The 114,329-nt window shown below is 67.5% G+C and carries 98 protein-coding genes, 1 tRNA gene and 1 pseudogene (2 of these 100 only partly in view); 47 read left to right on the top strand and 53 right to left on the bottom strand.

Annotation, left to right across the window (positions count from 1 at the left end; translation table 11 throughout):
• Positions 1-934, bottom strand: the 5' portion of a protein-coding gene (locus OWC43_RS17995; protein ID WP_393957664.1) for a substrate-binding domain-containing protein. 116 nt of this gene lie to the left of the window's left edge; the window shows 934 of its 1,050 coding nt (coding positions 1-934); its start codon is at positions 932-934; its stop codon lies beyond the left edge, outside the window.
• A gap of 321 nt (positions 935-1,255) precedes the next feature.
• Here OWC43_RS17995 and OWC43_RS17990 point away from each other — a divergent pair, with 321 nt between their 5' ends.
• Positions 1,256-1,570, top strand: a complete 315-nt coding sequence (locus tag OWC43_RS17990; RefSeq protein WP_393957663.1) for a hypothetical protein — start codon at positions 1,256-1,258, stop codon at positions 1,568-1,570.
• 79 nt (positions 1,571-1,649) lie between these two features.
• Here the strand turns inward: OWC43_RS17990 and OWC43_RS17985 are convergent, their stop codons facing one another.
• On the bottom strand, positions 1,650-1,778 hold the full coding sequence (locus OWC43_RS17985) for a hypothetical protein (protein WP_281405155.1): 129 nt from the start codon (positions 1,776-1,778) through the stop codon (positions 1,650-1,652).
• A 546-nt stretch (positions 1,779-2,324) separates the two neighbouring features.
• Between OWC43_RS17985 and OWC43_RS17980 the strand changes: the two genes are divergently transcribed.
• On the top strand, positions 2,325-4,472 hold the full coding sequence (locus OWC43_RS17980; RefSeq protein WP_393957662.1) for a helicase-related protein: 2,148 nt from the start codon (positions 2,325-2,327) through the stop codon (positions 4,470-4,472).
• Positions 4,473-4,645: 173 nt separating this feature from the next.
• On the opposite strand, the gene OWC43_RS17975 is transcribed toward OWC43_RS17980, so the two are convergent.
• The 7 genes from OWC43_RS17975 to gloB form a co-directional block, all read right to left on the bottom strand.
• Positions 4,646-4,915 carry a hypothetical protein gene (locus OWC43_RS17975; protein WP_137827647.1) on the bottom strand — a complete coding sequence of 90 codons (270 nt, stop codon included), beginning with the start codon at positions 4,913-4,915 and terminating at the stop codon, positions 4,646-4,648.
• A 253-nt stretch (positions 4,916-5,168) separates the two neighbouring features.
• Positions 5,169-7,322 (bottom strand): VCBS domain-containing protein, encoded by a 2,154-nt coding sequence (locus tag OWC43_RS17970; RefSeq protein WP_393957661.1) that lies wholly within the window; start codon positions 7,320-7,322, stop codon positions 5,169-5,171.
• 1,163 nt (positions 7,323-8,485) lie between these two features.
• Positions 8,486-10,717 carry a glycoside hydrolase family 3 N-terminal domain-containing protein gene (locus OWC43_RS17965; protein WP_393957660.1) on the bottom strand — a complete coding sequence of 744 codons (2,232 nt, stop codon included), beginning with the start codon at positions 10,715-10,717 and terminating at the stop codon, positions 8,486-8,488.
• A gap of 115 nt (positions 10,718-10,832) precedes the next feature.
• The gene (locus OWC43_RS17960) at positions 10,833-11,987 is read right to left on the bottom strand and encodes a diguanylate cyclase (RefSeq protein WP_393957659.1); all 1,155 of its coding nucleotides are present in this window, start codon (positions 11,985-11,987) and stop codon (positions 10,833-10,835) included.
• Positions 11,988-12,081: 94 nt separating this feature from the next.
• Positions 12,082-13,110, bottom strand: coding sequence for a tyrosine recombinase (locus OWC43_RS17955; protein ID WP_137827651.1), 1,029 nt, complete (start codon positions 13,108-13,110; stop codon positions 12,082-12,084).
• Complete coding sequence (locus OWC43_RS17950) at positions 13,107-13,259, bottom strand: histidine kinase (protein ID WP_091950340.1); 153 nt, start codon at positions 13,257-13,259, stop codon at positions 13,107-13,109. The genes OWC43_RS17955 and OWC43_RS17950 overlap by 4 nt, the downstream gene beginning before the upstream one ends.
• 159 nt (positions 13,260-13,418) lie before the next feature.
• Complete coding sequence (gene gloB / locus OWC43_RS17945) at positions 13,419-14,198, bottom strand: hydroxyacylglutathione hydrolase (RefSeq protein ID WP_393957658.1); 780 nt, start codon at positions 14,196-14,198, stop codon at positions 13,419-13,421.
• Positions 14,199-14,606: 408 nt separating this feature from the next.
• Here gloB and OWC43_RS17940 point away from each other — a divergent pair, with 408 nt between their 5' ends.
• From OWC43_RS17940 to OWC43_RS17925, 4 genes are all read left to right on the top strand, one after another.
• Positions 14,607-15,341: a class I SAM-dependent methyltransferase gene (locus tag OWC43_RS17940; RefSeq protein ID WP_238308025.1), complete on the top strand. Its 735-nt coding sequence runs from the start codon at positions 14,607-14,609 to the stop codon at positions 15,339-15,341.
• 87 nt (positions 15,342-15,428) lie between these two features.
• On the top strand, positions 15,429-16,145 hold the full coding sequence (locus OWC43_RS17935; protein ID WP_137827653.1) for a MarC family protein: 717 nt from the start codon (positions 15,429-15,431) through the stop codon (positions 16,143-16,145).
• Between the two features lie 214 nt (positions 16,146-16,359).
• Positions 16,360-17,157, top strand: a complete 798-nt coding sequence (gene dapB, locus OWC43_RS17930; RefSeq protein ID WP_393957657.1) for a 4-hydroxy-tetrahydrodipicolinate reductase — start codon at positions 16,360-16,362, stop codon at positions 17,155-17,157.
• 143 nt (positions 17,158-17,300) lie between these two features.
• Positions 17,301-17,939, top strand: a complete 639-nt coding sequence (locus OWC43_RS17925) for a 2,3-bisphosphoglycerate-dependent phosphoglycerate mutase (protein ID WP_137827655.1) — start codon at positions 17,301-17,303, stop codon at positions 17,937-17,939.
• A gap of 56 nt (positions 17,940-17,995) precedes the next feature.
• Here the strand turns inward: OWC43_RS17925 and bchI are convergent, their stop codons facing one another.
• From bchI to OWC43_RS17870, 11 genes are all read right to left on the bottom strand, one after another.
• Positions 17,996-19,018 (bottom strand): magnesium chelatase ATPase subunit I, encoded by a 1,023-nt coding sequence (gene bchI, locus OWC43_RS17920; protein ID WP_393957656.1) that lies wholly within the window; start codon positions 19,016-19,018, stop codon positions 17,996-17,998.
• A gap of 240 nt (positions 19,019-19,258) precedes the next feature.
• Complete coding sequence (locus OWC43_RS17915) at positions 19,259-19,588, bottom strand: hypothetical protein (protein ID WP_137827657.1); 330 nt, start codon at positions 19,586-19,588, stop codon at positions 19,259-19,261.
• A gap of 1 nt (position 19,589) precedes the next feature.
• On the bottom strand, positions 19,590-20,057 hold the full coding sequence (gene ptsN / locus OWC43_RS17910; RefSeq protein WP_137827658.1) for a PTS IIA-like nitrogen regulatory protein PtsN: 468 nt from the start codon (positions 20,055-20,057) through the stop codon (positions 19,590-19,592).
• A gap of 116 nt (positions 20,058-20,173) precedes the next feature.
• A complete protein-coding gene (gene hpf, locus OWC43_RS17905) occupies positions 20,174-20,782 on the bottom strand; it encodes a ribosome hibernation-promoting factor, HPF/YfiA family (protein WP_137827659.1) in 609 nt (202 codons plus the stop codon).
• 317 nt (positions 20,783-21,099) lie between these two features.
• A complete protein-coding gene (gene rpoN, locus OWC43_RS17900; protein ID WP_393957655.1) occupies positions 21,100-22,638 on the bottom strand; it encodes an RNA polymerase factor sigma-54 in 1,539 nt (512 codons plus the stop codon).
• 390 nt (positions 22,639-23,028) lie between these two features.
• Positions 23,029-23,316 (bottom strand): GIY-YIG nuclease family protein, encoded by a 288-nt coding sequence (locus OWC43_RS17895; RefSeq protein WP_393957654.1) that lies wholly within the window; start codon positions 23,314-23,316, stop codon positions 23,029-23,031.
• A gap of 122 nt (positions 23,317-23,438) precedes the next feature.
• Positions 23,439-24,305 carry an LPS export ABC transporter ATP-binding protein gene (lptB, locus tag OWC43_RS17890; RefSeq protein WP_137827783.1) on the bottom strand — a complete coding sequence of 289 codons (867 nt, stop codon included), beginning with the start codon at positions 24,303-24,305 and terminating at the stop codon, positions 23,439-23,441.
• 17 nt (positions 24,306-24,322) lie between these two features.
• Positions 24,323-25,090, bottom strand: coding sequence for an LptA/OstA family protein (locus tag OWC43_RS17885; protein ID WP_393957653.1), 768 nt, complete (start codon positions 25,088-25,090; stop codon positions 24,323-24,325).
• On the bottom strand, positions 25,087-25,839 hold the full coding sequence (locus OWC43_RS17880) for a lipopolysaccharide-assembly, LptC-related protein (RefSeq protein ID WP_393957652.1): 753 nt from the start codon (positions 25,837-25,839) through the stop codon (positions 25,087-25,089). Before OWC43_RS17880 ends, OWC43_RS17885 begins: the two co-directional genes overlap by 4 nt.
• 208 nt (positions 25,840-26,047) lie before the next feature.
• The gene (locus OWC43_RS17875) at positions 26,048-26,674 is read right to left on the bottom strand and encodes a ribonuclease D (protein ID WP_393957651.1); all 627 of its coding nucleotides are present in this window, start codon (positions 26,672-26,674) and stop codon (positions 26,048-26,050) included.
• Positions 26,675-26,872: 198 nt separating this feature from the next.
• Complete coding sequence (locus OWC43_RS17870) at positions 26,873-27,232, bottom strand: ComEA family DNA-binding protein (RefSeq protein ID WP_393957650.1); 360 nt, start codon at positions 27,230-27,232, stop codon at positions 26,873-26,875.
• A gap of 288 nt (positions 27,233-27,520) precedes the next feature.
• On the opposite strand from OWC43_RS17870, the gene OWC43_RS17865 reads away from it, so the two are divergent.
• The 4 genes from OWC43_RS17865 to OWC43_RS17850 all read left to right on the top strand — a co-directional run bounded on the left by OWC43_RS17865 (position 27,521) and on the right by OWC43_RS17850 (position 30,205).
• Complete coding sequence (locus tag OWC43_RS17865; protein WP_137827666.1) at positions 27,521-27,856, top strand: CsbD family protein; 336 nt, start codon at positions 27,521-27,523, stop codon at positions 27,854-27,856.
• 179 nt (positions 27,857-28,035) lie between these two features.
• Positions 28,036-28,323, top strand: a complete 288-nt coding sequence (gene gatC, locus OWC43_RS17860) for an Asp-tRNA(Asn)/Glu-tRNA(Gln) amidotransferase subunit GatC (RefSeq protein WP_137827667.1) — start codon at positions 28,036-28,038, stop codon at positions 28,321-28,323.
• An 84-nt stretch (positions 28,324-28,407) separates the two neighbouring features.
• Positions 28,408-29,889, top strand: a complete 1,482-nt coding sequence (gatA, locus tag OWC43_RS17855) for an Asp-tRNA(Asn)/Glu-tRNA(Gln) amidotransferase subunit GatA (RefSeq protein ID WP_137827668.1) — start codon at positions 28,408-28,410, stop codon at positions 29,887-29,889.
• 7 nt (positions 29,890-29,896) lie between these two features.
• Positions 29,897-30,205 (top strand): hypothetical protein, encoded by a 309-nt coding sequence (locus OWC43_RS17850; RefSeq protein WP_393957649.1) that lies wholly within the window; start codon positions 29,897-29,899, stop codon positions 30,203-30,205.
• A gap of 59 nt (positions 30,206-30,264) precedes the next feature.
• Here the strand turns inward: OWC43_RS17850 and ruvX are convergent, their stop codons facing one another.
• On the bottom strand, positions 30,265-30,762 hold the full coding sequence (gene ruvX / locus OWC43_RS17845; protein ID WP_393957648.1) for a Holliday junction resolvase RuvX: 498 nt from the start codon (positions 30,760-30,762) through the stop codon (positions 30,265-30,267).
• Positions 30,759-31,337, bottom strand: a complete 579-nt coding sequence (locus tag OWC43_RS17840; protein ID WP_393957647.1) for an SMI1/KNR4 family protein — start codon at positions 31,335-31,337, stop codon at positions 30,759-30,761. The genes ruvX and OWC43_RS17840 overlap by 4 nt, the downstream gene beginning before the upstream one ends.
• A gap of 156 nt (positions 31,338-31,493) precedes the next feature.
• Here OWC43_RS17840 and OWC43_RS17835 point away from each other — a divergent pair, with 156 nt between their 5' ends.
• Positions 31,494-31,679: a hypothetical protein gene (locus OWC43_RS17835; RefSeq protein ID WP_137827672.1), complete on the top strand. Its 186-nt coding sequence runs from the start codon at positions 31,494-31,496 to the stop codon at positions 31,677-31,679.
• A 127-nt stretch (positions 31,680-31,806) separates the two neighbouring features.
• Here OWC43_RS17835 and OWC43_RS17830 read toward each other — a convergent pair whose 3' ends face one another.
• A complete protein-coding gene (locus OWC43_RS17830) occupies positions 31,807-32,754 on the bottom strand; it encodes an aspartate carbamoyltransferase catalytic subunit (RefSeq protein WP_238307972.1) in 948 nt (315 codons plus the stop codon).
• A 298-nt stretch (positions 32,755-33,052) separates the two neighbouring features.
• Between OWC43_RS17830 and OWC43_RS17825 the strand changes: the two genes are divergently transcribed.
• The 3 genes from OWC43_RS17825 to OWC43_RS17815 all read left to right on the top strand — a co-directional run bounded on the left by OWC43_RS17825 (position 33,053) and on the right by OWC43_RS17815 (position 35,218).
• Complete coding sequence (locus tag OWC43_RS17825; protein ID WP_137827674.1) at positions 33,053-33,340, top strand: hypothetical protein; 288 nt, start codon at positions 33,053-33,055, stop codon at positions 33,338-33,340.
• A 100-nt stretch (positions 33,341-33,440) separates the two neighbouring features.
• Positions 33,441-34,313 carry a cytochrome b/b6 domain-containing protein gene (locus OWC43_RS17820; RefSeq protein ID WP_393957646.1) on the top strand — a complete coding sequence of 291 codons (873 nt, stop codon included), beginning with the start codon at positions 33,441-33,443 and terminating at the stop codon, positions 34,311-34,313.
• Positions 34,310-35,218 (top strand): molybdopterin-dependent oxidoreductase, encoded by a 909-nt coding sequence (locus OWC43_RS17815; protein ID WP_393957645.1) that lies wholly within the window; start codon positions 34,310-34,312, stop codon positions 35,216-35,218. Before OWC43_RS17820 ends, OWC43_RS17815 begins: the two co-directional genes overlap by 4 nt.
• Before the next feature lie 31 nt (positions 35,219-35,249).
• Here the strand turns inward: OWC43_RS17815 and OWC43_RS17810 are convergent, their stop codons facing one another.
• Positions 35,250-35,423, bottom strand: a complete 174-nt coding sequence (locus OWC43_RS17810) for a hypothetical protein (protein WP_171015381.1) — start codon at positions 35,421-35,423, stop codon at positions 35,250-35,252.
• A 761-nt stretch (positions 35,424-36,184) separates the two neighbouring features.
• Between OWC43_RS17810 and topA the strand changes: the two genes are divergently transcribed.
• Positions 36,185-38,902: a type I DNA topoisomerase gene (gene topA, locus OWC43_RS17805; protein WP_393957644.1), complete on the top strand. Its 2,718-nt coding sequence runs from the start codon at positions 36,185-36,187 to the stop codon at positions 38,900-38,902.
• A 225-nt stretch (positions 38,903-39,127) separates the two neighbouring features.
• Here topA and tkt read toward each other — a convergent pair whose 3' ends face one another.
• The 3 genes from tkt to OWC43_RS17790 all read right to left on the bottom strand — a co-directional run bounded on the left by tkt (position 39,128) and on the right by OWC43_RS17790 (position 43,895).
• Complete coding sequence (gene tkt / locus OWC43_RS17800; protein WP_393957643.1) at positions 39,128-41,203, bottom strand: transketolase; 2,076 nt, start codon at positions 41,201-41,203, stop codon at positions 39,128-39,130.
• Between the two features lie 50 nt (positions 41,204-41,253).
• The gene (locus tag OWC43_RS17795) at positions 41,254-43,113 is read right to left on the bottom strand and encodes a glycoside hydrolase family 15 protein (protein WP_393957642.1); all 1,860 of its coding nucleotides are present in this window, start codon (positions 43,111-43,113) and stop codon (positions 41,254-41,256) included.
• 173 nt (positions 43,114-43,286) lie between these two features.
• On the bottom strand, positions 43,287-43,895 hold the full coding sequence (locus OWC43_RS17790; protein ID WP_393957641.1) for a hypothetical protein: 609 nt from the start codon (positions 43,893-43,895) through the stop codon (positions 43,287-43,289).
• 178 nt (positions 43,896-44,073) lie between these two features.
• Between OWC43_RS17790 and OWC43_RS17785 the strand changes: the two genes are divergently transcribed.
• The 8 genes from OWC43_RS17785 to OWC43_RS17750 all read left to right on the top strand — a co-directional run bounded on the left by OWC43_RS17785 (position 44,074) and on the right by OWC43_RS17750 (position 53,993).
• Positions 44,074-44,661: an ANTAR domain-containing response regulator gene (locus tag OWC43_RS17785; RefSeq protein ID WP_137827681.1), complete on the top strand. Its 588-nt coding sequence runs from the start codon at positions 44,074-44,076 to the stop codon at positions 44,659-44,661.
• A complete protein-coding gene (locus OWC43_RS17780; RefSeq protein WP_393957640.1) occupies positions 44,658-45,671 on the top strand; it encodes a CmpA/NrtA family ABC transporter substrate-binding protein in 1,014 nt (337 codons plus the stop codon). The genes OWC43_RS17785 and OWC43_RS17780 overlap by 4 nt, the downstream gene beginning before the upstream one ends.
• 461 nt (positions 45,672-46,132) lie before the next feature.
• Entirely contained in the window at positions 46,133-47,425 is a 1,293-nt protein-coding gene (locus tag OWC43_RS17775; RefSeq protein WP_393957639.1) for a CmpA/NrtA family ABC transporter substrate-binding protein, read from the top strand.
• Complete coding sequence (ntrB, locus tag OWC43_RS17770) at positions 47,425-48,288, top strand: nitrate ABC transporter permease (protein ID WP_393957638.1); 864 nt, start codon at positions 47,425-47,427, stop codon at positions 48,286-48,288. Before OWC43_RS17775 ends, ntrB begins: the two co-directional genes overlap by 1 nt.
• Positions 48,289-48,299: 11 nt before the next feature.
• Positions 48,300-49,094 (top strand): ABC transporter ATP-binding protein, encoded by a 795-nt coding sequence (locus OWC43_RS17765; RefSeq protein WP_137827685.1) that lies wholly within the window; start codon positions 48,300-48,302, stop codon positions 49,092-49,094.
• 171 nt (positions 49,095-49,265) lie between these two features.
• Positions 49,266-50,501: an NAD(P)/FAD-dependent oxidoreductase gene (locus OWC43_RS17760; RefSeq protein WP_393957637.1), complete on the top strand. Its 1,236-nt coding sequence runs from the start codon at positions 49,266-49,268 to the stop codon at positions 50,499-50,501.
• Between the two features lie 11 nt (positions 50,502-50,512).
• Entirely contained in the window at positions 50,513-52,303 is a 1,791-nt protein-coding gene (locus OWC43_RS17755; RefSeq protein ID WP_393958586.1) for a NirA family protein, read from the top strand.
• Between the two features lie 82 nt (positions 52,304-52,385).
• Positions 52,386-53,993, top strand: coding sequence for a sulfite reductase subunit alpha (locus tag OWC43_RS17750; protein ID WP_393957636.1), 1,608 nt, complete (start codon positions 52,386-52,388; stop codon positions 53,991-53,993).
• Positions 53,994-54,119: 126 nt separating this feature from the next.
• Here the strand turns inward: OWC43_RS17750 and OWC43_RS17745 are convergent, their stop codons facing one another.
• Positions 54,120-54,266 (bottom strand): hypothetical protein, encoded by a 147-nt coding sequence (locus OWC43_RS17745; RefSeq protein ID WP_393957635.1) that lies wholly within the window; start codon positions 54,264-54,266, stop codon positions 54,120-54,122.
• 296 nt (positions 54,267-54,562) lie between these two features.
• Here OWC43_RS17745 and OWC43_RS17740 point away from each other — a divergent pair, with 296 nt between their 5' ends.
• Entirely contained in the window at positions 54,563-54,778 is a 216-nt protein-coding gene (locus OWC43_RS17740) for a hypothetical protein (protein ID WP_137827688.1), read from the top strand.
• Between the two features lie 359 nt (positions 54,779-55,137).
• Here OWC43_RS17740 and OWC43_RS17735 read toward each other — a convergent pair whose 3' ends face one another.
• The 3 genes from OWC43_RS17735 to mntR form a co-directional block, all read right to left on the bottom strand.
• Entirely contained in the window at positions 55,138-55,350 is a 213-nt protein-coding gene (locus tag OWC43_RS17735) for a hypothetical protein (protein WP_137827690.1), read from the bottom strand.
• A 108-nt stretch (positions 55,351-55,458) separates the two neighbouring features.
• On the bottom strand, positions 55,459-55,767 hold the full coding sequence (locus OWC43_RS17730) for a hypothetical protein (RefSeq protein WP_393957634.1): 309 nt from the start codon (positions 55,765-55,767) through the stop codon (positions 55,459-55,461).
• Between the two features lie 13 nt (positions 55,768-55,780).
• Complete coding sequence (gene mntR / locus OWC43_RS17725) at positions 55,781-56,251, bottom strand: manganese-binding transcriptional regulator MntR (RefSeq protein WP_137827692.1); 471 nt, start codon at positions 56,249-56,251, stop codon at positions 55,781-55,783.
• Between the two features lie 303 nt (positions 56,252-56,554).
• On the opposite strand from mntR, the gene OWC43_RS17720 reads away from it, so the two are divergent.
• Positions 56,555-57,886: an Nramp family divalent metal transporter gene (locus OWC43_RS17720; protein WP_393958585.1), complete on the top strand. Its 1,332-nt coding sequence runs from the start codon at positions 56,555-56,557 to the stop codon at positions 57,884-57,886.
• Between the two features lie 104 nt (positions 57,887-57,990).
• Here the strand turns inward: OWC43_RS17720 and OWC43_RS17715 are convergent, their stop codons facing one another.
• The gene (locus OWC43_RS17715; protein WP_393958584.1) at positions 57,991-58,881 is read right to left on the bottom strand and encodes a LysR substrate-binding domain-containing protein; all 891 of its coding nucleotides are present in this window, start codon (positions 58,879-58,881) and stop codon (positions 57,991-57,993) included.
• A gap of 329 nt (positions 58,882-59,210) precedes the next feature.
• Between OWC43_RS17715 and OWC43_RS17710 the strand changes: the two genes are divergently transcribed.
• The 12 genes from OWC43_RS17710 (at position 59,211) to OWC43_RS17655 (ending at position 70,739) form a co-directional block, all read left to right on the top strand.
• Positions 59,211-60,554, top strand: coding sequence for an SLC13 family permease (locus OWC43_RS17710; RefSeq protein WP_393957633.1), 1,344 nt, complete (start codon positions 59,211-59,213; stop codon positions 60,552-60,554).
• A 157-nt stretch (positions 60,555-60,711) separates the two neighbouring features.
• Positions 60,712-61,113, top strand: a complete 402-nt coding sequence (gene sdhC, locus OWC43_RS17705; protein WP_393957632.1) for a succinate dehydrogenase, cytochrome b556 subunit — start codon at positions 60,712-60,714, stop codon at positions 61,111-61,113.
• An 11-nt stretch (positions 61,114-61,124) separates the two neighbouring features.
• Positions 61,125-61,544 carry a succinate dehydrogenase, hydrophobic membrane anchor protein gene (sdhD, locus tag OWC43_RS17700; RefSeq protein WP_137827695.1) on the top strand — a complete coding sequence of 140 codons (420 nt, stop codon included), beginning with the start codon at positions 61,125-61,127 and terminating at the stop codon, positions 61,542-61,544.
• A 28-nt stretch (positions 61,545-61,572) separates the two neighbouring features.
• The gene (sdhA, locus tag OWC43_RS17695) at positions 61,573-63,393 is read left to right on the top strand and encodes a succinate dehydrogenase flavoprotein subunit (RefSeq protein ID WP_137827696.1); all 1,821 of its coding nucleotides are present in this window, start codon (positions 61,573-61,575) and stop codon (positions 63,391-63,393) included.
• Positions 63,393-63,653 carry a hypothetical protein gene (locus tag OWC43_RS17690; RefSeq protein ID WP_393957631.1) on the top strand — a complete coding sequence of 87 codons (261 nt, stop codon included), beginning with the start codon at positions 63,393-63,395 and terminating at the stop codon, positions 63,651-63,653. The genes sdhA and OWC43_RS17690 overlap by 1 nt, the downstream gene beginning before the upstream one ends.
• A 70-nt stretch (positions 63,654-63,723) precedes the next feature.
• Positions 63,724-64,548 (top strand): succinate dehydrogenase iron-sulfur subunit, encoded by an 825-nt coding sequence (locus tag OWC43_RS17685; RefSeq protein ID WP_137827698.1) that lies wholly within the window; start codon positions 63,724-63,726, stop codon positions 64,546-64,548.
• A gap of 196 nt (positions 64,549-64,744) precedes the next feature.
• Positions 64,745-64,821: transfer RNA gene (locus OWC43_RS17680), tRNA-Arg, on the top strand.
• A 95-nt stretch (positions 64,822-64,916) separates the two neighbouring features.
• On the top strand, positions 64,917-65,159 hold the full coding sequence (locus OWC43_RS17675) for a hypothetical protein (protein ID WP_137827699.1): 243 nt from the start codon (positions 64,917-64,919) through the stop codon (positions 65,157-65,159).
• Positions 65,160-65,266: 107 nt separating this feature from the next.
• Positions 65,267-65,674: a helix-turn-helix domain-containing protein gene (locus OWC43_RS17670; RefSeq protein WP_393957630.1), complete on the top strand. Its 408-nt coding sequence runs from the start codon at positions 65,267-65,269 to the stop codon at positions 65,672-65,674.
• Positions 65,675-65,826: 152 nt separating this feature from the next.
• Complete coding sequence (gene metK / locus OWC43_RS17665; RefSeq protein ID WP_393957629.1) at positions 65,827-67,002, top strand: methionine adenosyltransferase; 1,176 nt, start codon at positions 65,827-65,829, stop codon at positions 67,000-67,002.
• A gap of 12 nt (positions 67,003-67,014) precedes the next feature.
• Positions 67,015-67,752, top strand: a complete 738-nt coding sequence (locus tag OWC43_RS17660; RefSeq protein WP_393957628.1) for a tRNA (guanine(46)-N(7))-methyltransferase TrmB — start codon at positions 67,015-67,017, stop codon at positions 67,750-67,752.
• Positions 67,753-67,913: 161 nt separating this feature from the next.
• A complete protein-coding gene (locus tag OWC43_RS17655; RefSeq protein WP_393957627.1) occupies positions 67,914-70,739 on the top strand; it encodes a bifunctional transaldolase/phosoglucose isomerase in 2,826 nt (941 codons plus the stop codon).
• Between the two features lie 102 nt (positions 70,740-70,841).
• Here OWC43_RS17655 and OWC43_RS17650 read toward each other — a convergent pair whose 3' ends face one another.
• From OWC43_RS17650 to OWC43_RS17610, 9 genes are all read right to left on the bottom strand, one after another.
• Positions 70,842-71,489, bottom strand: a complete 648-nt coding sequence (locus tag OWC43_RS17650) for a DedA family protein (RefSeq protein WP_137827704.1) — start codon at positions 71,487-71,489, stop codon at positions 70,842-70,844.
• 81 nt (positions 71,490-71,570) lie between these two features.
• A complete protein-coding gene (locus OWC43_RS17645; RefSeq protein WP_393957626.1) occupies positions 71,571-71,774 on the bottom strand; it encodes a hypothetical protein in 204 nt (67 codons plus the stop codon).
• Between the two features lie 263 nt (positions 71,775-72,037).
• On the bottom strand, positions 72,038-73,498 hold the full coding sequence (locus OWC43_RS17640; protein WP_393957625.1) for a methyl-accepting chemotaxis protein: 1,461 nt from the start codon (positions 73,496-73,498) through the stop codon (positions 72,038-72,040).
• Between the two features lie 395 nt (positions 73,499-73,893).
• Entirely contained in the window at positions 73,894-74,772 is an 879-nt protein-coding gene (locus OWC43_RS17635) for an MBL fold metallo-hydrolase (protein ID WP_137827706.1), read from the bottom strand.
• 80 nt (positions 74,773-74,852) lie between these two features.
• Positions 74,853-78,053, bottom strand: a complete 3,201-nt coding sequence (locus tag OWC43_RS17630) for an efflux RND transporter permease subunit (protein ID WP_238308309.1) — start codon at positions 78,051-78,053, stop codon at positions 74,853-74,855.
• A gap of 140 nt (positions 78,054-78,193) precedes the next feature.
• Entirely contained in the window at positions 78,194-79,339 is a 1,146-nt protein-coding gene (locus OWC43_RS17625; RefSeq protein ID WP_393957624.1) for an efflux RND transporter periplasmic adaptor subunit, read from the bottom strand.
• A 113-nt stretch (positions 79,340-79,452) separates the two neighbouring features.
• Complete coding sequence (locus OWC43_RS17620) at positions 79,453-79,776, bottom strand: rhodanese-like domain-containing protein (protein ID WP_137827709.1); 324 nt, start codon at positions 79,774-79,776, stop codon at positions 79,453-79,455.
• A gap of 137 nt (positions 79,777-79,913) precedes the next feature.
• Positions 79,914-81,224 carry a glycosyltransferase family 4 protein gene (locus OWC43_RS17615; RefSeq protein ID WP_393957623.1) on the bottom strand — a complete coding sequence of 437 codons (1,311 nt, stop codon included), beginning with the start codon at positions 81,222-81,224 and terminating at the stop codon, positions 79,914-79,916.
• Positions 81,225-81,538: 314 nt separating this feature from the next.
• Positions 81,539-82,069, bottom strand: coding sequence for a hypothetical protein (locus OWC43_RS17610; RefSeq protein WP_393957622.1), 531 nt, complete (start codon positions 82,067-82,069; stop codon positions 81,539-81,541).
• Positions 82,070-83,285: 1,216 nt separating this feature from the next.
• Here OWC43_RS17610 and OWC43_RS17605 point away from each other — a divergent pair.
• From OWC43_RS17605 to OWC43_RS17595, 3 genes are all read left to right on the top strand, one after another.
• Positions 83,286-83,534, top strand: coding sequence for a hypothetical protein (locus OWC43_RS17605; RefSeq protein WP_238308306.1), 249 nt, complete (start codon positions 83,286-83,288; stop codon positions 83,532-83,534).
• A 47-nt stretch (positions 83,535-83,581) separates the two neighbouring features.
• Entirely contained in the window at positions 83,582-83,710 is a 129-nt protein-coding gene (locus OWC43_RS17600; RefSeq protein WP_281405157.1) for a hypothetical protein, read from the top strand.
• Positions 83,711-84,458: 748 nt separating this feature from the next.
• Positions 84,459-85,529, top strand: coding sequence for a fatty acid desaturase (locus OWC43_RS17595; RefSeq protein ID WP_393957621.1), 1,071 nt, complete (start codon positions 84,459-84,461; stop codon positions 85,527-85,529).
• 187 nt (positions 85,530-85,716) lie between these two features.
• Here OWC43_RS17595 and fdhF read toward each other — a convergent pair whose 3' ends face one another.
• From fdhF to OWC43_RS17580, 3 genes are all read right to left on the bottom strand, one after another.
• Complete coding sequence (gene fdhF, locus OWC43_RS17590) at positions 85,717-88,686, bottom strand: formate dehydrogenase subunit alpha (protein ID WP_393957620.1); 2,970 nt, start codon at positions 88,684-88,686, stop codon at positions 85,717-85,719.
• Between the two features lie 64 nt (positions 88,687-88,750).
• The gene (locus OWC43_RS17585) at positions 88,751-90,469 is read right to left on the bottom strand and encodes an NAD(P)H-dependent oxidoreductase subunit E (RefSeq protein ID WP_393957619.1); all 1,719 of its coding nucleotides are present in this window, start codon (positions 90,467-90,469) and stop codon (positions 88,751-88,753) included.
• Positions 90,470-90,529: 60 nt separating this feature from the next.
• Positions 90,530-90,841: a hypothetical protein gene (locus OWC43_RS17580; RefSeq protein WP_393957618.1), complete on the bottom strand. Its 312-nt coding sequence runs from the start codon at positions 90,839-90,841 to the stop codon at positions 90,530-90,532.
• A gap of 895 nt (positions 90,842-91,736) precedes the next feature.
• Here OWC43_RS17580 and OWC43_RS17575 point away from each other — a divergent pair.
• Positions 91,737-92,597 (top strand): transglutaminase family protein, encoded by an 861-nt coding sequence (locus OWC43_RS17575; protein ID WP_137827714.1) that lies wholly within the window; start codon positions 91,737-91,739, stop codon positions 92,595-92,597.
• A 965-nt stretch (positions 92,598-93,562) separates the two neighbouring features.
• Here the strand turns inward: OWC43_RS17575 and betA are convergent.
• The 5 genes from betA to OWC43_RS17550 are packed head-to-tail and all read right to left on the bottom strand — an operon-like array spanning position 93,563 to position 99,880.
• Positions 93,563-95,251: a choline dehydrogenase gene (gene betA, locus OWC43_RS17570; protein ID WP_137827715.1), complete on the bottom strand. Its 1,689-nt coding sequence runs from the start codon at positions 95,249-95,251 to the stop codon at positions 93,563-93,565.
• 34 nt (positions 95,252-95,285) lie between these two features.
• The gene (gene betB, locus OWC43_RS17565; protein WP_393957616.1) at positions 95,286-96,755 is read right to left on the bottom strand and encodes a betaine-aldehyde dehydrogenase; all 1,470 of its coding nucleotides are present in this window, start codon (positions 96,753-96,755) and stop codon (positions 95,286-95,288) included.
• A gap of 43 nt (positions 96,756-96,798) precedes the next feature.
• Positions 96,799-98,028, bottom strand: coding sequence for a choline ABC transporter ATP-binding protein (choV, locus tag OWC43_RS17560; protein ID WP_393957615.1), 1,230 nt, complete (start codon positions 98,026-98,028; stop codon positions 96,799-96,801).
• Positions 98,025-98,882, bottom strand: a complete 858-nt coding sequence (gene choW / locus OWC43_RS17555) for a choline ABC transporter permease subunit (RefSeq protein ID WP_393957614.1) — start codon at positions 98,880-98,882, stop codon at positions 98,025-98,027. The genes choV and choW overlap by 4 nt, the downstream gene beginning before the upstream one ends.
• 53 nt (positions 98,883-98,935) lie before the next feature.
• Positions 98,936-99,880: a choline ABC transporter substrate-binding protein gene (locus tag OWC43_RS17550; RefSeq protein ID WP_137827719.1), complete on the bottom strand. Its 945-nt coding sequence runs from the start codon at positions 99,878-99,880 to the stop codon at positions 98,936-98,938.
• 253 nt (positions 99,881-100,133) lie between these two features.
• Between OWC43_RS17550 and betI the strand changes: the two genes are divergently transcribed.
• The gene (gene betI, locus OWC43_RS17545) at positions 100,134-102,107 is read left to right on the top strand and encodes a transcriptional regulator BetI (protein WP_393957613.1); all 1,974 of its coding nucleotides are present in this window, start codon (positions 100,134-100,136) and stop codon (positions 102,105-102,107) included.
• Positions 102,108-102,111: 4 nt separating this feature from the next.
• Here the strand turns inward: betI and OWC43_RS17540 are convergent, their stop codons facing one another.
• On the bottom strand, positions 102,112-103,065 hold the full coding sequence (locus tag OWC43_RS17540) for a TorF family putative porin (RefSeq protein ID WP_393957611.1): 954 nt from the start codon (positions 103,063-103,065) through the stop codon (positions 102,112-102,114).
• 1,563 nt (positions 103,066-104,628) lie between these two features.
• Positions 104,629-105,111, bottom strand: coding sequence for an Hsp20 family protein (locus tag OWC43_RS17535; protein WP_393957610.1), 483 nt, complete (start codon positions 105,109-105,111; stop codon positions 104,629-104,631).
• Positions 105,112-105,625: 514 nt separating this feature from the next.
• Between OWC43_RS17535 and OWC43_RS17530 the strand changes: the two genes are divergently transcribed.
• Genes OWC43_RS17530 through OWC43_RS17520 form a run of 3 tightly spaced genes read left to right on the top strand, consistent with a single transcriptional unit; the run spans position 105,626 to position 108,199 of the window.
• A complete protein-coding gene (locus OWC43_RS17530) occupies positions 105,626-107,044 on the top strand; it encodes a cytochrome ubiquinol oxidase subunit I (protein ID WP_393957609.1) in 1,419 nt (472 codons plus the stop codon).
• Between the two features lie 10 nt (positions 107,045-107,054).
• A complete protein-coding gene (gene cydB, locus OWC43_RS17525; RefSeq protein ID WP_393957608.1) occupies positions 107,055-108,062 on the top strand; it encodes a cytochrome d ubiquinol oxidase subunit II in 1,008 nt (335 codons plus the stop codon).
• A complete protein-coding gene (locus OWC43_RS17520; protein WP_393957607.1) occupies positions 108,062-108,199 on the top strand; it encodes a DUF2474 family protein in 138 nt (45 codons plus the stop codon). The genes cydB and OWC43_RS17520 overlap by 1 nt, the downstream gene beginning before the upstream one ends.
• A gap of 357 nt (positions 108,200-108,556) precedes the next feature.
• Here OWC43_RS17520 and OWC43_RS17515 read toward each other — a convergent pair whose 3' ends face one another.
• Complete coding sequence (locus OWC43_RS17515; protein WP_393957606.1) at positions 108,557-110,569, bottom strand: M10 family metallopeptidase C-terminal domain-containing protein; 2,013 nt, start codon at positions 110,567-110,569, stop codon at positions 108,557-108,559.
• A gap of 435 nt (positions 110,570-111,004) precedes the next feature.
• Positions 111,005-113,137, bottom strand: a complete 2,133-nt coding sequence (locus OWC43_RS17510) for a protein-disulfide reductase DsbD family protein (RefSeq protein WP_393957605.1) — start codon at positions 113,135-113,137, stop codon at positions 111,005-111,007.
• 223 nt (positions 113,138-113,360) lie between these two features.
• Here OWC43_RS17510 and OWC43_RS17505 point away from each other — a divergent pair, with 223 nt between their 5' ends.
• Complete coding sequence (locus OWC43_RS17505; RefSeq protein ID WP_137827729.1) at positions 113,361-113,876, top strand: TlpA disulfide reductase family protein; 516 nt, start codon at positions 113,361-113,363, stop codon at positions 113,874-113,876.
• Between the two features lie 94 nt (positions 113,877-113,970).
• Positions 113,971-114,329 (top strand): annotated as a pseudogene (locus tag OWC43_RS17500) (ABC transporter substrate-binding protein); it runs 1,195 nt beyond the window's last position.

Below are 114,329 nucleotides of genomic sequence, written 5' to 3'. Positions count from 1 at the left end.
CGAGATAGTAAGCCTCCCAGCCGACCGACAGAAAATCGAGACCGAGCCGCTCGGCCGCGGCCCGCGCCCCGAGTCCGACATCGCCCGCCCCGCACGCGATCATGGCCGCGACGGCCTGATGGGTGAATTCCTCGACCTCGTAGCCATGAATTCGGGCCGGGGAGAGACCCGCCTCCGCCAGCATGCGATCGAACCAGAGGCGCGTGCCCGATCCGGGCTGACGGTTGACGTAGCGGACGCCCTTCTTCGTCAAATCGCCGAGCGTGCGGATGCCGAGCGGGTTGCCGGGCGCAAGCAGAAGGCCCTGCTCCCGTTCGAACACGAGATGCGCCACGAGCCCGGCCTTCTCGTTAACGCCGGAGAAAGGTGCCTCGGCCTGGTCGGGTGAGAGCGCACCGCAGTGGAAGCCGGCGACATCGGCGCCCCCGGCCAGAAGAAGCCGCACCGCCGCACTGCTTCCCATCACCGACATTTCGATCTCCCCGTGTTCGGATGGAAGATCGTGCAGCAGCGCGATGAGCAGTGGGTCGTGGCTTGCCGCGAGGGCGAGAGCGCCGACGCGACCGGTGAGCAGGCGGCGCAGCCGGTACGCGATGGCGCGGGTCTCGCGCTCCAGGCTCGCGTCCAAGCCCGCCACCGCCGACGCGAAGGCGTCCGCCAGCGTGGTCCCGAACTCCGTGAGTTCTGAGCCTTGACCCTGGGTCTTGCGAACGAGCGGCTGGCCGATCGCCGCCTCGTATGTCTGCAATCGGTTCCAGGCCGCGCGGTAGGACATCCCGAGGGTCTCGGCGAAGCCCTTGATGGATCCCGTCTGCCGGATGGCGTCGAGCATCACGATCAGGTCGCTCACCGGAAAGGCCGTCGAACCGATCCGCATCGTCCCACCGAGCTTGAGGTCAATGGCAAGGGACCCGATACCGGCAGAAGAGTTCATATTGATGCCGCTCCAGATGTCGTAGACAACCAGATAGCCTGAAACGCAGCGACGTGTCGTCGTCCGCTGAACATTCCCACGGGCTTCGCCGGTGATGCGACCCTTCCGTACGACCCATGCCCTCGCACCGGTTCCTTCGCATCACCGGGCCGACGCTGCTGCTCCGTCCGTCAGAGGTCGCGGGCCGTCACGGCCCGTGACGCGGGCTGGAGCATTCGCCCGCCGGGCCCGGCGCCCTGCCCCGCGGAACGGGGGTGGCCGATCGCCTTCGGCACGCCCGGTCTCGTTGCAACGACCCCGATCGGCACGGAGGCGCGAGGAATGGCCGCTTCTCTGACCGTCGGCGATCTCTTCAAGGCCAAAACCGTCACTGAGGAGCAGGTGAGAACGGCTGTCGAGACGTATCTCGCGATGCCCGATACGTCGGCGCATCCGATTGCTGCGGGCTACACGGTGGATCTGGCCGCCGCCGTCGCACAACATGGCTGGGCGAGCAGATTGATGACCCGGCCACAAACCAATCCGGTCCTGATGCGGGCGGCTGTGCAGACAGCGATCCTGTTGGCGAGCGTCAAGAAAGCCAGGACTAGAGCCAGGAAGGATGCCGCAGCGTCCTCGATCGAGCGTCCCCGATGAGAGGAAGCCCGGCCCGATTCCAACGGGAATGGTGAGGCCGATCTGCGGCCAGCCTCACGGGTGCCGGACGAGGATTCGCCTATCGGCACTGCTCGTCGAGCATTCTGGCGATGTCGAGCCCCCCGAACGACATGCCGGGCTTGAACGGCGGTCCGGGGGAGATGCGGACGCGACCGGTCTCGCTGAAGAGTTCGAGGGGCTGCTTCACACTCCACGATCCATCCGGATTGTGCGTGAATCGTGAGCAGTCCACCTCCATTTGGCCCGTCGGCTGCTGCGCATGGGCCGAACTCGCGACGAGCGCCAATACGGACAAGCCAAACATCACAGAGCGCATCGGCATGAACGGTCCCCGAGCGCAGTGCGCCTTGCTGAGTTGTAGGAGGGCGTGGACGGAAAACCAGCCTGGATCTCCAACGCGCGACCGCGATGCGCTCGAAGATTTCATGAACGGCCCGCCAGAAGAGCGAACGCGTCTTCATCGCGATTTAAGTGCAAGCGCACGTCCACCGAGCAGCCGTCCGGAGCGCGGTTCGGTGGAGCCTGCCGCGACGCCGGTTCCCACGGATGACCCCCGCGGCGGCGGATTTCGGCATTAGGATCGACGGGCGGTGACGATCGAGGCCTGCTATCGTCGAGCGGAGGCCGCGATGCCGAACTTCCTGTCCGTCGAACGAGTTGGTTGCCTGATCTCGATGCGGACGTGAGGAAGGCCGAGCGTCCCGCATTGTTCGTTTCAGCCGAGACCGTATCGATGGCCCGCAAGCGCCTGCACCCGACGATCGAGAGCCTGATCGAATCGATCGTGCGCCTCGGCCTGTCGCCGAAAAGCGTCGACCTCGAAGCGCTGCGGGCCACCCTCGAACTGCCCGAGTTCGGCGCGGCGGTCGAGGATGAGCGGGTCGCACGGGCTTTGCGCGAGATGGCGGCGGCGCGCGCCTTCGCCGAGACCGGGATTCCCGCGCTCAAGCAGGCTTTGCCCGCCCTCAAAGCGGCGGTCGCGAAGGATCACGGCATCACCTGGAGCCTCCGTATCGCGATTCCGCTGCTCGATGCCGGCCGCATGGATGTGCGAGTGGAGGCGGCTCCGGAACGCGAGGCGGCCGAGATCCTGGCCGGGATGGCCCGGCGCAACGATCCGACCGATCGCATCGACGCCCTGCGGGCCGCCCTTGCCGGAACGGAGCACGAGATCGTTCAGGCCCTGCGCAAGCCGATCGACCGGCTGAGGAGCCAGATCCTCGCCGATCTGCGCGACGTCGGCGGCGACGCCGCGGCTTATATCGCGCATATGGACCGCTCGCTGCGATCCCGCCAATTCCGCTACGGTCCGAAGCTCGCCCGCTCCCTCATCGATGCCCTGACCCCGGTTCGCCAACGGGCCAAGGCCGTCGCGCGCGAGGGCTCTCGCCTTCGCCTTCTGCGGGATCGGGTCGGGTTCGGCGCCTATATCGAGAAGTTCGGTGCGGCGCGGCGCCTGAACCGGCGCATCCTCTTCCACATGGGGCCGACCAATTCCGGCAAGACCTACGCGGCCCTTCAGGCGCTGACGGCAGCGCCCACCGGCGCCTACTTGGCTCCGCTGCGCCTTCTCGCCCTGGAGAACTTCGAGGCTCTGCGCGAGCGCGGTCTGCGGGCCGGCATGGTCACGGGCGAGGAGGTTCTGGGCGAGATCGACCCGACCCATACGGCCCGGACGATCGAGACCGCCGATCTGACCCGGCCGATCGATGTCGCCGTGATCGACGAGATCCAGATGCTCTCGGACCCGGATCGCGGCTGGGCGTGGACGAACGCCCTGTTCGGTGTCCCGGCCAGGACCGTCATCGTCTGCGGGTCGGATGACGCCCTTTCTTACGTGCGCCGCGCGGCCGAGGCGGCCAACGAGTCGCTGGAAGTGATCCCCTTCGAGCGCAAGTCGCCTCTCCTGCTCCAGGAAGAGGCGAGTCCCCTGGAGACGGTCGAGCCGGGCGATGCCGTGGTGGCCTTCTCCCGTCGCGCCGTGCACGAGAACCGCGAGATCCTGGTGGCCCGCGGGCACCGGGTCGCCACGATCTACGGCGCGTTGTCGCCCGAGGTGCGCCGCGCCGAAGCGGCGCGGTTCCGGTCGGGCGAGGCCAACGTCCTCGTCACCACCGATGCGATCGGGATGGGCCTCAACCTCGGGCCCCTGAAGCGGATCGTTTTCTCGGCGGTGCGCAAGTGGGACGGCACCGCGGAGCGCGCCCTCACGAATTCCGAAATCCGGCAGATCGCCGGCCGGGCGGGGCGCTACGGTCATCACGAGATCGGCTACGTGGCGGCCACCGAACCGACCGCCCTGGAGCCGATCCGCCTCGCCTTGTCGGGTGCGCCGACGGCGCCCGCCGCGGACATGCGCTTCTTCGTGCGGCCGGACCTGACCGCCATTCGATCCGTGGCGGAGGAAATGCGGACGAGCAGCCTCTACGAGGTGATGACGCATTTCGCGCGGGCCACCTTCTACGCGGGCTCGCCGTTCCAGCCCTCGGCCCTGGAAGAGATTTTGGAGGTCGCGCGCACGATCGACCGCGCGCGCCTGCCGATCGAGGAGAAATTCATCTTCTCGGTCTGTCCGATCAATCGCCGCGACGAGATCGCCATGGGGATGCTCGAGCGCTGGAGTCAGGCCCGCGCCATCGGCACCACCGTCCCCGCGCTGCGCGCCAGCATGGCGGGCGAACTCGATTATCAGGAACGGACGGTCAAGCTCGCCAGCGCTTATCTCTGGCTGGCCCGCCGCTTCCCCGACACCTTCGACGATGTCGAGTCGATCCGACAGATGCGCGGGCGTGCCAACGACGCCATCGAGCATCATCTGCGGGAGACGGCGACGCGCAAGGCAGAACGCCGGACGCGCCGCGTCGCCGGAACGCGGAATTGAACGGCGGAGCTTGCGCCCCGCCGTCAGCCGTTCAGGTCTGCGACAGCGTCGTCAGAGACCCATGAGGACGTTGGCGGAGCCGACCACCGTCATGGCGACACCGCAGACGAAGACGCCGATCATGGCGTAGGAAAACGCTTTCAGCATGTGACTTCCCATCTCCCGGTGGTCGATCAGCAGCGGTAGCCGCCCGAGACCTGACCGTACTGCTTGGTCGGGAAGTGCTGCTGATTGGCATTGCCCTCGGCCGCCGAGCTCATCGGGCAGCGGTCGTAGAGCGGGCCATCGGAGCTGGTGATCGAGCCCGTGGTCGTCACGTCGTGGGGCAGGGTCGAGCTGTAGCGGCTCGCAGGAGCGCTGTAGTCGAAAGCCAGAGCGGACGAGGCCGGAGCAGCAACGCCAAGAGCAAAGGCAGCGATGGCGGCGGCGATACGGGTTTTCATGAGGTTTAAACAACTCCTTACGCGGTGATATCGGGCCATCCGATATCTCTTCGTCTTGCGTAAGACCAATATAGGTGCGACCGAACCGGCGTGACGTGCCTCGACGCACATGGAGAGCCGGATTAACTTCGAAGGGCTGCCGACAAACCTGCGCGCTCCGCTCGCCGACCGACCCCATGGCGAAAGCCGTCCCGTGATCACCTGGGGCGATCACGGGACGGCTTCGCTTCGCGGGACCGCCTGCGGCGGACCGTCAGACGATCAGACCGTGATCGATGTACAGGATCGGCGAACCGGCGGTGTCCAGAACATTCACAGCGCCGACCGCGATCGTGAAATCGCCCGTGTGCTGGGCGGTGAAGCTGTGGGTCAGCCAGCCGCTGTCCCCGTTGGTGCCGACGGTCGCGATATTGGACAGCTGAGAGATGTGCCCGTCCGGGTCCTGGACGAAGGCGAAGTCGTTGTAGGGAAGGTAGTCGTTTCCATCAAAGTAGAAGTCGAAGCTGAGGGTTTGGCCTGCTTCGAGATGAACCGTTTCCTTCATGGCGGAGCCGTTCGTGACGGTGTTTCCGCCGATCTGGGACAGCTTGCCCGCGTCGAGCCCGAGGAACTTCTCCAGTTGCGCGGCGCTGGCACCGTTCCCTCCCAGCATGGCCGAATGCGTCCCTTCGGTCGCTCGCGTCGTCACGAGGCTGGCCGATCCAAGGGTCTGCCAGTCACCGAAGCCGCTCTCGAATCCGAAGGCGAGAAGGGTTTCGTTCGCGCCGGCGACATCGATGACGACGTTATGGCTGGTGCCGTCCAGGGATGTGACGGCGATGGTGTCGCTCACCTGCTGACCCGCGGTGAGGGCCTGCACGTTCGCCGCCCCATTGTCCAAGCTGTAGGACCAGTTCCCGTTGGCATCGATCGTGAGGGCGCCGAAGGCCCCCTTGAGCGCGTGGGCGGCGTCGTGCGCTACGAAGTAGCCTTCGCCGGTATCCACGTCGGTGATGCTGAGTTTGCCCGCCGCCGCGAGGATCCCGTCTTCCTTGACCGCGCCCGTAGCGGTTCCGCCGATGACGGCGGCGTCGTTGAGGCCCGTGACCGTCACGGTGACGGAGGCGGTGTCGACGAAGCCTTGATCGTCGGCGACCTTGTACTGGAAGGTCACGTCGGTCTGCTCGCCGGCCCTCAGCGACTGGAGTGCCTGACCCGGATCGTAGCTGAGGCTCAGCCCGTCCTGGCCGATCGTGACCGTCCCCTTGAGACCCGCGGCGAGCACCTCGGTGACGTGCAGAGCCGCGTTGTCGGCAGCTAGCAGATCCTTGTCGTTGGCCAGCACCTGAATCTTGACCGCGGCGTCCTCCGTGGTGGTGACCGTGTCGGCGGCCGCGAGGACGGGGGCGACGAGATCGAGCTTCTCGAACTGACGGGCGGCGAGATCGAGGGTCTTGAACTGGTACATCCAGTTGCCGTCACCGGCCAGATGCTTCTTGAAACCCTGAATGTCGGCGAGAACCGCCGCATCCTGTGCTTCCGCGGCAGTGAAGACCAACTGCAGGGTGTCCGATCCGCCCTCGCCCCAGAGATCGATATGAGCGCCGCCCTTGCTCTGGGCCAGCGTCATCCGCACGAGGTCGTTGCCCTCGCCGAGATAGACAAGATCGGAGCCGCCGCCGAGGGTCACGCGGTCGTTGCCGCCGCCCGCGTAGATCGTGTCGTTGCCGGATCCGGTGGTGATCACATCGGCGCCGGAACCGGTATAAAGGCGGTTGGTGCCGTTGCCGACCGTGACGGTGTTATTCCCTTCGCCGGCATAGATCTCGTTGTTGCCGGCACCGGCCGTGATGATGTCGTGTCCGGCACCCGCGTTGACCCGATTGGAGCCGCCGCCGGCATCGACGATGTTGTTGCCCTCACCGGCATTGATCTGATCGTCGCCCGAACCCGCGGTGATGCGGTCGGCGCCGGACCCGGTGTTGATCGTGTTCCGGCCGTGGCCGGCGTCGATGACGTTGTTGCCTTCGCCGGCATTGATCTGGTCGTCGCCCGAACCCGCGGTGATGCGGTCGGCGCCGGACCCGCTGTTGATCGTGTTCCGACCGTCGCCGGCCCGGATCAGGTTGTCGCCGTTGCCGGCATTGATCTGGTCGTCACCCGAACCGGTCACGATCGTGTCGTTTCCCGAACCAGTGTTCACTTGGTTCGCACCATTCCCCGCATCGATCGTGTTGTTGCCTTCGCCGGCATTGATCTGATCGTCACCGTTCAGAGCGACGATCGTATCGTTTCCGGATCCGGCATTGATGGTATTGCGCCCGGCACCGGCAAAAATCGTATTATTTCCTTCGCCAGCATTGAAGTTATCGTCTTCGTCCGAGCCGTTGAAGATATCGTCCTTATCGCTGCCGTTGAACGTCGCCATTGGATGCTCCCCATATCCGTGGGCGCCTGCCCGTTGCCGGAGCATCTATTCAGTATTTCGCGGATTATAGAAAGCGATTTCGCTGAAAATTTTACGATTTGGAGCGGCGATAGCGTATTAGTATGAATTTTACCGCATATCTCGGATCGAGTTAATAAATAAGTAACCAATTTATACTTTAACGGTGACACGGAGAGCGCGGGATCGTGTTTGTGATGTGCAGGATGGTGAGCGTTGCTTGACGCCGCGTGGGAATGGGGTCGTGCGGCGCCTCGTCGAGGATGGGTGCGGGCCGGAAGCCGGAGGACTACCGGAGAATGGGGCCATGATCGGCTGTTCCCTCGCCGTCTCGGCTGGCAATGGTCCAGGTTCGCACGGTCCTCCGCCAATCCAGAAACAAATCGATGAAGCTCCGTTCATCCGTAGATGTGTTTCTACGTAGTCACATCAAAACTGTAACAAGATATATTTTATTTTCCATTGTATGATACAAATTGATATTTTAATGGGGAAGAATACCCGCGCTGACACTTAGGGGCGATCGGATCCGTAGCTATATCCACTTCGCTTCCCCCAGATGGAGATGGGGGTCGTCGTTCAGATTTCGCTATGGCTTGTGATGGCCGTCCCCGACAGGGTGCAGGACGCTGAGGCGCCGTCCGTCGTCATGCCCGAACAGCGCGCCACGGCAAGCGACGAGTGGGCCGCACAGGTCCAAGCCATGATGACCACCGGGCGAAAGCGCCAGGAAGCGATTGATCGCCAGAACACGGATCTCTGTGCACGGTGGACCCATGCCGTCTGCAGGGGGGACTCCGACGCCGTAAGGTCTCTGCATCGTCCATACGCATCCGATCCGCGTGCTGTCCGGGATCCCGGCAGCCCATGACGATGCGCGGGAGCGGCGCGGTTTTCGGATCTGATCGGACCGCCCCGGTCCGACCGCGGCGGAACTTCGCTCAGGCGCCTGCGCCGCCGCCGAGGCCACCGCAGCCACATGTCCCTTCCCTGTGCCCCGGAGGGAATCCGGTTTGGGTCCAGCGAGGCGATACGTGCGGCTCCGTTCGAGGGCGGCGGCGAGATCATGCAGCGCTTGCATCCCGGAGGAAGCGCCGTGCGGCGGGCCCTGAGGGACGGGTGCGTTTGTCCCTTGCGGAGAATGGTCAGCGTTGCGCCTGATCGCCGCCCGGAGGGCCGCGCCACCCGGTCTCGACCGTGAAGCCGACGCTGCGGGCGGTGGCGGAATCCCCGCCGATGGCGACGCGATAATCGCCGGCCTCGACGACCAGGGTGCCGTCCGCCTCGTGATAGCCGAGGTCGCGCGCCGGGATGCGGAAATGGGCGGTTCCCGTCTCGCCGGAGGCGAGATCGAGGATCACCGTACCCTTCAACAGGCGTTTCGGGCGGCTGCGCGCCGCCACCGGCTGCCCGAGATAGAGCTGGGCTACCGCCCGGCCGGACCGCGGACCGATATTGGTGACGGGGACGCGGACTTCGAGCATCGCGTCGTAGCGGTCGCCGACGCCCACCTTCGGCGTCAGCACCTCCGGCTCGCCGTAGTCGAACCGGGTGTAGGACAGGCCGTAGCCGAACGGGAACAGCGGCAGCGGCGATTCATCGGCGTAGCCCATGGTCCAGCGGCTGCCCGGCAGATGGGGCCGGCCACCCGGCAACACGTCGTAGGTGAGCGGCATCTGCCCGACCGTGCGGGGCCAGGACACCGGCAGCTTGCCCGAGGGGTTGGCGTCCCCGAACAGGGTCTCGGCGATGGCCGGGCCGCCCTCCGTGCCGGGGATCCAGGCCATCAGCATCGCCTGTGCCCGTTCCGGCGCGGCCCCGAGTTCGGTCGGGCGTCCGCCGAACACCACGAGCGCCACCGGCGTACCGGCTTCGGCCACGGCGGCAAGGAGATCGTGCTGCAGGCCGGGCCAGTTCAGATAGGCCGTCGAGGAGCCCTCCCCCGATCGGTCGCGCGGCTCGCCCATCACCGCCACGACGAGGTCGGCCCCCCGCGCCGCTTCCACCGCCGCGGCGAAGCCGGTGCGCTCCGTGCAGACCCGCCCGCAGCCCTCCGCGAACACGACCTCGATGCCGGCGGAGGCCGCGCGCTCGCGCAGCCCGGCGAGGATCGTGACCGTGTCGTGCGGCTGGCCGTTGCCCTCGTGGGGGCCGACCTGATCCCAAGCCGCGTCGGCGAAGGGACCGACCACCGCGATCCGCCGCACGCGCTTGGGATCGATCGGCAGGACGTCCTCGCGGTTCTGCAGCAGGACGAGGCTCGCGCGGGCCGCCTCGCGGGCGATCCGCCGGGTCTCGGGCAGGAGCAGGCGGCCCTCCGCATGCGCCGGGTCGATCACGGGGCGATCGAACAGGCCGAGGCCGAATTTGAGGCGCAGCACCCGCCGCACCGCCGCATCGACGGCGCTTTCCGGTATGCGGCCGGCCCGAACCTCCTCCGGCAGGTGACGCAGATAGAGACCGCTCGTCATGTCCATGTCGACGCCGGCGAGCATGGCCTTGCGGGTGGCCTCCGCCCCATCACGGGCAACGCCGTGCTTCACGAGGCTCGCGATCGCCTGCCAATCGGCTACGACGAGACCCGAGAAGCCCATCTGCCGCCGGAGGATGCCGGTCATCAGCCCGGCATCGGCGGTGGTGGGGACGCCGTTGAGGGCGGTAAGCGCCGTCATCACCGCATCCGCGCCGGCCCGGATCCCGGCGCGGAACGGCGGCAGGTGGAGATCGTGAAGTTCGGTCCCGGCCACGAAGGTCGCGTCGTAGTCGCGCCCGCCGAGCACGGCGCCGTAGCCCGCGAAATGCTTGAGGGTGCTGGCCAAGCCACCGTCGCGGAACCCCTCGACCTGTGCCGCGGCGAGCCGCCCGGTCAGCCACGGATCCTCGCCGAGCCCCTCGACCACGCGGCCCCAGCGCAGGTCGCGGGCGACATCCGCCATCGGCGCGAAGGTCCAGTTGATGCCGACGCTCGCCGATTCCCGGGCCATGGCGGCGGCGGCCCGGCGCACGAGGCCCGCGTCGAAGCTCGCCGCGAGGCCGAGCGGCAGCGGGAAGACCGTGCGGTAACCGTGGACGATGTCGAGACCGACGAGTAGCGGGATGCCGAGCCGTGAGGCGCGGGCGGCGCCATCGGCTTCGGCAGCGAGCCCGGCATTGCTGAAATTGATCACCGCCCCGACCTCGCCGCGCCGGATCGCGCCGGGATCGCTCAAGGGCTCGTTCGAGATCAGGTTGAGCTGGCCCGCCTTCTCTTCCAGCGTCATCCGGGCGAGCAGGGCTTCGACGCGGGAATCGAGGGAGGGCGTCTCGGCTCGGGCCGCGCCGAGACAGAGCCAGGCCAAAGCCGCGCGGCCCGCCCACTGCGCCACCGTCCCCCGCATCGTCCCCTCCCGGCGCCGACGCGCCCTTCTTCCGCGCCGATCATAAGCGGCGGCGTGAAGCTCGGCCATGCGACGGCGACACTCGGATGGGGATGTGGTTGAGATCGATCCGAAATCAGGCGGCGAGGCCGAAGGCCGGCTCGCGGGCGACCATCACGCGATCGCGGCCGCCATCCTTGGCTTGGTAGAGTGCCCCGTCGGCCCGGCGCAGCAGGTCGTCGAGGACGCTCCCCGCTCGCCCGGTGGCGATGCCGATGCTGACACTGACCTTGAGGGCCGGGTAATCGGCATGCGCGATGCGGCCGACCGAGTCGCGAACCCCCTCGGCGAACCGGGCAGCCAAGGCCGGGCCGGTCTCGGGCAGCAGGCAGGCGAATTCCTCACCCCCGAGACGGCCGAACACGGCACCTCGCGGCAGCATCGGTTCGGCGGCGTGACAGAAGGCGGTGAGCACGGCGTCGCCGACGCTGTGCCCGTACGCATCGTTGATCGCCTTGAAGTGATCGAGGTCGAGCAGAAGCAGGGCGGCGGAGCGGGTGGCGAGGCACGCTTCCGCCCGGCCGACGAAGGCCCGGCGGCTGGCGACGCCGGTGAGCGCGTCGGTTTCGGCGGCGATCCTCTGCTCGCGCTCGGCCCGCTCCTTGGTCAGGGCCATCAGCACGAAGGCGACGGCGACCGCGTAGAGCGTGCCCACGAAGCAGAGTGCGGCGAACCACGGGGATTCGGAGCCCGGCACGATGGCCGGCGGCGGGAAGACGACGCTGAGCGGAATGCGGATGAAGTAGAGGCCGGCATAGGTCGCGAGCAACACGGCGGCCGGGTAGCGCGACACCAGCGGCTCGCCGCGGCCATGCCAGGTCGTCCACGCCCCGAGCGCGCAGTAGAGACCCGCGCTCGTCGAGGCGAGAGTGATGCGGGCCGGCAGGGAGCCGTAGAAGGCCGGCACCAGACAGGCCACGCCCCAGGCGAGCCCACCCGCGACCGCCCAGCCGATCATCGGGCTGCGCCCCTCAAAGGCGCGCACACCGCTCCAGATCAGGCCGTAGGCGCCGATCATCACGGCGTTGCCGAGGCCGATCGAGACGGAATCGGGAATCACGCCCCGCAGGGCCAGCATGCAGGACGCCCCGCTGCCGAGCAGATGAGCGATGCCCCAGATCGCGAGAGCGCGTTCGCGCCGTGTCTGGCTCCACGACAATAGGAATAGCACGCCGACCACGAACGTGACGGCCACCGTCATCAGAAACAGGGTCGGCACATCGAGGCGCATCGTGGCCCTTGAACGGTGCGGCGCGGGCCGCGTCGGCCCCGGATTAGCCTAGCAGTTCAAAACGTTTCGCATCCAGTGCGAATGCTCGCGGTTTTTAACATGCGGAGCCCGACGACAACTCGGGCGACGGGGATTCGTCCTCCGGCGCATCGTTGAGCGGGTGAAGGTCGCGCACCATGCCCTTCAGGCGCTCGTCGAGGACGTGGGTGTAGATCTGGGTCGTCGCGATGTCGGCGTGGCCGAGCAATTCCTGCACGATCCGCAGATCCGCGCCGTTCTGGAGCAGATGGCTGGCGAAGGCGTGGCGCAGCACGTGCGGGCTGACCCGGTCGGCCCGCAGGCCGGCGGCGGCGGCGACGGTCTTCAGATCGCGGGCGAAGGCCTGCCGGGTGAGGTGGCCGCTCTCGCTGTCGGCGGGAAACAGCCAGGGGCCGTCGCCGGGCAGCCGCGCCGCGTGGGCGGCCATGGCCGCGCGGGCGAGGTCGGTGAGCGGCACCAAGCGCTCGCGCCCGCCCTTGCCCTTCACCACGAGGTAGCGCTCCCGGCTCGCGGCGGCGCTGCGCGGCAGGGCGATCAGTTCCGAGACGCGCAGGCCCGTGGCGTAGAGGAGTTCGAGCAGGCACAGCATCCGCAGGGCCGCGCGCGCCTCGGCCCGATTCTCGGCGGCGGGCGCCGTTCCGCTTCCGGTGTCGCGCCCCGTACCGCCGGCAGCCTCGGCCCGCTCCCGGGCGACGGCGAGCAACCGATCGACCTCCGCCACCGACAGGATCTTGGGCAGGCCCTTGGTGCGGCGCGGCGAGGCGACCGGCGCGGTCGGGTCGCTCTCGGCGAACCCTTCCGCGTAGAGGAAGCGGTGGAAGCCGCGGATGCAGGACAGCCGCCGCGCCGCCGAGGAGGCCTTCAGGCCCCGCGGCTCCAGATCGGCGATGTAGGCCCGCACGTCCTCCGCCTCGATCTCGGTCGGCGCAAGGCTCTGCTCCGCCAAGTAACCGAGATAATCGTCGAGATCGCGCCGGTAGGCCGCGAGCGTGTTGGCCGCCGCGCCCCGCTCGGCGGCGAGCATATCGAGATAGTCCCGCGCCCAATTCTCCCGCGCCGCCTCGGGCGACGGGGTCGCGCTCATCGGTTGCCCGGCTGCAGCTTCGTGTTCGGGATGGTCACACTCATCTCCCGCTGGGTCGGCTGGACGAAGGTCGCCAGCGCGAACATCCCGGCGAAGACCAGCCCCGCGAGGATCGCGATCGTGGCGAGGAAGCGGAACAGGGTGGGCAAGGGAACCGGCCTTTCGGCAAGGCTACGCGGACGAGCGGCCGTGTTGCAATGCGGGACCGCCCCGTTCGATTCCCACGAGCCCGCCGCGAAGGCAAGGTCCGCCAGAGCACAGGTCGGGGGCAATCGCGCGCAATCCGACCACTCCCCGGCGGTCCTGCATCAGAACCGGTTCTTCCAGGCCCGAAGGGCGGTGAAGACCTGAGCCGGGTCGGTACCCTCGGGCAGGTCGACGGCGCGGGCCAGCGCAGGCTCGCCCGCGCGCAGGAACGGGTTCGTCGCCTTCTCCGTGCCGATCGTCGAGGGGATCAGGAAGCGGCCCTCCTGCGCCAGCCTCTCGGCCTCGGCGGCGCGGGCCTGGAGGGCGGCGTTCTCGCGTTCGGCGGCGAGGGCGAAGCGTGCGTTCGAGAGCACGTAGTCGTGACCGCTATAGACGGCGGTTTCGCCCGGCAGGTCGAGGAAGCGGACCAACGATCGCCAGAGGGTGGCCGGCTCGGCCTCCATCACCCGGCCGCAGCCGAGGGTGAACAGGGTGTCTCCGGAGAAGACGATGCGGGCCTTGCCGAAATGGTAGGTGATATGGTCGGCGCAATGCCCCGGCGTCTCCCACACCGTGGCCTCCAGCCCGCCGACGGAGACGCGGTCGCCCTCGCCGACGTAGCGGGCAGCCCCCGGAACCGCCGCGCGCGCCTTCTCCGGCGCGGTGACGCGGGCGCCCGTGCGCTCCACCACTTCGGGAATACCCTCGATGTGATCGGCGTGGCGGTGGGTGACGAGGATATCGGTGAGCCGCCAGCCCTCGGCCTCAAGGGTCGCCAACACCGGCGCGGCCTCCGGCACGTCGATGGCGGCGCAGGCCCCGGTGCCGGGATCGCGGATCAGCACGCCGATGTTGTCGCTCCGGCACAGGAAGGTTCGGATCTCGGGGACGGCATTCGGCATCGGAGAAACTCCCGTCACGTGTGGGGCGCGGCCGGCGCCGTTCCCTCGTCAGGCGGTGATCGGCCGATTCAGGCCAACAGAATAGCGGCCCTTCGCGCCGAACCGAGCCCCGCGCCGCGCCAAGCTCGGCCGGGCGTGGCCTGGGAACCGCGCGACGCCGCGCCCGGTTCCGTCCGCCGGCCCCGGCCATGCCGTCGGCTTCGGCGGCAAACCGCGTCGGTCCCGGTTGCGCATCCCGTCCACATCCTTGGGCACGCCGCGCTTGCCGGATGCGGCTTCGATCCCCATTGATGCCGGATGGATGGTCTCTCGCGGGGCGCCCGCCGTGCCGGGGGCGGATTCCGGGCGTCCCGCGAGCGCGTCGTCCCCGTTTCCCGCGAAGGATCGGTCGTGCCGGCACCCCACCCGATGCGCCTCGACGTCACGGACTTGCGCGCCTTCTACGCCAGCCCCCTCGGCGTCGTCACCCATCGCGTCGTCGCCCGTACGATCCACGGCTTTCTGGGCTCGGTCTCGGGTCTGCGCGTGCTCGGGCTCGGCTACGTCACCCCCTATCTCGGCCCGGTCCACGTCATCGCCGAGCGCACCCTCGCCTTCATGCCGGCGACCCAGGGGGTGGTGAATTGGCCCTCCAGCGGGCGCTCGGTGACGGCTTTGGCCGATCCCACCATGCTGCCCCTGCCCGAAGCTGCGGTCGACCGGGTGATCCTCGTCCACGCTCTGGAGGCGGTCGAGAGCCCGAGTGAGCTGCTCTCGGAGGTCTGGCGGGTGCTGACGCCGGGGGGGCGGCTGATCCTCGTCGTCCCCAACCGTACCGGCGTCTGGGCGCGGCGCGATGCGACGCCCTTCGGGCACGGGCAGCCCTATAGCCGCTCGCAGCTCGGGCGGCTGATGCGTCAGACCCTGTTCTCACCGGAGGGCTGGGCCGAGGCCCTGTACATGCCGCCGATCCGCAGCCGGTTCTGGCTCGGCACCGCCGGCGCCTGGGAGCGGCTCGGCACCGGCCTCGCCCTCCCCTTCGCCGGGCTGCACGTGGTCGATGCCACCAAGCAACTCTACCGCCCGGTCACCGTGCGGCAGGTGCGCCGCCTGGAAGCCCGCGTCCCCGCCCGCGTCCTCGTCCCGGCCGGCCAGCCCGGCTGAGGCCGCGCGCCCGGCTTGTCGCCGGGGCCGATGCCGCGCAAGACCCCCGCGCAAGACCCCCTCCGAGCCATTCTCCGAGACTGCCCGATGAGCCCCGACATCGCCCTCACGAGCTTCCTGCTCGCGCTCTCCGGCCTGTTCTCCATCGTCAATCCGGTCGGCTCGGCCCTGATCTTCGCGCAGGTGACGGCGGAGCGCAGCGCGGCGGAGCGGGCCGAACTTGCCCGCCGGATCGGCTTCTACGCCGCCCTCGTGATGCTCGCGGCCCTCTGGGCCGGCGCGCCGATCCTCAACTTCTTCGGTGTCTCCCTGGCGGCGCTCCGCATCGCCGGCGGCCTCGTGGTCGCGGCCTCCGCCTGGACGTTGCTCTCGGCGCCCGAAGCGCGGGAAGCGCGCCGGCAAGCCGAGGCCGGACCGGAGCCGGGCCGAGGAATCGGCCCGGGCAGCGGCGACGGGCGCAGCGAGGGCTTGGCCGAGGTCGCCTTCTTTCCCCTCACCCTCCCCTTCACCACCGGGCCCGGCACCATCGCGGTCGCCATCGCCCTCGGTGCCAACCGCCCGGCGGAGGGGCCGGACCGGATCGGCTTCTATATCGGCGCCTCGCTGGCGGCGGTCGCCATCGCCGGAATGGTCCGCCTCGCCTACGGCTCCGCCGACCGGGTCGTCACCCTGATCGGTCCGGTCCGGGCGCGGGTACTCGGGCGGCTCTCGGCTTTCCTGCTCCTCTGCGTCGGCACGCAGATCACCGTGAATGGCGTGGCGGACGTCCTGGGTCCGCTGATCGCCGCCGCCCATCGCGGCTGAGAGCTTGGCTCGGGCGTCCCGTTCCGCCTACGGGCGAGCCCGATCTTCGCGACGCATGCGGCGGCGCCGTTCGACCGGAGCTGACGGGAATGTCCAGGTCCCACCGCACGCGCGGCGGGGTCGGGGCCCAATCGCGATTGCAAGTGCCTCCGACGCGGTTCTAGAAGCACGCTGACGGGGCCGCTCGCCACGGCCGGAACGGGCACTGGGCATCATGAAGCTGATCGTCGTGGGCGCCGAGGGGCGCATGGGCCGGATGCTGATCCGCGCGGTGGCCGAGGCCGAGGGCTGCACCCTGCACGGTGCCGTCGAGCGGACGGGCTCGTCCGTTCTCGGCAAGGACGCCGGGCTGCTCGCGGGAATCGGCGAGCTCGGCGTGCCCGTCACGGACGATCCGCTGCCGCTGTTCGTGGCCGCCGACGGGGTGCTCGACTTCACGGCGCCCGCCGCCACGGTGGCCTTCGCCGAGCTCGCCGCTCAGGCGCGCATCGTCCACGTCATCGGCACCACCGGCTTCTCGGAGGACGACCTGGAGCGCTTGAAGGCGGCGAGCTTCCACGCCCGCCTCGTACGCTCGGGCAATATGTCGCTCGGCGTCAACCTGCTGGCCGGCCTCGTGCGCAAGGTGGCGGCAACCTTGGGTGAAGAGTTCGACATCGAGGTGCTGGAGATGCACCACCGCATGAAGGTCGATGCTCCCTCCGGCACCGCCCTGCTGCTCGGCGAGGCGGCGGCGCAAGGGCGCGAAGTGGCGCTGGCCGACGCCCGCGTCTCGATGCGCGACGGCCATACCGGGGCCCGCCGGCCCGGCGATATCGGCTTCGCGACGTTGCGCGGCGGCACGGTCGTGGGCGATCACAGCGTGATCTTCGCCGGCCCCTCCGAGCGCATCACCCTCTCCCATCACGCCGAGGACCGGGCGATCTTCGCCCGCGGGGCCCTGAAGGCCGCGCAATGGGCCTTCGACCAGCCTCCGGGCCTCTACGGTATGGACGACGTGTTGGGGCTGTGAGCGCGGACCTGTCGCCTGACAGCGAAGGACATCCGTAGCGGCTGGCCTTTTTGGGGAGGCGGCGCGAGCTTGGGCGTCGGCATGGGCTCTGCTAAGCAGCGCCGCAACGGCCCTGCCCGATCTTCCAACAAGATGGACCTCCCATGGAGCGCACGCTCGTCCTCGCTCGCCACGGCCAGAGCGAATGGAACCTCAAGAAGCTGTTCACCGGCTGGCGCGATCCGGACCTGACCGAACTCGGCGTCTCGGAAGCTCGCAATGCCGGGCGTTGGCTCAAGGCCCAGGGCTCGCAGTTCGACGTGGCCTTCACCTCGAATCTCAAGCGGGCCCAGAACACCTGCGCCCTGATCCTGGAAGAGATGGGTCAGTCCGGTATCGAGACGATTCGCTCCGAGGCTCTCAACGAGCGCGATTACGGCGATCTCTCCGGCCTCAACAAGGATGACGCCCGCGAGCGCTGGGGCGACGCGCAGGTGCATGAGTGGCGCCGGTCCTACGACGTGCCCCCTCCCGGCGGCGAGAGCCTGAAGGACACCGCCGCCCGCGTCCTACCCTACTACATCCAGACCATCCTGCCGCGCGTCATGGCCGGCGAGCGGGTGCTGGTGGCTGCCCACGGCAACTCCCTGCGCGCCCTGGTGATGGTCCTCGACGGCATGACCACCAAGACCATCGCCAGCCTGGAGATCGCCACCGGTATCCCGCTGGTCTACCAGCTCAAGGCCGACACCACGGTCGAGTCGAAGCTGATCCTCGACAAGGACATCGACGCCGCGGACTGAGCGCCTCACCGGGCTTCGCCCGGTCCCGCCCAAGGGATGCTCCCTTTGGAAGCCTGCTACGCCGGAAGGACCTCCGCCACCGCGCGGGCGACGCGGGCGGTCGAGCCCGACTCGTCCAGCGGGTTGCGGCGCAGGCGGTGGCGCAGGGCGCTCGGCGCGATCTGACGGAGATGGTCGATGCCGACCGTCTCCGCACCGTCGAGGGCGGCGAGGGCGCGGGCGGTGCGCATCAGGGTGAGTTCGCCGCGCAGCCCATCGGTGCCGAGGGCGAGGCAGAGCTTCGCCGCCGCCTCCAGGACCGCATCCGGGACGGCGACCGTTCTGAGCCGCTCGCGGGCGGCGACGATCCGCTTCTGCAGCGCCCGCTCGGATGCCGCATGGGTGGCGCAGAAACCGTCCGGGTCACGCTCGTAGGCATCGCGGCGTCGCACCACCTCGATCCGCGTGGCGATCTCCGTGGGTGTGCCGACCTCGCAGGCGAGGCCGAAGCGGTCGAGGAGCTGCGGGCGCAGCTCGCCCTCCTCCGGATTGCCGCTGCCGACCAGGACGAAGCGGGCCGGATGGCGCAGCGACAGGCCCTCCCGCTCGACGGTGTTGACGCCGGAGGCCGCCACGTCGAGGAGCAGGTCGACGAGGTGGTCCTCCAGCAGGTTGACCTCATCGATATAGAGGAAGCCGCGATTGGCCCGCGCCAGCAGGCCCGGCTCGAACGCCTTCTCGCCCCGTGTCAGCGCCCGTTCCAGATCGAGGGCGCCGACCACCCGATCCTCGGTGGCGCCGAGCGGCAGGTCGACCACCGGCACCGGGATCGCGTGGCTCTTACCCCGTGCCTTGCCGCCCGCTTGCGCGCAATGCGGGCAGTCGCTGGCCGGGGAATCGGGTGAGCAGGAATAGGGGCAACCCACGACGGCGCGGATCTTCGGCAGAAGGGCGGCGAGGGCCCGGATCGCCGTCGACTTGCCGGTGCCGCGGTCACCGAAGACGAGAACGCCGCCGACCGTCGGATCGACCGCCGCAATCAGCAGGGCCCGCTTCATCTCCTCCTGGGCGACGATGGCGGTGAAGGGGAAAGCAGGCACCGGGCGGGTTTTTCCGTGTGTGGCGCCAGACCGGATATCCGGTGTCGCGGAAGGCCGGCGCGGCGGCCGATCATGCACGATTTCGCAGGCGGAGCCAGCCGAGCTTGAGCGTTGTCGCGCAATCCGTTTGGAGGAATCGGGACGAGGCGGGCTGCCGGCTTTTCAGCCGACGGGCGTCGCGTTACGCCGCAGGCGGGAAGAACGCTCGTAGAGCCCGGCCCTGCACGCCGTTACGTCGAATTACAGTCCCTTGCAGCGGCTGCGCAGGAGACCGCTGAATTCCTTCTCGCTGCTCTGGACCTGGCCGATCCGCTCGCCACGCTCCGGCCCCGACAGGCAGCGTCCGTAGACACCCGCGATCCGGCGCATGGTGTCGACGTGGCGCCGCCACACCCGGCAGCGACTCGCGTCGTCCTCGCCCGCGCTCTCCAGCTGGTCGATGGCTTGGCGCTGCATCGAGTTCGCCACCAGCACGTCGCGGGCACAGGTCGCATCGCCTTGGGCAAGGGCAGGCGCGAGGCTCGCGACGAGGAGGCAGGCCGCGAGGCCCGAGCGGGTCGTCACGCTCATGTCAGGCCGCCTGGGTCGTGGGACCATGGGCGAGCAGCGCGTAGAGCGCGGTCGCGTCGCGGGCGGTGCGGATGCGCTCCAGCATGCCGGGCTCGCGCAGAACGCGGGCGACCTGGGCCAGGGCCTTGAGATGATCGGCTCCCGCCCCCTCCGGGGCGAGCAGCAGAAACGCCACATCGATCGGTTGACCGTCGAGGGCATCGAAATCCACCGGCTTCTCGAGCCGTGCGACGAGCCCGAACAACTTGTTGAGCCGCGTCAGCTTGCCGTGGGGAATCGCGACGCCGTCACCGATTCCGGTGGAGCCGAGGCGCTCGCGCTGAAGCAGCGTCTCGAACACGTCGCGCTCCGACAGGTCCGGCAGATGCCGGGCCGAATGCGCGGCAAGTTCCTGCAGCGCATGCTTCTTGTCCCGTGCGCGCAGCGACGGGACGACGGCGTCCTGACTCAGAAAATCCAGGATCGGCATGAAGACAAAACGCCTTGTCGTCGGAATCCATCCATCGATTCCGCACTCATATGCGAGGCATCCGGGCCGTTGGTCGGCCCGGCGCTCGGGAAAGGACGCCTCGGACGCGGCGTGCCTCAGGCGCGCTCGTCCGGAGGATCGACCCATCCGATCGCGCCATCGCTGCGCCGATATACGACGTTGATGCGCCCGGTGCCAGCGTGAACGAAAACCACGACCGGCGCGCCGGTGAGGTCGAGGGCGGTGACGGCTTCGCTGACCGATTGGCGGCGCAGCGTCCGGGTGCTCTCGGCGACGACCGGCGGGTGCTCGCCCGTCTCCGTCTCATCCTCGGCGGGCTCGTCGTCCACATCCTCCTCCGGAGCGGCGAAGACGGCGTAGGCCGCCTCGATCGCGGCGCCGTTCTGGCTCGCGGCGCCGTGGTCCTTGAGCTTGTGCTTGTAGCGGCGCAGGCGCTTCTCCAGCCGATCCGCGGTCTGATCGAAGCTCGCATGGGCATCGTGGGCGTTGCCCGAGGCCTCCAAGGTCAGGCCGGTGGCGAGATGGAGCACGCAATCGGTGCGGTAGGCGGCGCCGTCGCGCCGGAGCGTGACATGGCCCGTGCAGGTGCCGCTCATATGAGGATCGAGGTATTTCGCGAGCGTCGCCGCCATCCGGTCCTCGACGCGGCCCCGCAGAGCCGTTCCGAGATCGAGGCCATGCCCCGTCACCCGCAAACCTGCCATTGATGTCTCCGATCTCCTCCCGAGGCTTCGAGAGTTAGAAAGCGGGACTCGGCAAGTCAACGAGAAGCCGAGCCGGCGCAGGACGCGGGAGACGGGGCGCGTGCAGGTCGGAGCCCCGTTTCAGGCCCGCAGCGTTCCGAGGTGCCGCGGGCGAACCCGGCATTCACGAAGGGCCGCGATGGCGTGCCTGAAGCCCGGCTTCCTGCGCCCCGGGTGGGTTGCGCGCCTTGAGATCCGGGGTCCGCTGGGCGGCCCCGGAATGGCGATGCGGGATCTCTCAGGAAGGGCGCCCCGACCTCGACGGAGCGACGCCTTCCTCACCGTCCAGCATGCGCCATCCGGGCGCGGCGGCGCTCGATGGAGGAGGGAATTCGCAAGGATTCCCGGTACTTCGCCACGGTGCGGCGGGCGATGTCCACGCCCTCGTCGCGCAGACGCTGCACCAGGGCGTCGTCGGAGAGCACGTCGGCGGCTTCCCCATCGACGAGCTGCTTGATGCGGTGGCGTACGGCTTCCGAGGAATGGGCGGCGGCCCCCGCCGCGCCGGGAATCGCGGCGGTGAAGAAGTATTTCATCTCCAGCGTGCCGCGGCTGGTGCCGATCGACTTGTTGGAGGTGACCCGCGAGACGGTGGATTCGTGCATGCCGATCGCCTCGGCGACCGTCTTCAGATTCAGCGGACGCAGATAGGCAACGCCGTTCAGGAAGAAGGCATCCTGCTGGCGAACGATCTCGGTCGCGACCTTGAGGATGGTGCGGGCCCGCTGTTCGAGGCTCCGGGTGAGCCAGTTGGCCGTCTGAAGGCACTCGGACAGGAACGCCTTGTCCCCTTCCGCTACCGCGCCCTTCGAGACGCGGGCGTAATAGCTCTGATTGACCAGGACGCGCGGCAGGGCCTCGGAATTGAGCTCGACCAGCCAGGAGCCGTCGGGCGCGGCGCGGACGAACACGTCGGGGACCAGCACCTCGACGGCCTGGGCACCGAAGGCGCGGCCGGGCTTCGGGTCGAGGCGGCGGATCTCCGCCAGCATCTCCACGAGATCCTCGTCGTCCACGCCGCAGAGCCGCCGCAGGGCGGGAAAATCGCGCTTGGCGACGAGGTCGAGGCGCGAGACCAGCGCCTCCATCGCCGGGTCGAACCGATTCTGCTCGCGCAGCTGGATCGCGAGGCACTCGGCGAGATCGCGCGCGGCGACGCCGGGCGGATCGAAGCTCTGCACGAGCTTGAGCACGCGGGCCACGTCGTCGATCCGGGCGCCGAGCCGCTCGGACACAGCATCGATCGTCTCGCGCAGATAGCCGGCTTCATCGACAGCATCGATCAGGAAGCTGCCGATCAGGCGATCGGTCGCCGAGGCCGTGGCGAGGTCGAGCTGCCCGGCGAGGTGCTCGCGCAGGGAGGTCTCGGCGGTGAGGCTCGCCTCGAAGTCGGGCAACTCGCCGTCGAAGCTGCCGCCGGTATTGCCGTAGGGCGCGGGGGTGAGCGAGAGCATGTCGCCGCTGCCCTGCTCACGCGGGGTCGGGTTCTCGTCCGCGAAGACGTTGTCGAGGCGGGTGTCGAGATCCCCCTCCATCTCGCTGCGACTCGACGTCATGTCGTTCGCGAGCCAGGATTCCGGCTCCGGCGCCTCTCCGCTCTCGAAATCGCCGCCCGGCTCCGCCGCCTCCGGGGCGTCCCGCTCGGCGCCCGCCTCGCCCTCGAGGCGCTCCAACAGCGGATTGCGTTCGAGTTCGGCATCGACATAGGCTGCGAGGTCGAGCTGCGAGAGTTGCAGCAGCTTGATCGCCTGCAGAAGCTGCGGCGTCATCACCAGGGCCTGGCCCTGCCGCATCTCCAGCCGTTGCAGCAGACTCATGGGGACGCCTAACCTTCGATCATTGTTGAGGAATCACGATCCGGCGAGGATCGCGCCGTTTCCGGCACAATTCTTGCTCCTTCATTGAATAGGTCTAGCTGCTCCCCGTCCGTCCGTCAAAGCGTGTTTGACGCAAGCTTTTGGGAAAACCCGTCGCAGCGGCAGCGGCGCCACAGGGAACGACCTCAAACGGGCACCCTATGTGAAGAGAACCGGCCGACGCCAACAAAGTATTGCGTTCGTGTGGGCGAATGCGGAGTCCGTCGGAAGGCGGTTACCAACATCCAACGATGAAAAGCCGGTTCGGAGATCCAACTTCGTCATTGCGAGGCGGAGCCGAAGCAATCCAGGGCGCCGCGCTGCTGAAAAGCGTGCATGAGACGCATTGCATCAAGCAAGATCGCCGTAAAGATCGCGCCATTCGGGATTGAGCGCTTCAATTTTTGCAAGCTTCGCCGCCCGGGATCCGGCCTTGATCTGCTTTTCGCGCAAAATGGCTTCGATCATAGTTGAAAACACCTCGTACCAGACAAGGTGTTTGCATCTGTATCGCGTCGTAAAGCCCTGGATCAGACCTTCCCGATGTTCATAGACTCGACGGGCGAGGTTTGCGGTCACGCCGGTGTAAAGCGTGCCGTTCCGCCCGCTGGCCATGATGTAAACCGTCGGTTGTCGCATGCCGATGGCACCCGCTCGCTCATTCCTTTCGCGCCGCGCTCTGGATTGCTTCGGCTCCGCCTCGCAATGACGAAGCGGGCGTTCTGGGCCGTCTCGGCAAGTGGGGCGCGAAAGGGTTGAGTCTAAAGCCGAAAATCCTCACCCAGATACAGTCGACGGGCATCCTCGTTCGCCACGATCTGCTCGGGCGTGCCTTCCGTCAGGATGCGGCCGGAATGGGCGATATAGGCTCGGTCGATCAGGCCGAGCGTCTCGCGCACGTTGTGGTCGGTGATGAGCACGCCGATCCCGCGCTGCTTCAGGTGCTTCACCAGATCCTGGATGTCGCCGACCGCGATCGGGTCGATGCCGGCGAACGGCTCGTCGAGCAGCATGAAGGTCGGCGAGGAGGCCAGCGCGCGGGCGATCTCGCAGCGCCGCCGCTCGCCACCCGACAACGCGATGGAGGGCGACTTGCGCAGGCGCGCGATGTCGAACTCCTCGAGCAGCGATTCGAGCTTGCGTTCGCGGGCCTTCCGGTCGGGCTCGGCGACCTCGAGCACCGCGCGGATATTGTCCTCGACCGTGAGGCCGCGGAAGATCGACGCTTCCTGGGGGAGGTAACCGATGCCGAGGCGGGCGCGCTGGTACATCGGGAGATGGGTGATCTCCATCCCATCGAGGCTGATGAAGCCGCGATCGGCCGGGACGAGGCCGGTGATCATGTAGAAGATCGTCGTCTTGCCGGCGCCGTTGGGACCGAGCAGCCCCACCGCCTCGCCGTTATGGACGGTGAGGCCCGCCTCATGGACGACGGTACGGGCACCGTAACTCTTGCGCAGGCCCCGCACGTAGAGAACGCCCGGCCCGCCCTCCGCCGCCGTATTGCCCGCCTCGGCACGGTGCGCGGGCCGCCCGCGACCGAAGAGGCGCCCGAACAGGGAGCCGCCCCGGCCTCGTCCGGTCGTCTTCGCGTCGGCGCCCGCGCGCAGCGGGGCCGCCACCGGCATCGCGGCACCTGTCACGGTCAGTTCGCCTGCGCCCGCGTCTTGGCGGCGGGCCGATCCGCGGCGGCCTTCTCGGCGGCCTTGGCGCCGGGCTTGGCCGCGATCGCCGGCTGGGTGCAGCCCTTCGATCCGCCGCCCCCGGCCTTCCCCTGGGCGTCGCCGCCCTGCCCCGGCACGAACATCGCCGAGACGCGCCCACCCGCCACCGGGTCCATGTTCGCCCGGCCGGTCGCCATGTCGTAGACGAGACGCGAGCCGCGGGTGACGTTCTGGCACTGGCTGAGCACGACGTTGCCGGTGAGGACGATGCGCTTGGCTTCCTGATCGAACACCGCATTGTCGCCGGTGGCGACCTGATCCTTCTGCGAAACCGTCACGGGACCGGCGCACTCGACCTTGCGGATGCCGTTGCCGGCCAACGCGTTCGCGTCCTTGGGCTTTTCCGCTTCGGCGGCATCGGCGGGCTTGCCCGAATCCTTGCCGGGGTCCTTGTCGCGGTCCCGCTTGTAATGGACGGTCAGCGACGAGCAGCGGATCGTGCTGTCATTCTGCACGGCCACGACATTGCCGGCGAAGATCGCCTTGCTCTCCTTGTCGAACACGTCGAGGCGGTCCGCGTCGATCTTGATCGGCCCCTTGCCGCCGCCGACGGTACCGAGCGGGGCGGACTTTCCGGCATCCTTCGCCGCGTCCCTGGCGGCGGGCGCCTGCGCGACGGCGCCCGCCGTCGGGGCGGTGAGCGCGAGGGCGAGGGCCGCGAGCAACGCACGGGTTGCGGGGCGATTCATCGGGGCGTCTCCGACGCCTCGGCCGCAGAGGTGCGGATGCGCTCGGGCGCCGTCGCCACGGCGGACGGCTTACCCTCCTCCCCGTGGAACACTGCGCGGACCCGACCGACGAAGGACACGACGCGGCCGTTCTCGATCACGTCGAGACTGTCGGCGACGATCGAGCCCGACGGGACGGTTACGGTGACGGGCTTCGTGGAATGCACGCTGCCGGCCTTGAAATCGACGGTCGCGACGGAGAGGCGGATCTCCTCGCCCTTGTCGGTCCAGAGGCGGATGTCGTTCTCCAGGTTGAGGGATTCACGGGTGGAATCGAACACGCCGCCCTGCGCCTGGAGATAGGCGCGTCCGCCCCTGTCGTCGGTGGCGACGTGGCCCTTCATCGCCTGCAATTCGATGATGCTCGGCTTGCGCACATCCTGCTGCGCCGCCGAGGCCGTGACCTCGTAGCCGCGCTCTCCCTTGCGGAAGCCCGACAGGCGCGGGCTTTCCATGGTGACTTTAGTGCCGGACACGGAGATCGGCCCGAACTCGACGGCGGGCAGCGCGCCGGCGAGGGGCCCCCACAGCACGAAGCCCGCAAGGCCGAGCACGGCGAGGCCCGCCGCCACGGGGATGACGCGGCGAAGCGCCCGCACCTGGATGCTGTGACGGTGCGCCCGTTTGTGCGCCCGGCGACGGCGCGCGTTCTCGTTCGCGGCTCGCGCGTCGGAACCCGTGTCTGTCCGGAGGGTGTCGGCCACCTGCATCGCGTTCCCGAAGAGGGTCGGCGCGTCAGCGGTCGCGCCAGGCCGGCCGGATGGCCCGCCGCAGTGGCGAAGTTATGGCCTCGATTGGCAGAAATGATCAACGGCGCCCGCGTGCGCCCCCGCACCGACGCACCCGCGAAAGCCCGCGGAAAGCCGCCCCTTGCGCAGTCCGGCCGCGCCCGTTGCGCGGCCGCATCACGTCCGCGGTTCAGGAATGCGCGAAAATGTCGGTCTCGGGCCAGCCGGCGAGATCGAGCCGGGCCCGCGTCGGCAGGAAATCGAAGCAGGCCTGAGCCAGCTCGGTGCGATCCTCGCGGGCCAGCATGGCGTCGAGTCGGTCCCGCGCCGCGTGGAGATGGAGCACATCCGAGGCCGCGTAGTCGATCTGGGCCTGGGTCAGCGTTTCGGCGCCCCAATCGGAGGATTGCTGCTGCTTCGAGAGGTCGACACCGACGCATTCGCGCACGACGTCCTTCAGCCCGTGCCGGTCGGTATAGGTGCGGGCGAGTTTGGAGGCGATCTTAGTGCAGTAGACCGGGCCCGGCATCACGCCGAAGGCGCGATACAGAACCGCGAGGTCGAAGCGGGCGAAATGGAAGATCTTGAGTACCTGGCGATCCGCCAGCACCTGCTTCAACCGCTCGGCCGCATCGCCGGGGCGGATCTGAACCACTTCGGCGCTGCCGTCGCCGCAGGATATCTGCACGACGCAGAGACGGTCGCGGTACGGATTGAGACCGAGCGTCTCGGTGTCGATGGCGATGGCGGGACCCGGATCGAAGCCGGCCGGAAGATCGCCGCGATGCAGGCGGATGCGGGAATGGGGGGCGGCCATCGCTCGGACTTGGATCTCGGATGGGGATCGATGAGGGGCTGCGGCGGCGCCCGCAGCCGCGTCCTGAGGAACGGATTCGGGACGGCACCCTAGGGGCTTCTCCCGCCTGGCCTTTTTCGAAGGCCAGGCGGTCGCCTCTCGGCTCGAGGCTCTAGCACCGCCGCAGCGTCCCCGGAAGGTCCGGCCGGGGTGGCGGAATTACTTTTGCCGGGCGATGATCCGGTCCTTGATCTCGGCGTAGACCGACTCGGGAAGGATCTTCCTGTTCACGAGATCGTCCTTGCCGCGATAGGGGCGGCCCTTGACGATCGCCGCCGAGCGCGCCTCGCCGATGCCCTTCAGCTGGCTGAGTTCCTGGGCGGAGGCCGTGTTGAGGTCGATCAGTGCGGATTTTCCCCCGGCGATCTCCGGTTTGGCCGGTGCCGTCGGCGGCGTCGCCGTCGCGGCGGCAGGAGGCTTGGGCGCCGTCGGTGCGGCCGGACTCGGCGCTTGGGCGAAAGCGGGGACGGCGAGCAGGGCGAAGGCGGTGGCGTAGGTGGCGATACGGGACGCGCGCATGTCGATCTCCCGACATCCGGCCGCTGGGCCGGAGGGTGGCCGCCGGCCCGCGGTGGGCGGCCCCGAACGGGTGCACCCGCATGCCGCGCCGGCTGCCCTCTCGCTAGGCCGGCACGGTTGAACCGGGTTTGAACGGGCCGGCGCGGTCTTTCCCGCCGGCATCGGAACCGGGCCGAATGCGGGCCGTTCAGGCACCGCCGCTCGCGGCGACACGGCGCCATCAACGACCGTCCGGCTTTCGCCCGCGCCGTTCGCCCGGCAGGCCCCCACCGCAACAGGAGAACGACCATGGTCGACACCGACAGGATCACCGGCGCCGCGCGCGAAATCGGCGGCAAGGTTCAGGGCGCGGTTGGCGACCTGACCGGCCGGCACAGCGATTCGGTCGAGGGCCGTCTGCGCGAGACCGGCGGAGCGGCGGAAAATCTCTACGGACAGGCCAAGGACGCCGTGCGCCACGCCGCCGACGAGGCCTACGACTACGCCGAGGACGCCTACGAGCGCGGTCGCCGCACCGTCCGCGAGGGGCACGAGCGTTCGGCGGAGTGGCCCCACGTGTCGCTGGTGGTCGCCGGCCTCGTCGGCTTCGGCCTCGGCCTTCTCGTCAACGCCCGGCGGGACTGACCGCCATCGACGCGCGCAGCCCCGGCCGTCGCGCGGCCGGGAGCCGCCTGCCCATGGCGCGCACGCGGCAGCCCCATCCCGCGCGCCTGCCGTTGCCGGCCCGCGAAAGCGGGTGCTATAGCCCGGCCGATGCCGGGTGGACCTTGTCCGCCGGGCCTTTTCGAACGTTCACGGGCGGCATGTCGGTCGACGAGAAGACGGTACGGCGCATCGCGCACCTGGCGCGCATCGCGGTCACGGACGAGGAGGTCGGCCCGCTTCAGGGCGAGCTCAACGCCATCCTGGCCTTCGTCGAGCAACTCGGCGCGGTCGATGTCACCGGCATCGAGCCGATGACGTCGGTGACGCCGATGCGCATGAAGAAGCGCGAGGACGTCGTCAACGACGGCGGCCGGGCGAGCGACATCGTCGCCAACGCCCCCGACACCGAAGACAATTACTTCCTGGTTCCCAAGGTCGTCGAATAACCTTTCGGGAAGTGCGGGGCTGAAGTTCTTCGGCCCCGGCGAGACACGCGCCTGCGGGATACGGCACCGCGATCTGGAACGGGCATGACGGCACTCAACGAACTCACCCTGGCCGAGGCCCGCGACGGCCTGAAGGAAAAGCGCTTCTCCGCCCGCGAGATCGCGCAGGCGCATCTCGACGCGATCGAGAAGGCGCGTGCGCTGAACGCCTATATCGTGGCGACCCCGGACCGCGCCCTGAAGATGGCGGAGGTGTCGGACGAGAAGATCGCCAAGGGCGAGGCCCGTCCCCTCGAAGGGTTGCCGCTCGGCATCAAGGACCTGTTCGCGACGCAAGGGGTGCACACCACTGCGGGGTCCAAGATCCTCGAAGGGTTCGAGCCCCATTACGAATCCAACGTCTCGACCCAGCTCTGGCGTGACGGCGCCGTGATGCTCGGCAAGCTCAACCTCGATGAGTTCGCCATGGGCTCGTCGAATGAGACCAGCGCTTACGGCAAGACGATCTCGCCCTGGCGCCGGAACGGCTCGGACGCCGCCATCGTGCCGGGCGGCTCGTCCGGCGGTTCGGCGGCGGCGGTCGCCGCGCATCTGTGCCTGGGCGCCACCGCCACCGACACCGGCGGCTCGATCCGCCAGCCCGCCGCCTTCACCGGCACGGTCGGCATCAAGCCGACCTACGGGCGCTGCTCGCGCTGGGGCATCATCGCCTACGCCTCCTCCCTCGATCAGGCGGGCCCGATCGCCCGCACGGTGCAGGATTGCGCCATCCTGCTCGGCTCCATGGCTGGGCACGACCCGCGCGACACCACCTCGGTCGATAGGGCCGTCCCGGATTTCGAGGCGGCGGTCACGCGCGGCGTGAAGGGGCTCACCATCGGTATCCCGAAGGAGTACCGGGTCGAGGGCATGCCCGAGGAGATCCTGCGGCTGTGGGACCAGGGGGCGGAGTGGCTGAAGGCCGCCGGCGCGACGATCAAGGAGATCTCGCTGCCGCACACGCAATACGCGCTGCCGGCCTATTACATCGTCGCCCCGGCCGAGGCCTCTTCGAACCTCGCCCGTTACGACGGCGTGCGATACGGCCTGCGCGTCCCCGGCAAGGATATTGCTGGGATGTACGAGAACACCCGCGCGGCGGGCTTCGGCCGCGAGGTGAAGCGCCGCATCATGATCGGCACCTACGTTCTCTCGGCGGGCTATTACGACGCCTATTACGTGCGCGCGCAGAAGATCCGCACGCTGATCAAGCGCGATTTCGAGCGCGCCTACGCCGACGGCGTCGATGCGATCCTCACCCCCGCCACCCCGTCGGCCGCCTTCGGCCTCGGCGAGATGGCGAGCGCCGACCCGGTGCAGATGTATCTCAACGACGTGTTCACCGTGACCGTGAACATGGCGGGTTTGCCCGGCATCGCGGTGCCGGCGGGGCTCGATTCGCAAGGCTTGCCGCTCGGCCTCCAGCTCATCGGCCGCCCCTTCGACGAGGAGACGTTGTTCGCGGCGGCCCAAGTCGTCGAGGAGGCGGCCGGGCGGATGAAACTTCCTGCGGCCTGGTGGGCTTGAGACCCACATGAACGGTCCCCCCGTCGTCCCCGTCTATCCCGTCTCGGTCTGGATCCTCGCCGGCTTCGACCCTGTGCTGATCGCGGTCGCGGTCGTCCTCGGCTGGAAGGCCGATCAGTTCGGGAAGGTGTTCATCGCTGCCATCGCCGCGCTGGCGATCTCTGTTCTGTTCGCCTGGGTCGTGACCAAGGTCGGTCTGCCCTGGCCGGCGCCGGTCGCCGCCGACATGCCGACCTTCTTCCCGGTCCGCACGGTCTCGGCCTTCCTGTGGGCCGCCGCCGGCTACGGTGCGCGGCGGGTGCTGCAGCGGGGCTGAAGGCACGGGCTCGAAGTACACTGAGAGACCCGCGCGGCCCATCCGGGCGACGGCGCGGATCACTCCGCCTCGTCGTCGAACCCGTCCTGGGGCGCCAGACCGCCCATCACGTCCAGGCAAGCCTGAAGAATGTAGGCGGCGGCGAGCTTGTCCACGAGCTCGCCCCGGCGCGCCCGCGAGGCATCGGCCTCGAGCAAGGTGCGGGTGACGGCGGCGGTGGAGAGCCGCTCGTCGAAGAAGAGCACCGGCAGGGGCAGGATCGGCTTCAGATTCCGCGCGAAGCTCCGGCTCGACTGGGCGCGGGGCCCTTCCGTGCCGTCCATGTTGAGGGGCAGGCCGATCACCAATCCGCCGACCCCGTGATGTGCGCAGAGCGTGGCGAGGCGCTGCGCGTCCGGCGTGAACTTGACCCGCCGGATCGTCTCCAGGGGCGAGCCGATCCGGCGGCCGACATCCGACAGGGCGACCCCGATGGTCTTGGTGCCGAGATCGAGCCCGATCAGGCGCGGTTGCCCGGCGGAGGCCTCGGCGAAGGCGGCGATCTCGTCCCGGTTCACGCCTGAGCGGCTCCGAGCTGTTCGAGGGCCGCCGCGTCGTCGCCCTCGAAGGTCGCCGGCAACGGACCTGCCCCCTCGCCGAGGATATGGAGCACTTCGAGGCCCTGGAGCCCGCGCACGAGGGTGGGCAGGTCGGCGCCGCCGAAATGCACGGTCTCCAGATCGGCGTTCAGCACCCAGATGTCGTATTCCGGAAAACCCGGCGTCACGTCGAAGAACAGGAAGTCGCCCCGCGCCGTCTCGCCGAAGAAGCAGGCCCGCTCCATCAGGCTTGCATCGGCATCCCCCTCCACGGTGAAGCGGTGGGGCTCGCCGTCGCCGCCGCCGCGCAGGCCGTCGAGAGCGAGCGCGATGCCGTGGGCGATGAGGTGGGCACGCGCGACGAGGTCGCCTGCCTCCACCGGCACGGGGGTGAACAGCCGGAGGTGGCCGCCGATCCGCCCGGCGCCGCATTCGCGCGCGAAGCTCCGGTAGCTCGCCGGCAGGGCGAAACCGAGTTCGGTCTCGGCCCGGGCGAGATCCGCGTCGGTCGACCTGAGGCCGGGGCGCAGCCCCGGGAACACGCTGTCCCACATCGTCGAAGCCTCCGGCGCTCGGGCAGGCCGGCTTAGGCCGCGGGCGGGCGACTTGTCCACCGCCGTCGTTAACCATCCCCACGGTCGAGTGCGGAGACCGGGAGCATTGCGCGGCCAACGATGTTAAGGCTTCGTTAACTAAGCCGGAGACGTGCCGTGACTCATCCGCCGCTGCTGGAGACGCCCCGCGCCGCGCCGCAGAGCCGGTTGCGCCGTCACCACGTGCTGATGCTGATCCTGGCGGCCGAAATCCTGGTGGCCGGTGCGGCCAATGCCGCCCGCTATCGCCCTCCTGGAATTCCTGTCCAAGAGACGATCACGCCCGGTCACGTGATCACCTGAAGCGCGTGGACAGGCTGCGGCCGGCCGGTCTGAGACTCGTCTCTCACGGCGACTCGGCCGGGCGGCCTCGAATGCGGGTGAAATCCGGAACCGCTTCGGCTGCCCTGACGGTCGCGGGTGACCGGGATCAGCCGTTCGGCAGATGCGTCGCCAGCGCTTCGAGCACGGCCATGCGCACCGCGACGCCCATCTCGACCTGCTCGCGGATCAGCGATTGCGCGCCGTCGGCGATTTCGGATGAAATTTCCACACCGCGGTTCATGGGCCCGGGATGCATGACGAGGGCATCGGGCTTCGCCAAGGCGAGCTTCTCCCCGTCCAAGCCGTAATACCGGAAATACTCCTTCACCGAGGGGACGAAGGAGCCGTTCATGCGCTCGCGCTGGAGGCGCAGCATCATGACGATGTCGCAGCCCTTCAGCCCCTCGCGCATATTGGTGAACACCGAAACGCCGAAGCGCTCGATGCCGGTCGGCAGCAGCGTGGAGGGGCCGATCACCCGCACCCGCGCTCCGAGGGCCTGGAGCAAGATGATGTTCGAGCGGGCTACGCGCGAGTGCAGGACGTCGCCGCAGATCGCCACGGTCAGCCCCTCGATGCCGCCCTTGTTGCGGCGGATCGTCAGCGCGTCGAGGAGCGCCTGGGTCGGATGCTCGTGGGCGCCGTCGCCCGCATTCACCACCGCGCAATCGACCTTTCGGGCCAGGAGATGCACGGCGCCCGCGGCGTGATGGCGAACCACGATGATGTCGGGCCGCATGGCGTTGAGCGTCGCCGCGGTGTCGATCAGCGTCTCGCCCTTCTTCACCGAGGAGGAGGCGACCGACATGTTCATCACGTCGGCGCCGAGCCGCTTGCCGGCGAGCTCGAACGAGGATTGCGTGCGCGTCGAGGGCTCGAAGAACAGGTTGATCTGAGTCCGGCCGCGCAGGGTGGTGCGCTTCTTCTCGACCTGCCGCGACAGAGCGACCGCGTCGTCGGCGCGGGCGAGCAAGGCTTCGATGTCCGGACGGCTCAAACCCTCGATGCCGAGCAGGTGCCGGTGCGGGAAGGCGGGGGCGGTCTCGGCGGTCATGCAGTGGTTCCGGCTTCGGCCGAGCCTATAGGTGCGAGCGCCGCCCCCGGCAAGGCATCGGCTGGTCCGGGCGCTGCCGGAACGAAGAGCGGCGCACCCTGCCCCCGCGGCCGCACGCATGAAACCATTCAACCAATCCCGCCGCGACAGAGAGAATTTATTGATGCTCGCGAGGCCGTGAACGGGAAAAATTTGAACGTTTCAGGCCTCGGGCGGTTGCCTGCCTGTCCGTGGGCGACGCGGGGACCTCGCTCTCTCGGTGCGCAGTCACCCCGCCCGCCGCAACGAAAGGAATGCCATGAACGCTCGACTTCTCCTCACGGCCGGTGCCCTCTCGCTGGGTCTCGGCCTGTCGTCGGGAGCCTTCGCGCAGGGCATGCAGCCCGGCGCCGGGATGGACCCGAGCATGGGCGGCCAGATGCAGCAGGGCCAGATGGGTGACGACATGGGCCAGGAGCAGCGCCCGATGAAGCGCAGCTCCAAGAAGATGAAGAAGCCCATGAAGAGCAAGAAGATGATGAAGTCCCGCCGCATGAACTCCGGCATGGATTCGCAGGGCGGGATGAGCGGCCAGGGCGGCATGTAGTCTCGTCGCCCCGCGCCGCGCGTTGGGTTAGCGTCTTGACGCCCGTCCGGTTCGACCGGGCGGGCGTTGTCGTGTGAGTTGGGGGAAAGGACGCTTCGCCGTGGCCGCAGGATCAGCGCTCGCGAAAGATGACGTCGTCGAGACGGTGCGTCGTCGCTGGATGTTCCGCCATCCGCTGGTGATCCGGTTCGCACACTGGATCAACGTCGTCTGCCTCGCCATCCTGCTGATGAGCGGCTTGCAGATCTTCAATGCTCATCCGGCCCTGTATTGGGGGGCGGCCTCGACATTCGACACGCCGTTCGTCGCGATCACCGACGACCAGCGCGACGACGGCTCGGCCCGCGGCGTTACCTACGTCGCCGGGAAGTCCTTCGACACGAGCGGCTGGCTCGGCCTGTCGACGTTCAACGGCGAGGCCACGGGGCGCGCCTTCCCGGCCTGGATGACCCTGCCGGCGCATCAGGATCTGGCCACTGGGCGACGCTGGCACTTCCTGTTCGCCTGGGCCTTCGTCATCAACGGCCTGATCTACCTGATCTACGGCATCGGCACCGGACAATTGCGGCGGCGGCTGATCCCGGACGGTGATCAGATGCGCGGTTTCGGATCCTCGATCCGCGAGCACCTGACGCTCCACTTCCCCGAGGGTGACGAGGCCAAGCGCTACAACGTGCTGCAGAAGCTCACCTACTTCGTCGTGGTGCTGATCCTGCTGCCGCTGATGCTGGTCACCGGGCTCTCGATGTCGCCGGGCGTCAATGCCGTGGTGCCGCTCCCGGATCTGTTCGGTGGCCGGCAATCGGCGCGCACGATCCACTTCATCGTCACGAATCTCCTCGTGCTGTTCGTGATCGTCCACGTCCTGCTCGTGCTCGCCTCCGGCGTCTGGAACAACATGCGCAGCATGCTGACCGGCTGGTACGTCATCGAGCGCCGCAAGCTGCCCGCCGGTCCGGAACAGATCCGATGAAGCCCCGCCTGCGCCTTCCCGCCCCCCACCGTCGCGGCTTCCTCTCCGCCGCCGCGGGCCTCCTCGGCGTCTCGGCGCTCGGCGGTTGCGACCGCTTCGCCGTGACGCCGACCGGCCGCCAGACCCTGCGGCTCGGGGAGGACGCCAACCTCTTCGTCCAGCGCCTGCTGCTGACGCCCGCCTCGCTCGCCAAGGAATTTCCGGATTCCGAAATCTCGCCCTGGTTCAAGCCGAACGGCACGGTGGATCCGCAGGACCGGGATTACAAAAGCCTGGCCGCACAGAATTTCGGGAACTGGAAGCTGCGCGTCGACGGCCTCGTCGAGACCCCGCAGGATCTGTCCCTGGCCGATCTGCGCGCCTTGCCGGCCCGGACCCAGACTACGCGGCACGATTGCGTGGAGGGCTGGAGCGCCATCGGCAAATGGACCGGGGTGCCGCTGGCCGAGGTGCTCAAGCGTGCCGGCCTGAAGCCGGAGGCGCGCTACATCGTCTTCCACTGCGCCGACACGATGGAATATTCGATGAGCGGCGAGAGCGAGAACGCCAATCCCGGCATGACCGCCCGCGCCGAGGGCGACGAGAACCAAGCCAGCGATTCGAAGGCGGCCGGGGCCGAGGCGCCGGATGCCGACGAACCGACGGGCACGCCGATCCGCTACTACGAGAGCATCGACCTGACCGATGCCTACCATCCGCAGACGATTCTGGCCTACGACCTGAACGGCAAGGCGCTGCCCGTTTCGAACGGTGCGCCGTTACGCCTCAGGGTCGAACGTCAGCTCGGCTACAAGCAGGCCAAGTATGTCATGCGCATCGAGGTGCGGGACAGCCTCAAGGGCATCGGCGAAGGCGGTGGCGGTTATTGGGAGGACCGCGGCTACGAGTGGTACGCGGGCATCTGAGGATCAGCCCGGGCCACCGGGCTGATCGATCTCAGTTCGCGTCGTAGCCCAGGGCCATCGGCGGATTTGCTTTCACGGTCAGGGCTTTGATGTCGAGGTTGCCGTGGGGGGCGGCCTCCGTGGTCGGCGGGATCGTCAGCATGGTGAGCCAGAAGGCCCCCGTGGCGACGATGAAGGCCGTCGCAAACAGACCGAGATTGCGCATGTGTCGCGTCCCTTATTGGAGTGACGTTTCGGTGTTACGTGCTGGAGTTACTGGCCGAATACACCGAGACTGACTGGGGGGACCGCGCGGGTTCGTCCCAGTTCTTGTCCCGATCGGTGTCCGACGGATAGGCGGCCGCCATGGCATTCGGAGCACCGAATGTGCGGGGTCGGCCGAACGCGACGCATGGGCCGGCGGTCAGGCCGTCGGCGCTTTACGCAGGATGAAGACCGGGGGATGCGCTCCCGGCCTGTTCATCCGAGCCGACAATCCGCTCGGGCGGACGCAGCACTCAACGATGACGTCGAAGACGCGATGGACCGATTGCCGCGTTCCGGCAAAAATTCAGCCCTCTTCGCGAATACATTCGCGAAGCCGCAGATTTGGCAAAGCACTGACGGCCGAATCGCTTGAGCATCATAGATACTCGAAATTTAATCCGACGGAAGAGGAAATTTTTTGCTCAGATCTATGTCGCAACAATCATTCGATTGCGTGCGATCATTTTGGTTACCTCGTCGAGAATTGTATTCGTGCGCCGAGGAGGCGCGTTCGGGTCGTTCTGCGGGATCGCGGGCTACCGCGCAGACCGGCCGAGTGCCGGTGTGGCCGTCGAGCGGAGCCGTTCGGCCCGATTTGACAACCCGCCGCCGCTCACCCACTTCTGCGCGGCGCGAGCCCCGGCCGTCGACGGATGTCCGGTCGGCGCTTGATCCCCACAACCGTCCCCGCGGTGAGGCTCTGGCGAGAGGCAGAGGTTCATGAAAGTCGTCGTCGTCGAGTCGCCGGCCAAGGCCAAGACGATCAACAAATATCTGGGGAGCGACTACGAGGTTCTCGCCTCCTTCGGTCACATCCGCGACCTGCCGGCCAAGGATGGCTCGGTCGATCCCGAGGCCGACTTCGCCATGATCTGGGAGTTGGAGGATCGCGGCTCGAAACGGGTCAGCGAGATCGCCCGCGCCGTGAAGGGAGCCGAGAAGCTCATCCTGGCGACCGACCCGGATCGCGAGGGCGAGGCGATCTCCTGGCACGTCATCGAGGCGCTCTCGGCCAAGAAGGCCTTGAAGGGGATTCCCGTCGAGCGGGTGACCTTCAACGCCATCACCAAGGCCTCGGTCGACGCGGCGATGCGCAAGCCCCGCGAGATCGATCAGGCCCTGGTCGATGCCTATCTCGCCCGCCGAGCGCTGGACTACCTCGTCGGCTTCAACCTCTCCCCCGTGCTGTGGCGCAAGCTTCCCGGCGCGAAATCGGCCGGCCGCGTCCAATCGGTGGCCCTGCGCCTCGTGGTCGAGCGCGAGATGGAGATCGAGCGCTTCAAGCCGCGCGAGTACTGGTCCATCGTGGCGACGCTCGCGACCGAGGGCGGCGGCGTGTTCGAGGCCCGACTCGTCGGGGCCGACGGCAAGCGCATCCAGCGTCTCGATATCGGCAACGGCGAGGAGGCGGCGGCCTTCAAGCGCGATCTCGAACTGGCGACCTTCCAGGTCTCCAGCGTCGAGGCCAAGCCGGCCAAGCGCCATCCGCAGCCCCCCTTCACCACCTCGACGCTGCAGCAGGAGGCCTCCCGCAAACTCGGGATGGCGCCGGCCCAGACCATGCGGGTCGCCCAGAAGCTCTACGAGGGCGTGGATGTCGGCGGCGAGACGGTCGGCATCATCACCTATATGCGAACCGACGGCGTCGACATGGCGCCGGAGGCGATCCAGGATGCCCGCCGGGTGATCGGCCGTGAATTCGGCGACAACTACGTCCCGAATGCGCCGCGGAAATACACGGTGAAGGCCAAGAACGCGCAGGAGGCCCACGAGGCCGTGCGCCCGACCGATATGGGACGGTTGCCCAAGCAGGTGGCTCGCTTCCTCGAGCCGGAGCAGGCCAAGCTCTACGAACTGATCTGGACCCGCACGGTGGCGAGCCAGATGGAATCGGCCGAGTTCGAGCGCACCACTGTCGACATCGCCGCCCAGGTCGGGCCGCGCCGCCTCGATCTGCGCGCCACCGGCCAGGTCGTGACCTTCGACGGCTTCCTCGCGCTCTATCAGGAGGGCAAGGACGACGAGGAGGACGAGGACGGCAAGCGCTTGCCCGCGATGCGGAGCGGCGACCCGCTCAAGCGCGAGCGCATCGCCTCGACCCAGCACTTCACCGAGCCGCCGCCGCGCTACTCCGAGGCAAGCCTCGTCAAGCGGATGGAAGAACTCGGCATCGGCCGCCCCTCGACCTATGCGGCGGTGCTGCAGACCCTGCGCGACCGCGAATACGTCAAGATCGAGAAGAAGCGCCTCCAGCCGGAGGACAAGGGCCGACTCGTCACCGGCTTCCTCGAGAGCTTCTTCAAGCGCTACGTCGAGTACGATTTCACCGCGAGCCTCGAGGAACAGCTCGACCGGGTCTCGAATGCCGAGATCGACTGGCGGACGGTGCTACGGGATTTCTGGCGCGACTTCTCCGCCGCCATCGGCGGCACGAAGGAATTGCGCGTCGCGGAAGTGCTGGAGGCCCTCAATGGGCTCCTCGGCCCGCACATCTTCCCCGACAAGGGCGACGGCTCCGATCCGCGCACCTGCCCGACCTGCGGCTCGGGCCAACTCTCGCTCAAGCTCGGCAAGTTCGGCGCCTTCATCGGCTGCTCGAACTATCCCGAATGCAAGTACACCCGCCAACTCTCGGCCTCCGCGGTCGAGGGCGAGGGGGATGGTTCATCCATGGAGGGCGGCCAGCCGGGCGTGCGGGTGCTCGGCGAGGATCCGGCCACCGGCCTGCCGGTGAGCCTGCGGGACGGTCGGTTCGGCCCGTTCGTGCAACTCGGCGAGGCCTCGTCCGAGAAGGGGGCGGAGAAGCCCAAGCGCTCCTCGCTGGCCAAGGGCATGACGCCCGGCTCCGTGACCCTCGACATCGCCCTCAGGCTCTTGTCGCTGCCGCGCGAGGTGGCCCGGCATCCCGAGACCGGCGAGCCGATCCTGGCCAATATCGGCCGCTACGGCCCCTACGTGCAGCACGGGAAGACCTACGCGAATCTCGGCAAGGACGACGATGTGCTGGAGGTCGGCGCCAACCGCGCCATCGACCTCATCGTCGCCAAGGAGCAGGGGGGCGGGCGCGGCGGCCGGGCCGCGGCCGATCCGGGGCGTGTCGTCGGCAAGGATCCCGGCGGCCTCGACCTCGTGGTCAAGGCCGGGAAGTACGGGCCCTATGTCAGCGACGGTTCGGTCAACGCCACGCTGCCGAAATCGGTCGCGGCCGAGAGCCTGACGCTCGCGCAGGCGATCGAACTGATCGAGGCCAAGCGCGCCGCGGGCGGCGGCAAGAAGCCCGTCCGCAAGAGTGCGGCGCGGAGCCGGACGGCCAAGGCGGCGGATTCGGCCGAGGCCGCGCCCAAGACGAAGAAGCCGGCGGCGCGCAAGACCGCCGCGAAACCGGCCGCCGCTAAGGCTCCCGCCAAGGCGACGGCGCGCAAGACCAAGGCAAGCTGAGGCCCCTTCCCTCCCTCTCCCCACAGGCGGGGAGAGGCCGCATGGACCTCGTCGTCCACGCCGGAAGCAGAGGCATGGCCGGAACGGTCGTGAGGCGGCCTGAAGGGACGAGGCTCCGTCGGACAGGCCCTTCACACTCAGCCTTCCGCCTCGCTTCGGCGACAACGCGTTCGCCGAAGCCCTCTCCCCGCCTGCGGGGAGAGGGGATGCTGTTGCCGTGACGGGCTACTTCTTGTGGCGCTTCGCCTGGGCCCGGGCAGCCTCGATCACCTTCTCGGCCGTGAAGCCGAACTTGCCGAGCAGATCCTTGATCGGGGCCGAAGCGCCGAAGGTGTGCATGCCGACGATGGCGCCCGCGGAGCCGGCATAGCGGTCCCAGCCGATCACGCTGCCCTGCTCTACCGCCACGCGCGCCAGCACGTCCGGCGGCAGCACGCTGTCGCGATAGGCTTCGTCCTGTCGCTCGAACAGGTCCCAGGACGGCATCGAGACGACCCGGGCCTTCACCCCCTCGCTCTTCAGCGTCTCGTAGGCGGAGACGCAGAGCTGCACTTCCGAGCCGGTGCCGATCAGGATGACGTCCGGGGTGCCGTCGCAATCGGCGAGCACGTAGGCGCCCTTCGCGGTGCCGGAAGCCGGGGCATATTTCGTGCGGTCGAGGGTCGGCAGCGGCTGGCGCGAGAGCGCCAGCACCGCGGGCTGATTCTTCAGCGAGAAGATCACCCGGTAGGCTTCCGCCACCTCGTTGGCGTCGGCCGGGCGCAGGGTCACGAGGCCGGGAATGCAGCGCAGGGAGAGCAATTGCTCCACCGGTTGGTGGGTCGGCCCGTCCTCGCCGACGCCGATCGAGTCGTGGGTGAAGATGTGGAAGACCGGCAGCTCCATCAGCGAGGCGAGCCGGATCGGCGGGCGCATGTAGTCGGCGAAGACCAGGAAGGTCGCGCCGTAGGCCCTCAACCCCACGAGGCCGAGCCCGTTGACGATCGAGCCCATGGCATGCTCGCGCACGCCGAAATGGATGTTGCGCCCGCCCGGCTCGAACGGGGTCAGCGAGCCCGCTCCCTCGAAGGTGAGGTTCGACTTGTTGGAGGGAGCGAGATCCGCCGAGCCGCCGAGCACGAACGGCACGTGCTGGGCGATGGCGTTCAGGACCTTGCCGGAGGATTCGCGGGTCGCGAGGCCCTTGGCATCGGCCTCGAACACCGGAATGTCCCGGTCCCATCCCTCGGGCAGGCGGCCTTCGAGGAGGGCCGAAAGTTCCTCGGCATGCTCGGGATCGGCGGCCTTGGCGGCGTCGAAGAAGCCCTGCCACTGCGCGAACAGAGCCGCGCCCCGCTTGCCGATGCCGTCCGCGAAGGTGTCGTAGACGCCGTCCGGCACGAGGAACTGCGCGTCTTCCGGCCAGCCATAGGCGCGCTTGGCGCCCTTCACCTCGTCCTCGCCCAAGGCGTCCGAGTGGGCCTTGGAGGTGTTCTGCTTCTTCGGCGCGCCGTAGCCGATGATCGAATTGACGACGATCAGCGTCGGGCGGTCGCTCGATTGGAGGAAGGTCTCCAGCGCCGAGGCGATGGCGTGGGTGTCGTTGGCGTCGGCCACCCGCAGCACCTGCCAGCCATAGGCCAGGAAGCGGGTCGCGACCTCCTCCGAGAAGGCCAGCTCGGTATGGCCCTCGATGGTGATGGTGTTGTTGTCGTAGATCCAGCACAGGTTGGAGAGGCGCAGATGGCCGGCGATCGAGGCGGCCTCCTGGCTGACGCCCTCCATCAGGTCGCCGTCCGAGCAGATGGCGTAGACATTGTAGTCGAACAGCGGCAGGTCGGGCCGGTTCAGGCGCTCACCCTTGAAGCGGGCACCGATCGCCATGCCCACCGAGTTGGCCACGCCCTGGCCGAGGGGGCCGGTCGTGGTCTCGACGCCGGTGGTGAAGTGGTATTCGGGGTGGCCCGGCGTGCGGCTGTCGAGCTGCCGAAATTTCTTGATGTCGTCTAGGGAGACGGCCGGGGCGTTGGCGCCATTGCCCTCCGCGACCCGCGCCAGATGCAGCAGCGCGTAGAGCAGCATCGAGGCGTGGCCCGCCGAGAGCACGAACCGGTCGCGGTTCGGCCAGTGCGGATTGGCCGGATCGTAGCGCAGATACCGGTTCCACAGGGTGTAGGCCACGGGCGCCAGCGCCATCGGCGCGCCGGCATGCCCGGAATTGGCCTTCTGCACCGCATCGATGGCCAGCGTCCGGATCGTGTCGATCGCGAGCTTGTCGCCCTCGCTCAGGGCCGCCTTGGGGCTCGTATCTGCACCGCTCATCAGTCTTACCGTCTCTCTCGCTTCCATCGGCCACGGAGGCGTGGATGCGCCTATTGCGCCGCGATGGATTCGCCTGCCCTCGACTCGGAATGGTCCGTGCCGCTGCCCCGTTCCTTTGAAGGACCGATCGCGCGGCTGTAATTGAGGATCGTGTTGACGAGTGCAACATGTGTGAACGCTTGGGGGAAGTTGCCCACCTGGCGTTTGGCGCGCACGTCATACTCCTCGGAGACCAATCCGAGGTCGTTGCAGATGCCGATGAGCCGCTCGATCAGGGCGTGGGCCTCCTCGCAGCGGCCGAGGCCGATCAGGTTGTCGGCATACCAGAAACTGCAGGGCAGGAAGGCGCCCTCGTTGCCCGGCAGACCGTCGGCCTCCTGCCCTTCCGTCTCGTAGCGCAGGATGAAACCCTCGCGCATCAGATGCTTCTCGACCGCCGCGACGGTGCCGATCACCCGCGGATCGTCCTGCGGCAGGAAGCCCATATGGGCGATGAGCAGCAGGCTCGCGTCGAGCGCCTTGCTGCCGTAGCTCTGAACGAAGCTGTTCAGCTCCCGATCGAAGCCGTGCTCGCAGACCTCGGCATGGATCTCGTCGCGGATCGCCCGCCAATGGTTCACGGGAAGCTCGGCGGCGGTGGGATCGTCCTTGCGGAAGGTCTCGACGCTGCGCACCGCCCGGTCGAAGGCGACCCAGGCCATCACCTTCGAATGAACGAAGTGACGCCGCCCCCCGCGCACCTCCCAGATGCCCTCGTCGGGCTCGCGCCAGACCCGCTCCAGATGCTTGATGAGCGCTTGGCCGACCCGCCGGCCCTCCTTGTCGTCGGACATGCCGCGGGACCGGGCCTGGAACAGCGCGTCGAACAGCTCGCCGTAGACGTCGAGTTGGAACTGGGCGATGGCGGCATTGCCGACGCGCACCGGCTTCGAGCCTTCATAGCCCGGGAGCCAGTCGAGCTCGATCTCCGGCAACAGCCGCTCGCCCCCGATGCCGTAGAGGATATGCGCCTGTTCCGGGTTGCCGGCGACCGCCCGGGTCAGCCAATCGCGCCACGCGCGGGCCTCGTCGATATAGCCCGAATCCATCAGCGCGAGCAGCGTGAAAGTCGAATCGCGCAGCCAGCAGAAGCGGTAATCCCAGTTGCGCACCCCGCCGAGATCCTCGGGCAGCGAGGTGGTGGGCGCGGCCACGATCCCGCCCGTGGGCCGGTAGATCAGGGCCTTCAACGTCAGCAGCGAGCGCCGGAAGATGTCGTTCCACGGCGTCTGGAGCGTGCAGCGGTCCGACCAGTCGCGCCAGAACCGGTTGGTGTCGTCGAGCCAGCGCCGCGGCTCGATCGGCGGCGGATCCTCCTCGTGCGAGGCGCCGTAGCTCATCACGAAGCGGATCGCGTCGCCCTTGTAGACCGTGAATTCGGAGACCGTGGTCTGGTGCGATGAACCGCGCAGAGGCGCGTTGGTGCGCAGGACCACCTTGTGCGGGCCGGAGATGGCGCGAAGGTCCCCGAGTTCGCTGCGCGACACCCAGGGGACCGCCGAGCCGTAATCGAAGCGCACGGCGAGATCCATGCGCATGGCCATCCGCCCACGCACACCCTCGACGAGGCGGATGACATGGGAGCCGTCGCCGACCGGCATGAAGTCGGTCACCCGGACCTCGCCTTCGCGGGTCCTATGAGTCGTCTCCAGGACCAGGGAGCCGGAACGGTAGCGCCAGGAATGCTCGACGTTCTCGGCGACCGGGGCGAGCTTCCAGAAGCCGTGCTCCTCGGTTCCGAGCAGACTCGCGAACAGGGCCGACGCGTCGAAGCGGGGCATGCACAGCCAGTCGATGCTGCCGTCCCGCCCGACCAGGGCCGCCGTGCGCCCATCGCCGATCAGGGCGTAATCCTCGATTCGTCCCGCCATTCTCAGATCTCCGTCCGGTCCTTCGAGCCGGACGGCACGGGGGGATGCGGGCCGGGGTCTCGCTGCGGGCGCCGTCGCGCCTCGTCCGGCGAAGTGGCGCGAGCTTTCCGCTTCGCAAGGCGTCGAGGCGAGCAAATGCGACAAACCGGCCCGACTGGCGGGCCGGGATGCGGTCAGCGCAGAGCCGTCACGAGCGTGCTGACCGAGCTGCCGAGGGTCGTGACGCGGTCACCGAGGCCGCGGGCGGTATCGAGCACGGCGTCCGCCGTGTCGGCGAAGGGCAGCGCGCCGCGGGGCAGGAAGCGGCTGTTCTCGGTCTCGGCCTCCGCGAAGGGCGACGGCACCGGCGTTGCGACGGTTTTGGTCGCCGTCTGCGTCGCGGCAACGGGCTGGCCGGCGGGAGGATGGCTCACGGCGATCCGGCTCGGCGGTGCCTTGCGGCGCTCGGCTCGGTTGGTATTGGCGAAGCGCGCCGGGCGGGTGGCCGGCTCGATGCTGCCGGTGACCAGCGGCGTCAGGCGCGCGAAGGCTTCGCTCGCCGGTACCGGATCGAGTTCGGCGGTCAGCAGCGCCCGGCCCGGATCGAAGGTCGAGAGACCCGGCGCGAGCGACATCACCGGCGGACGCTCCGGCGCGGCCTTGGTCGCCTCTGTCGGCTCGCGGCAAACGAGGGACAGCAGGCCGGCGACCAGGGCGAGCCCGAGCGTCGGCAGGAAGGGCGGCACCACCGAGCGATGCGTCGCGGTTCCCTCCGGTTGACGGAGCGGATCGACGGTGCGCATGAGCCCTCCCGATGACATCGCGTGTGGCTTCAGTGTTCTGCCCGGTTTGCGGCAGAAGCGGGGCCGCCGCTTTTCGGATCTGTTACGGAATCGCGCGGATTTTGCGGTGGCGGGCATGTGGCTTGCCTGCCCGGTCCGGCCCCCCACCGACCACCGGACTCCTCAGAACCGGGCCTCGATGACCGAGACCAGCCTCACCGTCGCCGTGATCGACCCGAGCCCCGCCCGCGCGGCGATCCTGGAAGAAGGCCTGCGTGCCTCGGGGGTCGATTCCGTCGCGGTGATCCCCGACGGGCCGGGCCTTCAGGCCCGCGTCGCGGCGCTCAAGCCCGACGTGATCGTGATCCATCTCGAAAGCCCGAGCCGGGACGTTCTGGAGCAGATGTCCGGCCTGTCCCGGCAGGCGGAGCGGCCGGTGGCGATGTTCGTCGACCGCTCCGACCAGACCATGATGCAGGCCGCCGTCGATGCCGGCATCTCGGCCTACGTGGTCGACGGCCTGCGGACCGACCGCATCCGCTCGATCCTCGACATCGCGATCCTGCGCTTCAACGCCTTCGCCCGGCTCCAGCGGGAACTGGAGGAGGCACGCTCCGAACTGGCCGATCGCAAGCTGATCGAACGTGCCAAGGGGATCCTCATGGCACGGAAATCCCTGAGCGAGGACGAGGCGTACAAGCTGCTGCGGCGGCAGGCCATGAACGAGAAGCGCAAGATCGTCGACATCGCCCGCGCCATCGTCACCGCCGCGGACCTGCTCGGATGACGCTGACGATCGGATACGTCCCGCTGGCGGACGCCGCTCCCGTGGTTGCCGCCGCGGAACTCGGCTTCGCGCGGGACGAGGGACTCGATTTCGAATTGTCGCGCGAGCCGTCCTGGGCGACGCTCCGCGACCGGCTGGCTCTGGGCCATCTCGACGCCGCGCACATGCTGGGGCCGCTGGCGCTCGCGAGCGCGCTCGGGCTGTCGGGGCCGCAGGCGGATCTCTGCGTGCCGATGGCGCTCAACCTCAACGGCAACGCGGTGACCGTTTCCAACGCGCTCTGGGCCGAGATGGCGCCGAAGCGTGACGCGCTCGCCGAAGTGGCCACGGCCTTCGCGGCGGTGGCCCGTGCCCGCGCCGCGGAAGGGCGGCCGCTGACGCTCGGCACGGTCCATCCCTACTCCTCGCATTCGTATCAGCTTCGCCTGTTCGCGCAGGCCGGCGGGCTCGATCTCGACGACCATGTTCGCGTCGTCGTGGTGCCGCCGCCCGATACGATCGATGCCCTGCGCCGAGGCCTGATCGACGGCTTCTGCGTCGGCGCGCCCTGGAACGCCATCGCGGTCGCCGCCGGCCTCGGTCGTATCGCCGCGCTCGGCTGCGAGATCGCTCCCGACTGCCCGGAGAAGGTGCTCGCCCTACCTGCGCGGGATGCGGACTTCGCCCCCGCTTTGATCCGTGCCGTCCACCGGGCCGGGCTATGGTGTGCCGACCCGGAGAACCGCCCGGCTCTGGCCGCTCTCCTCGCCGATCGGGCCGGCCTCGGTCCCGATCAGGCCCTCCTCGCCCGCACCCTCGGCGGCACCATGATCCTCGACGCGGCCGGCACCGTGCGGACCGCGCCCGACTATCTGCGCCTCGACGCGGCGGTTCATCGACCGAACCCCGACCATGCCCGCTGGTTCGCGGCGCAGATGGGGGCCAGCGGACAGGCGCCGGAAAGCGGTCTGGCCGAACGCGCGGCCGCACTCTATCGGCCGGATCTGTTCGACGCGGCGACCGGCATCTGACGATTTTTGCACGCGCGGAGTTCTGCGCCTTGTCCCGTAGGCTGCCGAGCCCCTCGGTGCCTCGCTCTCAAACGCCTGCATTTTATGCAGCGCAAATTGAATGCCTCTAAACTGAGCAATTGAGTGGAGCCTTGCGTGAGGCTTCACTCCCACGCGATCGGCGTGGCGCAGGTCTCCGTGTCGATCGCATCGTGCGGACCTCCTAGGCGGGTGCGGGGAAACGGGAAAACCCGGTTGCCACGTCAACGGCCGCCTCGCGTCATGAGACTTGTGAACAGGCCTCCGGCCCGCTTGGCACGGTCCCTGCAAGTCCTCCCGCATGGTCCCGTCAAAGGCGATGGGCCCGACCATCAGCAGAGCCGCTGATCCGGATTTTTCGCACGCGACGATTCGATCGCGCAGGCGATCCCGGACGGCGGCTTTTTTCATGCGCCGAGGGCGCGCTGGGGACAAGGAAGCGGATGACGATCGATCACGGCAACACGACCCGCCGCGGTATCATCAAGGGCGCGGCCGCCGCGCTGGCGCTCGCCGGTGCGGCCCGCGCGGCGCTTCCGGGTGGTGCCTTCGCGCAGGGCGCGGGGCCGGAGGTGAAGGGCGCCAAGCTCGGCTTCATCGCGCTGACCGACGCGGCGCCGCTCTTCGTGGCCAAGGAGAAGGGCATCTTCGCCAAGTACGGCATGCCGGACACCGAGGTGCTCAAGCAGGCCTCCTGGGGCACCACCCGCGACAATCTCGTGCTGGGCTCGGAGGGCAACGGCATCGACGGCGCGCATATCCTGACGCCGATGCCCTACCTGATCTCCGCCGGCCGCGTGACGCAGAACAACGTCCCGGTGCCGATGTACATCATGGCCCGCCTGAACCTGAACGGTCAGTGCATCTCGATCTCCAAGGAATACATCGACCAGAAGATCGGCCTCGACACCAAGCCGTTCAAAGTCGCCCTGGAGGCCAAGAAGGCCTCCGGCAAGGCGGTGAAGGCCGCGATGACCTTCCCCGGCGGCACGCACGATCTCTGGATCCGCTACTGGCTCGCGGCCGGCGGCATCGACCCCGACAAGGACATCGAGACCATCGTGGTGCCGCCGCCGCAGATGGTGGCGAACATGAAGGTCGGCACGATGGACTGCTTCTGCGTCTGCGAGCCGTGGAACGAGCAACTCATCCACCAGGGCATCGGCTACACCGCCGTCACCACGGGCGAACTCTGGAAGGACCATCCCGAGAAGGCTTTCGCCATGCGCGCGGCCTGGGTCGACAAGTATCCCAACGCCGCCAAGGCCCTGCTGATGGCGGTGATGGAGGCCCAGCAATGGTGCGAGAAGCCGGAGAACCGTGACGAGCTCGCCGCCATCGTTGCCAAGCGCCAATGGATCAACGTGCCGGTGGCCGACGTCATCGACCGCATGAAGGGCAAGTTCGATTACGGCACCGGCAAGGTCGTCGAGAACAGCCCCTTCACGATGAAGTTCTGGGCCGACAACGCGTCCTACCCCTACCAGTCCCACGACCTGTGGTTCCTCACGGAGGACATCCGCTGGGGCAAGTTCGATCCGACCACCGACACCAAGGCGCTGGTCGGCAAGGTCAACCGCGAGGATCTGTGGCGCGAGGCCGCCAAGGCGCTCGGCGTCGCGAGCATCCCGACCTCCACCTCCCGCGGCGTCGAGACGATGTTCGACGGCAAGGTCTTCGATCCGGCGAACCCCGCCGCCTACCTCTCCAGTCTCGGCATCAAGAAGGTCGCGTGATGGCCACCGGAGCAACCCTCTCCACCGCTTCGCGCGCGCGGGCCGCCACCAAGGCCCGCACGCCGCTCGTCACCATGGCGAGCGTTCGCGGGGTCGCGGCCCGCATCGTACCGCCGCTCGTCGTGCTCGCGGGCTTCCTGCTTCTCTGGGAGGTGCTGTGCTCCTCCCCCACCGCCGGCCTGCCGCCGCCCTCCCGGGTGGTCACGGAAGCCTGGGACATCATCGTCAATCCGTTCTACGACAACGGCGGCACCGATAAGGGCCTCTTCTGGCACATCTCGGCCAGTCTCCAGCGCGTGGCTCTGGGCTTCTCGCTGGCGGTGATCGCGGGCGTGCTGCTCGGCACCCTGGTCGGCCAGTCCGAATGGGCGATGCGCGGCCTCGACCCGATCTTCCAAGTGCTGCGCACGATCCCGCCGCTGGCATGGCTCCCGCTCTCGCTGGCCGCCTTCCGCGACGGCCAGCCGAGCGCGATCTTCGTGATCTTCATCACCTCGATCTGGCCGATCATCATCAACACGGCGGTCGGCATCCGCAACATTCCGCAGGATTACCGCAACGTTTCGGCGGTCATCCGGCTGAACCCGATCGAGTTCTTCTACAAGATCATGCTGCCTTCGGCGGCGCCGTACATCTTCACCGGCCTTCGCATCGGCGTCGGTCTGTCCTGGCTCGCCATCGTCGCGGCCGAGATGCTGATCGGCGGCGTCGGAATCGGCTTCTTCATCTGGGACGCGTGGAACTCGTCGCATATCAGCGAGATCATCGTCGCCCTGGTCTATGTCGGGCTCATCGGCTTCGTCCTCGACCGTCTGGTCGCCGGCGTCGGCGTGCTCGTCACCCGCGGCACCAGTGCAGCCTGAGGAGCGTCGCCATGGCCCATCTCTCCCTCTCCCAGGTCGGCATCTCGTTCCGCCGCGGCGGCAAGACGTCGGAAGTGCTGCGCGACGTGAACCTCGACATCGCCAAGGGCGAGTTCGTCTCGATCATCGGCCATTCGGGCTGCGGCAAGTCGACGGTGCTCAACATCGTCGCCGGCCTGCTCAAGGCCTCGACCGGCGGCGTTCTCCTCGACGGCAAGGAAGTGAACGCCCCCGGTCCCGACCGCGCCGTGGTGTTCCAGAACCACTCGCTTCTGCCCTGGCTGACGGTGCGCGAGAACGTGGCGCTCGCCGTCGACAAGGTGCTCAAGGGCAAGAAGTCCCGCACGGAGCGGGCCGAGTGGATCGAGCACAACCTCGCCCTGGTGAACATGATGCACGCCGCCGACAAGCGCCCGGCGGAGATCTCCGGCGGCATGAAGCAGCGCGTCGGCATCGCCCGCGCGCTCGCCATGGAGCCGACCGTGCTCCTGATGGACGAGCCGTTCGGCGCGCTCGACGCGCTGACCCGCGCCCATCTCCAGGATCAGCTCATGGAGATCCAGACGCGGCTACGGAACACCGTCATCATGATCACCCACGACGTGGACGAGGCCGTACTCCTGTCCGACCGCATCGTGATGATGACGAATGGTCCCTCGGCCACCATCGGCGAGATCCTGCCGGTGCCCCTGCCCCGTCCCCGCCGCCGCCTCGATCTCGTGGAGGACACCACCTACGTCCATGCCCGCGCCGCGGTGCTCGAATTCCTCTACGCCCGCCACGCCAAGCCGGCCATGGCGGCTTGAGCCGCGCCCCATCCGACCCGGTCCCCTCATCCTGAGATGCCCGCCTCCGGGCGGGCCTCGAAGGAGGGCTCCGGGGATCACCGCGAGATCTGGTGGCCTCCTTCGAGGCCTCCGCTTCTCTCCGGCACCTCGGGATGAGGGCCAGGGCAGGACATCCAAAAAAGCATCGCGATGCCGACAAAAACTCAAAAACCGAAGGAAAGGCTCGTCGTCGTCGGCAACGGCATGGCCTCGCTGCGCTTCCTGGAGCGCCTGACCGAGCGGGCGCCGGGGCGGTTCGACGTGACGGTGGTCGGCGCCGAGCCGGTGGCGGCCTACAACCGGGTCCTGCTGTCCTCGCTGCTCGGCGGGGAGGTGGACGAGGCGGCCTGCGGTTTCCGCCCCCTCCCCTGGTACGAGGAGCACGGCCTGCGCCTCATCACCGGGGCACCCGTCACCGAGATCGACCGGGCGAACCGCCTGGCCGTCGTCGGCTCCGCCCATGTCCTGCCCTACGATCGGCTGGTGCTGGCGGTGGGCTCGCTGCCGATCCGGTTGCCGCTGCCGGGCATCGACCTCCCCGGGGTGCTGACCTTCCGCGATTTCTCCGATGTCGCGGCGATCCGCAAGGCCGCCGTGGAGCATGCGAAGGCCGTCGTCATCGGCGGCGGCCTGCTCGGGCTGGAGGCCGCCGTCGGGCTCGCCCGGCTCGGCGTCGACACCACGCTGGTCCACGTCATGGACCGGGTCATGGAGCGCCAGCTCGACCACGCCGCGGCCCGCCTCGTGCGCACCGCGATGGAGGCGCGCGGGGTCAAGATGGTGCTGTCGGCCAACACCGCCGCCATCGAGGGCGACGGTCGTGTCGAGCGTCTGCGCATGAAGGACGGCAGCGTGATCCCCGCCGACCTCGTCGTGATGTCGGTGGGCATCCGGGCCTCGACGGCCCTGGCGCAGTCCTGCGGGCTCGCCTGCGGGCGTGGCATCACGGTCGACGACCGCATGACCACCTCGGATCCCGACGTCTTCGCGTTGGGCGAATGCGCCGAGCATCGCGGCATGGTCTACGGCCTCGTCGAGCCGGCCTACGAGCAGGCCGACGTGCTGGCGCGCCACCTTCTCGGCGAGGCCGCGACCTATCCCGGCACGTCGCTTGCCACGAGCCTCAAGGTGTCGGGCCTGCCGGTCTTCTCCGCCGGCATCGTCGATACCCCCGAGGGCGCGGAAGCGGTCGTGATGCACGATGCGGCGGCCGGGCTCTACCGCAAGCTGATCATCGCCGACGGGTGCCTCGCGGGCGCGGTCTTCGTCGGCGACATCTCCGAGCAGGCGCGCTGCAAGGCACTGATCCGCGACCGCACGCCGCTCGATCCGAACGACCGGGACGATCTGATGTTCGGCCCGGCCCCGAAAACCCTCGCAGCGTGAGTGAGGCAGCGATGGAAGACGACTTCAACGCCGAGCAGAAGCGCTATCTCGAAGGCTTCGCCTCGGGCATCGCCGCCGCCCGGATGACCGGCGGTCTGGCGATCGGGCAGCCTCAGGGCGCCACCGTCACCGAGCCGACCGGCCCGGACGCGATCCACATCAAGGCGCAGGACCGCACCGTGAAGGGCGGCGGTAAGCTCTGCGACCAGGAGAAGTGGAAGCGGGCCGAGAATCCGTTCGACGGGCACAATCGCCTGAAGGCGGAGGCCGCCACCGGCAAGCAGCCCAAACCAGAGGACAATTTCCGCTGGCGCTATCACGGCATGTTCTGGGTCGCGCCGAACCAGGTCTCCTACATGTGCCGGATCCGGGTGCCCAACGGCATCCTCCAGCACTGGCAGGTCTCCGGAATCGCCGATCTCGCGGACGCCCATGGCGGCGGTTACAGCCACGTCACCACCCGCGCGGGCCTGCAAGTCCGTGAGATCGCCCCCGAGCATGCACAGCCCTTCCTCGACGGGCTGACCGATCTCGGCCTGACGGCGCAGGGTGCGGGCGCCGACAACATCCGCAACGTCACCGGCTCGCCGGCGGCTGGCATCGACGCGCAGGAGCTGTTGGACACGCGGCCCCTTACCAAGGCCTGGCACAACTGGATCCTCAACGATCGCTCGCTCTATGGCCTGCCGCGCAAGTTCAACGTCTCCTTCGACGGCGGCGGCGTGACGCCGGCTCTGGAGGAGACGAACGACATCGGCTTCCAGGCGATCGAAGTGCTGGAGGGGTCTGCGGTCGCGCCGGGCGTCTGGATGCGCCTCGTGCTCGGCGGCATCTCGGGTCACAAGGATCTGGCCCGCGACACCGGAATCGTCCTCAAGCCCGAGGATTGCAACAAGGTGGCGGATGCGATCATCCGGGTTTTCATCGAGAACGGCGACCGCACCAACCGCAACAAGTCGCGGATGAAGTACGTGCTCGACGCCTGGGGCTTCGACAAGTACCTCGCCGCCGTCGAAGAGAAGCTGGGGCGCAAGCTCGACCGGGTCGAGGCCGCCCATGTCGCGCCCCGCCGGCCGACCGACCGCTTCAGTCATGTGGGCGTGCACGCCCAGGTGCAGCCCGGTCTGAACTGGGTCGGCGTGGTTCTCCCCGTGGGCAAGATGACCAGCGACCAGATGCGGGGGCTGGCGAGGGTCGCGGCCGAGTGCGGCGACGGCCAGTTCCGCATGACGGTCTGGCAGAACTTCATCTTCTCGGGTGTGCCGGACGACAAGGTCGCCGAGGTCGAGGCCCGCGTGGAAGCGCTCGGCCTCACCACGAAGGCCGCCGGCATCCGCTCCGGGCTCGTCGCCTGCACCGGTGCGCGCGGCTGTAAGTTCGCCGCTTCCGACACCAAGGGCCACGCGATGATCATCGCCGACCATGTCGAGCGGGCGGTGCCGGGCCTCGACGTGCCGGTGAACGTTCACCTCACCGGCTGCCACCACAGCTGCGCTCAGCATTACATCGGCGATATCGGCCTGATCGGCGCCAAGGTGGTGGTCTCGGAGGAAGGCGACACCGTCGAGGGCTACGACATCGTCGTGGGCGGCGGCTTCGCCGAGAACCCGAAGATCGGCACCGAGATCTGGAAGGCCGTGAAAGCCGAGGACGCGCCGACCCGCGTCGAGGCCCTGCTCAAGACCTATCTCGCCCTGCGCGAGAGCAAGGACGAGAGCTTCCAGACCTTCACCGCCCGCAAGGGGCCCGAGGCCCTGCGCGACGCGGCGCAGGAGCAGCCGGTCCTGAAGGCCGCCGCATGACGCGGACGGCGCCGACCCCTCGCCCCGCCGGTGGGAAGGGCGCCGTCCGATACGCATTTCGTCCGTTCATCCGGTAATCGCCATGACCCAGCACGTCACGCCCCCGCTCGTCCTGATCCCCGAGAGCGCCCCCTTCAGTGCCGACCAGCGCTCCTGGCTGTCGGGCTACTTCGCCGCCCTGCTCGGCCCCGCCGTCGAGGGGGCGACCGCCCTCGCGCCGGGCGAGGCCCCGTCCACCGGTCCCCGGCTCGCCGACAACGACGACGCGCCCTGGCACGACCCGTCGATGCCGATCACCGACCGCATGGACCTCGCCAAGGACAAGTCCGAGCCGCAGAAGCTGATGGCCGCCATGGCGCAGCAGGATTGCGGCCAATGCGGCTACAACTGCGCGGACTACGCCAATGCCATCTTCCTCAAGAGCGAGGAGCGCCTGAACCTTTGCCAGCCGGGCGGCAAAGAGACGATGCGCATGCTCAAGAAGCTCGACGAGGAATTCGGCAGCGCCGGTGGAGCCGCACCCGCCGCGAAAGGCGCCGGCGAGGCTTCGGACAAGAAGGAGCCGGAGCTCGGGCCGCTGGGCTATTGCCGCGAGAACCCCGTCGAGGCCACCTTCCTCTCGCGCACCCGCCTCAATGCACCGGGCGGCGAGAAGGAGACGTGGCATATCGAGATCGACCTGAAGGACACGCCGATCGAGTACGTGGTCGGGGATTCCCTCGGGCTGTTTCCGGCCAACGCGCCGGCTCTGGTCGATGCGGTGATCGCCGAGCTCGGCGCCCGTCCCGAACGGAAGATCGGGTCCAAGACCCTGCGGGATCGTCTGCTGACCGAGTACGCGCTCGGTGCGGCGCCGGACAATCTCTACCAGCTCCTCTCGCTCCTCACCTCCGGCGAGCAGCGCAAGAAGGCGCAGGCGCTCGCCGCCGGCGAGGATCCGGACGGCGACGCCGCCTATCTCGACGTGCTCGGTGCGCTTCACAAATTCCCCGGCGCCCGACCCGACGCGGAAGTCTTCCTCGAAGCGCTCGACGAGTTGCAGCCGCGGCTCTACTCGATCTCGTCCTCGCCGAAGATGGATACCGGCCGCGTCTCGCTGACGGTCGACGCCGTGCGCTACAACCACCGCTCGCGGCTGCGCCTCGGTGTGGCCTCGACCCATCTCGGCGAACGGCTTTCCGAGCAGACGAAGGTCAAGATCTACCTTCAGAAGGCGCACGGCTTCGCCCTGCCCGAGGATCTCTCGAAGGACGTCATCATGTGCGGGCCGGGCACCGGCATCGCCCCGTTCCGCGCCTTCCTGCGCGAGCGCGCCGCCACGCAGGCGCCGGGCCGCAACTGGCTGTTCTACGGCCATCAGCGGCAGGCCTCGGACTTCTTCTACAAGGACGAGCTGAACGGGCTGAAGGACGACAAGGTGCTGACGCGCCTGTCGCTGGCCTGGTCCCGCGACGGTGCCGAGAAGACCTACGTCCAGGACCGGATGCGCGAGAACGGCGCCGAATTGTGGAAGTGGCTGGAGGGCGGCGCCCATTTCTACGTCTGCGGCGATGCCAAGCGCATGGCCAAGGACGTGGAGCGGGCGATCATCGACGTCGCCGCGAGCCACGGCGGCAAGAACCCCGACGAGGCGGTGGCCTACCTCGCCGCGCTCAAGAAGGCGGGCCGCTATCAGGCCGACGTGTACTGATCGCCGCGAAGCGTGCGGTCTTCGGGGCCGCACGCTTCCGGGGCCGGCTCGACCGCTTCGAGGCCGGGGCTGTCTTGGTGAAGACCTCGCAGAAATCGAACGCCGCTGCCTGCGAGCGGCGGCTTATTAGAAGTCCAGCCGCTTCCGGCCGATTTCAGCCAGCATGAGATCTGCGCCGTTGGTGTCATGATGGAATGTTTTGCTCATCTCTCTAACCAAACGCATCAGGATGAAGACTGCGAAGACGGCAACGCAGTAGACAACGATCGACACGGTAATCTCCCCTGGCTACGGTTAATATGCGTTGTTCTATTGGTTGCAGAGATGTGGCCCGGTATCAAGTGGAAGAATCAGTCTTCAGCAGTCTGAAGCGTGTATTGTGCAGTGCGTTCAGTGGCCGAGTGCTGGTTTGAGGCGGCGCAATCGCATCGACAATAGATGATACTTTCCGTGTCCGTATGCACGGTAATTGACGGTTTCTTGCTCAGGCTGCCGGTTCGCGATCCTGGTAGCGCTCTCGCGCGTCTGGTCTTCCTCGCGTATGCTCGTGATGAGAGGAGCAGCGAACCATGCGCTACACTGTACATTGGACCGGCCCGGCCGGATCGTCGTCCGCCGAGCCGCACGCCGTCGGCGTCCGGGCGGCGGAGCGGGCCATGACCTTCGCCAGCATGGGCGCCTCGGACGTCTATGTGGAGACGGAGGATGGCCGCGTGTTTCGCGCACCGGCCCAGATGGCGGCCCTGGTCCAGTATGCCCAGTCCGCCGACGGCGAGCGGGCCTAGGGACCGTTTCGGCCTCGGCGCGGTCATCGCGGGAGCGCGCCGGTGTGGTTGACGATCTAGACCGGCGGCGACTCCGTCATGGAGCGTCCGCTCTGCCTGCTCATCTACTCTATTCTCTGCGTCAACGCGCTGTGCCTGCTCGCGGCGCAGGTGTTGTCGGCGCTCCTGGCGTGCCGGTGAACGTGTCATGGCTCATCGCGACCGATCGCGCTGCACGGCGCCTTCGGGCCTGCTCTTCGCCTGGATCGACGGCGAGGAGATCCGGATCGGTGGCGGAGCGGAGTTCGGCGGCGATGCCGCTGGCGACGGCTCGAGTGGCGATGGATCCGGCGGCGACGGAGCGAGCTCCGGTTGATCGTCTATCGCGGCTCAGGCCCGACGAGCTGCCATTCGAAGACCAGCTGACGCAGCCGTTCCTGGGCGGCCCGGCGCGCCTCGTCGAAGGTGGCGTAGGTCTGTGGGCCGTAGCGCCGCGGTGTCCCCTTCTCGCGGATCGAGCAGACGTAGCGGTCCGGCGCCCGCCAGCAGGGCCTGACGTCGATGGAATAGGGATGGGTGGTCCGGTCGGCCATGGGGCGGTTGTGCCACGCCGTCGCGCCCGGACCAAGCGAGGGCGAGATGAACGGGGATCGCGGACCGATCACGATCCCGCGTCGATCATGCGGAACGGCCGGCGGCTCTCACGGCTCGTCCGATTCCTGCGCGGGGCGCAGCGACCGTTCCAGGGTTTCCAGCACGGTGTTGGCGAGCGCCGCGTCGGGATCGTCGCGAAACAGGGCGTCGCGCAGCATGGCGAGGTAGCCTTCCAGCCGCTCGTCGTAATGGTCGGAATCGATCGAGCGCAGCACGCTGGCCAGGAAGCCCACCGCCATCTGATGGGCGACCTGCTTGGCTCCGAGATCGGCCACGCTCTCGGCGAGGTTGGTCACCGCGGCGTCGTGACGGGCGCTGACGGCGGCGAGTGCCGCCAGTTGCTGGTTCAGTTCCATCCGGTTTCTTTCCTCACGACCCGAGGCGCGCGTCGGCGAAGCGGCGGAATGCGTCCAGGGTCTCGGCACTCACATGGTGTTCGATGCCCTCCGCGTCGCGGCGGGCCGTCTCCGTGCTGACGCCGAGGGCGCAGAGGAATCGCTCGACGATGCGGTGGCGCTCCCGCGACTGGGCCGCCAGCGCCTGTCCCGCCGCCGTGAGGAACACGCCGCGATAGGGCCGCTGCTGCACCAGCCCATCCTCGGCCAGACGCTTGAGCATCTTGGCGACGGTCGGTTGGGCGACGCCGAGCCGGGCGGCGATGTCGACCTGCCGCGCCTCGCCGCCATCGCCGATCAGATCGGCGATCAGCTCGACGTAATCCTCCACGAGTTCCAGTCGTCGCGCCTCGCGCGCTTGACGGAAGCTTTCGACATGGACCTCCGGATCGACGAGCGGTGCCCCGTCGTCGGGCCCAGCGGACTCGCGCGGCGATTCCTGCATGATGAACGGCGCTCTCCTCGCTCGGGGCCGGATCCGCAGCGGCACGGATGCCGCATCTCAGCCCTCTCTACCCCAAGCCGGGGCGAAGCGGGAATCCTGCGGCGCTTTCGTTCGCCCCCTTGATGAAAGCACCGGCGCAGCTTTATAGCTTTGGCTATAAGAGGCTTGGCCAGCGTGCCGGGCCGCTTCCCTGCTTCCGCGTCGCGCTCGGCCCGCATCTCTTCCGCCCGGCGGCGGCCGGGCCGGGGATCCGCGGCGCGGGGTGGATGAAGACCGAGGGCCGCGATGCGCGTGGACACCGTGATGGATCGAGTTCGACGGCCCGCACCGGAGGCGCCCGCCCTGGGGCCGAGTCTCGGCGCGCTTAACGGCAGCGTGCCGGTCTCCGCCGGTGGATCGTGGCTGCGGCGATTCCTTGCCTTCCTCGGACCGGGCTACATGGTCTCGGTCGGCTACATGGATCCCGGCAACTGGGCCACCGACATCGCGGGCGGCGCCCAGTTCGGCTACACCCTGCTCGCCGTCATCCTGCTGTCGAACCTCATGGCGATCGTGCTGCAGGCGCTGGCCGCCCGGCTCGGCATCGCCACCGGCCTCGACCTCGCCCAGGCCTGCCGCGCACGTTACCCGCGTCCGGTCGGCTTCGCGCTCTGGCTGATCTGCGAGGCGGCGATCATCGCCTGCGACCTCGCCGAGGTCATCGGCACCGCCATCGCCCTCAAGCTCCTGTTCGGCATTCCGCTGACGCTCGGCGCCGTCATCACCGCCCTCGACGTCTTCGTGGTGCTCCTGCTTCTGCGGAAGGGGTTTCGCGCCCTCGAAGCCTTCGTGATCGGGCTCCTGACGATCATCTTCGTCTGCTTCGCGGTCCAGATCGTCCTCGCCGCGCCGCCGGTCCAGGCGGTGCTCGGCGGCTTCGTGCCGTCCCGGGAGATCGTGACCAACCCGGCCGCGCTCTACATCGCCATCGGCATCATCGGCGCCACCGTGATGCCCCACAATCTCTACCTCCACTCGGCCATCGTGCAGACCCGCGCCTATCCCCGCACGGAGGGCGGGCGCCGCGAAGCCCTGCGTTTCGTGGTGGCGGACTCGACCATCGCCCTGATGCTCGCGCTCTTCGTCAATGCCGCGATCCTGATTCTGGCGGCCGCCGTGTTCCACGCGACCGGGCGCACCGATGTGGAGGAGATCGAGCAGGCCCATGAGCTGCTGTCCCCGCTGCTCGGCGTCGGCCTCGCCTCGACGCTGTTCGCCGTGGCCCTGTTGGCGTCCGGCCTCAACTCGACGGTCACCGCGACGCTCGCCGGACAGATCGTCATGGAGGGCTTCTTGCGCCTGCGCCTGCCGGATTGGGCGCGCCGCCTCGTGACGCGGGGCATCGCCATCGTCCCGGTGGTCGCCGTCACCGCGCTCTACGGCGATCAGGGAACGGCGAAGCTTCTCGTGCTCAGTCAGGTGGTCCTGTCGATGCAACTGCCCTTCGCGGTCATCCCGCTGGTGCGCTTCGTCTCCGACCGCGGATTGATGGGGGCGTTCACGGTCCCGCGCTGGCTCGGCGTGCTGTCCTGGGCCATCGCCGGATTGATCGTCGTGCTCAACGGGAAGCTTCTGGTCGATACGATTTTCGGCTGATCCGTTGAGCATCGGCCCGAAAGGTGGGAGTCGGCTTTCGGAAAAAGCCGATGCGTCACAATAACCGAGAGCATCGTGCCGGATCCGATATCCGACACGATGCTCTAGGTCCCCACCGCCCGCAGATGCGCCACGAAATCCTGGGCGAAGGGCGGGAGCGCGTCGAGATCGCGCAGGCACAGCATCAGGTCGCGGGCGGCCCAAGGGTCACGCAGGGGCACGAGGGCGATGTCGGTGATGCGCTTGGCCCGGCGCGCCGTCGTCTCCGGTACGATGCCGAGGCCGACCCCGCATTCGACGAGGCGGCAGACCGCGTCGAAGCTCCGGAGCTGCACCCGCAGCCGCATCGGCCGCCCGATACGGGCCGCCTTGTCGGCGAGGAAGCGGGTCAGGGCGCTCGGCCGGTCGAGTCCGACGAGGTCGTGCTCCAAGACCTCGGCGAAATCGATGTCCGTCCGCCGGGCGAGCGGGTGATCGGGGGCGACCACGGCGACGAAGCGGTCGTGGCGGAACGGGAAGGTCTGGAGCCGTCCGGTATCGACCGTGCCCGCGACGATGCCGAGATCGGCGGCGCCGTCGGCCACCATCCCGACGATCTCATCCGACGTGCGCTCCTCGATGTCGACGCTCACGCCGGTGTGGAGGGCGAGATAGGCCGAGAGCGCCTCGGGCAGGAATTCGGTGAGCGCGTTGGTGTTCGACAGGACCCGGATCTGGCCGACGGCGCCGCCGGCGAAGACCGACAGATCGCCCTGCATCCGCTCGATCTGGCCCAAGATGTCGCGGATATGACCCAGCAAGGTGCGGCCGGCCTGGGTCGGGCTGACGCCGAGGCGCCCGCGCACGAGCAGAGCGGCGCCGAGGGAGAGCTCCATCGCACGGATGCGGGTGGAGGCGGCGGCCAGGGCGAGATTTGCCCTTTCGGCGCCATGGGTGATGGAGCCCGCCTCGACGATATGGCGGAACAGGTTCAGGTCGACGAGATCGAATCGCATCATGGGTGGCCGCCACGCTGCCCTCTCTCCCCTCCGAGGGAAAGGAGGCCGCGCCGATCCCGACGGGACGACCTGCCCGATTCCTTCCGGGAATCGCTTCCCTGCGGCCAAGTCCCCGGCCGGATCGCCTGCACAGGTGATCGAAAGCGCGGCCGAAACGGGCTCACGCGGCCATGTGGAACCGTCCGCGTTCGCCGTTGAAACAGCGAATGCCGGCCTTCTCGGGCTTCACAAGAGCGCGAGCCGATCGGTAGCCTTCGCATAAGGCGAAGGCATCCACCACGAAAGCCGAATTGCGAACGATTCAAATTCACGTTTGAACGCGGCCCATGAGCGCTGCGGCTGCACAGATCATGGGGGGACAGGGCACGGTCGCGGCAACCGGTGTGGTTGCGGCGACGGCGGCCCTTCTCGTGCTGTGTATGGGCCTGTGGGCCACCGGTCTCGTCGCCGAGGTCGTGACCGCCCTGCTGTTCTTCGCGGCGGCGATGCTGCTCAAGCTCGCGCCGGCCCAGACGGTGTTCTCGGGCTTCGCCTCCTCCGCCTTCTGGCTGGTGACGAGCGGGATGGTGGTCGGGCTCGCTATGAACCGTACGGGGCTCGGCGACCGGCTCGCCCGAATGCTCGCGGCGCGGCTGCCGGCCTCCTATCCGGGCTTCGTCGCCGGCCTCGTCGCCTTCTCCTTCGCCCTGGCCTTCATCATGCCGTCCAATCTCGGGCGCATCGCCGTGATGGTGCCGGTGCTGATCGCGCTCTGCGACGCCTTCGGCCTCACGGCCGGACGTCCGGGGCGCAGGGGGGCGATCCTGGCCTTCGGGATCGCCACGCCGGTTCTCTCGGCCGCCATCCTTCCCGCCAACGTGCCGAACCTCGTCATGGCCGGCACCGCCGAAACCCTCTTCGGCATCCACCTCGCCTACCTGCCCTACCTCTTCCTGCACACACCCGTTCTCGGTCTCGTGAAGGGCGCGATCCTCGTTGCCTGCACCGTGGTGCTGTTTCCCGACCGGCTCGACGGCACCCGGCCCGCACCCGTGTCGCTTCCCCCGATGTCCGGTGAGGAGCGGCGTCTGGCGGTCGTCCTCGCCGTCATGCTCGGCCTATGGCTCACCGACGGCTGGCACGGCATCGCCCCGGCCTGGATCGGACTCGCCGCCGCGGTGATCTGTCTGATGCCGAGAATCGGCATGCTGCCCAGCACCAGCTTCTCGGATATCCCGTTGCGGACCTGCTTCTACGTCGCCGCCCTGTTCGGGCTGACCGCCATCGTCAACGAGACCGGGCTCGGGGCCCGGATCGGTCACGCTTTGCTCGCGGTCGCGCCGCTGCAGCCGGGGGCGGATGCGACCAATTTCGCGACACTCGTCGGATTGTCGATCGGCTTCCTGTTTATCGGCACGGCCAACGGCGCACCCGCGCTCTACACCGCGCTGGCCGGAGAGTTCGCGGGCAGCAGCGGCCTCGACCTGCTGAGCGTGTTGATGGTGCAGGTGGTCGGCTACTCGACGCTGTTCCTGCCCTATCAGGCGCCGCCGATCGTCATGACCATGGATCTCGCCGGCCTCTCCCTGCGGGATGCGACCAAGTTGACCGCGGCGAGCGGTCTCGTCTCCCTGATCGTTGCCGCGCCTCTGGCCTATCTCTGGTTTCGCCTGACCGGGAGGCTGGCGTGAGCATGAGACAGATCGGCCTGTTCGTTATTTCGTCTCATGCTGCAGCGCAGCACGGGGCATTGCCCGCCGATGCCGGGCGCCCTAACCCTTCTTTCGAAACAATCCAAAGTTCGAGCTCGTCTTCGAACCTGTCCCGGACGCGAGGAAACTGATCGCGATGGCCCCAACCGTGAGACCGACGGTCGCTCAGCCGCTCTCGCCCCATCTCCAGATCTATCGCTGGACCTGGACCATGGCGATGTCGGTGTTCCACCGCGTCACCGGCACGGCGCTCTATGGCGGCACCGCCCTGGTGGCGATCTGGCTGGTGGCGCTCGCCTCCGGTCCGAAGGCCTACGACTTCGTGGCGTGGTTCTTCGGCTCGTGGATCGGGCGTCTGGTCCTGTTCGGCTACACCTGGGTGCTGATGCACCACATGCTGGGCGGCCTGCGCCACTTCGTCTGGGATGCGGGCTACGGCTTCGACCGCGACCGGCGCCTCGGCCTCGCCCGCGCGACGCTGATCGGATCGGTGATCCTCACCGTCGTCATCTGGGCGCTCGCCCTCGTCCTGCGCTGAGAGCCGCTGCCATGTCCCAGGTCGACAACCGCCAGAACACCGCGCTCTCGATGCGCACCCCCCGGGCTCGGGTGAAGGGCCTCGGGGCTGCCGGCCACGGCGCCGAGCATTTCTGGATGCAGCGCGTCACCGGTGCCGCCAACGCGCTCCTGATGCTCGCCTTCGTGGTGATCATCGCCAAGATGGCCGGCCGGACCTATCCGGAGGCGGTCGCCCTCGTGGCGCACCCGCTCGTGGCGATCATCCTGATCCTCGCCGTCGTCTCGGTGGCCCTGCACATGCGCCTCGGTATGCAGGTCGTCATCGAGGACTACGTGCACAGCCACGGTCTCAAATACGCGGCGCTCATCGCCAACACCTTCTACGCCGTCGCGGTCGCCGCCGCCTGCCTCTACGCGATCATCCGCGTGAGCCTGGGCGGGCTCGCCTGACGGCATCCTTCAGCTGAGGACGACTCCAATGGCTTCCAACGGATCGAACGGCAGCGGCGCCCCGGCCTACGCCATCACCGACCACACCTTCGACGTGGTGATCGTCGGCGCGGGCGGCGCCGGCCTGCGCGCCACCGTCGGGTGCTCGCAGGCGGGTCTGCGCACCGCCTGCATCACCAAGGTGTTCCCGACCCGCTCCCACACGGTGGCGGCCCAGGGCGGCATCTCGGCCTCGCTCGGCAATATGGGCCCGGACGACTGGCGCTGGCACATGTACGACACCGTGAAGGGGTCTGACTGGCTCGGCGATCAGGACGCGATCGAGTACCTCGTGCGGAACGCGCCCGCGGCGGTCTACGAGTTGGAGCATTGGGGCGTGCCGTTCTCGCGGACCGAGGAAGGCAAGATCTATCAGCGGCCCTTCGGCGGCATGACCACCGATTACGGCAAGGGCACCGCGCAGCGCACCTGCGCCGCGGCGGACCGGACCGGTCACGCCATGCTGCACACGCTTTACGGGCAGGCAGTGAAGAACAAGACTCAGTTCTTCATCGAGTACTTCGCCCTCGACCTGATCATGGACGATGACGGGCGCTGCCGCGGCGTCATCGCCATCGATCAGGCCACCGGCGAGATCCACCGCTTCCGCGCCCAGCAGACCATCCTGGCCACCGGCGGCTACGGCCGTGCCTATTTCTCGGCGACCTCCGCCCATACCTGCACCGGCGACGGCAACGCCATGGTGCTGCGCGCCGGCCTGCCGCTGCAGGACATGGAGTTCGTGCAGTTCCACCCGACCGGCATCTACGGCGCCGGCTGCCTCATTACCGAGGGCGCGCGGGGCGAGGGCGGTTATCTCACCAACTCCGAAGGCGAGCGCTTCATGGAGCGCTACGCCCCTTCCGCCAAGGATCTCGCCTCCCGCGACGTGGTCTCCCGCTCAATGACCATGGAGATCCGTGACGGCCGCGGCGTGGGCAAGAACAAGGATCACATCTTCCTGCACCTCGACCATCTCGATCCGAAGATCCTGCACGAGCGCCTGCCCGGCATCTCGGAAAGCGCCAAGATCTTCGCGGGCGTCGACGTCACCAAGGAGCCGATCCCGGTCCTGCCGACGGTCCATTACAACATGGGCGGCATCCCGACGAACTATCACGGCGAGGTGCTCACCCTGAAGAACGGCGATCCGGATACGGTGGTGCCGGGCCTGATGGCGCTCGGCGAGGCGGCCTGCGTCTCCGTGCACGGCGCCAACCGCCTCGGCTCCAACTCGCTGATCGACCTCGTGGTGTTCGGCCGCGCCGCGGGCCTGCGCTGCGCCGACATCGTCGAGCCGAACGCCCGCCAGCCGGAGCTGCCGCGGGATTCGGCCGAGAAGGCGCTCGGCCGCCTCGACCGCTTCCGCTACGCCGATGGCGGCACGCCGACGGCGGAACTGCGCGACCGGATGCAGCGGACGATGCAGAACAACTGCGCGGTCTTCCGCACCGGCGAGGTGCTGGAAGAGGGCCAGGGCCTGATCCACGATGTCTGGCGCGGCGTCGCCGACGTGAAGGTCTCCGACCGCTCGCTGGTCTGGAACACCGACCTTCTCGAAACGCTCGAATTCGACAACCTGATCGGTCAGGCGGTCGTCACCATGGATTCCGCGGCCAACCGCAAGGAGAGCCGCGGGGCGCATGCCCGCGAGGACTACGCCGAGCGCGACGACAAGGAATGGATGAAGCACACGCTCGCGTGGCTCGATCCGAATGCCCACGCGGTCAATATCGATTACCGCCCGGTGCACACCTACACCATGTCGAACGAGATCCAGTACATCGAGCCGAAGGCACGCGTGTATTGATGTTCGGGCGCTCCGATCTCGGCCATGACTCGCTCGCCGCGGCGGCTGATCCGGGGCCGGTCGATCAAGCGCGCCGCGAGATCGGGAGGATGATCCAGCGCGGGATCGACCGATCGGCACGCGCGGCCACCGAGGGTCGGCTCCGCCTGATCGACTCCAGGGTCGAGTCCGTGCGGTTCCGCCGAGCGGGACCGGGCGAGAGGCCGCCGTCCCGCGCCGAGGCCGAGCGCTTGGTGGCCGACCGGCTCGGCCGCCCATGACGAGTTTTCGAGACGAGCCGTAGCCGGCGCAGGTCACCGCATCTTCGCCGCACCTCAAAGGTACAGGGATATGGCCCAGTTCAACCTTCCCAAGAACTCCCAGCTGACCGAGGGCAAGTCCTGGCCCGCTCCGGACGGCGCCAAGAACGTGCAGGTGTTCCGCATCTACCGCTGGAACCCCGATGACGGGAAGAATCCGCGCATCGACACCTACCGGGTCGATCGCGACGATTGCGGGCCGATGGTGCTCGACGCGCTGCTGTGGATCAAGAACAAGGTCGATCCGACGCTGGTCTTCCGCCGCTCCTGCCGCGAAGGCATCTGCGGCTCCTGCGCCATGAACATCGAGGGCCAGAACGCGCTCGCCTGCACCATGGGCATCGACGAGTGCCGGACTCCCGACAACGCCCTCCCCTTCCTGACCCGCAAGGACAAGGACGGGGCGGTGCGGATCTACCCGCTGCCGCACATGCCGGTCCTCAAGGATCTCGTGCCGGACCTGACGAACTTCTACGCCCAGCACGCCTCGATCGAGCCCTGGCTCCAGACCGAGACGCCCTCCCCCGAGAAGGAGTGGAAGCAGACGCCGGAGGACCGCGCCCGTCTCGACGGCCTCTACGAGTGCATCCTGTGCGCCTGCTGCACCACCTCCTGCCCGAGCTATTGGTGGAACGGCGACAAGTTCCTCGGCCCGGCGGCCCTGCTCCAGGCCTATCGCTGGCTGATCGATTCGCGCGACGAGAACACCGGCGAGCGCCTTGACGCGCTGCATGATCCGTTCCGGCTCTATCGCTGCCATACGATCATGAACTGCGCCAATACCTGCCCGAAGAGCCTCAACCCGGCCAAGGCCATCGCCGAGATCAAGAAGATGATGATCGAGCGCACGGTCTGAGTTTCGGGCCGGACGCCGCCCCACTCTGGCAGATCGCATGGCGGCCTTCAGGGCCTCACCGCGGTCCGCCCGCAGATCCGGGGCCGATTCTCCGGAACCCGGCCGTTTTTCCAGCGCGATCGGCGGTATCGCGCCTCTCGGTCGATTGACCATCGGGTTGGCGCTGTCCCACTTCGATGTTAGGTGTCGGGGCAACGTCTCCGTAGCTCAGCCGGACAGAGCACAGGTTTCCTAAACCTGGGGTCGGAGGTTCGATTCCTCCCGGGGACGCCATCCCCCACCCTCGGCCTCTCTCCGTGCAACCCGCGGACAGCTCGGCCGTTGGTCCGCCGATCCGGCACCGTCTTGCGTTGCCGTCCAGGGCGGGCATGAGCAACGACACCGACACCAACTCGACGGAAACCCACCACGTCACCTTCCTCGGGCGCGGATTGGCTCTCCGCTCGTCCGATCGATTGACGCTCCTGATTTGTCCCCTCTGCTCGCAGCGCAATGGGGCGCGGATCGCCGCCCTCGGCACCTGCGTCTGGTGCGGTTACGAGCCGTCGCCGCGCGACGAAGAACCGGTGACAATGGCCCACACATGTGGAGAGGCGACCACCATCATTTAACAAATGAGATTTTCTGTGGGTGTTGTTCCCTAGGCCACTTCCCAGGCTTGCGCCCCGGTCCGATTCGTTCGAACCAGATTGCGAGGGTAGGGCCGTGCGGGACGATTATGGCAGGGCAGAAGACCGATGAGCGCGACATCATTCTGGGTCGGCGCATCGCTGAGCAACGCAAGCGGTCGCGGCTGACCCAGCGAGCCGTGGCCGACAGCTTCGGGATGTCGGCGGCGCAGCTTCAGAAATACGAGAAGGGCGTCAACCGGATCAGCGCGATCCATCTCGCCATCCTCAGCCGCATGACCGGCACGCCCGTGTCCGACTTTCTCGATGGCATCCCCCACCCCGACCAGTCCTACGAGCGCGGCTTCTGCGAGGCGCCGCAGCAAGCTCTGGTGGCCGATCCCTGGTCGAATCTCGCCCGCGCCTTCGCTCGGCAGGTTTCGGAGAGTTTCAGCGAGGATCAGCGGCGGGAATTGTCGGCCGCGATCGAGGCGTTCGGTCGCGAGTTGAGGAGCTGAAGCGACCCGTCCGGCGTGGCGTTCGTTATAACGGACGTTTCCGGCATGACGGGTTGACCGTCCTGAACGGCGGTGCGACAAGCCGAGCTCCTTAATGACCGGGTCAAGCGCCGCCGCCAAGGCACGCGCCCGGCGCTCGGGGGTTCCGTCCGATGCCGCGCTCAGACTTCCTGTTCACCAGCGAATCCGTGTCCGAAGGCCACCCCGACAAGGTGAGCGATCGCATCTCGGACACCGTGGTCGATGCCTACATCGCCGCGATGCCGGAGGCCCGGCTCGGCGTCGAGACGCTGACGACCACGAACCGCGTCGTCATCGCCGGTGAGGTGCGCGGCCCCGATTCCGTGACCTTCAAGGACTTGGAAGAGCTGACGCGCGAGGCCGTGAAGGACATCGGCTACGAGCAGTCCGGTTTCCATTGGAAGAACAACGACGTCGCGATCTATCTGCACGCGCAGTCGGCCGACATCGCCCAGGGCGTGGACGCTGCAGGCAACAAGGACGAGGGCGCGGGCGACCAGGGCATCATGTTCGGCTATGCCGCCGACGAGACCCCGGCCCTGATGCCGGCCCCGATCTACTACGCCCACAAGATCCTCAAAGACCTCGCCGATGCCCGCAAGGCCCAGCAGGGCGACGCCGCCAAGCTCGGTCCCGATGCCAAGAGCCAAGTGACGGTCCGCTACGCCAACGGCCGCCCGGTCGAGGCGACCCAGATCGTGCTCTCGACCCAGCACCTCGACGAGTCCCTCGACTCGGCCGACGTCCGCGCGATCGTCGAGCCCTATATCCGCGCGGCCCTGCCGCAGGATTGGGTGACCGAGAAGACGGTGTGGCACGTCAACCCGACCGGCAAGTTCGTGATCGGCGGCCCCGACGGCGATGCCGGCCTCACCGGCCGCAAGATCATCGTCGACACCTATGGCGGCGCGGCGCCTCACGGCGGCGGCGCCTTCTCGGGCAAGGATCCGACCAAGGTCGATCGCTCGGCGGCCTACGCGGCCCGCTATCTCGCCAAGAACGTGGTCGCTGCCGGCCTCGCCCGCCGCGCCACGATCCAGCTCTCCTACGCCATCGGCGTCGCCAAGCCCCTGTCGATCTATGTCGATCTGCACGGCACCGGCACCGTTGACGAAGCCAAGCTCGAGTCGGTCCTGATGGATGCCCTCGATCTGTCGCCCCGCGGAATCCGCACGGCGCTTCAGCTCAACAAGCCGATCTACGCCCGCACCTCGGCCTACGGCCATTTCGGCCGCGAGCCGGATGCCGATGGCGGCTTCTCCTGGGAGAAGACCGACCTCGCCGACAAGCTGAAGTCGGCCTTCTGATCCTGATCCGCCATGGAGAGGGATGAGACCATCCCTCCCGGGGCGGGTGGGACCGACGAGCGGGCCTTCTACGGGCGCCGCAAGGGCAAACGGCTGCGGCCGGGTCAGGAGCAGCGCCTCGACGCGCTGCTTCCGGAACTGCGCGTCGCGATCCCGGAGAACGGTGCCCCTCTCGATCCCCCTGCCCTGTTCCCGGTTCCGGTGAACGAGGTCTGGCTGGAGATCGGCTTCGGCGGCGGCGAGCATCTCGCCGCCCAGGCGACTGCCCATCCGAGTGCCGGCATCATCGGCTGCGAGCCCTTCGTCAACGGCGTGGTCAAGCTGCTGCGCGCCGTGGACGATGGCGGCCTTCGCAATGTCCGCGTCTGGGACGAGGACGCGACGGCCCTGCTCGCCGCCCTGCCGGATGCCTCGCTGGCGCGGGTCTATCTGCTCTATCCCGATCCCTGGCCGAAGCGCCGCCAGCGCAAGCGCCGCTTCGTTTCCGACGCGTCGCTGGCCGAGATCGCCCGCGTGCTGCGACCCGGCGGATATTTCCGTTTCGCCTCCGATATCGACGATTACGTGGGCTGGACGCTGGTGCGGGCGGCCCGCTGCCCGTCATTGCGCTGGACCGCGCGTCAGGCCGACGACTGGCGCAAGCCCTTCCCCGGCTGGCCCGGCACCCGCTACGAGACCAAGGCGCTCGCGGCCGGTCGCCTGCCGAGCTACCTCACCTTCGAGCGCATCGAAGCGTCGTCCGGCCGATAAAGCCCGGCTGACACCTTGCCGAGGCGCCCTCCCCGCACCATCACCGTCACGCTTCGACTTGCGCTGAATCGGACGCTCCTGCGCGTTCGGTGGGGGCCTTGCACGGGCAGGCGCGCCCTATCTACCGGGTGCGGGACGAAAACCACGCGAGGACGACCGAGATGAACGCGCTGAACGCCCTCTTCGCCGAGCACGAGCAGGCGGTCTGGCTCGATTTCGTGGCCCGCGGCTTCGTCGCGAAAGGCGAGTTGCAGGCCCTGGTGGAGCGTGACGACTTGCGCGGCGTCACGTCCAACCCCTCGATCTTCGAGAAGGCGATCGGTCACTCGACGGAGTACGACGACAGCCTCAAGGCCGTCCTCGACCAGGGCGACGCCCGGGTCATCGATCTCTACGAGGGGCTGGCCATCGCCGACATCCAGGCGGCGGCCGACGTGCTGCGCCGGGTCTACGACACGAGCGACGGCGCCGACGGCTATGTCAGCCTCGAAGTCTCCCCCTACCTCGCCCTCGATACCGAGGAGACGCTCGCCGAGGCCCGCCGTCTCCACAAGGCGGTCGCGCGCGACAACCTGATGGTGAAGGTGCCGGCGACCCCTGCGGGCCTTCCGGCCATTCGCCAGCTCACGGCTGAGGGGATCTCCGTCAACATCACCCTGCTGTTCTCGCAGAGCGTCTACGAGGAGGTCGCCCACGCCTTCATCGATGGGTTGACCGAGTTCGGCGCGAAGGGCGGCGATGTGTCGAAGGTCGCCTCCGTCGCGAGCTTCTTCATCAGCCGCATCGACAGCCTCGTCGACAAGAAGCTGGACGAAGTCGGCGGCTATGAAGACCTGAAGGGCAAGGTCGCGATCGCCAACGCCAAGCTCGCCTATCAGCGCTACAAGCGGGTTTTCTCAGGACCGAAATGGGAGGCCTTGGAAGCCAAGGGTGCCAAGGCGCAGCGCCTGCTCTGGGCCTCCACGGGGACCAAGAACAAGGCCTATTCCGACGTCCTCTATGTCGAGGAGCTGATCGGCAGGAACACCGTCAACACCATGCCGCCGGCCACGATGGACGCGTTCCGCGACCATGGGAAGGTGCGCGCGTCGTTGGAAGAGAACGTCGATCAGGCACAGGCCGTGATGGAGCGGCTGGCGCAGGCCGGCATCGACATCGAGGCGGTGGCGCGTCAGCTGGTGGAAGAGGGCGTGCAGCTCTTCGTCGATGCCGCCGATGCCTTGCTCGGCGCGGTCGCGGGCAAGCGCGTGGCCTTCCTCGGGCATCGCCTCAATGCCCAATCCTTCAAGCTCGGGGACGCGTTGCAGGCGGCCACCGACAAGGCCGTCGAATCCTGGCGCGCCAGCGGCGCGATCCGGCGTCTTTGGGCGCATGACAGCACCGTCTGGACCGGCCGCGACGAGGCGAAGTGGCTCGGCTGGCTGCGCATCGTCGAGGATGAGCTGGAGAAGGTGGCGCTCTACGAGGGCTTTGCCGAGGAGGTTCGCTCTGAGGGTTTCACCGACGCGGTGGTGCTCGGCATGGGCGGCTCCAGCCTGGGCCCAGAGGTGATCGCGGCGACCTACGGCCATCGTGAGGGGTTTCCGAAACTCCGCATCCTCGACTCGACCGATCCGGACGAGGTGCGCGCCGTCGAGGCGGCGGTGAACCTGCCGACGACGCTCTTCATCGTCGCCTCCAAATCCGGCTCGACGCTCGAGCCCAATGTCTTCCGTGATTACTTCCTCGGCCGAATGAAGGACGTCGTCGGCGCCGACAAGGCAGGTCGCCACTTCGTTGCCGTCACCGATCCGGGCTCGGCCATGGAGAAGGCCGCCCAGGACGATGGCTTCCGCAAGATCTTCCTCGGCGTGCCGCAGATCGGCGGGCGCTACTCGGTGCTGTCGGCATTCGGCCTCGTGCCGGCGGCGGTGGCGGGCGTCGAGATCCGCGAATTCCTCGATTCCGCCCGGATGATGGTTCGGTCCTGCGGACCGGCGGTGCCGCCTGCGGCCAATCCGGGCGTGCGGTTGGGAGCGGCCATGGGCGCGGCGGCCAAGGAATTCGGTCGCGACAAGATCACCTTCATCGCCTCGCCCGGCATCGACACCTTCGGCACCTGGGCGGAGCAGCTGATTGCCGAGTCGACCGGCAAGGAGGGGTACGGCATCATCCCGGTCGAGGGTGAGCCCGTCGGCGTGCCCGCGGTCTACGGCGAGGATCGCCTGTTCGTGTATCTGCGCCTGACCGGTCGGGCCGACCCGCGGCAGGACGAAGCGGTGAAGGTTCTCGAGAGCGACGCGCAGCCGGTGGTGCGCATCGACCTCGAGAAGGTCGAGCAGCTGCCGCAGGAATTCTTCCGCTTCGAGATCGCTACCGCCGTGGCGGGGGCCGTGCTCGGCATCAATCCGTTCGACCAGCCCGATGTCGAGGCCAGTAAGATCGAGACCAAGAAGCTGTTCGCGAGCGCCGAGGAGACCGGCGCACTGCCGGCCGAGACGCCGATCTTCGAGGACGATACGGTCGCGCTCTATGCCGATCCGGCCAATGCCGAAGCCCTGCGCCAGGGCGACAGCGTCGTGGCCATCGTGGCGGCCCATCTCGGCCGGGTGAAGGCGGGCGACTACGTCGCGGTCTTGGCTTATGTCGAGCGCAACGAGACCCATCATGCGACGCTGCAGGAAGCGCGTCTCGCCTTGCGCGATGCCCGGCAGGTGGCGACCTGCCTGGAATTCGGCCCGCGTTTCCTCCACTCCACAGGGCAGGCCTACAAGGGCGGACCAGCCTCCGGCGTGTTCCTGCAGATCACCGCCGACCCGTCGGACGACCTCGCGATTCCCGGCCGTAAGCTTGGTTTCAAGACGGTGATCGCGGCGCAGGCACGCGGCGATTTCGCCGTGCTCTCGGAGCGCAAGCGGCGGGCTCTACGGATCCACTTGAAGGGCGGCGACGTTCCCGCGGGCGTGAAGCGTGTCGCGGCTGCCATCAAGGGCGCCATCGTTTCGTAACGGGATCCCGAAGGGATCATCCCTTCGGCGGGGCGGGGGAAGCGCCCCGTCGACATGAGAAAGGGCGGCGCCGCGCGCCGCCCTTTCTCATGTTCGCCTCGCTCAGTGCGTCGTCAGCGGCCCCGGGATCGCGGCTTCGGCCTTGACCAGCAGGCGCTCCTCGTGGCGCTTCATGAAGAGCCACAGGGCCAGACCGCCGAAGATCACGAAAGCCAGGAGGCCGAGGCCCACGGGCCCGACGATGTGCTCGATGGAGCGCCCGCACCAATAGGCGCCGAAGCCCATGATCGAAGCCCAGGCGATGCCGCCGAGGCCGTTGAACACGAAGAAGCGGCGGGCATCGAGCTTGTTGACGCCCGCCAGCACCGCCGCATAGGCGCGCAGCATCGCGGTGAAGCGGCCGAAGAACACGATCTTCCCGCCATGCTCGCGGAACAGGTACTGCCCGAGCTTCAGCCGCCCGTGGTCGAGGGCGATGAGGTGGCCGTAGCGGATGAGCAGCGGCATGCCCCAGCGTCGTCCGACCCAGTAGCCCAGATTGTCGCCCAGGATCGCGGCCGCCGCGGCGGCAGCCACCACGAGGACGATGTTCAATCCGCCTGTGCTGCCGGCATAGACCGCCGAGGTGATCAGGATCGTTTCACCCGGAAGCGGCACGCCCGCACTTTCCAGGGTGATGATGACGAAGATGGCGAGGTAGCCGTAATGCGCGATCAGATCGCCGATCGGCAGCCCCTGCAAGAAGGACATGGAATAATTCACTCCGCGAGTCGTGCGGAGCAATGTGGTGATGAACGTGGCCGCAACAGGGCGCGCCGATACACCCGTAAATTAGACCTCGGCAGACGAGGAAAGCGGCGCCGAGGCCGAATCCTGATGCGGGTCGAGGCTGGCCTCGTGCGGGCCCTGCGACGTTGCGAAAATCTGGTCCCCCGGAAGCGGGAACAGCCGGGCCAGTCCCTCCGACACGCCGAAGAGCAGCGGATTGGCTGTGGGGCCGAAACCCGGAGGGATGAGGAGGACGGTATCGATCATGATGTCACCGGTGCCGGCCCCCCACACGATGGGGCTCAAGGGAGGCTCGCGCGGCGTCCGGCACCCGTTCCCACGGGAGCGGTCGTCGGACGCTATCAGAGATCAGTCAATCCGCGACCCTTGTTTCGGTTGCATCGCTTCGATCAATCCGGTGCTGCCCGGCACCTGTTCACGGTGTTTGGCTCTCTCGCCGCCCGTCCTCTGACCCTCGAACGCCGTCGCCCCGCTCGTGAGATGGTTGGAACGACGGCCCTGTCGCCCGATCAATTGGCCTTCAGGAAGCGCTCGACGCTGCCGCCGAGGCTGGTGGAATGGTCGGCCAGGTTGTCGGCGATGCCGCGCACCGATTCCGCGAATTGCCCCGTGGCGTTGGCCGCCGCCGAGACGCCGCCGATATTGCTCGACATCTCGTGGGTGGACGCCGCCTGTTCCTCCACGGCGCTCGCCATGGCGACGGTCAGGTTCGACAATTCGGATACGGCGGCGGTGATGCCGCCGATGGCGTCGACCGCTTCGCCCGTCGCGCTCTGGATGGCCGCGATCTGCCCGGTGATCTCGCCGGTCGCCCGAGCCGTCTGCTCCGCGAGCGCCTTCACCTCGGTCGCCACCACCGCGAAGCCGCGGCCGGCCGCCCCGGCGCGGGCCGCCTCGATCGTCGCATTCAGCGCCAGAAGGTTGGTCTGGTCGGCGATCGACTTGATCATGGCCACCACCGCATCGACCTTGCGGGCGCTCTCCGCCAGCATCCGCACCGTTGTGTCGGTGGCCTCGGCCTGGCTGGCGATGCGCTTGGCCCGCTCAGACACGCTGCCGACCTGGCCCGAAATCTCCTGAATCGAAGCCGTCATCTGCTCCGAGCCGGCGGCGACGGAGGAGGCACGGTAGCGCGCCTCATCCGCCGAGCGTGTCAGACCCTCGGCGGAACGCTGCATCTCGCCGACCGCCGCGCCGACGGCCTCGACGACGCGTTTCACCTCGGCCGCCATCTGAACTTCCGCCGTCACCACCGCCCAGGTCAGCATCGGCCCGATGTAGCGGCCGTCCGGCCCGTTGATCGCGGACACGCGCAGATCGAGCGTCTCGGGGCCGACCTTGATCTTGGCCCGGTGCGGCAGGCGGCTCGCATCCGCCAGAAGCGAGCGCTGGTGCTGCGGGTTCTTGTGGAACACGTCGAACGACGTGCCCAGCATCTGCGACACCTTGATCGGCAAGTGTTGCTCGATCGAGCCGAGCGTCGTCTGCGAAGTCTTGTTCAGATAGTTGATCTTGAAGGCGTCGTTGGGATCGGCGGTCATGACGGCGATGGGCATGCCGTCGATCATCGTCATGAGCCGGCTGGTCTCGTTCTTCTTGACGGTGATGTCGGCGGCGAACTTGACCACCCGCTCCGGCTTGCCGGAGGCGTCGAGGATCGCGTTGTAGGTCGCCTGCAGCCAAACCCGCCGACCGTTCCGATCCACCCGGGCGAATTCGCCCGACGCGTACTCGCCGCTGCGCAGCCTCGCCCAGAAGGCGGCGTAATCGGCGCTCGCGACGTAATCCGCGTCGCAGAACATCCGGTGATGCTGGCCCAGAATCTCGTCGAGTCGGTAGCCGACCACCGACAGGAAGTTCCGGTTGGCGTTCAGGACCGTCCCGTCCATCGCGAATTCGACGGTGGCGAGCGATCGATCAAGCGCATCGAGCTTTGCCTGTGCTGCATTGTGGACAGACTTTCGAAACATTCGCTTCGCCCCCGCCTCAGCGAACCTTCGTATTCACTGACGAAGTGATCGCCATCCAAGCCAGTACGAGCGTAACCGCCGGCTATTTCTTGGATCCGGTCGATGTCCCTCGCAGGCTCACGAATATTTTATCGCGCAAGTTAACGAGCGGTTAAGAATGATGACGCTGGGCGGAAAAGGAATATTGCATTTTCCGCTAGGTTGCGGCGGCGTTGCGATGACGGTCTTGTCTTGGGGAGAGCGTGGCGCCGTCGGCATCGCCGGGACGGGGCGATGCCGGGATCGGGTGCCGGATCCCGGTATGTTGGACGGCCGGGCCGCCGCTTCGAGATCAGGAGATCCGGGTTCGCCGCGTGGGATCGACAGGCGCGACGGGGCACGCCCCCGCCGCTGCATCATGCACCATGGGGAGCGTGGAGCCGATCCAGCGGCACCGGCGCCGCGTGCGGCCGAGATCCGAGCATCGCGTCGATCAAAGCCAGCACCTCGGTCCGCCCGACATTCGCCGCCGGTTCGAACGGGGTCCAAGTCTGGGTGAAATCGAGTCGTTCGAAGACGTCGCGGTAACGGCGCAATTCGCTCACGGTGAGGGGTACGCCGCGCACGAACGCCTTGTGGGCCGAGATCGTCGTCGCCTTCCGGAAATTCTCGGGATCGAGTTCGAATTTGAGCGCATCGCCGCAGAAGCAGATCTTTCGCTTGCGGTCGAACAGCACGGCGTGGCCGTCGAAGTGACCGGCGGTGCGATGCAGTTCCAGCCCCGGCAAGGGTTCGAGAAAGTCGTCGTAGGGCCAGGAAACCTGAAGTGCCGCGCTCCAGGTAAAGTCGGCGGCCGGCAGGCAGAGCTCCGGATCGAACCGGTCCTGCAACTGGACCAGCGCACCGTAGGAATGGGGATGCGAGGCGGAGAGTACCTTCATTCCGCCGAGCCGCTCGATCTGGTCGAGCGCGTCCGCGCTGAAGACCGGGCAGCCCTCGAAGCCCATATTCCCGTGTTCGGTCTGGACGAGATAGGCGCTCGGGCCGATGCCGGAGACCGGCTCGTTCCAGAACCGCCAGACGCCGGGTTCCAATTCCTGCCAATGGCAGGGAAAGGCTTCCTGCGCCTCGCGCTCGGAGCGGAAGCGCCACCCGTCCTGCGGTACGACGTGGCGCGCATCGAGACACATCGGGCAGGAAGGCGGCGGCGCGAAGTGGCGCTGCCAGAATCCGCAATTGTCGCAGGTATAGGCGGGAAGCTGCAGCGCGCCCGCGAAGGGCAGGTAACCGGGCACGGGCGATCCTGTCCGTGAAAAAGGGAACGGCCGGAAGCTAGGGCTCCCGGCCGTCTTCGCATCCCCTCCGGCGCAAAAGGTCAGCCGTGTGCGGGCGTTCCGTGTGGCTCGGGCGCGTGGTCGCCCGACTTGCCGCGCTTCTTGCCGATCCAGATCACGATCTTGCGGATCACGACGTAGAAGACCGGGGTGAGGAACAGACCGAAGAAGGTCGCTCCGATCATGCCGAAGAACACGGCGGTGCCGAGTGCCTGGCGCATCTCGGCACCGGGACCGGTGGCGATGACGAGCGGCAGCACGCCCAGGATGAAGGCGAAGGCCGTCATCAGGATCGGGCGCAGGCGAAGCCGGCAGGCCTGCACCGCGGCCTCGACCGGCCCCTTGTGCTCGCCCTCCTCGATGTCGTGGGCGAATTCCACGATCAGGATCGCGTTCTTGGCCGCCAAGCCGATCAGCACGATCAGTCCGATCTGGGTCAGGATGTTGTTGTCCTGCCCCCGCAACTGCACCCCGAACAGGGCCGCGAGCACGCCGGTCGGCACCACGAGAAGGATCGCCAGCGGCAAGGCCCAGGATTCGTACTGCGCCGCGAGCACGAGGAAGACGAGGAGCACGCCCAGCGCGAAGACGTAGATGGCGGTGCCGCCCGCGGCCTTCTGCTGATAGGCGATCTCGGTCCAGTCGTAGGCGTAGCCTTCGGGCAGGGCCTGCTTGGCGATCGCCTCCATGGAATCGAGCGCCTGGCCGGTCGAGATGCCGGGTTGCGCCACGCCTTGCACCGGCACCGAGTAGTAGAGGTTGAACCGCTGCACGATCTGCGGGCCGGTGATCTCGCGGATCGAGGCGAGCGTCCCCAACGGCACCAGGGCGCCCGTCGAGGAGCGGACCTTGAGCTGCTCGATGTCGCGTTTCGACATGCGGTAGACCGCATCACCCTGCACGCGCACCTGATAGATGCGGCCCAGCGTGTTGAAGTCGTTGACGTACGTGCCGCCGAGCGCCGCCTGCACCGTCGAGAAGACGTTGGCGAGGGGCACGTTGAGCATGCGGGCGACGGTGCGGTCGATGTCGAGATAGAGCTGGGGCGTGTCGTTGCCGAAGGTCGTGAAGACCCGGGTCACGTCCTTGCTCTGATTGGCCTGACCGATCACCTCGCCGGCGGCGGCCAGCAGCGGGCCGATCGCCGAGGATTGGCGGCTCTCGATCTGCATCTTGAAACCGCCGCCCTGGCCCAGTCCTCGCACCGGTGGAGGCGGGATCACGATGACGCGCGCCTCCTGGATGCCGGAGGTGGCCTTGAGCACGTCGCCGGTGATGACCGCGGCGCTGCGCCCCGCCGCGGCCCGTTCCTTGGCGCCCTTGAGCGTCAGGAACATCACCGCCGCGTTGGTGGTGTTGGTGAAGGTCGCGCCGTCGAAGCCGGCGATGATGACGGTGTTGGTCACGCCATCGACGCCGCGGGCGATCTCGGCGGCCCGGTTCACCACGGCGGTGGTGCGGTCGAGCGAGGAGCCTGCGGGCAGCTGCACAACGCCGATCAGGTAGCCCTGGTCCTGGTCCGGAATGAAGCCCGTGGGCGTGGTCCGGGCGAGGTGCAGGGTTCCGGCGATGACCCCCGCATAGAGGATCAGCATGGCGATGACGCCGATCGCGGTGCTGGTGAGGAACCGGATGGCGTGGCCGTAGCCGTTCGACAGCTTGTCGAAACCGCGATTGAACAGGTCGGCGAGCCAGTTGATGAAGCGGGTGAGGAAGAATTTCGGCTTCTGATGGGCGTGATGCGGCTTGAGCAGCAGCTTGCAGAGGGCGGGCGAGAGCGTCAGCGAGTTGAAGGCCGAGATGATGGTCGAGGCCGCGATCGTGAGCGCGAACTGCTTGTAAAACTGGCCCGAAATGCCGGGGATGAAGGCGGTCGGGATGAACACCGCCGCCAGAACCAGGGCGATGGCGATGACCGCCGAGCCGACCTCGTCCATGGTCTTGTGGGCGGCCTCGCCCGGCGAGAGCCCCTCGGCCATGTTGCGCTCGACGTTCTCCACCACCACGATGGCGTCGTCGACGACGATACCGATGGCGAGCACGAGCCCGAACAGGGTCAGGTTGTTGAGCGAGAAGCCGAGCGCCGACATCACCGCGAAGGTGCCGACCAGCGAGACGGGAATCGCGATGACCGGAATGAGCGCCGTGCGCCAGCTCTGGAGGAACACCAGCACCACGATGACGACGAGGAGGACGGCCTCGAACAGCGTCTTGTAGACCTCGTGGATCGATTCCTCGATGAACTCGGTCGGATTATAGGCGATGCGGTACTCGACGTCCGGCGGGAAGTTCTTCTTCAACTGCTCCATCGTCGCCTTCACGGAGGCGGCGGCGTCGAGGGCGTTGGTGCCCGGCCGCTGGAACGCGCCGATGCCGACCGCGGGCGTCGCGTTGAGGAAGGAGTTCGTGGTGTAGTCCTTCTGGCCCATCTCGACGCGGGCGATGTCGCGCACGCGCACGAGGCGGCCCTGGCTCGCCTTGACGATGACGTCCGCGAACTCCTCCGGCGACTGGAAGCGCCCCTGCGACTGCACCACGAGCTGGAAGGCGGCGCCGGGCGCTGCGGGCGGACCGTTGAGCTGGCCGGCGGCGACCTGGACGTTCTGCTCCTGCAAAGCGGTGGTGACGTCGGTCGTGGTCAGCCCGTAGGCCGCCATCTTCTGGGGATCGAGCCAGATCCGCTCCGCGTACTCGTTGCCGCCGAAGATCGAGATGTCGCCGACGCCATCGAGGCGCAGCATCTCGTCGCGAATGTTGAGGTAGATGTAGTTGGCGAGGTAATTCTGGTCGTAGGTCTTGTTCGGCGAGAGCAGGTGCACGACCAGCATCAGGTCGGGCGAGGCCTTGCGGACGATGACGCCGAGGTTGCGCACGTCCGGCGGAAGGCGCGGCTGGGCGACCGAGAGACGGTTCTGCACCAGCACGTTGGCGATATCGAGGTTGGTGCCGACCTTGAAGGTGACGGTGAGCAGCATCGCGCCGTCGTTGGTCGACAGCGACGTCATGTAGAGCATGTTGTCGACGCCGTTGATCTCCTGCTCGAGGGGCGTCGCGATGGTCGCCGCCACCGTTTCGGCGTTGGCGCCGGGGAAGCTCGCACGCACCGTCACGGTCGGCGGCACGATCTCGGGATATTGCGAGACGGGCAGCTTCTCGTAGGCGACGAAGCCGATGATCAGGAAGATGATCGACGTCACCGAAGCGAAGATCGGCCGGTCGACGAAGAAGTGAGCGAAACGCATCGGTCAAACCTCTGGCCGCCGGGAAGCGCGCGTCACGCGCCCGCGGGCGGCTTGCCGTCCTCGTCCAGGCCGGCGCCGGTCGGCGTCGACACGAATTTTTTCTCCGCTGCCCACGCCCCTCAACGCGGAACGGCGCTTCGTCAGCCCTTGGTCGGCGGCAGCTGCGTCGTCTCGGGCTTGACCTGGGCGCCGGGGCGGACCTTGGCGACGCCGTTGATCACCACGCTCTCGTCCCCCTTCAGACCCTCGCGGACGACGCGATAGCCATCGACCAGCGGGCCGAGCTTGACGGTCTTGGCCGCGACCTTGTCGCCCTCGCCGAGCACGTAGACGATGCGCTTGTCCTGGTTGGCCGAGACCGCCTCGTCGGGGATCAGGATGCCCTGGTAGGGCTTGGTCGCCGGCATCGAGACGATGCCGAACAGGCCCGGCTTGATGAAACCGTCGGGATTCTCGACGGTCGCGCGCAGCAGCACCGTGCCGGTGGCGTTGTCGACGCGGTTGTCGACAAAGTCGAGCGTGCCCTTGCGGGTCGGCTTCTCTTCGCCCGAGAGCGCGATCCGGATCGGCGCGCCCTTGCCGCGCTGGGTCTGGCCCATGCCGATCCCCAGCGTGCCCTGGTATTTCAGGAACGACTTCTCATCGACCGTGTAGCCGAAATAGATCGGGTCGAGGGACACGATCGTGGTCAGCATGGTCTGATCGGTGATGACGATGTTGCCCTCGGTGACGAGACGCTGGCTGATGCGTCCGTTGACCGGGGATTTCACCTCGGTGAAGTCGTAGTTGAGTTGGGCGTTGCGCAGCGCCGCCTCCGCGCTGTCCACATCGGCCTGCGCGGTCTGCGATGCTTGGCGGCGCTGGTCGGTGACCTGCTCGGAGATGTTGCCGCCCTTCGAGAGCACTTGCGCGCGTTCCAGATCGGTCTGGGTGAAGGCGAGCCGGGCCTTGGCCGAGGTGAGCGCGGCCTGGGCCTGCTCCAGGGCCGCCTTGTAGGGGCGACGGTCGATGAGGAAGAGCACGTCGCCCTTCTTCACGTTGGCGCCGTCCTGGAACAGGATCTTGTCGAGATAGCCGGTGACGCGCGCCCGGACCTCGACGAACTCGATCGGATCGAAGCGGCCGGTATATTGATCCTGCTCGACGATCTCCTTCACGACGGGCTTGGCCACGGTCACGCCCGGAGGTGGCGCACCGGGAGCCTGCGCAGCGGCACCGCCGGGGCCCATCAGGGCGGCGGCGATCAGCGGCGAGAGGAGAAGGAGAGGCCGGAGGCTGCGCATCATTCGGTTCCCTGCACGTCGCGGCCTAATCCGTGCGGTGAAGGATCGGGCGTGCGCTCGCGCACATGCCATTCACTTTTCGTTCATCGATCAGCGTATCCGGACCGATAAGGACGTCATGCCTCAACCGGTTCGCCGGCGGCGTACCAGTCCTTGAAGGCGCCGGCATAATGTTCGGTGATGTCGAGCCCCGCGCCCTGGGCCGCGGCAAGCGCATTCACCGAGCGGACGCCGGAGGCGCAGGAGAAGACCGGCCGTCGGCCATCCGCCTCGACCAGGGCCTTGAGGGCATCCGGGTCGAACGTCGAGAGCGGAAACGAGACCGAGCCCGGGATGTGGCCACGGGCAAATTCGTAATCCTCCCGCACGTCGATGAGAAGCATCGAGCCATCCGCGAGGCCCCGCTTGACCGTATCCCGGTCGAGATCGACCACCGTCATCGCAGCAAGACTTTCGAGAAAAGGACAGCGCCGCACCGGCTGCGAGGCGCCGATGCACGCAATCAGGAGAAGAGGACCGACTTCTAGAGCCGATCCCGGCTCGGTGGCAATCATAGGGGAGCGCCGACGGCTCCCCCTCATCCTTCGGGCAGCGTGGCGAGCGCGGCCTCGGCCCGCTCGAAATGCGCCGCCCAGGTCGGTGCCGCGTAACCGGTGAGCCGCCCACGCAACTCCGCCCGCAATCGCGAGCCGGGCTCCGCGAGCGCGCGCACGGCGTGCATCCAGCCGGGTCCGTCGAGGGGATCGAGGAAATGGGCGAAATCTCCGCCGATCTCCCGGTGGACCGGGATGTCGGAGGCGACCACCGGCAGGCCGCTCGCCGCCGCCTCGACCACCGGCAGCCCATAACCCTCGATGAAGGAGGGCATCAGCAGGGCCGTGGCCTCCCGCATCAGCCGGGCGAGGCCGTGGGTGGTGAGGCCGACAACCTCGGTGACATGCGCGCGGATCGCCGGGCAGCGATCGAGCATGTCCGCGACATTCTCGATTTCCCAGCCGCGCCGACCCACGAGAACGAGGCGCGGAGTCTCGTCTCCCAGTCGCTCGGCAAGGTCGCGCCAGAGATTGAGAAGCAGGAGGTGGTTCTTGCGCGGCTCGATGGTGCCGCAGACGAGGAAGAACGGGCGACGGACCGGCCCCGCTTCATCCGCTGCGGCCGAAAAGATGGGCTCCACACCGAGCGGCGCCACCGTCAGCGGCTTGCGACCTAGACCGCGCGACACCGCGTGACGGGAGAACCGCTCGCCGACATCGGCGGAGTTGACGATGACATGGGCAGCATGGCGCGCGACCGTCTCCATGCGGATCTCGTGCCGCATCGCCTCACCGGGACGCCCGTATTCGGGGTGCGAGATCGGGATCAGGTCGTGGACGAAGAAGACCGGCTGCACGTCGCGTCGGCCGTAGAGCCAATCGAAACGGCCCGGCCGGTCGAGCCGAAGATGCGAGGTGTGCAGGTAGATCGTTCCCTGCGGCAGGCGGTCCGGTCCGGCGGCGCGCCAGGCGCGCAGAGCCGTCTCGGCCTGAACACGACGGCGGTGCCAGGAGGCTGCCCGCTTCTCCTTCGGCCGCCTCCCCTGCCCGAACCGGGCGGCATCTCCGCCTTCGAGATGATCGCTGAGGGCGCGATAGACCGGATCGTCCTCCGCCGCGACATCCTCGACCCAGCCGGCCGCCACAGCCTCGACGATCGACAGGGCCGCATCGCGTTCGAGAATTTTCGGGCCGAATTCCGTGGAAACGAGGCCGAACCGGTCGCTGCCCCCTCCGGCGTGGCCGAGCATGTGCCGGGCATAGGCGAGATCGACCCGGTCGATCCCGGTCGGACTACTGTGGCGCAGGCGGGTGATGAGGCGGGTCAGGTCAACGGCGACGGGGCGCGCGGGCATGGGGTCTCGGGGCTCGACCGTCGATGAAACCGGCGATGCCGTGCCGAACCGCTTCAGGGTCGATCCCGGCCTGCTCCCGAAGGAGCCCGGAAGCACCCCTTAAAGCGCTTTGCAATGATAGGCGACCGTTCACCGATGCCGTCGCATCCACCCGCCGTCTCGGATGACCGGTCGGCACGCTCCGCACCGGGCCCGGCCCTCGGACGTTGCCGGCGACCGGGGACGCGATCCGGAGAAACCGATGCCGGTTCGTCTCATCGCGCGACACGCCTCCAGGGGTGGACCACCGTCCCGGCGCATTCAATCGAATACGGCTAGTGTCGTATCGACTTCGCCGGTTGCGAACGGCTCGCGATTTCTCGGGCGACTTCGAGGAGAACGACGTCCACGAGATCGCGCAGCTTGGGATTTCCGCTCGCGTCGATGGCCCGCCGGGCTGCGATCAGCAAATCCGCCGCCTCGTCGATGGCCGCTCCGGCGACGTCATCGGGGAAGCCGAGCAGCGCGCGGGCCTCGGCCCCGATTTCGGCGGCGTCCAGAAGGGTCCCCTCCCCCCGAACGGTTCGACCGAGCGGATCGCGCAGGATCCGGCCGCGGCACAACAGCCGTCGCGGGCGCGACGGACCGGCAGCGCGCAACTCGATCAGGACATCGTCCCCTTCTGCCTCTGCCCGGCGCAACTCCCCGAGGAAGCGCTCGACATCCGCTTCCTCGAGCCCGGCCGTAGCCCGCTCGCAGGACAACGGATCACCGGCCAATCCGGGATCGCCTGCCAACAGAGCGGCCGCGCCCCCGTCAAGGACGAAGCGGCCCGAGAAGGGATCCCATTCCCAGGTCCCCACCACGCCCGTTTCGGCCAGGGTTCTGACGAGCCCCGGTGTCGCGCTGGGTGCTGCAACACTGCGTCTTCGTTTCACGTTCGGTCCCCCCGCGCAGCATGCGTCAGGAATATGAAAATCGGAAGCCCGGGCCGCACCGCATACGGTTCGGTTCCTCAAGGAGCCTTATTCGACCTGACGTCATCAGCTTGGCAACTCCAAGTCTCTGTTTTGACGCGCCCCCCATGCAACGAAAAAGGCGATGCCGCAGCATGGGGCGTTTGGTTTGATCGTTCTCCGATCTATTCGGTTCCTTTCACGGTACGTTCGAACGGGCGCATCGACGTTTTCTACGCCTGACATGCGGACCATATGCCGACGGCTCTGGTCTTGAGCGCAGATCGCAGCATTCGCGGCGCTCATCCCCGGCGTTCCCGCTGGAGGATCGAAGGAACGCCAACGGGCGGACCCGTGGTGGGTGCAGGAAGTGTGGCTCCGCGGCGGAGCAGCGTCAGGCACCGCGGACCGTCTCCGATTCCCCAAGACGATATCAGCCCGGCCCGCAAACGTGTCGGTGTTTCGGCTCGAGATGCAAGGTCTCCTGACCGTTCCCGCGAAACGACATCCGACCGCGCGTTGGCGGACAACGGAATGGGCTCGCCAGCATGGTCTGTCCGATCACCGTCCGGCGACAAAAAATGTTCGCCGTTGCGGGCGTCGGTCGCGGAGCGCCACCGATCCGCGGTGGGTCGTCTGCACCGATCCGGGTCGCATGGCCATGTTGTTGATCGAAGGATCTTGGCCGGATCTGCGAGGAATACGTGTTGAAACCGAATTCTGGCGCGCAAATTGTGTCGCTGATCCTGTTTGCGTGCTCGAAGATGCTGATCCGCGATAGGCATCGACCAGTCACTGCAGAGTCCCGATCTCTACTCAATGCGCCGTCGTTGCCAGGGTGAGCACCGGGCTCGCGGCGCGAAACACTCTTCGGTCTCTATCCTGGATTGTATCCGCGGTTCAAGTCCGCGGCGATCCTTTGCATGCGTTCTCGTCTGAGATCGACCATGCGGGCGGCCCGGCAATCCATAAGATCGCAAAAATCGGCGCAATATTCAGCGCGTCGGGACGGCTATCTTTTTCCAAAAGAAAGGCGCAAGTTCAGATCACCGTCGGAAGAGCGACCTTCAGGCTCCGATGGCTGAGGGCGCATGATGTCCCCGCCTGGATGAAACAGGCGGAGATCATGACGAATATTATTCAGCTGAAAGATTACGACGGCGCCTCGTCGGCGTACCGGCTCTACGATGTCGGTCGGACCGGCCGCGAGGGCGCCGGGCGCACGCTTCGGGCACGAACCGACACCGAAGCGAAGGCGCTCGCCCTCAAGCTGCTCGGCGATCATCCGATCGAACTCTGGGACCGGACGCGCTTCATCGCCCGCTACTGGCCCGGCAACCTTCCGATGGCGATCTCGATCGAGGCCCGTCACTGATCGCGCCTCGCACACCGTCCCGACACCGCTGAACGAGGAGTCTTACGATGGCCAACGAGAAGAAGCGCGGCAACCGCGAGACGAAGAAGCCGAAGAAGACGGTGCCGAAAGTCATTGCCGCCGCCCCCTCGACCAAGGACATGGTTTCGGCCGCGATACGATCCGCCAACCGTTAAGGCGCAACCGACCTTCGTATCCGCATGCTGGGCTGCTCTCTTTCGAGGGCCGAAGCATGTGGCTAGGCTGCTCGATGCTGGACCCCGGCGATCGCCATTGTCGTCGTCGCTGAGGGCGGACGGGGCGACCGTTCGCCTCATCCGGGTCGGGCAGCCGCACCCATGGCGGAGAGGCCGAGCGTGCGACCCGAGCCAGGGCTGGGCAAAGGCCATCATCGGACCCGCCCCTGTGCTGAGCTCGTTGTCGATCTTCAGCGCCCAACCAAAACGATGCTTCTGAGACTTGATATCGAAGGAAAATCCCGCATCCGCTCGATTCACCGATGGTGAGGACCGCGATCCGAGCGGGATCTATCGGTTACCGCTTCTCGTTGAGCAGAGCGCTGCTGATCGTTCGCTCGCCCCGTTGCGCGTGTATCGGGGCATGAGGCCTGCGGTGGGCCAAGTCCGGACATTGCCTCTGTCGCTTGCCTTCACACGGGTCGTTCTTTCGCCTACCGCCGTATGGCAGGCGTCGTCGAACGACTTCCATCGACGCTTCCCGCGGTTCCGTTTCCGACTTAGCATTGAGGGTGGGGTAGCCCATGGGGTCCCGCACGCGTGAGACGGTTCGACCTGAACGTCGATGAATGAGCCGCCCGATCCTCACGCGTGGAACGGTGGTGGACCACCCGCATCATGCGATCGGCCTGCCCGTCCGCATGCCCCGCCTTCCGAAGGCCTTTGACGGACAGGATTGCCGCCCATCGTGACCGACACACCCAGAACCTCGCCCACGCTGGGCTGGGATGCGGCCTCTCGCTCGGAGATCACACAGCTGGCGCGCGACATCGCTCGGCACTGCGCCGCGTTCCGCGAGCCGATCCCCCGGCTCGCCCTTCGGCAGGTGGCCGACACGCTGCTTCCCTACCTGATCCTCTGTGCCCTCATGCTGGGCGCGGCGGCGAACGGCTACGAATGGCGCGCTTTGCCGCTGGCAATCCCGGCGGGTGGGCTGCTGGTCAGACTCTTCATCATCCAGCACGATTGCGGGCACGGGTCGTTCCTGCCCTCGCGCCGCGGCAATGACGGGCTTGGCCGCGTCCTGAGCCTGTTGACGGTCACGCCTTACGACAGCTGGAAGCGGGCCCACGCCCTGCATCATGCCACGACCGGCGATCTCAGCCGGCGCGGCACGGGCGATGTCCATACCTTGACCGTGCGCGAGTATCTCGCCCTGCCGCGTTCGGCGCGGATGCGGTATCGCCTTTACCGAAACCCGTTCATCCTGATCGTGATCGGTTCACCCCTCAACTTCCTCCTGTTGCAGCGTCTGCCGACCGGTGTCGGGCTCCCGTGGCGGACGGCGTGGCGCGATGTGATCGCGCTCGATGCCGCGCTTCTCGCCGCCCTGGGGCTGCTGGCGCTCGCCATCGGCAGTGTCGGGCCGGTGCTCTGGGTGTTCCTACCGGTGATCAGCGTCGCCGCCTGGATCGGGGGCTGGTTGTTCTACGTCCAGCACCAGTACGAGGAGATGGTCTGGGAGGAGGCGGAGGCCTGGGACTTCCACCGCGCGGCGCTCGGGGGCAGCTCGTACTATGCCTTACCGCGGGTGCTTCAGTGGTTCACGGGCAATGTCGGTCTGCACCACGTCCACCATCTCAACAGCCGCATCCCGAATTACCGCCTTCAGGAATGTCTCGACGGACATGAAGTGCTCGGGCGGGTGGGTCGCCTGACGTTGCGGGACAGCCTGAATTGCCTGAGGCTCGCCCTCTGGGACGAAAAGGCTCGGAAAATGATTGGTTTCGCGGATCTGCGACACCATCAACCCGCCTGACCGGCGGCAGCGTCTGTGCATTCGGGGCGGTGCGGCGCCCGTTCCATTCGGGCATGGCGTCCGGCAACCGCGACCCGGCTGCGGACTCGTCTCGGTCGATACACGATGCGCCACGCGCAAGCCGAGGCACGCCGCACGTTTGAAGCGGGCGGTGCGTCTCGATGCACCGCCCGCCTTCACGCCTCGATCATTCGGCCGCCATCGGCGTGGCCTCCACGGGGGCAACCCGCGCCGCGCAGAACTTGAACTCGGGGATCTTGCCGAGCGGGTCGAGGGCCGGATTGGTCAGGAGGTTGGCCGCAGCCTCGGCGTAGCAGAAGGGCATGAAGATCATGCCCGCCGGCACGTCCCGGTCGGAGCGGACCTTCAGCTCGACGGCGCCGCGGCGCGTCTCCAGCCGCATCGCGTCGCCGGGACGCAGGCCGAGGCGGTAGAGTTCCTTCGGCGCCATGAAGGCCACCGCTTCGGGCTCCAGCGCATCGAGCACCCCGGCGCGCCGAGTCATCGAGCCGGTGTGCCAATGCTCCAGCACGCGGCCGGTCGAGAGGACCATCGGATACTCGGCGTCCGGCACCTCGTCCGGCGGGACGATCGCCGCGGGGACGATCTTGGCGCGACCGCTCTCGGTCGGGAAACCGGCGTAGAAGATGATCTCGTTGCCAGGCTGATCCGGGGCATCGACCGGGTAGGTCACCGCCCCCTCGCGCTCCAGACGCTCCCAGGTGATGTTATTGAGAGACGGCATCACCCGCGCCATCTCGGCGAAGATGTCGGCCGGCCCCGTATAGGTCCAGTCGAGGCCGAGGCGCTTGGCCAGTTCCTGGATGATCCACCAATCCTGGCGTGCGTCGCCGGGGGGCGCGACCACCGGCTGGGCGATCTGCACGCGCCGGTCGGTGTTGGTGAAGGTGCCGGCTTTCTCGGCGAAGGCGGAGGCCGGCAGCACCACGTCGGCGTGGAAGGCGGTTTCGGTCAGGAACAGATCCTGCACCACGAGGTGGTCGAGCATCGCCAGGGCGTGGCGGGCATGGTTGAGGTCGGGATCGGACATCGCCGGGTTCTCGCCCTCGACGAACATGCCCTTGATCTCGCCCGCATGGATCGCGCGCATGATCTCGACGACCGTGAGACCCCGCTGCGGATCGAGGGACTGACCCCAGAACTCCTCGAACAGCTCGCGCACCGCATCCTTCTCGACCGATTGATAGTCCGGATAGACCATCGGGATCAGGCCGGCGTCGGAGGCGCCCTGAACGTTGTTCTGGCCGCGCAGCGGGTGCAGGCCGGTGCCCGGCCGGCCGATCTGGCCGGTGATGAGGGCGAGCGCGATCAGGCAGCGCGAGTTGTCGGTGCCGTGGACGTGCTGGCTGACGCCCATGCCCCAGAAGATGATCGAGGACTTGGCCCGGGCGTAGAGCCGCGCCACCTCGCGCAGGGTCTCGGCGTCGATGCCGCAGACCGGCGCCATCTTCTCCGGGGTGAAGTCGACGATCTTCTCCTTCAACGCCTCGAAGTTCTCGGTATAGCCGGCGATGTACTGCTCGTCGTAGAGCTTCTCCTCGACGATGACGTTCAGCATCGCGTTGAGCATCGCCACGTCGGTGCCATTGCGGAATGCGAGGTGCTTGTAGGCGTGGCGCGACAGCGTCTGCCGCCGCGGGTCCATGATGATCAGCTTGGCGCCGCGCTGCTTGACCGCGTTCTTCAGGAAGGTCGCGGCGACCGGATGGTTCACGGTCGGGTTGGCGCCGATGACGACGATCACCTCCGCGTCGAGGGCCGCCGAGAACGGCGCGGTCACGGCGCCGGAATTGAGACCTTCCATCAGGGCCGCCACCGACGAGGCGTGGCACAGCCGGGTGCAGTGATCGACATTGTTGGTGCCGAAGCCGAGGCGCACGAGCTTCTGGAAGAGATAGGCCTCCTCGTTCGAGCCCTTGGCCGAGCCGAAGCCCGCGAGCGCCTTGCGCCCGTCGGTGTCACGGATCCGCTTGAGGCCACCCGCGGCGCGGTCGAGCGCCTCTTCCCAGGTCGCCTCGCGGAAATGGGTCCAGGGATTGGCCGGATCGACCTGATCGTTGGCGTCCTTCGGCACGTTCTCCAGGCGGATCAGCGGCACCGTCAGGCGATGGGGGTGGTGGACGTAGTCGAAGCCGAAGCGGCCCTTCACGCAGAGCCGATTGTGGTTGGCCGGGCCGTTGACGCCCTCGGCGTAGACGATCTTCTCGTCCTTGACCTTGTAGGAGACTTGGCAGCCGACGCCGCAATAGGGGCAGAGCGACTTCACTTCGCGGTCGGGATAGACCGTCCGGGTCTGGTTCGCATCGAGATAGGCCGAGGGCATCAGCGCACCCGTCGGGCAGGCCTGAACGCACTCACCGCAGGCGACGCAGGTCGAGGCGCCCATCGGATCGTCGAAGTCGAACACGACCTTGGCGTCCGCCGAGCGGTAGGCCATGCCGATGACGTCGTTGACTTGGACTTCGCGGCAGGCACGGACGCAGAGATTGCACTGGATGCAGGCGTCGAGGTTGACGCTCATGGCCGGGTGGCTGACATCGCTCGACCAGCGCTCGGCGGCTGGGAAGCGGCTCTCGCTGACGTCGAGGTAATCGGCCTGGACCCAGAAATGCGACGACGGGTCGTGCGAGGTCTCGCGCTCGGGCTGATCGGCCACGAGCAGTTCCAGCACCATGGCGCGGGCCTTGGTGGCACGCTCCGTCGCCGTCTTCACCTTCATGCCGATGGCCGGCGTGCGCTTGCACGAGGCGGCGAGCACCCGCTCACCCTCGATCTCGACCATGCAGGCGCGGCAATTGCCGTCCGGGCGGTAGCCGGGCTCGGGCTTGTGGCAGAGATGCGGGATATGCGTGCCGAGGCGCTTCGAGACCGCCCAGATGGTCTCGCCGGGCTGTGCCTCGACCTGTTGGCCGTCGAGTTCGAACGTGATGGTCGCGGGCGCGACCGGGGCGTCCTTCAGGCCGAAGGTGCCCGTGGGTTCGGGCGCGGCCTGGCCGCCGGCCTTGGCGCCCTGCGAGTAGGCGCCGCCGGAACCCGGCTGCGGGCCGCCCACCGGACCGCCGGCATCCTGCCGGCCGCTGGCGCGTATCTCGGGCCGCTCGGTCTTGTCGCCGCGCACTTCGGGGCCGTTGCTCATGCGTCCGCTCCAGGCTCTGGCTTCGTCGGGGGCGTCGGGTTCGGGAGGAGGCTCGGGTCGGGCGTCATTCGGCCGCCACGGCCCGCGGCTCCGGGAAGAGGTCCGGAAAATACTTGATCACGGAGCTGACCGGGTTCGAGGCCGCCTGTCCGAGACCGCAGATCGAGGCGTCGCGCATGCACTGCGCGAGGTCGCCGAGAAGCTCGGTGTCCCACACGCCGTTCTCCATCAGCATGCGGGCCTTCTGGGTGCCCGAGCGGCAGGGCGTGCACTGGCCGCAGGATTCGTCCTCGAAGAACCGCATCAGGTTCAACGCGGCGCCGCGCACGTCGTCATGATCGGACAGGACCACGACCGCGGCCGAACCGATGAAGCAGCCGTATTTCTCCAGCGTGCCGAAATCGAGCGGGATGTCGTTCATGGAAGCCGGCAGGATGCCGCCCGACGCGCCGCCCGGCAGGTAGGCCGCGAAGCTGTGGCCCTCGCTCATGCCGCCGCAATACTCGTCGATCAGTTCCTGGATGGTCAGGCCCGCGGGGGCGAGCTTCACGCCCGGCTCCTTCACGCGGCCGGAGACCGAGTAGGAGCGCAGGCCGACCCGGCCGTTGCGGCCGTGGCTCTTCCACCAATCGGCGCCGCGCTCGATCAGGTCGCGCACCCAGAACAGGGTCTCGATGTTGTTGATCAGCGTCGGGCGGTTGAACAGGCCGACCTGGAACGGGAACGGCGGCTTGTGCCGCGGCAGGCCGCGCTTGCCTTCCAGCGACTCGATCAGCGAGGATTCCTCGCCGCAGATATAGGCCCCCGCGCCGCGGCGCAGGTGGATGCGCGTGCCACCCTCGGGGAGCTTGGCGATCTCGCGGGTCAGGATCTCGCGGGAGATCGGGTACTCGTCGCGCAGATAGATGTAGACGTCGGTCGCCTCGACCACGTGGGCACCGATCAGCATGCCTTCCAGGAAGCGGTGCGGATCGGTGTTCAGGTAGAGCTGATCCTTGAAGGTGCCGGGTTCGCCCTCGTCGCCGTTGACCGCCATCAGCCGCGGGCCGGGCTCGCCGCGCACGGAGCGCCACTTGCGGCCGGTGGGGAAGCCGGCGCCGCCGAGGCCGCGCAGGCCGCCATCGTCGAGGACCTTCAGGACGTCGTCGACCGGGAGTGCGCCGCCGCGCAGCCGCTCCAGGGTCGCGTAGCCGCCGCCGGCCCGGTAGGCGTCGTAATCGACGTAAGTGGGAATATGGGCGTGGGTGTCCTCGGCCTCGACCGCGGCGCGGACGGAGGCGAGATCGGCCTTGTGGAGGAAGTTGTGACCGACCTCGACCGCCGGGGCATGGTCGCACAGGCCGACGCAGGGCGCGCGCACGACGCGGACGGCGTCGGACGCCAGTTCGCGCTGCAGCGTCTCGACCAGCTCGTCCGCGCCGAACATCGCGCAGGTGATGCTGTCGCAGACCCGAACGGTGAGGCGCGGGATGTTGGCCTCACCCTCCTTCACCACGTCGAAATGCGCGTAGAACGTCGCGGTCTCGAACACCTCGGCGAAGGCGAGGCTCATCTCGTCGGCGAGCGCGGCCAGATGGTCGGCGCTGATCTGGCCGTAGGTGTCCTGGATCAGATGCAGGTGCTCGATCAGCAGATCGCGCTGGCGCGAGCGCGTGCCGAGCAGATCCTCGATCTCGACCTTGGCCTGCGGATCGACCTGACGGCCCTTCGGCACGGCGCGGGCGACGTTGCGGCCACGGCCCGGATGCGCAAAGCGCCGGACAGTTCCCGTATCCTCACTCATGGCGCGACCTGTGTTCCAGCTTGAAGGAGCGAACGGACGTGATGGTTGCGAGGGGCGTGGCTACTGGCCACCGAATGCCCGCAACGGCTGCCCGGCTTCCGAGCGATGTCGGGTCGTAACCGTGGCCGAAGTCTCGTCGAGCGACGCGATCCGGGGGCCGACCACGGCGTCGAGGTCCGTCTCGAACGCGTCGAGCGCGGCGTTCAAGCGCTCGAGCCGATCAGTGCCCGAGACCGCATCCGTTCCGGCACCGATGGCTGACAACAAGGCTTCTCGCACCTTGCTGATCAGTTCCTCCGTGAGCGGCGGCTTGGCTTCGGCGGCGTAAGCATCCGCCGCAGCGCTCGCCAGTCGGCTGGCATCCATGGACATGCCTACCCGGACACCTGAAGGAGGAACCTGCGCATTTCAAACCCGTTCATGCAACACCTGAGGTCCAGGCGATATAATGCAGGTCATATGTCGAATTGTCATTATATCAAATTGCATCTGAGGCATACCCCGCCAGCGTCTCGCGCATCCTATGTCCGGCGGCGGTTTTCCTGAGATCGTCTATTTTGCTATACTCAAATATATACATAAGAAATAACGAGAAGGCTGTCGTTGCAGCGCACTGTGCGTGCCTATTTTGTTTGTATCGAATTGTAAGTGGTGGCCTATCGCTCGGATTGAGCCGGAATTGTCGATATTTTGGAGTCCATTTGACAATTTGCAATGTCTTGACAGGTAAGTATCGAAAAGGATGGTGCAATCATTGTTGCGCCTTCGCGAATCGCAAGTATTGAAATATTCCACAGCCGCTTTCGGCGTAATAAACCACGATATCTTATTGTGTATTTGGGCTCACAATCGAGGACTCATCGCAAGGATTCGGGGGTGAGCCGCGTGTGATGCCTGGAGCGCCGCACAAGCATCACGCCTGGTCGAAGAAGAGAGCTCAATGTGGGTGCTGAGGTATTCAAGCCTCAGCGATTCGAGAACTGGTACAATTTGAGAGGTTACGGCAACATTTTTCACGTTCCGTTGTCGAGATACTGAATTGGTCGCCGTCGAAGCGGATCAATGTCATCAGCAGGAACGTGACAGACGTTTCGCACCGGCCTGGCGCCGATCACCGCGCGCCCCAGAATGGCGGGCGGCTTTCACCGGCCCGCGCAGAGGCGACGTGAGCGCGGCATGAGGCGTCGAGCGCCCTTCGATCGAACGGGTCCGGCGAGGCTCGATCTTTGCTAAACCCTCGGTAGGTCCATATCGGGGGAACCAGAGAATGCGGTTCAAGCTCGGCTGCAGCCTTGCCTACGAGATCAAAGCGCCCACGACCTTCATCTTCAACGTGGAGGTCGCCCATCTGAAGAGCCTCGCGATCCACAGCGAGACACTGACGCTCAGCCCCGATCTCAAGCGCGAGGTGTACGTCACCCCCGATCTCAAGAATCGCTACCTCGGCGTGAATGCCGGGATCGGTCCCTTCTCGGTCGAGTACAACGCCGAGGTCGAACTTGCGGTCGTGCGGGCCGATCCGGAGACGATCCGAGAGACCCCGGTGGCGGAATTGCCCATCGACATTCTTCCCTTCCTGCTGCCGAGCCGCTTCGTCTCCTCCGACCGCCTGACGCCCTTTGCCCTGGCTGAGTTCGGGCATCTCCCCAAGGGCCACAAGCGGGTGAACGCGATCTGCAACTGGATCCACGACAACATCGCCTATCAGCGGGGCGCCAGCGACGGTGAGACGACCGCCGATGAGAGCCTGCTCAAGCGGGCAGGCGTGTGCCGGGACTTTGCGCATATCGGAACGGCCTTCTGCCGTGCGCTCGGGATCCCGGCTCGCTTCGTCAGTTGCTATGCCTATGGCCTGGTCCCGCGCGACTTCCACGCCGTGTTCGAGGCCTATCTCGACGGGCGCTGGTGGCTGTTCGACGCGACGCGGCAAGCGCATCTGGACGGGCTGGTGCGTATCGGCATCGGGCGCGACGCGGCCGAGATCGCCTTCGCGACGCCCTTCGGCGAGATGGAGCCGACCGGCATGGAGATTCGGATCGACCGTGCCGATGGCGGCCCGGAGCCGACCGAGCGCACGATCGACGCCATCTCGACGGAGGAGCCTGCGCCGCATGCAGGAGCTGTCTGACGGATGGGCCGGGAGCGATGATGCGTCCCTCGATCTCGGCGTGGGCCGGCATCGCCTGATCTGATCGTCGCAATGGACAACCCAGAGGCGAGCCTCTGGGGCACAATCGTGGATCTGCTGCCGATCGCGCGGCAGCGGTTCATCTCGGGAGGGGGTTCCTACGCCTCGTCCAGCGCAACAGAACTGCGACGGGGCCGGAGAGCCGGACAACGATCCTGCGCCGCTGGCCAGACACGATCGGCACGCCCACCCCATGCAACGCGAAGTAGCCGTATCGTCCCGAGCGGTACCTCGGCGCTGCGAATTCGGCCGCTCTTCAATCTGATCGCGTCGGCGTTGCTCAGGATGCTGCCCAGGTGAGAATCAGCAGCCCACCCAGAAACATTCCGTAGGTAGCCAGGAGAGCCGAGATTTCACGGTGCTGCAGAATGAGGGTGCGGGACGCGGACATCATGGGTCAGGGCCAAGCGCTGGATTGCCGGCGCAGTGAATAGCGAATTCCTTGCGGCTTTGGAGGCGGACTGACTACTCACCGCAACGAAATGGTTGGTGTTGCGCGGCTGTGACTCTTCGAACGGCATGCCGGAAGCCGGCGAGGAGTCGCAAGCCGTTCGACCATTGCAGAACAACCGCCCTGCCCCCATTTCGAGATCATGCCGATCGCGACTCCGTCGCTGGATCGGCCGCGGCCACGATGCCGGAACGCGGGTGACGCCGGATGTACGCGCACCTTTGTTTCGACGCCCGTGGCCGCTTTCTTTTCGCCATCGCGCCGGTTGCGCCATTTTGGGCTCCCACGCTGAGGCCGCCCGTAGACGGGTTCGCCCCGTTCTGCGCGATCACCGCCCCTACCCAATGAAGCCGTTGCCCTGAACCCGTCGCGCTCGGCGCCACCTCGGGCTTCACGCTCCGGGCGGCATCGCCGAACACGATAGTGTCGCGCTGAGCAGCCCGGGCCGCCGGCCTCAGGCCGCGCGGGCGGGAGCTCGGCGGACCGGGGTATTGCCCGCGATGTGGTAGGGCGCTTGGCTGCGCGGCAACGGGGTTCGGCCGCGGATGCGGTCGGCGATCTTCTCCGCGATCATGATGGTCGGCGCATTGAGATTGCCGGTCACGATGGTCGGCATGATCGACGCGTCGATCACCCGCAGGCCATCCAGCCCGTGAACGCGGCCCTGGCCATCGACCACCGCCATCGCATCCTCGCCCATCTTGCAGGAGCAGGAGGGGTGATAGGCGGTCTCGGCGTGCTGGCGCACGAAGTCGTCCAGTTCGGCGTCGGTCTGGCGATCCTTCCCGGGGCTGATCTCGCGGCCGCGATACGGGTCGAGCGCGGATTGGCCGATGATCTCGCGGGTGATGCGGATCGCGTCACGGAACTCGCGCCAATCCTGCTCCGTCGACATGTAGTTGAACAGGATGCTCGGATGGGCGTGCGGATTGCGCGAGGTCAGGCGGATTCGTCCCCGGCTCGGCGAGCGCATCGAGCCGACATGGGCCTGGAAGCCGTGGGCCTTGACCGCATTGGTGCCGTTGTAGCTGATCGCCACGGGAAGGAAGTGGTACTGCAGGTTCGGCCACGCGAATTCCGAACTCGAACGGATGAATCCGCCGGCCTCGAACTGGTTGCTGGCGCCGATCCCGGTACCGAGGAACATCCATTCCGCGCCGATCGCCGGCTGGTTCCAGGGGCGCAGCGCCGGAGCGAGGGAGACCGGCTTCAGGCACTCGTACTGCACGTACATCTCGAGATGGTCCTGCAGGTTCTGCCCGACGCCGGGCAGATCGAGCACCACCGGCACGTCGAGGTCGCGCAGCCAATCGGCGGGACCGACGCCGGAACGCTGCAGGATCTGCGGCGAGGCGATGGCGCCCGCGCAGAGCAAGACCTCGCGACGCGCCCGGGCGACGACGGCCTCTCGACCCTTGCCATGCAGGTATTTGACACCGGTGGCACGGCGACCTTCGAAGAGAATCTGATCCGTCGTCGCATGGGTGACGATGGTCAGGTTCGGCCGGCCTTTTGCTTGGTCGAGATAGCCCCGCGCGGTGCTGGAGCGGCGGCCCTTCGGGGTGACGCTGCGATCCATCGGACCGAAGCCTTCCTGCTGATAGCCGTTGAGATCGTCCGTGCGGGGATAGCCGGCCTGGACGCCGGCCTCGATCATCGCCTCGAACAGGACGTTGCGACCGGGCTTGGCCGTCGTGACGCTCAGGGGACCGTCATCGCCGTGATAATCGTTGGCGCCCGCGTCGCGGCTCTCGGCCTTGCGGAAATAGGGCAGGCAATCGTGGTACGACCAATCGCCGAGGCCGGGCGCCTGCGCCCAGGCGTCGTAATCCATGGCGTTGCCGCGAATGTAACACATGCCGTTAATGAGCGAGGAGCCGCCGAGTCCCTTGCCGCGCCCGCATTCCATCCGCCGACCGCCCATATGCGGCTCGGGATCCGTGAGATAGGCCCAGTTGTAGCGCCGACCCTGGAGCGGGAAGGCGAGCGCCGCGGGCATCTGGGTGCGGAAATCGAACCGGTAATCGGTTCCGCCGGCTTCGAGCAGCAGCACGGTGGTGTGCGCATCCTCGGTCAGCCGTGTGGCCAGCACGTTCCCGGCCGAGCCGGCGCCGACGATTACGAAATCGTATTCCTGCGTCATGATCGGATGATCCGTGAAAGGGTACGGTCGCGTCTCAGAAGACGGCTGCGAAATCGGACAGTTCGACTTGGATCGACTTGACCTGCGTGTATCGCTCCAGGGTCTCGACGCCGTTCTCGCGGCCGATCCCCGATTGCTTGTACCCGCCGACCGGCATCTCGGGCGGAGACTCGCCCCAGGTGTTGATCCAGCAGATCCCGGCTTGGAGCCCGTGGACGAGGCGGTGGGCGCGCTCCAGCCGCGTCGTCACGACGCCCGCGGCGAGGCCGTAGGCCGTGGCGTTGGCGCGGGCGAGCACCTCCACCTCGGTCTCGTAGGCGAGGATGCTCATCACCGGCCCGAAGATCTCCTCGCGGACGATCTCCATGTCGTCGGTGCAGTCGGTGAAGACCGTCGGGGCGACGTAGGCGCCGGCGGCGAGCGTCCCGCCCGGCGGCTCGCCGCCGGTGAGGAGGCGTGCCCCCTGACGCAGGCCTGAGCGAATGAAGCCGAGCACCTTGTCCCGGTGGGCGAAGCTGGCGAGCGGGCCGAAATTGGTTGCCTCGTCGAGGGGATCGCCCACACGGATGCGGGCGACGCGGGCGAGCACGCGCTCCTCGAAGGCGCCCTTGAGAGCCGCGGGCACGAACACGCGCGTGCCGTTGGTGCAGACCTGGCCCGAGCTGAAGAAATTGGCGGCCAGCGCGATGTCGGCGGCCCGATTAAGGTCGGCGTCGTCCAGAACGATCAGCGGCGACTTGCCGCCAAGTTCGAGGGTCACCTCCCGCAGCGGCGCCGCGGCGGCGCCGGCCATGATGCGGGTGCCCGTGGCGGTGCCCCCGGTGAACGAGATCTTTGCGATACCGGGATGGCCGGTGAGCCACGCGCCGATTTCCGGCCCGAGCCCGGCCAGCACGCTGAACACACCGTCGGGCAGGCCCGCCTCGGTGTAGATCTCGGCGAGCGCGAAGGCCGAGAGTGGCGTCACCTCGCTCGGCTTGAAGATCATCGCGTTGCCGGCCGCCAGCGCCGGGGCCGACTTCCACAGGGCGATCTGGATCGGATAGTTCCAGGCACCGATGCCGGCGACGATGCCGAGCGGCTCGCGCCGCGTATAGACGAAGGAAGTCTCCCGCAACGGGATCTGTCGGCCTTCGAGCGCCGGGGCGAGGCCGGCATAATATTCGAGCACGTCGGCACCGGTGACGATGTCGACATGGCGGGTTTCGGCAATCGGCTTGCCGGTATCCAGGGTCTCGAGGCGCGCCAGCGCGTCGTTGCGCTCCCGCAGGATCGCGACCGCCCGGTGCAGCACCCGGCCGCGCTCCCGCGCCGGCATGCGCGCCCATACGGCCTGCCCCTCGGCCGCGCTGGCCAAGGCCGCCTCGAGGTCGGCGCGGGTCGCGTGCTCGACCTGGGCCAGCACCGTTCCGTCGGCGGGATTGATCGAGGCGAAGGTCCGGCGTCCGTCATCGCGGGCGACGCTGCCGCCGATATAGGGACGGAGGGGTTGGTTGAGGTTCATGACGTCACGTTCGTGAGCGGAAGGGATCGATGCGGGCGGCGGGTCAGGCGTTTTTCCGCAGAAGTGCCCGGTAGATCTCGCCGTGATCGCAGAGCCCCGCGAAGCGTCCCGTCTCGTCCACGAAGACGAGCGGATGACGGGCGCGGTCGCGCAGGGCGATCACCGTCTTGAGCGGCAGGTCGGACCGGACAACGACGAGCCCGTCGGCCTCGCCGCCATCGGTCGCAAGCGCCACCGGCCGGCCCTCGACCTCCGCCGCAGCCGGCCGACCGGCCGCATCGAGGGTCAGACGCAGGCCGGACGATTCGTGGAGCAGGAGCGTATCGCCCTCGACCGGGAGGTCGTGGGCCGGGCGCATCACCGCCTCCGCGGTCAGCACATCGAGCGGATTCATGTGCTTGACGAATTCGGCCACGTAATCGTTGGCCGGCCGCAGCAGGATGTCGGCGGCGGTGCCGAACTGTACGACGTGCCCGCCCTCCATGATGGCGATGCGGTTGCCGATCTTCAGCGCCTCCGACAGGTCGTGGCTGACAAAGACGATGGTCTTGTGAAGTTTGCGCTGAAGATCGAGCAGATCGTCTTGGAGCTTGTCGCGGATCAGCGGATCCAGGGCGGAGAACGGCTCATCCATCAGCAGGATGTCGGCGTCGGTGGCGAACGCGCGGGCGAGGCCGACGCGCTGCTGCATGCCGCCGGACAGTTCCTGCACGGTCTTGTCGGCCCAGCCCGACAGCCCGACCATGGCGAGCTTCTCGTCGACGATGCGGGCGCGCTCAGGTCCGCCAACGCCGCGCAGTTCGAGCCCGAAGCCGACATTGTCGCGCACGCTGCGCCAGGGCAGCAGGCCGAATTGCTGGAACACCATCGAAACGGTGTTGAGCCGAATGTCGCGCAAGGTGGCGGATCTGCACGTCGTGACGTCGACCGGTTGGCCGCGGTGATGCACGAGGACGCTGCCGCGGGCGACGCGGTTCAAGCCGTTGATCGCCCGGAGCACGGTCGACTTGCCCGAACCCGACAGGCCCATCAGCACGCAGATCTCACCGCGGCGGATGTCGAGATTGACCTTGAAGGTGCCCATGAGGGCGCCGACCTGCTCGCGGATGTGCTCGCGGCCCTCGCCTCGATCGGACAGGGCCAGCGCCTTGGCGATGTTGCGGCCGAAGACGATGTCCACGTTTCGCAATTCGACCGCGTTCTCGGTCCTGTCGGCCGCCACGAGCGGCGTGGCGGCATCGAGGTCGAAGGCGTTCAAGGGCGCGACCGTCATCGGGTAGCCTTTCGGACACGGGGTGCGGGCCGTTTGCACACGCGATCGAGGATGATCGCGAGCACCACGATGGAGAGGCCCGCCTCGAAGCCCATCGCGATGTTGACCGTGTTGAGGGCGCGCACCACCGGCTTGCCGAGGCCGTCGGCCCCGACGAGGGCGGCGATGACCACCATCGACAGGCTGAGCATGATGCATTGGGTCACGCCGGCCAGGATCGTCGGCAGGGCGTGAGGCAGCTCGACCTTGAACAGCATCTGCGTCCGGGTCGCGCCGTAGGCGAGCGCTGCCTCGCGCAGGCTGGTCGGGACCGAGGCGATGCCGAGCTGCGTCAGGCGGATCGGCGCCGGGAGCGCGAAGATGACGGTGGAGATGATGCCCGGCACCGTGCCGAGGCCGAACAGCACCAGCGTCGGGATCAGGTAGACGAAGGTCGGGATCGTCTGCATCAGATCGAGGATCGGCCGGATCGCCGCGTAGAAGACCGGGCGATGCGCCGCCGCCATGCCCACGGGCACGCCGATCAGCACGCAGGTGAGCGTTGACCACAGCACGAGGGAGAGCGTCTCCATCGTGGCATCCCAGTAGCCGAGATTGACCACCAAGAGCAGCGAGAGAACGATGAAGAGCGAGAGCGCGAGCGAGCGGTGCAGCCAGTAGGCGGCGGCGGCGAAGGCCCCGATCAAACCGAGCGGCGGCACCATTTGAAGCGCCTGCGTCAGCCCGTCCACCGTCGCGCTGAGAACGACGGAGATGAAGTCGAACACAGCCTGAGCATGCACGTTCAGGAAATCGACCAGGGCCTTGAGCCAGATGCCGAGGGAAAGCTTGTGATCGACGATCCAGTCGTACATGGGCGCCTCCGCGTGGCAGGGAGTGAGGGGGCGATCGCCGGGGCGGTCCGGCGTCAGCGCAGGAGGCTGGCTCGCGCGGCCGGCAGCGCGGGCTTTCCGTCGAAGGTCTCGACACCGTCGAGCCAGCGCGACCAGATCTCGGGATTGTCCTTCAGCCATGCGGCGGCGGCTTTCTCGGGCGGCATCCCGTCGAGCAGGATTTTGCCCATGACGACGTTCTCGGTCGTCAAATCGAAGGTGAGGTTTTTGAAAAACCGCCCGAGATTGGGGCATTCCGCAGCGTAGCCGGCGCGGAGATTGGTGAAGATTTCGGCTCCGCCGAAATTCGGACCGAAGGTGTCGTCACCGCCGGACAGATACTTGATCTTGAACTTGGTGTTCATCGGGTGCGGCTCCCAGCCGAGGAACAGCACCGGTTCCTTGCGCTGGATCGCCCGCTCGACCTGGGCCAGCATGCCCTGCTCGCTCGACTCGACGATGTCGAAATTGCCGAGGCCGTACTTGTTGTCCTTGATGATGCCGAGGATCGTTCGGTTGCCGTCGTTGCCCGGTTCGATCCCGTAGATCTTGCCCTTCAACGGGCGGCGGAACTTGGTAATGTCGGCGAAGCTTTGTAGGCCCTGCTCATAAAGATAGTCGGGAACCGCGAGGGTGTACTTGGCTCCCGTAAGATTCGGGCCGAGCACTTCGACCTTGCCCTGCTCCAGATACGGTTTCCGGTCCGCCTCCATGGTCGGCATCCAATTGCCGAGGAAAGCATCGATGTTCTTCGAGCCCATCGAGGCGTAGGTGACGGGCACCGACAGGATCTGCGTTTTGGGGCCGTACCCGATGCTTTCGAGCAGGCTCGACGCGAGCGCGGTCGTCGCGGAGATGTCGGTCCATCCCACATCGGAGAAGCGGACGGTTCGGCAGGCGGCCGGATCGGCGGCGGCTCCTGTGGCCAATGTCGCGAGGGCGAAGCCGGCATAAAGGGCGCGGACAGAGAAGCGTGTCATGCGAGCCTTCTCAATGCTCGCCCGATTCGGGCGGAAAATTTCTTGAACGATCGTTCAATAGCAACTTATGTACGGGTGTCACGCAAAAAATTTCAGCATTACGTGCCTATGTCTCGGCACTCTGCCGTTATGTGCTGCATTGCGGCACGTAAGGTGGCATTCTTTCGCGTCGCACCGTGTGGGCGGCGATGGCTCGACTCTTGCCAGCGCATTATTTTTGAATGACCATTCAATGCGTCGATGGGAGACAAGGATGACCGCCCCGCAATCGGCCGAGAGCTTCGAAGAGGCCCGTCGGCGCCACCTGATCCAGGCGACGATCGAGACTTTAGGCGATGTCGGTTTTCGCGCCGCCTCCCTGAGCGAGATCGCGCGGCGCGCCAAAGTCTCGACAGGGCTGTTCGCCCATTATTTCGGCGACAAGGACGGATTGTTGGAGGCAACGCTCCGCTTCATGGCCGCCAGTCTCACCCGGGCCACCGCCGAGGGCTTGCGCAAGGCGGCGACCCGGCGGGACCGCCTGTTTGCCGTGAGTGACGCCGCCCTCTCCGACGACCAGTTCGAGAGCCGCACCAGCGCGGTCTGGCTCGCCTTCTGGGGGCAGCTGACCCATTCGGAGCGCTACAAGCGGGTCCAGCGAATCTACCAGCGGCGCATGACGGCCAACCTGCGCCACGGTCTCAAGGGGATGGTCGCACCGGATTGCGTGCCCGCTTACGCCACGATGATCGCCGCGATGATCGATGGCCTCTGGCTGCGCTCGCATATCGGCGACGGCGCGATCGGGAGCGACGGGGCGAGCGCCCGTGCTCTCGTCCGCTCCTTCATCGACGGTCTGCTGGCCGCCCCCACCGCCGGGATCGAGGCCGAGCCGGTCCGGCCGCTCCCCCTGTTGCTGCCCGAACCGCCGCCGGAACCGCTTCTGTTCGTCAGCCCCGTCACCGGCATCGGCAACACCCGCCTCGCCCCCGCCCGCGACACCGAGATCCGCCGCGGGGTACAGGATGCCAGGCGCGGCGCCTCGGAATGGGCCGGGATGCATCCGGCCGAGCGCTCCGAGGTGTTCCAGCGATGCGCCGAGGCACTCCGGCGGGACGGCGCCTCGCTGGCCCATGGCGAGAGCCTGGAGACCGGCCGGCCGCTGCGGATCACGGGTGGCCCCGACCTCGCCTGTGCCATCGCTTCGCTGGAGCGCGCAGCCGGGCTCGCGGCGGGCCTTGCTCCGTCCCGGATCGAACTCGCGGGCGGTCGGGAATGCCGGACCCGTCACCGTCCCGCCGGACTCGTCGCGGCGCATATCCCGTGGAGCCGTTGCCTCGTCGAACTGTGCCAATCCGCGGCGTGGCTCGCGCAGGGCAACGCGGTGATCGCCTGCGCGGACGGGCAGGCCGGCGAGACCGCCGATCGCCTGCTCGGTCTCTTCCGGAAGGCGGGTCTGCCCGAGGGGGCCCTCGTGCTGCTGCGCGGAGACGCGCTCTCGCTGCGGCTCCTCGAGCGGCAACCCGAGGTGCTTCGCACCGAAGCTCTGCGCTTCGTGGACGGCGCGTCGGACCCGGATGGGACATTCTGGGCGACGCGCCCGAAGGGTACCGCCCTGATCCTATCGGGGGCCGACCCGGAGCGCGCCGCCGCGCGCCTCCTCGACGCAACGGCCGCGTGGCGCGCCACGGATTTCCTGAGCGAGACGATCGTCTACGTCCACGAGACCGCGCGCGCCGGTCTCGTGGAATGTCTGGCCGAGGGCGCGGACCAGCTGCGCGCCGGTGATCCCCGGGATCCCGCGACCGATCTCGGGCCCCTGTTGTCGGAGCGGCACCGCGCCTGGGTGCTGGAATTGATCGCCGCCGATTGCCGATCCGGCGCCCGATTGGTGGCCGGCGGTCGTGCCCTGCCGCGGCGGGACGGCGCGCCCGTCTGTCTGGCCCCGACCGTGCTCGATGGCTGCAACGAGGACTCGACACTGGTGCGAACCTCCAGCTTCGCGCCGGTGGTGACGCTGATCCCCTTCACCGATACGGATGCGCTCGTAGGGCGCCTGCGGCGTGGGCCGTCGGACGGGGCCGTGGCCCTGTTCGCGGGCGAGGCGGACCGGGCCCAGGCCGTCGCCGAGCGGCTCGACCGCGCCCTCGTCGTCGTCAACGACGAGGGAGGGGGCACGCTTCCCTATGCGGCCGCGGAGGCGGTGATCCACGCCCACCCCCGGCGCATCGTCGCCCCTCGCGGCTGAACCCCTATCGCACCGCCGGCCCTTCCGCGTCGCTGGTGCGGCCCGGAACAGAAGGGGCCAGGGTCTCCTGGCTGGCAAAGATGCCGGGATCCTTCGACGTGACGTCGAAGGACAGAGTCGCGACGATTGCCGGCCCGCACCATTTCGACGTGAAGGTGCCGTTGGCGATGCCCCGCGGATCGGCGGTGATGAGGCCGCACTCGGTCTTGTTCATCGTGGTGTCGTGGTAGCGCACGTCGAGGGTGGAGTTTTTGGCCGTATAAGCGATGCCGACATTGCCATAGGTGTAGTCCGGCAGGTTGAACCGCCCGAACGAGGCCCGCGTTGTGCCGATGAAATAGTGGCCGACTTCCGCCGAGAGCAGGAAGCCGGACGGCATCAGGCCGAACAATCCTTCGGGGATCACGTATTTGGCGATACCCGCGATGTAGGTGCCCGGTGCATGGGTGCCGAAGTAACTCGGTGAGTAATAGGCGTTGAAACCGAGGGTCAGGGCATCGTTGACCGCGTAAGCCGACTTGCCCGCGAACTCGTAGTAATCGGCATTGTTGGCAGTAAAGATCGTGCCATCGGCGCCGATCAGCGCACGCTCGCCCGGATAGTTGTAGAACAGGTAACCGAGATCGAAGCTCCACGCCCCGAAGGTCGGGCGGATGCCGGCGGAAAAATCCATCTCCATGGTCGGCCGGTTCGGCAGATCGACCTGTTCGCCGGAGATGCCGACATAGTACAGGCCGTCGAGCATCTGGAACTCCAGATAGCCCTGCGCGCCCGGATTCCGGTTGGTCTGAGAGATGCCGCGCGAGATGTAATCGGTCACATAGCGAAAGCCGAAGGCGGCCGACACAACCTGCGGATCGACCGGCGGGGCGGACGGCGTCGGTGCGTCGGCGGCTTGGGCGAAGCTCGGCACGGCGAGGGCGAGAAGTGCAACCTGCGATGCGGAACGAAGAGACATCCGGTTTCCGATCATAGTCCAGAGCGCGAGGCGGAGCTTGGCCAAGCCTGACTTGTTCCCGATCAATCTTGATCGACAAGAACAGGATTGGCTTGTTCAAGTAAGATCCGCGTCCTCAAGCAATGATCGATACTGCGGCGCCTCGTGTCACGCGTTCAATGGCTGGCTTAGCACCGCAGGCGCTTGTGGTGCATAATTGCAACAAATGGGATGAAAAGTAGATTTTTTATAAGATAAATTGCATTTGTGAAGATCGCGCCTGATTTATGAATGCCTTCTCGACTGCTGTCAGGCATTCAATTGGTATGAGTATTGATCGATATGCCTGATAGCCATAGGATATATCGAGCAGAAATTTAGAATAATTGCCACCCGCGTTGATCTCGGAAGCGACAATGATTTCAAGTGTCTTTGGGTGAGGCGGTGTCCGTCTGCTCGTCAATCGGATCGCTGACCCGTTTCGCCAGGTGAATCACCCGTAGAACGCCTCGGCGGTCGCCTGCGGCATGAGGTTCCGCACTCCGATTCCAAAGCGCTCGCCCGGTCCGACAAAGCGATCGCCGCTTAGTCCGGCACCGTGGACACTCATCGCCTCGGTTTCGCCGTGCGGGCAGCGCTGACTCGATCCGGGGCATTGCTGCTCCGTGTCACGCTCCGCTCATGGAGCATTCGACACCCCGGTGGGCGACCTCTGGCTTGCCGGCGGTCGGGCTGCGGCAGCGCATTGGCCACGTGGCCGGGGCGGACCGAGATGCCCGCCCGCTGGAGGTCCGACCGGACGGGCGCCATGAGTTCGACCGGGAGCGCCAGAAGGCCGGGCGAGGTGACCGACCGCGTCGGCAACATCGCGCGCGTGACAGGCTGCCGTCCACCATCAAGGCGGCGCATCGATCGTTCAGGGCGTCCGTGGGGCTCCATCGCACAGGTTGCTCGGGGCCCGAGGAGGCAGGCAGATCGCTGCATCCTCGGATCGCTGACTCAGGCCGGCATGCCAAGGGCAAGGGAATCGGCATCCGACGGCCGCCTCGGCCGGGGCCTCACGGCGGCCGGGCATGATGGCGGGCCGTCGTCGTCATCCCGGCGGCGAGGCCGGAGGTAGCGCCGCAGAGACGATCGATCTCGCACCCGCCAGCGGGGCGCCGCCCGTTTGGTCGGAAGCACAATGGCCTTGCAGTCGAGTGTGGCCAGCGCGGCGAAGACCGTGTCCACCGACACCGGTTCGGCCTTGCTGCCGGTCAGGCAGCGTAGGCCCGGCGCCCCCTCCAAGGCGCAGGCGTCCGACGCCCAGGAGGCAAGGATTGCGCGCTTGTCCTCACGGGAGAGGTGCGGCTGCGCCAGAACCTCGCGCGGGTGCCGGAATACGTCGCCGGGCACAACGCGGGCCTGCCACGCCTCGAACGATGAGGCTGGAGCACCGCATGGGTTCATCGGGCCGGAATGGGGGAAGTGTGTCTCCATCATCGACATGGGTTGTTCTCCCTGATGGTGCCGACGTTGCACGAAAAGGGTGGGGCCCCGGGGGCGGGCCCCCGAGGAGCGCTCGTCGATGGGTAGAGGCCGGCCTCAGGCGGCCTCAACGCGATGTTCGACCTGGGCCGGAACGTTGTCCTGTCCAGCCACAGCCTGGGTGCCGCCGATGGCGATGCGGCGCGGCTTGTGCGCCTCCGGCACTTCACGTTTCAGGTCGATCGCGAGCAGGCCATTCTCCAGGCTGGCGCCGGTGACTCTGACGTGGTCGGCGAGGTTGAAGGTCTGGCGGAAGGCGCGTGCCGCGATGCCGCGATGCAGGTACGCACGCCCCTCCTCCTCGTCCTTCTTCTGACCGGTCACGAGCAGGGTCGTGTCGTGCTGGGTCAACTCGATCTCGTCGGGCCCGAAGCCGGCGACGGCCATGCTGATGCGGTAAGCGTCGTCGGCCCTCTTCTCGATGTCGTAGGGGGGCCACTGCGTCGACGGCTCGACCCGTGCGGCCTGATCGAGCATCGAGAACAGCCGGTCGAAGCCGACGGTGGAGCGGTAGAGCGGTGCGAAGTCGAAGCTCCTCATGACCACATCCTCCTTGAGAGCAACGTGATGACGAGGGCCGCCGGACACGTGGTCCGGCGCCCAACATGCGAGCCGAAAACTGGCCTCGCGCGCACGTAACGCGGAGGTTGGGCGTGGGTTCCGTTGTTCGAGAAAGAATCTGATGCCCGATCCTGCCGTCTTGATCGCAGCAGGCTCGAACCTCCCGGCAATGCGCCTCCCCGTCGAGCCCGAGGAAGTCTCGGCAGACCGCCCTCGACCGGTTGCGCTTCGCGGAATCTGAAGGGTGTCGGCCGACTGGTGGCTCAGTCGTCCTGGCTGCGCGCAACACTCCGCCCGGTGCCGGTGATGTGACGCCGTTCCGTTCGGTCGTCTCCATGGCGCCGCCTCGGCGACGGGATCGCGAACACCCACTGCACGCGCTCTGCCTGCCCAGCGATTCCCTCGGCGTCGGTCACAAAGGCGCGGTCTCGCGGACGGTATGAACTGTTGCCCCCTTCAACGGCTTTACAAAGGTTCGAAACGGGTAACCAACATGCTGGCGAACGTTGACGCATTGCTGCTCGCAAGGTGCCAGTTCGGGTTCACGGTGGCATTCCACATCGTGTTCCCGGCCTTCTCCATCGGTCTCGCGAGCTACCTGGCGGTGCTGGAGGGTCTCTGGCTGGCCACCGGACGGCAGGTGTTCATCGACCTGTTCCACTACTGGATCAAGATCTTCGCCATCGCGTTCGCGATGGGCGTCGTGTCCGGCCTCGTCATGTCCTACCAGTTCGGCACGAACTGGTCGGTCTATGCCGACAAGACCGGGCCCGTTCTCGGCCCGCTGATGGCCTATGAAGTGCTCTCGGCCTTCTTTCTGGAGGCCGGCTTCCTCGGCGTCATGCTCTTCGGGATGAGCAAGGTCGGGCCGCGACTGCATTTCCTCGCGACGCTGATGGTGGCCATCGGGACCTTCTTCTCGGCGTTCTGGATCCTGTCCGTGAATTCCTGGATGCAGACGCCGCAGGGTCACGCGGTCAACGCCGCGGGCCAGTTCGTGCCGGCCGACTGGTGGGCCATCATCTTCAATCCCTCCTTCCCCTACCGCCTCGTCCACATGGTGTTGGCCGCCTACCTGACCACCGCGCTCGTCGTCGGCGCGGTCGGCGCCTGGCACCTGCTTCGCAATCGCACCAACGGGGGCGCGCGGACGATGTTCTCGATGGCGATGTGGATGCTCGCCGTCGTGGCCCCCATCCAGATCCTCGCCGGCGACGCCCACGGGCTGAACACGCTCGAACACCAGCCGACCAAGGTGATGGCCATGGAAGGCCATTTCGAGAGCCACCCGGACGGCGCGCCGCTCATCCTGTTCGGACTGCCCGACCAGGAGGCCGGCACCGTGCGCTACGCCGTCGAGGTGCCGAAGCTGTCCTCGCTGATCCTGAAACACGGCTTGAACGAACCGCTGAAGGGTCTCGACACCGTGCCGCGGGAGAACTGGCCACCGGTTCCCGTCGTGTTCTGGTCCTTCCGGGTGATGGTCAGCCTCGGGATGCTGATGCTCCTGCTGGGCTGCCTCAGCCTGCTCGCCCGCTTCAAGGGCAAGCTCTACCAATGGGCGCCACTGCACCGCTTCGCCCTCGCCATGGGCCCCGCCGGATTCGTCGCCGTCGTGGCCGGCTGGATCACCACCGAGGTCGGGCGCCAGCCCTTCACCGTCTACGGCCTTCTGCGCACGGCAGAGTCGGCCTCGCCGCTCCAGGCCCCCGCCGTCGCCGCATCGCTCACCGCGTTCGTGCTGGTTTACTTCGCCGTGTTCGGGATGGGCATCCTCTACATCCTGCACCTGATGGCGAAGTCGCCGCACCGGGATGAGGCCGGACTCGAACCTGGGACGCCGATCCGCACCGCCGGCATCACGCCCGCCTCATCGATCGGTTCCGACCACGCCCTCCGCCCGGCCGAATAAGGAATCCGTCATGCTGACCGATATCGACCTGACGGTGGTCTGGGCGCTGATCATCGCCTTCGCTGTCTTCGCCTACATCGTGATGGATGGCTTCGATCTCGGCATCGGCATCCTGTTCCCGGCCTTCCGGCCGGGGCACGAGCGCGACACGGCGATGAACTCCATCGCGCCGGTCTGGGACGGCAACGAAACGTGGCTGGTGCTCGGCGGCGGTGGACTGTTCGCGGTCTTTCCGCTGGCCTACGCGGTCATCATGCCGGCCCTCTACGCGCCGATCATCGCGATGCTGCTCGGCCTGATCTTCCGCGGTGTCGCCTTCGAATTCCGCTGGCGCGATCCGCGCCACCGGGCCCTCTGGGACGCTGCCTTCACCGGAGGCTCCGTGGTCGCGGCGCTCGCTCAAGGCATCACCCTCGGCGCTCTCCTGCAAGGCATCAAGGTCGAAGGCCGTGCCTATGCGGGCGGCTGGTGGGACTGGCTGACGCCCTTCAGCCTGCTCGTCGGCCTCGGCATCCTCTGCGGCTACGCCCTGCTCGGCGCCACTTGGCTGGTGATGCGGACGGAGGGGAGTCTGCAGGAGCGGTCGCGCGTCTTCTCGGTCTGGCTGGGCGCGGCCACGGTCGCGGCCATCGCCGCCGTCAGTGCGGCGACGCCTTTCCTGGAGGGCAAGTATTGGGAGCGCTGGTTCTCGATGCCGAGCGTGCTGCTCACGGCTCAAGTGCCGCTCCTCGTCGCGGCGGCCTCGTTCCTGTTCTTTCGCTCGCTGCGCCAAGGAGGTGAAAGAACGCCGTTCCTGCTGGCCCTCGGCCTGTTCCTGTTGTCCTTTATCGGGCTGGGAATCAGCATTTTCCCCGACGTCGTGCCGGGTCGCATCACGATCTGGGAGGCGGCGGCGCCGCATTCGAGCCAGGTCTTTCTCCTGGTGGGCGCGTCCGTCCTGATTCCGGTCATCCTGATCTACACGGCCTATTCCTACTGGGTCTTCCGCGGGAAGGTCGGCGTCACGGGGTACCATTGATGGGCACCGCCTCTACTCCCCAACATCAAGCCCCTCTGTGGCGCCGCCTCCTGTGGTTCGCCGCGCTGTGGATCGGCAGTGTCGTCTTGCTCGGTGCCGTCGCCTTCGTTTTGAGAGCTTGGCTCAAGGCGGGCTGACGCACCGCCCTTCGGCGGCGACCGCTCGCGTGATCGGGGCTGCCAGCATTTCGCGCGCTCTCGACCGCAACACCGATGGCCCGGGTAAGCTGGTGATGGTCGTCTCCGACAACAGCGCCGACCTGATGTCCTGCGCTGTCATGCGTGGCGAGAGGCGTGTGCGGTCGAGCGGCACGGCATCGCTCCCGGCAAGTCGTCGCAGAACGGCTTTCACGTCCCCGTCGTGCTCAGTCCATCGCCGAGGACTGCCCCCCATCGCATGGGCTCGGTGGGTGATGCCGCGTGGCGGGCGCCCTGGTTGATTCAACGCGTATGCTCGATGCCCATGAGGCGGTCGTCGATGATCGCGCGTCGGGCTCAAAGGACGAAATCGGACGCCTGAAAAGCCATTTTCGTCATGACGTTGATCGCGAAATCGGTCTTTCCATCGCCATTGATGTCGGCCTGGACCTGATGGCCGCCGGCGATCGATGCCATCCGCAATTCACCGGCATTCTTCGTGAAGGCGTCCGAACCGATCCAGGTGAAGGCGTCGTTGGTCGCCGTCAGGGCATTGGCATCGATCGCGTGCAGGTCGATCGTGTCCTCGCCCCTGACGAAGTCGCCGATGGCATCGTTGCCCGACCCGGTGGACAAGCTGCCGCTGAGCTTCTCGAACCGGAACGTGTCCTGGCCCGCCCCGACATAGAGGATGTCCTTGCCGCCCTGCCCCATCAGGATATCGCTGACGGTGCCGATTCTCGGACCATCCGCTTCCGTGCCGCTCAGGATCGCATGAGCGGACGCTTGTTCGATGACGTGATTACCTGAGGCGGAGGCCTGCAGCACGAGGGTCGGACTTGCGGATTGCGCGGGGGGAACGGGCCCGGCGAGCTGACTCGGCGCCGACGCTTTTGGCACGTCAACCGGAGTGGGCGATACGGAAGGATGCGACAACGGAGGCGGCGGCGGGATGCCGGGTCCCGATTCCGGCGGACGGGTCAGCTCTCCCCCGGCCAGGATGAAATCGCTCGTCTGCAGCGGAATCTGACCGGTCAGCTCGAGCTTGAAATCGGCCTTCAGGTCACCGTTGGCATCGACCTCGATCGTCGTGACGCCCGACGTGAAGCCGTAGCGGAGCTGCCAGGTATGGCCGGTGAAGCTTTCCGAGCCGAGCCATTGCCAATCGTTCGGGGCGTTGGGGGCGCCCGTAATGGTTGCCAAATTGATCCGGTCTTCCCCCTGCGTGAAGTCGGCGATGCGGTCGGTGCCGTCATTCGTGAGGGACGTGTAGACGAAGATGTCCTTGCCGCTGCCGCCGGTGATGAAATCGCGACCGCCACCGCCCACGATGACGTCGTCGCCAGCGCCGGCATGGATGTAGTTCGAGCCGCTGCCGCCCTGGATGTAGTCGCCCTTGGCGGTGCCGATGATGGACGCAGTGGCCGAAGCCGCACTGATCCCGTTCAAGGTCGACAGATCGGGCAGAAGCCCGATGGCTTCTGGGCCTGGGGTAAGGGGACCTCCGCTGGCATGCATGTTGTCGGCATAGACCATGTCCTTGGGACGCGAGGTCTGCTCCAGGTCGCCGTACTTGCCGAAGTCGATGACGTTCTCGACGATCTTCACGCCGGTGACCGTGCCGACTTGGTCGGCATTGTGGGTCTGGGTGGCGCCATCGGACACCAGGACGGTCATGCTGCCGCCGAGGAGGATGTTGTTCTTGACCAGGACGTCCGAGACGTTGCCCAGCTCCCCGGTGATCCGCACGGCTTCGTTGTTCTCGTTCGGCGCATCGGCGCGCGAGCGCCAGTCGATCACGTTGTCGGTGATGACGACCGAGCCGATCGTCTTGCCGATCCAGATGGCGTCGGCATGCGCACCCGTGGCGTAGGATCCGCCGGCGAAGTAGTTCCCGCTGATCGTGCCGCTCTGAATCGTGACAGCGTCGGACGGCGCATCGAGGAAGGCGTTGTTCGTCAGGGCGGTGTTCTCACCGCGCGAAGCGACGAAGTCGACATAGCCGATATTGTCGAGCTTCAGGCCGTCGAACGTCGAGCGAACGACGGTGAGGTTCTTGGTCCCGGGGAAAGCATTGATGGCATATTTGCCGACCGACGCGTCGAAGGTTGAGTTTTTGATCGTGACGTTGTCGGCCTGCACATTGATCGACACGCCGCGGAAGTCGTAGCCATCGAAGGTCACGCCTGATTTCGTGATGGCGAGCGTGTTCAGGGCCTTGTTGTAGTAGACGCCATCCGTCGATTTCAGGGTGGTGAAGCTCTTGAGCTGCTCATCGGTGAGGGGTGTGCCGACCGCTGCATGGAGGCCAGCCACGTTCAGCAGGTCGTTGTTGCGAGCGATGGCCGCGAGATCCGAAGCAACGTACATATAACCAGCCCCGACTAGCAGCGCATGGTCGACGCTCGCTGCGTATTGGTCTCATCGAGATTTGGGGGCAGGCATTAAAGATTCATTTCGAGCGAAGCATGCAAGTTGCGATGCCGGGTTTGTTTTCAAATGCTTTCGGAAAATATGCCAGGTGTTCCAAGTTCGAGGTTATTAAAAGGTAGCTTGATTTGGGGGCTGCCTGATACTGACGGGATCGCTCCGGATCCGATGGTCCGGTCCATGTCGCAGGAGGGGCCGAGCGGGCCGGCGACGGGCTCATTTCGGCGAAGCCTATCGGCGCCCGCTCTCCCCGAGCAGGTAGAGGCCCTTCCCACTCGAATTCGCGAGGGGGCGTTGCCGGGGCGGCCCTGATCGGACGCGTTGTCTCCGGTCCGCCCGTGATCGTAATCGTCCGACCCGCGTGGGCAAGGCGGCTCAGGTCTTCGACCCCGCCGCGATCGCGTCCAGAACGATCCCCTCGGTCAGGATCTGCGGCAGCACCTGCGCCTCGCCGCGGTCGCGGTAGACGAGGTAAAGCGGCACGCCGCTGCGCCCGTGCCGCTCCAGAAGGCGGGTGATCTCCGGATTCTGGTTGGTCCAGTCTCCCTTGAGATAGGCGACGTTGCCGGCCTTGAAGGCCGTCTGGACGCTCTGGCGGTCCAGCACCGTCCGTTCGTTGACCTGGCAGGTGATGCACCACGCCGCCGTCATATCGACGAAGACGGTTCGGCCGGTCTCGCGCAGGGTATCGAGGCGCGCCTGCGTGAAGGGCTCGACCCCTTCCGCCACCGCGCCGCGCGTGCCCGAGGCCCTATCCCGGTCGCTCAGCACGGCAAGACCCACGGTCCCCGCCAGCGCCGCGACGGCGACCGCGCGGCCGACGAGGCCGCCGACCCGTCCGGCGAAGCGGGCCCGTTCCCAGGTCCAGGCGGCGAGACCGACCAGAACGAGGCCGACGAGCGCCGCCAGCAGGCCGTTCGGTCCGACCTGCTGGGCCAGCACCCAGATCAGCCACGCGACCGTCGCGTAGAGCGGGAAGGCCAGCGCACCCTTCAGGGTATCCATCCAGGCCCCGGGGCGCGGCAGGAGGCGCACCGCGCCCGGAAACAGCGTCAGCGCCAGGAACGGCAGGGCGAGGCCGAGGCCCAGGCTCGCGAACACGGAGAGGCCGACCAGCGGCCCCTGCGTCAGCGCGAAGCCCACCGCGGCCCCCATGAAGGGCGCCGTGCAGGGCGTGGCGACGAGGGTGGCCAGCACGCCGGTGAAGAACGAGCCCTGGTAGCCCCCGCGCCGGGTGAGTCCGTCGCCGAGGCCGCTGATGCCGCCGCCGACATGCACGACGCCCGACAGGCTGAGACCCATGGCGAGAATGCCGTAGGCGAGCCCCGCGACCACCAGTGGCGACTGGAGCTGGAAGCCCCAGCCGATCGTGGCCCCCCCGGCCTTCAGGGCGATCAGCGTGCCGGCGAGTACCAGGAAGCTCGCCAGCACCCCGGCGGTGTAGGCCACTCCGTGGACGCGGATGCGGTTCGGAGACTGACCGGCCTGCTTGACGAGACTCAAGACCTTGATCGAGAGCACCGGGAAGACGCAGGGCATCAGGTTGAGGACGAGGCCACCGAGCAGGGCGAGGCCGATGGCGCTCCACAGCGTCAGGGCCTCCTCCGCGCCGGATGCCGCCGCGCCGCCCGCCGCGGGAGCGCCCGGAGCTGTGGCCTCGCCGATCGCGAACGCGCGGCGGGTCCCGTTTTCGGTGAAGGTCAGCACGCCGGGAATCGTCGTCAGGTCGGCGGCTCCGTCGCCGGACTTGAGGGACAGATGCAGCCCCGATGCATCGACGCGCAGCTCCTGGGAGGCGGCGTTGTCGAGTGCCGTCTCGGCATAGGGGAAGAACGCCGCCGCACTCACCGCCTCCGGCTTGAGGCCCGCCGCTGCGTAGGTGAGAACGATCCGCTCGCCCTCGCGCGCGAATCGTACCGGAGCGGCCGCCTCGACGGGCAGCGCCCCGCGCGCTGCGGCGAACAGGTCGGCGCGGGCGGGGTCGAGTTCGGCAGCCGAACCTGCCGCTGCCACGGGCAGGGTCAGGCTCAGCTCGGCCGAGCCGGGGATGCAGATCTCCTCGCAGACAAGATAGGAGAGCGTGCCGCCGAGCGTCGCCTCCCCGCCCGAACCGAGCGTTCCGGGCACGGTCATGGGCAGGAGCAGCACGGTCTCGCCCTCGTAGCCGTAATTCATGAGGTGCTGCACCGGGATGCGTTCGGGCACCGGCCACTGGAACGGACCCGCCGCAAAGCCCTCGGGCACGCGCCAAGCCATCTCGGGCGGCAGACCGGAATCGCCGGGATTGCGCCAATAGACGTGCCAGCCGGGCTTCATCACCATGCGGATGCCGAGCGACGCCGTGGCGCCCGGAACCAGCGCCTTCGCCTCGGCGACGAGTTCGGCCCGCACGAGATCCTTGGCCTGGGCCGCCGTGGAAGGCTGGGCCGCCGCAGGGACGAGGCCGAGACCGGTGATCGTGGCGATGAGAGCCAAGAGCCGGTGCGGACGACGATGTGCTGCGGCCAACCCGATGCTCCTCGCCTTCTCACGTCTTCGCGACCGATGCGGGGCTCGCCCTCGGGAGAAGGCACGGGAGCCGGTCCGATACGGAAGAATCCTGCATGGCCCGCTGGACGGTCCATGGCACCCGTAATATGTCTCGTTCAATTGCACACCACTAATTTGTGCAAAATTTCGCGATGGGCCGGACCGGGATACATCCCGGGATCGGCATCGGGGAGGAACAGGAATGGTCGTGAGCCGGACGGGGCGCATCGGCGCCCTCGCATGTCTCGCCTGGGCGTTGTCCGCGCCGGTCCATGCCGCGGAGGGTGGCTCGCCCTCGACCGATTCCCTCTACGCGACCCCGCTCAAGAACCTACAGGACGAACCCCAGACCCTTGAAGCCTATAAGGGCAAGGTCAGCGTGGTCTATTTCTGGGCGACCTGGTGCGCCCCCTGCCAGATCGAGACACCGAAGCTCGTCCGGCTCTACGACAAGTTCAAGGACAAAGGCGTCGTGGTGATCGGCATCGCCCTCGACAACGCCGACAAGGTTCGCGCCTTCACCAAGAAGATGGGCGTCGCGTATCCGACGGTCTACGGCGGAACGTCCGCGATCCAGATCGGCCGCGATCTCGGAAACGATGTCGGTGCGGTGCCCTTCACCGTGATCCTCGACCGGTCCGGCAAGGTCGTCGAGACGATCAAGGGCGACACGCCGGACGGCAAGCTGGAGTCGATCCTCGCTCCTCTGGCCGGCTGAGATCTTGCCCACCCGCTCTTCGAGATGGGCGTCCGCCGCGGCGGGGGCCCTGCAACCGGGGCCGACAGGCCCCATCCATGGAGGAAACCGCACGATGAGAGCAGGAGCCCGCCCTGCGGGACCCTCGCGTCGGCGCTTCTCCCTTCTCGCGACGGCCACGGTGTTCGCCCTGGCCGCAGCGGGATCGGGAGGGGCCCGTGCCGCAGGTCCCGACAATACGGTGACGGTGGTCGACCCGTCGCCCGTGAACTGGCTGTCGATCACCTGGAACACCATGGAGGAGGCCAACCGGGTCGACTTCAAGGGCCTCCAGCAGCCTTCCCTCGCCGAGAGCTGGGAATGGGTCGATCCCAAGACGCTCAAGCTCAACTTGCGCAAGGGCGTCGTCTTCCAGGACGGTCAGAAGTTCGATGCGGCCGCCTTCAAGAAGGCGTTCGACAAGGTCCAGTCGTG

The organism is Methylorubrum sp. POS3 (genome assembly GCF_043352485.1).
Taxonomy (GTDB): Bacteria; Pseudomonadota; Alphaproteobacteria; order Rhizobiales; family Beijerinckiaceae; genus Methylobacterium; species Methylobacterium suomiense.
Note: the sequence above shows the minus strand (reverse complement) of the source record. Positions and strands in the feature narration are given on the sequence as shown.

Excerpts from the sequence above, each read along its gene's own strand:
- OWC43_RS17990 (WP_393957663.1), top strand. The coding sequence starts at position 1,256 with ATGGCCGCTTCTCTGACCGTCGGCGATCTCTTCAAGGCCAAAACCGTC.
- OWC43_RS17980 (WP_393957662.1), top strand. The coding sequence starts at position 2,325 with ATGGCCCGCAAGCGCCTGCACCCGACGATCGAGAGCCTGATCGAATCG.
- OWC43_RS17975 (WP_137827647.1), bottom strand. The coding sequence starts at position 4,915 with ATGAAAACCCGTATCGCCGCCGCCATCGCTGCCTTTGCTCTTGGCGTT.
- OWC43_RS17970 (WP_393957661.1), bottom strand. The coding sequence starts at position 7,322 with ATGGCGACGTTCAACGGCAGCGATAAGGACGATATCTTCAACGGCTCG.
- OWC43_RS17965 (WP_393957660.1), bottom strand. The coding sequence starts at position 10,717 with ATGCGGGGGACGGTGGCGCAGTGGGCGGGCCGCGCGGCTTTGGCCTGG.
- OWC43_RS17960 (WP_393957659.1), bottom strand. The coding sequence starts at position 11,987 with ATGCGCCTCGATGTGCCGACCCTGTTTCTGATGACGGTGGCCGTCACG.
- OWC43_RS17955 (WP_137827651.1), bottom strand. The coding sequence starts at position 13,110 with ATGAGCGCGACCCCGTCGCCCGAGGCGGCGCGGGAGAATTGGGCGCGG.
- gloB (WP_393957658.1), bottom strand. The coding sequence starts at position 14,198 with ATGCCGAATGCCGTCCCCGAGATCCGAACCTTCCTGTGCCGGAGCGAC.
- OWC43_RS17940 (WP_238308025.1), top strand. The coding sequence starts at position 14,607 with ATGCGCCTCGACGTCACGGACTTGCGCGCCTTCTACGCCAGCCCCCTC.
- OWC43_RS17935 (WP_137827653.1), top strand. The coding sequence starts at position 15,429 with ATGAGCCCCGACATCGCCCTCACGAGCTTCCTGCTCGCGCTCTCCGGC.
- dapB (WP_393957657.1), top strand. The coding sequence starts at position 16,360 with ATGAAGCTGATCGTCGTGGGCGCCGAGGGGCGCATGGGCCGGATGCTG.
- OWC43_RS17925 (WP_137827655.1), top strand. The coding sequence starts at position 17,301 with ATGGAGCGCACGCTCGTCCTCGCTCGCCACGGCCAGAGCGAATGGAAC.
- OWC43_RS17915 (WP_137827657.1), bottom strand. The coding sequence starts at position 19,588 with ATGAGCGTGACGACCCGCTCGGGCCTCGCGGCCTGCCTCCTCGTCGCG.
- ptsN (WP_137827658.1), bottom strand. The coding sequence starts at position 20,057 with ATGCCGATCCTGGATTTTCTGAGTCAGGACGCCGTCGTCCCGTCGCTG.
- hpf (WP_137827659.1), bottom strand. The coding sequence starts at position 20,782 with ATGGCAGGTTTGCGGGTGACGGGGCATGGCCTCGATCTCGGAACGGCT.
- rpoN (WP_393957655.1), bottom strand. The coding sequence starts at position 22,638 with ATGAGTCTGCTGCAACGGCTGGAGATGCGGCAGGGCCAGGCCCTGGTG.
- OWC43_RS17895 (WP_393957654.1), bottom strand. The coding sequence starts at position 23,316 with ATGCGACAACCGACGGTTTACATCATGGCCAGCGGGCGGAACGGCACG.
- lptB (WP_137827783.1), bottom strand. The coding sequence starts at position 24,305 with ATGCCGGTGGCGGCCCCGCTGCGCGCGGGCGCCGACGCGAAGACGACC.
- OWC43_RS17885 (WP_393957653.1), bottom strand. The coding sequence starts at position 25,090 with ATGAATCGCCCCGCAACCCGTGCGTTGCTCGCGGCCCTCGCCCTCGCG.
- OWC43_RS17880 (WP_393957652.1), bottom strand. The coding sequence starts at position 25,839 with ATGCAGGTGGCCGACACCCTCCGGACAGACACGGGTTCCGACGCGCGA.
- OWC43_RS17875 (WP_393957651.1), bottom strand. The coding sequence starts at position 26,674 with ATGGCCGCCCCCCATTCCCGCATCCGCCTGCATCGCGGCGATCTTCCG.
- OWC43_RS17870 (WP_393957650.1), bottom strand. The coding sequence starts at position 27,232 with ATGCGCGCGTCCCGTATCGCCACCTACGCCACCGCCTTCGCCCTGCTC.
- OWC43_RS17865 (WP_137827666.1), top strand. The coding sequence starts at position 27,521 with ATGGTCGACACCGACAGGATCACCGGCGCCGCGCGCGAAATCGGCGGC.
- gatC (WP_137827667.1), top strand. The coding sequence starts at position 28,036 with ATGTCGGTCGACGAGAAGACGGTACGGCGCATCGCGCACCTGGCGCGC.
- gatA (WP_137827668.1), top strand. The coding sequence starts at position 28,408 with ATGACGGCACTCAACGAACTCACCCTGGCCGAGGCCCGCGACGGCCTG.
- OWC43_RS17850 (WP_393957649.1), top strand. The coding sequence starts at position 29,897 with ATGAACGGTCCCCCCGTCGTCCCCGTCTATCCCGTCTCGGTCTGGATC.
- OWC43_RS17840 (WP_393957647.1), bottom strand. The coding sequence starts at position 31,337 with ATGTGGGACAGCGTGTTCCCGGGGCTGCGCCCCGGCCTCAGGTCGACC.
- OWC43_RS17830 (WP_238307972.1), bottom strand. The coding sequence starts at position 32,754 with ATGACCGCCGAGACCGCCCCCGCCTTCCCGCACCGGCACCTGCTCGGC.
- OWC43_RS17825 (WP_137827674.1), top strand. The coding sequence starts at position 33,053 with ATGAACGCTCGACTTCTCCTCACGGCCGGTGCCCTCTCGCTGGGTCTC.
- OWC43_RS17815 (WP_393957645.1), top strand. The coding sequence starts at position 34,310 with ATGAAGCCCCGCCTGCGCCTTCCCGCCCCCCACCGTCGCGGCTTCCTC.
- OWC43_RS17810 (WP_171015381.1), bottom strand. The coding sequence starts at position 35,423 with ATGCGCAATCTCGGTCTGTTTGCGACGGCCTTCATCGTCGCCACGGGG.
- topA (WP_393957644.1), top strand. The coding sequence starts at position 36,185 with ATGAAAGTCGTCGTCGTCGAGTCGCCGGCCAAGGCCAAGACGATCAAC.
- tkt (WP_393957643.1), bottom strand. The coding sequence starts at position 41,203 with ATGAGCGGTGCAGATACGAGCCCCAAGGCGGCCCTGAGCGAGGGCGAC.
- OWC43_RS17795 (WP_393957642.1), bottom strand. The coding sequence starts at position 43,113 with ATGGCGGGACGAATCGAGGATTACGCCCTGATCGGCGATGGGCGCACG.
- OWC43_RS17790 (WP_393957641.1), bottom strand. The coding sequence starts at position 43,895 with ATGCGCACCGTCGATCCGCTCCGTCAACCGGAGGGAACCGCGACGCAT.
- OWC43_RS17785 (WP_137827681.1), top strand. The coding sequence starts at position 44,074 with ATGACCGAGACCAGCCTCACCGTCGCCGTGATCGACCCGAGCCCCGCC.
- OWC43_RS17780 (WP_393957640.1), top strand. The coding sequence starts at position 44,658 with ATGACGCTGACGATCGGATACGTCCCGCTGGCGGACGCCGCTCCCGTG.
- OWC43_RS17775 (WP_393957639.1), top strand. The coding sequence starts at position 46,133 with ATGACGATCGATCACGGCAACACGACCCGCCGCGGTATCATCAAGGGC.
- ntrB (WP_393957638.1), top strand. The coding sequence starts at position 47,425 with ATGGCCACCGGAGCAACCCTCTCCACCGCTTCGCGCGCGCGGGCCGCC.
- OWC43_RS17765 (WP_137827685.1), top strand. The coding sequence starts at position 48,300 with ATGGCCCATCTCTCCCTCTCCCAGGTCGGCATCTCGTTCCGCCGCGGC.
- OWC43_RS17760 (WP_393957637.1), top strand. The coding sequence starts at position 49,266 with ATGCCGACAAAAACTCAAAAACCGAAGGAAAGGCTCGTCGTCGTCGGC.
- OWC43_RS17755 (WP_393958586.1), top strand. The coding sequence starts at position 50,513 with ATGGAAGACGACTTCAACGCCGAGCAGAAGCGCTATCTCGAAGGCTTC.
- OWC43_RS17750 (WP_393957636.1), top strand. The coding sequence starts at position 52,386 with ATGACCCAGCACGTCACGCCCCCGCTCGTCCTGATCCCCGAGAGCGCC.
- OWC43_RS17740 (WP_137827688.1), top strand. The coding sequence starts at position 54,563 with ATGCGCTACACTGTACATTGGACCGGCCCGGCCGGATCGTCGTCCGCC.
- OWC43_RS17735 (WP_137827690.1), bottom strand. The coding sequence starts at position 55,350 with ATGGCCGACCGGACCACCCATCCCTATTCCATCGACGTCAGGCCCTGC.
- OWC43_RS17730 (WP_393957634.1), bottom strand. The coding sequence starts at position 55,767 with ATGGAACTGAACCAGCAACTGGCGGCACTCGCCGCCGTCAGCGCCCGT.
- mntR (WP_137827692.1), bottom strand. The coding sequence starts at position 56,251 with ATGCAGGAATCGCCGCGCGAGTCCGCTGGGCCCGACGACGGGGCACCG.
- OWC43_RS17720 (WP_393958585.1), top strand. The coding sequence starts at position 56,555 with ATGGATCGAGTTCGACGGCCCGCACCGGAGGCGCCCGCCCTGGGGCCG.
- OWC43_RS17715 (WP_393958584.1), bottom strand. The coding sequence starts at position 58,881 with ATGCGATTCGATCTCGTCGACCTGAACCTGTTCCGCCATATCGTCGAG.
- OWC43_RS17710 (WP_393957633.1), top strand. The coding sequence starts at position 59,211 with ATGAGCGCTGCGGCTGCACAGATCATGGGGGGACAGGGCACGGTCGCG.
- sdhC (WP_393957632.1), top strand. The coding sequence starts at position 60,712 with ATGGCCCCAACCGTGAGACCGACGGTCGCTCAGCCGCTCTCGCCCCAT.
- sdhD (WP_137827695.1), top strand. The coding sequence starts at position 61,125 with ATGTCCCAGGTCGACAACCGCCAGAACACCGCGCTCTCGATGCGCACC.
- sdhA (WP_137827696.1), top strand. The coding sequence starts at position 61,573 with ATGGCTTCCAACGGATCGAACGGCAGCGGCGCCCCGGCCTACGCCATC.
- OWC43_RS17690 (WP_393957631.1), top strand. The coding sequence starts at position 63,393 with ATGTTCGGGCGCTCCGATCTCGGCCATGACTCGCTCGCCGCGGCGGCT.
- OWC43_RS17685 (WP_137827698.1), top strand. The coding sequence starts at position 63,724 with ATGGCCCAGTTCAACCTTCCCAAGAACTCCCAGCTGACCGAGGGCAAG.
- OWC43_RS17675 (WP_137827699.1), top strand. The coding sequence starts at position 64,917 with ATGAGCAACGACACCGACACCAACTCGACGGAAACCCACCACGTCACC.
- OWC43_RS17670 (WP_393957630.1), top strand. The coding sequence starts at position 65,267 with ATGGCAGGGCAGAAGACCGATGAGCGCGACATCATTCTGGGTCGGCGC.
- metK (WP_393957629.1), top strand. The coding sequence starts at position 65,827 with ATGCCGCGCTCAGACTTCCTGTTCACCAGCGAATCCGTGTCCGAAGGC.
- OWC43_RS17660 (WP_393957628.1), top strand. The coding sequence starts at position 67,015 with ATGGAGAGGGATGAGACCATCCCTCCCGGGGCGGGTGGGACCGACGAG.
- OWC43_RS17655 (WP_393957627.1), top strand. The coding sequence starts at position 67,914 with ATGAACGCGCTGAACGCCCTCTTCGCCGAGCACGAGCAGGCGGTCTGG.
- OWC43_RS17650 (WP_137827704.1), bottom strand. The coding sequence starts at position 71,489 with ATGTCCTTCTTGCAGGGGCTGCCGATCGGCGATCTGATCGCGCATTAC.
- OWC43_RS17645 (WP_393957626.1), bottom strand. The coding sequence starts at position 71,774 with ATGATCGATACCGTCCTCCTCATCCCTCCGGGTTTCGGCCCCACAGCC.
- OWC43_RS17640 (WP_393957625.1), bottom strand. The coding sequence starts at position 73,498 with ATGTTTCGAAAGTCTGTCCACAATGCAGCACAGGCAAAGCTCGATGCG.
- OWC43_RS17630 (WP_238308309.1), bottom strand. The coding sequence starts at position 78,053 with ATGCGTTTCGCTCACTTCTTCGTCGACCGGCCGATCTTCGCTTCGGTG.
- OWC43_RS17625 (WP_393957624.1), bottom strand. The coding sequence starts at position 79,339 with ATGATGCGCAGCCTCCGGCCTCTCCTTCTCCTCTCGCCGCTGATCGCC.
- OWC43_RS17620 (WP_137827709.1), bottom strand. The coding sequence starts at position 79,776 with ATGACGGTGGTCGATCTCGACCGGGATACGGTCAAGCGGGGCCTCGCG.
- OWC43_RS17615 (WP_393957623.1), bottom strand. The coding sequence starts at position 81,224 with ATGCCCGCGCGCCCCGTCGCCGTTGACCTGACCCGCCTCATCACCCGC.
- OWC43_RS17605 (WP_238308306.1), top strand. The coding sequence starts at position 83,286 with ATGACGAATATTATTCAGCTGAAAGATTACGACGGCGCCTCGTCGGCG.
- OWC43_RS17600 (WP_281405157.1), top strand. The coding sequence starts at position 83,582 with ATGGCCAACGAGAAGAAGCGCGGCAACCGCGAGACGAAGAAGCCGAAG.
- fdhF (WP_393957620.1), bottom strand. The coding sequence starts at position 88,686 with ATGAGCAACGGCCCCGAAGTGCGCGGCGACAAGACCGAGCGGCCCGAG.
- OWC43_RS17585 (WP_393957619.1), bottom strand. The coding sequence starts at position 90,469 with ATGAGTGAGGATACGGGAACTGTCCGGCGCTTTGCGCATCCGGGCCGT.
- OWC43_RS17580 (WP_393957618.1), bottom strand. The coding sequence starts at position 90,841 with ATGTCCATGGATGCCAGCCGACTGGCGAGCGCTGCGGCGGATGCTTAC.
- OWC43_RS17575 (WP_137827714.1), top strand. The coding sequence starts at position 91,737 with ATGCGGTTCAAGCTCGGCTGCAGCCTTGCCTACGAGATCAAAGCGCCC.
- betA (WP_137827715.1), bottom strand. The coding sequence starts at position 95,251 with ATGACGCAGGAATACGATTTCGTAATCGTCGGCGCCGGCTCGGCCGGG.
- betB (WP_393957616.1), bottom strand. The coding sequence starts at position 96,755 with ATGAACCTCAACCAACCCCTCCGTCCCTATATCGGCGGCAGCGTCGCC.
- choV (WP_393957615.1), bottom strand. The coding sequence starts at position 98,028 with ATGACGGTCGCGCCCTTGAACGCCTTCGACCTCGATGCCGCCACGCCG.
- choW (WP_393957614.1), bottom strand. The coding sequence starts at position 98,882 with ATGTACGACTGGATCGTCGATCACAAGCTTTCCCTCGGCATCTGGCTC.
- OWC43_RS17550 (WP_137827719.1), bottom strand. The coding sequence starts at position 99,880 with ATGACACGCTTCTCTGTCCGCGCCCTTTATGCCGGCTTCGCCCTCGCG.
- betI (WP_393957613.1), top strand. The coding sequence starts at position 100,134 with ATGACCGCCCCGCAATCGGCCGAGAGCTTCGAAGAGGCCCGTCGGCGC.
- OWC43_RS17540 (WP_393957611.1), bottom strand. The coding sequence starts at position 103,065 with ATGTCTCTTCGTTCCGCATCGCAGGTTGCACTTCTCGCCCTCGCCGTG.
- OWC43_RS17535 (WP_393957610.1), bottom strand. The coding sequence starts at position 105,111 with ATGAGGAGCTTCGACTTCGCACCGCTCTACCGCTCCACCGTCGGCTTC.
- OWC43_RS17530 (WP_393957609.1), top strand. The coding sequence starts at position 105,626 with ATGCTGGCGAACGTTGACGCATTGCTGCTCGCAAGGTGCCAGTTCGGG.
- cydB (WP_393957608.1), top strand. The coding sequence starts at position 107,055 with ATGCTGACCGATATCGACCTGACGGTGGTCTGGGCGCTGATCATCGCC.
- OWC43_RS17520 (WP_393957607.1), top strand. The coding sequence starts at position 108,062 with ATGGGCACCGCCTCTACTCCCCAACATCAAGCCCCTCTGTGGCGCCGC.
- OWC43_RS17515 (WP_393957606.1), bottom strand. The coding sequence starts at position 110,569 with ATGTACGTTGCTTCGGATCTCGCGGCCATCGCTCGCAACAACGACCTG.
- OWC43_RS17505 (WP_137827729.1), top strand. The coding sequence starts at position 113,361 with ATGGTCGTGAGCCGGACGGGGCGCATCGGCGCCCTCGCATGTCTCGCC.